At 44.7% G+C, this 115343-nt stretch carries 115 protein-coding genes, 1 pseudogene and 3 riboswitches (2 of these 119 running past the window's edge); of the genes and pseudogenes, 38 read left to right on the forward strand and 78 right to left on the reverse strand.

The genetic code is table 11. The features are described 5' to 3' along the window. Window positions 1–741, forward strand: the 3' portion of a protein-coding gene (locus H7968_RS03240; protein WP_227394799.1) for an IS3 family transposase. Its footprint begins 204 nt before the window's first position; 741 of the gene's 945 nt are visible here — the last part of the coding sequence; the start codon falls outside the window, past its left edge; the stop codon is at window positions 739–741. Between the two features lie 435 nt (window positions 742–1176). Here H7968_RS03240 and H7968_RS03245 read toward each other — a convergent pair whose 3' ends face one another. The 4 genes from H7968_RS03245 to H7968_RS03260 all read right to left on the reverse strand — a co-directional run bounded on the left by H7968_RS03245 (window position 1177) and on the right by H7968_RS03260 (window position 9069). Further along, complete coding sequence (locus H7968_RS03245) at window positions 1177–2661, reverse strand: glutamate synthase subunit beta (RefSeq protein ID WP_227394800.1); 1485 nt, start codon at window positions 2659–2661, stop codon at window positions 1177–1179. A 20-nt stretch (window positions 2662–2681) separates the two neighbouring features. Beyond that, a complete protein-coding gene (gltB, locus tag H7968_RS03250) occupies window positions 2682–7259 on the reverse strand; it encodes a glutamate synthase large subunit (RefSeq protein ID WP_227394801.1) in 4578 nt (1525 codons plus the stop codon). A gap of 362 nt (window positions 7260–7621) precedes the next feature. Further along, window positions 7622–8305, reverse strand: coding sequence for a DUF4956 domain-containing protein (locus H7968_RS03255; protein ID WP_227394802.1), 684 nt, complete (start codon window positions 8303–8305; stop codon window positions 7622–7624). Next, window positions 8302–9069: a polyphosphate polymerase domain-containing protein gene (locus tag H7968_RS03260; RefSeq protein ID WP_227394803.1), complete on the reverse strand. Its 768-nt coding sequence runs from the start codon at window positions 9067–9069 to the stop codon at window positions 8302–8304. The genes H7968_RS03255 and H7968_RS03260 overlap by 4 nt, the downstream gene beginning before the upstream one ends. A gap of 203 nt (window positions 9070–9272) precedes the next feature. On the opposite strand from H7968_RS03260, the gene H7968_RS03265 reads away from it, so the two are divergent. Beyond that, the gene (locus H7968_RS03265) at window positions 9273–9740 is read left to right on the forward strand and encodes a glutathione peroxidase (RefSeq protein ID WP_227394804.1); all 468 of its coding nucleotides are present in this window, start codon (window positions 9273–9275) and stop codon (window positions 9738–9740) included. 461 nt (window positions 9741–10201) lie between these two features. On the opposite strand, the gene H7968_RS03270 is transcribed toward H7968_RS03265, so the two are convergent. From H7968_RS03270 to H7968_RS03280, 3 genes are all read right to left on the reverse strand, one after another. Beyond that, a complete protein-coding gene (locus H7968_RS03270) occupies window positions 10202–11050 on the reverse strand; it encodes a glycerophosphodiester phosphodiesterase (RefSeq protein WP_227394805.1) in 849 nt (282 codons plus the stop codon). Window positions 11051–11356: 306 nt separating this feature from the next. Beyond that, window positions 11357–12349 (reverse strand): zinc-binding dehydrogenase, encoded by a 993-nt coding sequence (locus H7968_RS03275; RefSeq protein ID WP_227394806.1) that lies wholly within the window; start codon window positions 12347–12349, stop codon window positions 11357–11359. 32 nt (window positions 12350–12381) lie between these two features. Beyond that, window positions 12382–12828 (reverse strand): ATP-binding protein, encoded by a 447-nt coding sequence (locus H7968_RS03280; protein ID WP_227394807.1) that lies wholly within the window; start codon window positions 12826–12828, stop codon window positions 12382–12384. A gap of 205 nt (window positions 12829–13033) precedes the next feature. On the opposite strand from H7968_RS03280, the gene H7968_RS03285 reads away from it, so the two are divergent. Next, the gene (locus tag H7968_RS03285) at window positions 13034–13825 is read left to right on the forward strand and encodes a TIGR00266 family protein (protein ID WP_227394808.1); all 792 of its coding nucleotides are present in this window, start codon (window positions 13034–13036) and stop codon (window positions 13823–13825) included. A 61-nt stretch (window positions 13826–13886) separates the two neighbouring features. On the opposite strand, the gene H7968_RS03290 is transcribed toward H7968_RS03285, so the two are convergent. Continuing rightward, the gene (locus H7968_RS03290) at window positions 13887–14312 is read right to left on the reverse strand and encodes a hypothetical protein (protein ID WP_227394809.1); all 426 of its coding nucleotides are present in this window, start codon (window positions 14310–14312) and stop codon (window positions 13887–13889) included. A gap of 108 nt (window positions 14313–14420) precedes the next feature. Here H7968_RS03290 and H7968_RS03295 point away from each other — a divergent pair, with 108 nt between their 5' ends. Next, window positions 14421–15137 (forward strand): 3-ketoacyl-ACP reductase, encoded by a 717-nt coding sequence (locus H7968_RS03295; RefSeq protein ID WP_227394810.1) that lies wholly within the window; start codon window positions 14421–14423, stop codon window positions 15135–15137. A 48-nt stretch (window positions 15138–15185) separates the two neighbouring features. Here the strand turns inward: H7968_RS03295 and H7968_RS03300 are convergent, their stop codons facing one another. The 4 genes from H7968_RS03300 to rlmN all read right to left on the reverse strand — a co-directional run bounded on the left by H7968_RS03300 (window position 15186) and on the right by rlmN (window position 19010). Next, window positions 15186–15791 (reverse strand): SAM-dependent methyltransferase, encoded by a 606-nt coding sequence (locus tag H7968_RS03300; protein WP_227394811.1) that lies wholly within the window; start codon window positions 15789–15791, stop codon window positions 15186–15188. A gap of 36 nt (window positions 15792–15827) precedes the next feature. Beyond that, entirely contained in the window at window positions 15828–16340 is a 513-nt protein-coding gene (locus H7968_RS03305) for a hypothetical protein (protein WP_227394812.1), read from the reverse strand. Window position 16341: 1 nt separating this feature from the next. Continuing rightward, entirely contained in the window at window positions 16342–17727 is a 1386-nt protein-coding gene (locus H7968_RS03310) for a GGDEF domain-containing protein (RefSeq protein WP_227395079.1), read from the reverse strand. Window positions 17728–17945: 218 nt separating this feature from the next. Beyond that, window positions 17946–19010, reverse strand: a complete 1065-nt coding sequence (gene rlmN, locus H7968_RS03315; protein ID WP_134374369.1) for a 23S rRNA (adenine(2503)-C(2))-methyltransferase RlmN — start codon at window positions 19008–19010, stop codon at window positions 17946–17948. Window positions 19011–19283: 273 nt separating this feature from the next. Here rlmN and H7968_RS03320 point away from each other — a divergent pair, with 273 nt between their 5' ends. The 4 genes from H7968_RS03320 to H7968_RS03335 are packed head-to-tail and all read left to right on the forward strand — an operon-like array spanning window position 19284 to window position 23868. Next, on the forward strand, window positions 19284–20393 hold the full coding sequence (locus H7968_RS03320) for a glycerate kinase (RefSeq protein ID WP_227394813.1): 1110 nt from the start codon (window positions 19284–19286) through the stop codon (window positions 20391–20393). Between the two features lie 13 nt (window positions 20394–20406). Continuing rightward, window positions 20407–21762, forward strand: a complete 1356-nt coding sequence (locus tag H7968_RS03325) for a GntP family permease (protein WP_227394814.1) — start codon at window positions 20407–20409, stop codon at window positions 21760–21762. Window positions 21763–21780: 18 nt separating this feature from the next. Then, entirely contained in the window at window positions 21781–22833 is a 1053-nt protein-coding gene (locus H7968_RS03330) for a CdaR family transcriptional regulator (RefSeq protein ID WP_227394815.1), read from the forward strand. Between the two features lie 57 nt (window positions 22834–22890). Continuing rightward, window positions 22891–23868 carry an LLM class flavin-dependent oxidoreductase gene (locus H7968_RS03335; protein WP_227394816.1) on the forward strand — a complete coding sequence of 326 codons (978 nt, stop codon included), beginning with the start codon at window positions 22891–22893 and terminating at the stop codon, window positions 23866–23868. 400 nt (window positions 23869–24268) lie between these two features. On the opposite strand, the gene H7968_RS03340 is transcribed toward H7968_RS03335, so the two are convergent. Continuing rightward, a complete protein-coding gene (locus tag H7968_RS03340) occupies window positions 24269–27937 on the reverse strand; it encodes a chitobiase/beta-hexosaminidase C-terminal domain-containing protein (RefSeq protein ID WP_227394817.1) in 3669 nt (1222 codons plus the stop codon). Window positions 27938–28274: 337 nt separating this feature from the next. Between H7968_RS03340 and H7968_RS03345 the strand changes: the two genes are divergently transcribed. After that, a complete protein-coding gene (locus H7968_RS03345; protein WP_227394818.1) occupies window positions 28275–29489 on the forward strand; it encodes an NAD(P)/FAD-dependent oxidoreductase in 1215 nt (404 codons plus the stop codon). A 61-nt stretch (window positions 29490–29550) separates the two neighbouring features. On the opposite strand, the gene H7968_RS03350 is transcribed toward H7968_RS03345, so the two are convergent. Further along, window positions 29551–30159, reverse strand: coding sequence for a TetR/AcrR family transcriptional regulator (locus H7968_RS03350; RefSeq protein ID WP_227394819.1), 609 nt, complete (start codon window positions 30157–30159; stop codon window positions 29551–29553). 149 nt (window positions 30160–30308) lie between these two features. On the opposite strand from H7968_RS03350, the gene H7968_RS03355 reads away from it, so the two are divergent. After that, window positions 30309–31205: an ABC transporter ATP-binding protein gene (locus tag H7968_RS03355; protein WP_227394820.1), complete on the forward strand. Its 897-nt coding sequence runs from the start codon at window positions 30309–30311 to the stop codon at window positions 31203–31205. Next, a complete protein-coding gene (locus H7968_RS03360) occupies window positions 31202–32806 on the forward strand; it encodes an ABC transporter permease (RefSeq protein WP_227394821.1) in 1605 nt (534 codons plus the stop codon). The genes H7968_RS03355 and H7968_RS03360 overlap by 4 nt, the downstream gene beginning before the upstream one ends. 58 nt (window positions 32807–32864) lie before the next feature. Here the strand turns inward: H7968_RS03360 and H7968_RS03365 are convergent, their stop codons facing one another. After that, the gene (locus tag H7968_RS03365; protein WP_227394822.1) at window positions 32865–33320 is read right to left on the reverse strand and encodes a nucleoside deaminase; all 456 of its coding nucleotides are present in this window, start codon (window positions 33318–33320) and stop codon (window positions 32865–32867) included. A gap of 138 nt (window positions 33321–33458) precedes the next feature. Between H7968_RS03365 and H7968_RS03370 the strand changes: the two genes are divergently transcribed. Next, the gene (locus tag H7968_RS03370; RefSeq protein ID WP_319799475.1) at window positions 33459–36632 is read left to right on the forward strand and encodes a hypothetical protein; all 3174 of its coding nucleotides are present in this window, start codon (window positions 33459–33461) and stop codon (window positions 36630–36632) included. 255 nt (window positions 36633–36887) lie between these two features. On the opposite strand, the gene H7968_RS03375 is transcribed toward H7968_RS03370, so the two are convergent. The 11 genes from H7968_RS03375 to H7968_RS03425 all read right to left on the reverse strand — a co-directional run bounded on the left by H7968_RS03375 (window position 36888) and on the right by H7968_RS03425 (window position 47385). Beyond that, window positions 36888–38312 (reverse strand): glycosyltransferase family 2 protein, encoded by a 1425-nt coding sequence (locus H7968_RS03375; protein WP_227394824.1) that lies wholly within the window; start codon window positions 38310–38312, stop codon window positions 36888–36890. Further along, window positions 38309–39343 (reverse strand): HEAT repeat domain-containing protein, encoded by a 1035-nt coding sequence (locus H7968_RS03380; protein WP_227394825.1) that lies wholly within the window; start codon window positions 39341–39343, stop codon window positions 38309–38311. The genes H7968_RS03375 and H7968_RS03380 overlap by 4 nt, the downstream gene beginning before the upstream one ends. After that, window positions 39343–40992 carry a GGDEF domain-containing response regulator gene (locus H7968_RS03385; protein WP_227394826.1) on the reverse strand — a complete coding sequence of 550 codons (1650 nt, stop codon included), beginning with the start codon at window positions 40990–40992 and terminating at the stop codon, window positions 39343–39345. The genes H7968_RS03380 and H7968_RS03385 overlap by 1 nt, the downstream gene beginning before the upstream one ends. Before the next feature lie 165 nt (window positions 40993–41157). Continuing rightward, window positions 41158–42036, reverse strand: a complete 879-nt coding sequence (locus H7968_RS03390; RefSeq protein WP_227394827.1) for an amidase — start codon at window positions 42034–42036, stop codon at window positions 41158–41160. 44 nt (window positions 42037–42080) lie between these two features. Continuing rightward, window positions 42081–42169: riboswitch (cyclic di-GMP riboswitch) on the reverse strand. Between the two features lie 425 nt (window positions 42170–42594). Continuing rightward, a complete protein-coding gene (locus H7968_RS03395; protein WP_227394828.1) occupies window positions 42595–43353 on the reverse strand; it encodes an ABC transporter permease in 759 nt (252 codons plus the stop codon). Next, window positions 43350–44081 carry an ABC transporter ATP-binding protein gene (locus H7968_RS03400; protein WP_227394829.1) on the reverse strand — a complete coding sequence of 244 codons (732 nt, stop codon included), beginning with the start codon at window positions 44079–44081 and terminating at the stop codon, window positions 43350–43352. Before H7968_RS03400 ends, H7968_RS03395 begins: the two co-directional genes overlap by 4 nt. Before the next feature lie 77 nt (window positions 44082–44158). After that, complete coding sequence (locus H7968_RS03405; protein WP_227394830.1) at window positions 44159–44488, reverse strand: thioredoxin family protein; 330 nt, start codon at window positions 44486–44488, stop codon at window positions 44159–44161. A 12-nt stretch (window positions 44489–44500) separates the two neighbouring features. Continuing rightward, complete coding sequence (locus H7968_RS03410) at window positions 44501–45652, reverse strand: MFS transporter (protein ID WP_227394831.1); 1152 nt, start codon at window positions 45650–45652, stop codon at window positions 44501–44503. Window positions 45653–45773: 121 nt separating this feature from the next. Continuing rightward, complete coding sequence (locus tag H7968_RS03415; protein WP_227394832.1) at window positions 45774–46238, reverse strand: DMT family transporter; 465 nt, start codon at window positions 46236–46238, stop codon at window positions 45774–45776. A gap of 11 nt (window positions 46239–46249) precedes the next feature. Then, complete coding sequence (locus H7968_RS03420; RefSeq protein ID WP_227394833.1) at window positions 46250–46942, reverse strand: Crp/Fnr family transcriptional regulator; 693 nt, start codon at window positions 46940–46942, stop codon at window positions 46250–46252. A gap of 11 nt (window positions 46943–46953) precedes the next feature. After that, complete coding sequence (locus H7968_RS03425) at window positions 46954–47385, reverse strand: DMT family transporter (RefSeq protein WP_227394834.1); 432 nt, start codon at window positions 47383–47385, stop codon at window positions 46954–46956. 127 nt (window positions 47386–47512) lie between these two features. Between H7968_RS03425 and H7968_RS03430 the strand changes: the two genes are divergently transcribed. Beyond that, on the forward strand, window positions 47513–48160 hold the full coding sequence (locus H7968_RS03430; RefSeq protein WP_227394835.1) for a DUF429 domain-containing protein: 648 nt from the start codon (window positions 47513–47515) through the stop codon (window positions 48158–48160). Window positions 48161–48492: 332 nt separating this feature from the next. Here the strand turns inward: H7968_RS03430 and H7968_RS03435 are convergent, their stop codons facing one another. Beyond that, the gene (locus H7968_RS03435) at window positions 48493–49044 is read right to left on the reverse strand and encodes a TVP38/TMEM64 family protein (protein WP_227394836.1); all 552 of its coding nucleotides are present in this window, start codon (window positions 49042–49044) and stop codon (window positions 48493–48495) included. Window positions 49045–49230: 186 nt separating this feature from the next. Here H7968_RS03435 and H7968_RS03440 point away from each other — a divergent pair, with 186 nt between their 5' ends. After that, window positions 49231–49566 carry a hypothetical protein gene (locus H7968_RS03440; protein WP_227394837.1) on the forward strand — a complete coding sequence of 112 codons (336 nt, stop codon included), beginning with the start codon at window positions 49231–49233 and terminating at the stop codon, window positions 49564–49566. Window positions 49567–49622: 56 nt separating this feature from the next. On the opposite strand, the gene H7968_RS03445 is transcribed toward H7968_RS03440, so the two are convergent. The 4 genes from H7968_RS03445 to H7968_RS03460 all read right to left on the reverse strand — a co-directional run bounded on the left by H7968_RS03445 (window position 49623) and on the right by H7968_RS03460 (window position 53627). Next, entirely contained in the window at window positions 49623–51284 is a 1662-nt protein-coding gene (locus tag H7968_RS03445; protein WP_227394838.1) for an AMP-binding protein, read from the reverse strand. Window positions 51285–51458: 174 nt separating this feature from the next. Continuing rightward, window positions 51459–53024 (reverse strand): acyl-CoA dehydrogenase family protein, encoded by a 1566-nt coding sequence (locus tag H7968_RS03450; RefSeq protein WP_227394839.1) that lies wholly within the window; start codon window positions 53022–53024, stop codon window positions 51459–51461. Between the two features lie 129 nt (window positions 53025–53153). Next, window positions 53154–53429 carry a ribosomal protein L7/L12 gene (locus H7968_RS03455; protein WP_227394840.1) on the reverse strand — a complete coding sequence of 92 codons (276 nt, stop codon included), beginning with the start codon at window positions 53427–53429 and terminating at the stop codon, window positions 53154–53156. A 6-nt stretch (window positions 53430–53435) separates the two neighbouring features. Then, window positions 53436–53627, reverse strand: coding sequence for a hypothetical protein (locus tag H7968_RS03460; RefSeq protein WP_227394841.1), 192 nt, complete (start codon window positions 53625–53627; stop codon window positions 53436–53438). A 141-nt stretch (window positions 53628–53768) separates the two neighbouring features. On the opposite strand from H7968_RS03460, the gene H7968_RS03465 reads away from it, so the two are divergent. Next, a complete protein-coding gene (locus H7968_RS03465; protein ID WP_227394842.1) occupies window positions 53769–54284 on the forward strand; it encodes a plastocyanin/azurin family copper-binding protein in 516 nt (171 codons plus the stop codon). An 886-nt stretch (window positions 54285–55170) separates the two neighbouring features. Here the strand turns inward: H7968_RS03465 and H7968_RS03470 are convergent. The 7 genes from H7968_RS03470 to H7968_RS03500 form a co-directional block, all read right to left on the reverse strand. Continuing rightward, window positions 55171–56241, reverse strand: coding sequence for a branched-chain amino acid aminotransferase (locus H7968_RS03470; RefSeq protein WP_227394843.1), 1071 nt, complete (start codon window positions 56239–56241; stop codon window positions 55171–55173). 208 nt (window positions 56242–56449) lie between these two features. Beyond that, window positions 56450–56722, reverse strand: coding sequence for a hypothetical protein (locus tag H7968_RS03475; RefSeq protein ID WP_227394844.1), 273 nt, complete (start codon window positions 56720–56722; stop codon window positions 56450–56452). A 237-nt stretch (window positions 56723–56959) separates the two neighbouring features. Next, a complete protein-coding gene (locus H7968_RS03480) occupies window positions 56960–57127 on the reverse strand; it encodes a hypothetical protein (protein WP_227394845.1) in 168 nt (55 codons plus the stop codon). Window positions 57128–57535: 408 nt separating this feature from the next. After that, entirely contained in the window at window positions 57536–58153 is a 618-nt protein-coding gene (locus H7968_RS03485) for an NUDIX hydrolase (RefSeq protein ID WP_227394846.1), read from the reverse strand. Between the two features lie 54 nt (window positions 58154–58207). Then, the gene (locus tag H7968_RS03490) at window positions 58208–58684 is read right to left on the reverse strand and encodes a flavodoxin domain-containing protein (RefSeq protein ID WP_227394847.1); all 477 of its coding nucleotides are present in this window, start codon (window positions 58682–58684) and stop codon (window positions 58208–58210) included. Beyond that, entirely contained in the window at window positions 58665–59711 is a 1047-nt protein-coding gene (locus H7968_RS03495) for a ribonucleotide-diphosphate reductase subunit beta (RefSeq protein ID WP_227394848.1), read from the reverse strand. Before H7968_RS03495 ends, H7968_RS03490 begins: the two co-directional genes overlap by 20 nt. A gap of 13 nt (window positions 59712–59724) precedes the next feature. After that, window positions 59725–61977 carry a ribonucleoside-diphosphate reductase subunit alpha gene (locus tag H7968_RS03500; RefSeq protein WP_227394849.1) on the reverse strand — a complete coding sequence of 751 codons (2253 nt, stop codon included), beginning with the start codon at window positions 61975–61977 and terminating at the stop codon, window positions 59725–59727. 150 nt (window positions 61978–62127) lie between these two features. Continuing rightward, a riboswitch (cobalamin riboswitch) is annotated at window positions 62128–62306 on the reverse strand. A gap of 266 nt (window positions 62307–62572) precedes the next feature. Here H7968_RS03500 and H7968_RS03505 point away from each other — a divergent pair. Then, window positions 62573–63103, forward strand: coding sequence for a GNAT family N-acetyltransferase (locus tag H7968_RS03505; protein WP_227394850.1), 531 nt, complete (start codon window positions 62573–62575; stop codon window positions 63101–63103). A 447-nt stretch (window positions 63104–63550) separates the two neighbouring features. Here H7968_RS03505 and H7968_RS03510 read toward each other — a convergent pair whose 3' ends face one another. Then, window positions 63551–64195 (reverse strand): alpha/beta fold hydrolase, encoded by a 645-nt coding sequence (locus tag H7968_RS03510; RefSeq protein WP_227394851.1) that lies wholly within the window; start codon window positions 64193–64195, stop codon window positions 63551–63553. 112 nt (window positions 64196–64307) lie between these two features. Between H7968_RS03510 and H7968_RS03515 the strand changes: the two genes are divergently transcribed. Beyond that, window positions 64308–64685: a VOC family protein gene (locus H7968_RS03515; protein ID WP_227394852.1), complete on the forward strand. Its 378-nt coding sequence runs from the start codon at window positions 64308–64310 to the stop codon at window positions 64683–64685. Continuing rightward, on the forward strand, window positions 64682–65332 hold the full coding sequence (locus H7968_RS03520; RefSeq protein ID WP_227394853.1) for an alpha/beta family hydrolase: 651 nt from the start codon (window positions 64682–64684) through the stop codon (window positions 65330–65332). The genes H7968_RS03515 and H7968_RS03520 overlap by 4 nt, the downstream gene beginning before the upstream one ends. Before the next feature lie 357 nt (window positions 65333–65689). Here the strand turns inward: H7968_RS03520 and H7968_RS03525 are convergent, their stop codons facing one another. The 6 genes from H7968_RS03525 to H7968_RS03550 form a co-directional block, all read right to left on the reverse strand. Continuing rightward, window positions 65690–66703: a LacI family DNA-binding transcriptional regulator gene (locus H7968_RS03525; RefSeq protein ID WP_227394854.1), complete on the reverse strand. Its 1014-nt coding sequence runs from the start codon at window positions 66701–66703 to the stop codon at window positions 65690–65692. A gap of 29 nt (window positions 66704–66732) precedes the next feature. Continuing rightward, window positions 66733–67581 (reverse strand): carbohydrate ABC transporter permease, encoded by an 849-nt coding sequence (locus H7968_RS03530; protein ID WP_227394855.1) that lies wholly within the window; start codon window positions 67579–67581, stop codon window positions 66733–66735. Window position 67582: 1 nt separating this feature from the next. Next, on the reverse strand, window positions 67583–68524 hold the full coding sequence (locus H7968_RS03535) for a carbohydrate ABC transporter permease (RefSeq protein ID WP_227394856.1): 942 nt from the start codon (window positions 68522–68524) through the stop codon (window positions 67583–67585). 74 nt (window positions 68525–68598) lie between these two features. Further along, window positions 68599–69876, reverse strand: a complete 1278-nt coding sequence (locus tag H7968_RS03540) for an ABC transporter substrate-binding protein (protein WP_227394857.1) — start codon at window positions 69874–69876, stop codon at window positions 68599–68601. Between the two features lie 11 nt (window positions 69877–69887). Beyond that, window positions 69888–71231: a GH1 family beta-glucosidase gene (locus tag H7968_RS03545; protein ID WP_227394858.1), complete on the reverse strand. Its 1344-nt coding sequence runs from the start codon at window positions 71229–71231 to the stop codon at window positions 69888–69890. A 677-nt stretch (window positions 71232–71908) separates the two neighbouring features. Continuing rightward, entirely contained in the window at window positions 71909–72154 is a 246-nt protein-coding gene (locus H7968_RS03550) for a type B 50S ribosomal protein L31 (protein ID WP_134374169.1), read from the reverse strand. Window positions 72155–72329: 175 nt separating this feature from the next. Here H7968_RS03550 and H7968_RS03555 point away from each other — a divergent pair, with 175 nt between their 5' ends. From H7968_RS03555 to mnmH, 3 genes are all read left to right on the forward strand, one after another. Beyond that, window positions 72330–72785, forward strand: a complete 456-nt coding sequence (locus H7968_RS03555; RefSeq protein ID WP_227394859.1) for a GNAT family N-acetyltransferase — start codon at window positions 72330–72332, stop codon at window positions 72783–72785. 87 nt (window positions 72786–72872) lie between these two features. Continuing rightward, window positions 72873–73922 (forward strand): selenide, water dikinase SelD, encoded by a 1050-nt coding sequence (gene selD, locus H7968_RS03560; RefSeq protein WP_227394860.1) that lies wholly within the window; start codon window positions 72873–72875, stop codon window positions 73920–73922. An 18-nt stretch (window positions 73923–73940) separates the two neighbouring features. Next, window positions 73941–74984, forward strand: coding sequence for a tRNA 2-selenouridine(34) synthase MnmH (mnmH, locus tag H7968_RS03565; RefSeq protein ID WP_227394861.1), 1044 nt, complete (start codon window positions 73941–73943; stop codon window positions 74982–74984). Between the two features lie 119 nt (window positions 74985–75103). On the opposite strand, the gene H7968_RS03570 is transcribed toward mnmH, so the two are convergent. Continuing rightward, on the reverse strand, window positions 75104–76009 hold the full coding sequence (locus H7968_RS03570) for an arsenic resistance protein (RefSeq protein WP_227394862.1): 906 nt from the start codon (window positions 76007–76009) through the stop codon (window positions 75104–75106). Window positions 76010–76084: 75 nt separating this feature from the next. Here H7968_RS03570 and crcB point away from each other — a divergent pair, with 75 nt between their 5' ends. Both crcB and H7968_RS03580 read left to right on the forward strand, forming a co-directional pair. Next, window positions 76085–76471: a fluoride efflux transporter CrcB gene (crcB, locus tag H7968_RS03575; RefSeq protein WP_227394863.1), complete on the forward strand. Its 387-nt coding sequence runs from the start codon at window positions 76085–76087 to the stop codon at window positions 76469–76471. After that, window positions 76468–76815 (forward strand): fluoride efflux transporter FluC, encoded by a 348-nt coding sequence (locus tag H7968_RS03580; protein ID WP_227394864.1) that lies wholly within the window; start codon window positions 76468–76470, stop codon window positions 76813–76815. Before crcB ends, H7968_RS03580 begins: the two co-directional genes overlap by 4 nt. Before the next feature lie 231 nt (window positions 76816–77046). On the opposite strand, the gene H7968_RS03585 is transcribed toward H7968_RS03580, so the two are convergent. After that, window positions 77047–77475, reverse strand: coding sequence for a VOC family protein (locus H7968_RS03585; RefSeq protein WP_227394865.1), 429 nt, complete (start codon window positions 77473–77475; stop codon window positions 77047–77049). Window positions 77476–77618: 143 nt separating this feature from the next. Here H7968_RS03585 and H7968_RS03590 point away from each other — a divergent pair, with 143 nt between their 5' ends. Next, window positions 77619–78350, forward strand: a complete 732-nt coding sequence (locus tag H7968_RS03590; protein WP_227394866.1) for a YqjF family protein — start codon at window positions 77619–77621, stop codon at window positions 78348–78350. Window positions 78351–78536: 186 nt separating this feature from the next. Here H7968_RS03590 and H7968_RS03595 read toward each other — a convergent pair. Continuing rightward, window positions 78537–79179: pseudogene (locus H7968_RS03595) on the reverse strand (DedA family protein). A gap of 83 nt (window positions 79180–79262) precedes the next feature. Here H7968_RS03595 and H7968_RS03600 point away from each other — a divergent pair. Next, window positions 79263–79547, forward strand: a complete 285-nt coding sequence (locus H7968_RS03600; protein WP_227394867.1) for a hypothetical protein — start codon at window positions 79263–79265, stop codon at window positions 79545–79547. A 3-nt stretch (window positions 79548–79550) separates the two neighbouring features. On the opposite strand, the gene H7968_RS03605 is transcribed toward H7968_RS03600, so the two are convergent. Next, complete coding sequence (locus H7968_RS03605; RefSeq protein ID WP_227394868.1) at window positions 79551–80450, reverse strand: phosphotransferase; 900 nt, start codon at window positions 80448–80450, stop codon at window positions 79551–79553. Window positions 80451–80581: 131 nt separating this feature from the next. Here H7968_RS03605 and H7968_RS03610 point away from each other — a divergent pair, with 131 nt between their 5' ends. Then, the gene (locus H7968_RS03610) at window positions 80582–81208 is read left to right on the forward strand and encodes a protein kinase family protein (protein ID WP_227394869.1); all 627 of its coding nucleotides are present in this window, start codon (window positions 80582–80584) and stop codon (window positions 81206–81208) included. Window positions 81209–81226: 18 nt separating this feature from the next. Here the strand turns inward: H7968_RS03610 and H7968_RS03615 are convergent, their stop codons facing one another. Together H7968_RS03615 and H7968_RS03620 are read right to left on the reverse strand one after the other, a co-directional pair. After that, the gene (locus H7968_RS03615; RefSeq protein ID WP_227394870.1) at window positions 81227–81958 is read right to left on the reverse strand and encodes a sulfite exporter TauE/SafE family protein; all 732 of its coding nucleotides are present in this window, start codon (window positions 81956–81958) and stop codon (window positions 81227–81229) included. A gap of 109 nt (window positions 81959–82067) precedes the next feature. After that, window positions 82068–82433 (reverse strand): hypothetical protein, encoded by a 366-nt coding sequence (locus H7968_RS03620; protein ID WP_227394871.1) that lies wholly within the window; start codon window positions 82431–82433, stop codon window positions 82068–82070. Window positions 82434–82624: 191 nt separating this feature from the next. Here H7968_RS03620 and H7968_RS03625 point away from each other — a divergent pair, with 191 nt between their 5' ends. Then, a complete protein-coding gene (locus H7968_RS03625; protein ID WP_227394872.1) occupies window positions 82625–84856 on the forward strand; it encodes an EAL domain-containing protein in 2232 nt (743 codons plus the stop codon). 39 nt (window positions 84857–84895) lie between these two features. On the opposite strand, the gene H7968_RS03630 is transcribed toward H7968_RS03625, so the two are convergent. The 6 genes from H7968_RS03630 to H7968_RS03655 all read right to left on the reverse strand — a co-directional run bounded on the left by H7968_RS03630 (window position 84896) and on the right by H7968_RS03655 (window position 90869). Next, window positions 84896–85468 carry an NADPH-dependent FMN reductase gene (locus tag H7968_RS03630; RefSeq protein ID WP_134374205.1) on the reverse strand — a complete coding sequence of 191 codons (573 nt, stop codon included), beginning with the start codon at window positions 85466–85468 and terminating at the stop codon, window positions 84896–84898. Then, on the reverse strand, window positions 85465–86553 hold the full coding sequence (sfnG, locus tag H7968_RS03635; RefSeq protein ID WP_227394873.1) for a dimethylsulfone monooxygenase SfnG: 1089 nt from the start codon (window positions 86551–86553) through the stop codon (window positions 85465–85467). The genes H7968_RS03630 and sfnG overlap by 4 nt, the downstream gene beginning before the upstream one ends. A 225-nt stretch (window positions 86554–86778) precedes the next feature. Further along, window positions 86779–86880: riboswitch (SAM riboswitch) on the reverse strand. Window positions 86881–86979: 99 nt separating this feature from the next. Continuing rightward, window positions 86980–87192 (reverse strand): hypothetical protein, encoded by a 213-nt coding sequence (locus tag H7968_RS03640; protein ID WP_227394874.1) that lies wholly within the window; start codon window positions 87190–87192, stop codon window positions 86980–86982. A gap of 106 nt (window positions 87193–87298) precedes the next feature. Continuing rightward, complete coding sequence (locus H7968_RS03645; protein ID WP_227394875.1) at window positions 87299–88048, reverse strand: bacteriorhodopsin; 750 nt, start codon at window positions 88046–88048, stop codon at window positions 87299–87301. Window positions 88049–88292: 244 nt separating this feature from the next. Then, the gene (locus H7968_RS03650; RefSeq protein ID WP_227394876.1) at window positions 88293–89951 is read right to left on the reverse strand and encodes a glycoside hydrolase family 13 protein; all 1659 of its coding nucleotides are present in this window, start codon (window positions 89949–89951) and stop codon (window positions 88293–88295) included. A 48-nt stretch (window positions 89952–89999) separates the two neighbouring features. After that, entirely contained in the window at window positions 90000–90869 is an 870-nt protein-coding gene (locus H7968_RS03655) for a hypothetical protein (RefSeq protein ID WP_227394877.1), read from the reverse strand. A 72-nt stretch (window positions 90870–90941) separates the two neighbouring features. Here H7968_RS03655 and H7968_RS03660 point away from each other — a divergent pair, with 72 nt between their 5' ends. After that, a complete protein-coding gene (locus H7968_RS03660; protein WP_227394878.1) occupies window positions 90942–91388 on the forward strand; it encodes an NUDIX domain-containing protein in 447 nt (148 codons plus the stop codon). A gap of 395 nt (window positions 91389–91783) precedes the next feature. Then, on the forward strand, window positions 91784–93115 hold the full coding sequence (locus H7968_RS03665) for an FAD-dependent oxidoreductase (protein WP_227394879.1): 1332 nt from the start codon (window positions 91784–91786) through the stop codon (window positions 93113–93115). 361 nt (window positions 93116–93476) lie between these two features. Here H7968_RS03665 and H7968_RS03670 read toward each other — a convergent pair whose 3' ends face one another. Continuing rightward, window positions 93477–95036 carry an esterase/lipase family protein gene (locus H7968_RS03670; protein ID WP_227394880.1) on the reverse strand — a complete coding sequence of 520 codons (1560 nt, stop codon included), beginning with the start codon at window positions 95034–95036 and terminating at the stop codon, window positions 93477–93479. Window positions 95037–95452: 416 nt separating this feature from the next. Between H7968_RS03670 and H7968_RS03675 the strand changes: the two genes are divergently transcribed. Continuing rightward, window positions 95453–96052 carry a class I SAM-dependent methyltransferase gene (locus H7968_RS03675; protein WP_227394881.1) on the forward strand — a complete coding sequence of 200 codons (600 nt, stop codon included), beginning with the start codon at window positions 95453–95455 and terminating at the stop codon, window positions 96050–96052. Window positions 96053–96074: 22 nt separating this feature from the next. On the opposite strand, the gene H7968_RS03680 is transcribed toward H7968_RS03675, so the two are convergent. From H7968_RS03680 to H7968_RS03735, 12 genes are all read right to left on the reverse strand, one after another. Then, window positions 96075–96569 (reverse strand): DMT family transporter, encoded by a 495-nt coding sequence (locus H7968_RS03680; RefSeq protein WP_227394882.1) that lies wholly within the window; start codon window positions 96567–96569, stop codon window positions 96075–96077. Beyond that, window positions 96566–97246 carry a Crp/Fnr family transcriptional regulator gene (locus H7968_RS03685; protein ID WP_227394883.1) on the reverse strand — a complete coding sequence of 227 codons (681 nt, stop codon included), beginning with the start codon at window positions 97244–97246 and terminating at the stop codon, window positions 96566–96568. The genes H7968_RS03680 and H7968_RS03685 overlap by 4 nt, the downstream gene beginning before the upstream one ends. An 11-nt stretch (window positions 97247–97257) precedes the next feature. Beyond that, on the reverse strand, window positions 97258–97683 hold the full coding sequence (locus H7968_RS03690; RefSeq protein ID WP_227394884.1) for a DMT family transporter: 426 nt from the start codon (window positions 97681–97683) through the stop codon (window positions 97258–97260). Between the two features lie 549 nt (window positions 97684–98232). Beyond that, window positions 98233–98538, reverse strand: coding sequence for a hypothetical protein (locus H7968_RS03695; RefSeq protein WP_227394885.1), 306 nt, complete (start codon window positions 98536–98538; stop codon window positions 98233–98235). A gap of 132 nt (window positions 98539–98670) precedes the next feature. After that, the gene (locus H7968_RS03700) at window positions 98671–99108 is read right to left on the reverse strand and encodes an Asp23/Gls24 family envelope stress response protein (protein ID WP_227394886.1); all 438 of its coding nucleotides are present in this window, start codon (window positions 99106–99108) and stop codon (window positions 98671–98673) included. A gap of 34 nt (window positions 99109–99142) precedes the next feature. After that, a complete protein-coding gene (locus H7968_RS03705; protein ID WP_227394887.1) occupies window positions 99143–99352 on the reverse strand; it encodes a DUF2273 domain-containing protein in 210 nt (69 codons plus the stop codon). 12 nt (window positions 99353–99364) lie between these two features. Next, window positions 99365–99916 (reverse strand): alkaline shock response membrane anchor protein AmaP, encoded by a 552-nt coding sequence (amaP, locus tag H7968_RS03710; protein ID WP_227394888.1) that lies wholly within the window; start codon window positions 99914–99916, stop codon window positions 99365–99367. 394 nt (window positions 99917–100310) lie between these two features. Next, window positions 100311–100904 carry an SCO family protein gene (locus H7968_RS03715; RefSeq protein WP_227394889.1) on the reverse strand — a complete coding sequence of 198 codons (594 nt, stop codon included), beginning with the start codon at window positions 100902–100904 and terminating at the stop codon, window positions 100311–100313. After that, complete coding sequence (locus tag H7968_RS03720) at window positions 100901–104572, reverse strand: cupredoxin domain-containing protein (RefSeq protein ID WP_227394890.1); 3672 nt, start codon at window positions 104570–104572, stop codon at window positions 100901–100903. Before H7968_RS03720 ends, H7968_RS03715 begins: the two co-directional genes overlap by 4 nt. Next, the gene (locus H7968_RS03725) at window positions 104569–104865 is read right to left on the reverse strand and encodes a hypothetical protein (protein WP_227394891.1); all 297 of its coding nucleotides are present in this window, start codon (window positions 104863–104865) and stop codon (window positions 104569–104571) included. The genes H7968_RS03720 and H7968_RS03725 overlap by 4 nt, the downstream gene beginning before the upstream one ends. A 13-nt stretch (window positions 104866–104878) precedes the next feature. After that, complete coding sequence (locus H7968_RS03730; RefSeq protein ID WP_406566344.1) at window positions 104879–105178, reverse strand: hypothetical protein; 300 nt, start codon at window positions 105176–105178, stop codon at window positions 104879–104881. After that, complete coding sequence (locus H7968_RS03735) at window positions 105178–105867, reverse strand: hypothetical protein (protein WP_227394893.1); 690 nt, start codon at window positions 105865–105867, stop codon at window positions 105178–105180. Before H7968_RS03735 ends, H7968_RS03730 begins: the two co-directional genes overlap by 1 nt. 122 nt (window positions 105868–105989) lie before the next feature. Between H7968_RS03735 and H7968_RS03740 the strand changes: the two genes are divergently transcribed. Genes H7968_RS03740 through H7968_RS03755 form a run of 4 tightly spaced genes read left to right on the forward strand, consistent with a single transcriptional unit; the run spans window position 105990 to window position 107918 of the window. Beyond that, entirely contained in the window at window positions 105990–106394 is a 405-nt protein-coding gene (locus tag H7968_RS03740) for a hypothetical protein (RefSeq protein ID WP_227394894.1), read from the forward strand. 13 nt (window positions 106395–106407) lie between these two features. Next, window positions 106408–106830: a hypothetical protein gene (locus H7968_RS03745; protein WP_227394895.1), complete on the forward strand. Its 423-nt coding sequence runs from the start codon at window positions 106408–106410 to the stop codon at window positions 106828–106830. Between the two features lie 18 nt (window positions 106831–106848). Further along, complete coding sequence (locus tag H7968_RS03750) at window positions 106849–107346, forward strand: GNAT family N-acetyltransferase (RefSeq protein ID WP_227395080.1); 498 nt, start codon at window positions 106849–106851, stop codon at window positions 107344–107346. After that, window positions 107343–107918 (forward strand): nucleotidyltransferase domain-containing protein, encoded by a 576-nt coding sequence (locus H7968_RS03755; RefSeq protein WP_406566345.1) that lies wholly within the window; start codon window positions 107343–107345, stop codon window positions 107916–107918. The genes H7968_RS03750 and H7968_RS03755 overlap by 4 nt, the downstream gene beginning before the upstream one ends. A gap of 94 nt (window positions 107919–108012) precedes the next feature. Here H7968_RS03755 and H7968_RS03760 read toward each other — a convergent pair whose 3' ends face one another. From H7968_RS03760 to H7968_RS03780, 5 genes are all read right to left on the reverse strand, one after another. After that, a complete protein-coding gene (locus H7968_RS03760; RefSeq protein ID WP_227394896.1) occupies window positions 108013–108489 on the reverse strand; it encodes a DUF2975 domain-containing protein in 477 nt (158 codons plus the stop codon). A gap of 305 nt (window positions 108490–108794) precedes the next feature. Next, entirely contained in the window at window positions 108795–109769 is a 975-nt protein-coding gene (locus H7968_RS03765; RefSeq protein ID WP_227394897.1) for a DUF4179 domain-containing protein, read from the reverse strand. A gap of 2 nt (window positions 109770–109771) precedes the next feature. After that, window positions 109772–110005: an RNA polymerase sigma factor gene (locus tag H7968_RS18150; RefSeq protein ID WP_406566358.1), complete on the reverse strand. Its 234-nt coding sequence runs from the start codon at window positions 110003–110005 to the stop codon at window positions 109772–109774. Between the two features lie 27 nt (window positions 110006–110032). Beyond that, the gene (locus tag H7968_RS03775) at window positions 110033–110362 is read right to left on the reverse strand and encodes a sigma factor (protein ID WP_227394898.1); all 330 of its coding nucleotides are present in this window, start codon (window positions 110360–110362) and stop codon (window positions 110033–110035) included. A gap of 391 nt (window positions 110363–110753) precedes the next feature. Next, window positions 110754–111731, reverse strand: coding sequence for a ring-cleaving dioxygenase (locus H7968_RS03780; protein ID WP_406566359.1), 978 nt, complete (start codon window positions 111729–111731; stop codon window positions 110754–110756). Between the two features lie 179 nt (window positions 111732–111910). Here H7968_RS03780 and H7968_RS03785 point away from each other — a divergent pair, with 179 nt between their 5' ends. After that, window positions 111911–112405, forward strand: a complete 495-nt coding sequence (locus tag H7968_RS03785) for a hypothetical protein (protein ID WP_134374263.1) — start codon at window positions 111911–111913, stop codon at window positions 112403–112405. 16 nt (window positions 112406–112421) lie between these two features. After that, window positions 112422–112622 carry a helix-hairpin-helix domain-containing protein gene (locus tag H7968_RS03790; protein WP_227394900.1) on the forward strand — a complete coding sequence of 67 codons (201 nt, stop codon included), beginning with the start codon at window positions 112422–112424 and terminating at the stop codon, window positions 112620–112622. A gap of 370 nt (window positions 112623–112992) precedes the next feature. On the opposite strand, the gene hxlB is transcribed toward H7968_RS03790, so the two are convergent. Both hxlB and hxlA read right to left on the reverse strand, forming a co-directional pair. Then, window positions 112993–113547 carry a 6-phospho-3-hexuloisomerase gene (gene hxlB, locus H7968_RS03795; RefSeq protein ID WP_227394901.1) on the reverse strand — a complete coding sequence of 185 codons (555 nt, stop codon included), beginning with the start codon at window positions 113545–113547 and terminating at the stop codon, window positions 112993–112995. Window positions 113548–113550: 3 nt separating this feature from the next. Continuing rightward, on the reverse strand, window positions 113551–114183 hold the full coding sequence (gene hxlA, locus H7968_RS03800) for a 3-hexulose-6-phosphate synthase (RefSeq protein WP_227394902.1): 633 nt from the start codon (window positions 114181–114183) through the stop codon (window positions 113551–113553). A gap of 157 nt (window positions 114184–114340) precedes the next feature. Here hxlA and H7968_RS03805 point away from each other — a divergent pair, with 157 nt between their 5' ends. Together H7968_RS03805 and H7968_RS03810 are read left to right on the forward strand one after the other, a co-directional pair. Then, window positions 114341–114706, forward strand: a complete 366-nt coding sequence (locus H7968_RS03805; RefSeq protein WP_227394903.1) for a winged helix-turn-helix transcriptional regulator — start codon at window positions 114341–114343, stop codon at window positions 114704–114706. A gap of 107 nt (window positions 114707–114813) precedes the next feature. Continuing rightward, window positions 114814–114975 (forward strand): hypothetical protein, encoded by a 162-nt coding sequence (locus tag H7968_RS03810; protein WP_227394904.1) that lies wholly within the window; start codon window positions 114814–114816, stop codon window positions 114973–114975. A gap of 317 nt (window positions 114976–115292) precedes the next feature. Here H7968_RS03810 and H7968_RS03815 read toward each other — a convergent pair whose 3' ends face one another. After that, window positions 115293–115343 carry the final stretch of a PH domain-containing protein gene (locus tag H7968_RS03815; protein ID WP_227394905.1) on the reverse strand. The gene runs 285 nt beyond the window's last position, so only the last 51 of its 336 coding nucleotides appear in the window; its start codon lies off the right edge, out of view; the stop codon is at window positions 115293–115295.

Genomic DNA, 115343 nt, shown 5'->3' on the forward strand with positions numbered 1-115343 from the left:
CTCTGTGAGTTCAGTGAAGACGATCTCATTGGAGGTCTGGGCTATCGAAAGTGGTGTATCCTCTTGAGGACAGAGATGAAGTTAGTAATCAATGCCAAGAAAGTCTATCGACTCTGTAAGGAGCTCGGAGTATTAAAAACACGAGGTAAAATGAACCGTCCTAAGCGTCAACTCGCGAGAAACCGGAGCGTGACAGCCGTTAACCAACTTTGGCAGATGGACATCAAATATGTACCCTTAAAAGAAGCTGGGTTCTTTCTGATGACGTGCAACGTCATTGATGTCTACGACCGACAGATCGTCGGGTACTATTGTGGTAGGACCTGCAGGTCTGAAGACGTGATACGGACGGTGATGAAGGCCATCTTACGACGCAAGGTGCATCTGAAGCCAGGGAGTGGTGAGCAGAAATTGATCATCCGCACAGACAATGGACCACAGTTTATTAGCCACAGTTTTGCGAAATACTGTGCGTTTCATGGTCTTTTCCATGAGCGCATACCGAACGCGTCTCCTAATCTTAACGCCTTTATCGAGTCATATCACAGCCAGTTCCAGCGTGAGTGTATCGTTCGTCACGAGGTTGAGATGGAGACGTTCGACCATGCGATTTACTATATCAACGACTATGTGAAATTTTACAACGAACGCAGGCCACACGGCAGCCTTGGCAATCTGTCACCGAAGAAATTCTTCGAAGCAGTAAAAAATGATTGTTCCAGCTTCTCGATCACTCTCTAGAAGGTGATTGTATCTGATCAAGCAATGATAATGGCTGATCACTGTGAGGTCAGCCTTAAAAGCCTTCTCTGATAACCTATGCATGAAGACAAAGCAGCCAGAGTTTTAGTATCAAGTTTTATCATCAATTTGGAATGTGCTAAAATCTTTTCAACAACACAACAGACCGTGTCCTAAATTAGGGGGCCGAATCCGAATCAGTGCTATAACAGTACATATATTTGCTGAAACAAGACAAATAACCGCGTCTGTAGAGGCAACGTTACATTTAATTTGTGGAACAGTACATATATTTTTTGAAACGATACAAAAATCTTTTTAAACAACACATAAATGCCCACGAACGATACAAATCCATTCACATCCAACCCTCAGCCGCCTGCATACATTTAAAAAAACCGGAACTGCACCAAGCAGTCCCGGCTTTCATTCATCCTATGGTAATACAGTTGAGCCCATCAGGTAGCGGTCGCATTCTCTTGCGGCTTCGCGCCCTTCGTTGATGGCCCAGACGATGAGGCTTTGTCCGCGGCGCATATCGCCTGCAGAGAAGATGCCTTCTACGTTTGTGCGGTAGTCACCGTATTCTGCTTTGACAGTTGAACGGTCTGTTGTTTCAACGCCAAGCTTTTGAATCAGGCTTTGTTCAGGACCGCTGAATCCGATCGCCAGAAGAACAAGGTCTGCTTTCCAGACTTTTTCTGATCCCGGGATCGTTTCACGGATCTTTTTGCCGTTTTCAATACGCAGCTTTACATTAACGGTGTGCACTTCTTTTACATGGCCATTTTCGTCACCGACAAACTTAGTTGTCTGCACGGCATAGGCTCTTGGATCGTCTCCGTATTTGCTTGCAGCTTCCTTTTGGCCGTATTCGATACGGTGGATAATTGGATATTGTGGCCACGGGTTACCAAGTGCGTCACGGATGGAACCTTTTTTATCGTAAATATCGAACTGAGTCAGGCTCTTACAGTTATGACGTAATGAAGTGGCAAGACAGTCTGTACCTGTGTCTCCGCCTCCGATCACGATAACGTCTTTACCCTCAGCTGAAATGTAGTTACCATCCTCATGGTTAGAGTCCAAAAGACTCTTCGTGTTGCTGTGAAGGAAATCCATTGCGTAATGGATCCCTTTCAGGTCGCGCCCTTCCACATCAATATTGCGGTGAACCTGTGCGCCTCCACATAAAATGATGGAATCGAATTCTTCACGCAGCTGTTCAACAGGCACGTTGCCCCCGATTTCTGCGTTTGTAATGAACGTGATGCCTTCTGCTTCAAGAATTTTCACACGGCGTTCCACCATGTAGTATGGGAGCTTCATTTCAGGAATGCCGTATGTCAGCAGTCCGCCAATGCGGTCGTTTTTCTCGTAAACCGTTACTAGATGGCCCGCTTTGTTCAGCTGGGCTGCTGCAGCAAGACCAGCAGGGCCTGAACCGACAACCGCCACTTTTTTCCCTGTACGCTTTTCAGGTGGTTCCGGCACGACCCAGCCCTCATCAAATCCGCGTTCAATAATCGCGCGTTCGACGGTACGGATCGCGACAGGATCTTCGTTAATACCTAGGACACAGGCGCCTTCACATGGTGCCGGGCAGGCTGTTCCTGTGAACTCAGGGAAGTTGTTGCGCTCGTGCTCACGCTCAAGCGCCTCCTTCCATTTCCCCTGATAAACAAGATCGTTCCATTCCGGGATGAGATGGTAGACCGGACATCCTGTTGTCTGGCCGTTGATCTCTGTCCCCGTGTGACAGGTTGGCACGCCGCAATCCATACAGCGCGCTCCCTCTAATTTGATTTCCTGTTCCGACATTGGCTTCGTATAGTCTTTCCAGTCGTTGATCCGCTCTTTCGGATCGCGTTCACGCTGCGAATGGCGTTGATACTCCATAAATCCAGTCGGCTTCCCCATCAAATCCCTCCTTTAGACGTTTATTGAGTAACAAGCGGACGTTTGCTCTCTTCAAATGCTGCCATTTCAGCTTCTTCTTTAGAGGCACCGCTTTGAATCAGTTCGTTAATACGCGTATTGATCTTGAGATAGGCTTTCGGAATAACGCGGACGAAGTTTTCAGAGTAAGTTTCCCAGTAAGTCAGAATTCGTTTTCCGTGACCGCTGTCTGTATAATCCACATGTTTTTGGATCATGTTGAATACGTCCTTCATTTCCGCTTCATCTGTCAGTTTTTCTACGAGAACCAGCTCTTCATTGCAGCGCTCTCTGAATGTGCCACTCTCGTCAAAGACGTAAGCAACTCCACCCGACATACCGGCTGCAAAGTTCCGGCCAGTCTCGCCAAGCACGACAACCGTACCGCCAGTCATATATTCGCAGGCATGATCGCCTACTCCTTCTACTACGACATCTACACCACTGTTACGAACACAGAAGCGTTCACCCGCAACACCGTGAATATAGGCTTCACCATCTGACGCGCCATAAAAGGCAACGTTTCCGATGATGATATTCTTTTCAGGCGGGAAGGTGACAACTGGATCCGGGTGCACAATAATCTTACCGCCGGATAGTCCTTTTCCGACGAAATCGTTGGCATCCCCGACGAGTCGGAGTGTCATTCCCTTCGGAATAAATGCGCCAAAGCTCTGACCGGCAGATCCTTTGAACGTCAGGTTTACGGTATCTTCAGGCAGCCCCTCTGCACCGTAACGGCGCGTGATTTCACTGCCAAGCATCGAACCGGTTACGCGGTTAATGTTACGGATGGCCGTAGTGAAGGATACCTTTTCCCCTTTTTCAATCGCTTTACGTGCAACAGGAATAAGCTCCTGATAATCAAGTGTTTTTTCAAGTCCGTGATCCTGATCCTGCTGGTGATAGCGGCCTACTTTTTCCGGAAGGTCCGGTGAATAAAGCAGTGCTGAGAAGTCAATATCAGCCGCTTTCCAGTGATCAATATCAGGGTTGCGCTCAAGGAAATCAGTACGGCCAATCATTTCATTGATCGTTCTGAAGCCAAGCTCAGCCATGATTTCACGTGTTTCCATGGCGATAAAGCGCATGAAGTTCGCTACGTGTTCAGCATCTCCCGTGAATTTCTTACGGAGCTCAGGGTTTTGTGTCGCAACCCCAACCGGACACGTATCCAGATGACACACGCGCATCATAATACAGCCAAGAACAACAAGTGGTGCAGTTGAGAAGCCGTATTCTTCAGCACCAAGCAGCGCTGCCATCACAACATCGCGGCCCGTCATCATTTTGCCATCTGTCTCAACGACGATACGGTCGCGTAATCCGTTTAACAATAGTGTCTGGTGAGTTTCTGCAAGTCCGATTTCCCACGGAAGGCCCGCGTGCTTCAGACTCGTACGTGGAGCTGCACCTGTACCGCCATCGTAACCACTGATGAGGATCAGGTCTGCGCGCCCTTTCGCAACACCTGCAGCGATCGTTCCGACCCCTACTGCTGAAACGAGCTTTACGCTGATTCTTGCACTTGGATTGGCGTTTTTCAGATTGTGGATCAGTTCAGCCAGATCCTCAATAGAATAAATATCATGGTGAGGCGGTGGTGAAATCAGTTCTACACCTGTTGTAGATCCACGCACTTCCGCAATCCATGGATATACCTTCTTACCAGGAAGGTGTCCACCTTCACCCGGCTTCGCTCCCTGTGCAACCTTAATTTGAATTTCATCTGCATTCACCAGGTAGTGACTCGTTACGCCAAAACGGCCGGATGCCACCTGCTTGATGGAACTGCGGCGGGAATCCCCATTTGAGTCAGGCGTAAAACGGTCCGGTGATTCTCCACCTTCACCTGAGTTGCTTCGTCCGCCAATACGGTTCATCGCAATCGCAAGCGCTTCGTGCGCCTCCTGAGAGATGGCACCATAAGACATGGCACCCGTTTTAAAACGGCGGCAGATCGATTCAATAGATTCTACTTCATCTAGAGGAATCGAGTGACCCTTCTTAAAGCGCAGCAATCCTTTTAATGACTGCAGGTTCGCTTTTTCGTCTGTTAAAAGCTTTGAGTATTTCTTAAAAACATCATAGTCATTTGAACGGCATGCGTGCTGAAGCGTGTGAATCGTGCTCGGGTTATACGTATGGTCCTCCCCTTTAGCACGGTACTGATATTCATCACCCGTCTCAAGCGCACGGCTGCCCCCGCGATTCTCGCGATAAGCCTGCTCATGACGCATTAACACTTCTTTTTCAATCGTATCCATCTTGATTCCGCCAATACGGGATGGTGTACGTGTAAAGTATTTATCCACAACTTCAGGGTGGATGCCGAACGCCTCAAAAATCTGGGCTCCGCGGTAACTCTGAATCGTGGAAATACCAATCTTCGAAAGTACCTTAATGACACCGTCTGTTGCAGCGTTGATGTAGCATTCCACTGCTTCATCAAATGTCTTATCTGTTATCTCATCACGTGCAATCAGATCCCGAATCGTTTCAAACGCAAGGTAAGGGTTGATTGCTTCTGCACCGTATCCTAATAACGCAGCAAAATGGTGCACTTCACGTGGTTCTCCTGATTCGATCAGGATGCTGACCTTCGTACGCGTTCCCTGACGGATCAAGTGGTGATGCAGTCCCGAAACCGCAAGCAGGGCAGGAATCGCCGCCTGCGTGCCGGATACGCCGCGGTCTGAGAGAATGATCAGAACTTTCCCTTCAGCTACAGCCTGATCTGCTTTTTCAAAAATCGCCTCAAGAGCAGGCTCCAGACTGCCTTCCTTCGCATCAAACAGCGTAGAAAGCGTGACTGGTGCAAAACCTTGAACATTTTGCTGACGCAGTGTTTCAAGCTGTGTATTATTTAAAATCGGCTTTTCAATCCGGATCTTACGGCAGCTTTCAGGACCTGGATCCACCAGGTTGCCTTCTGCTCCAATCGTTGTCTCCACCATCGTGATCAATTCCTCACGGATAGCATCGAGGGCAGGGTTTGTGACCTGTGCAAACAGCTGCTTGAAATAGTTATATAAAAGCTGCGGCTTTTTAGATAAAACCGCAATGGGTGAATCATATCCCATTGAACCGACCGGATCTTTTCCTTCTGACACGAGCGGCTTAATGATTTTATTTAATTCTTCGCGCGTATAACCAAACGCCAGCTGCTGATCCACGAGCTCTTCTCCTGAAATCGCAGGTGCATGCTCGGTTGGTACAGGAAGGTCCTCCAGGTTTTGCAGATTGGTCAGCCACTCTTTATATGGCTGCTCGGCGGCAATCTGAAGCTTCACTTCCTCGTCCGGAATAATCGTTCCCTTTTCAAGGTCGACAAGCAGAATTTTTCCTGGTGCCAGACGCTCCTTGTATTCGATATCATCCGCAAAAATATCAAGTGCGCCAACCTCTGATCCAAGCACAATCATGCCACTCTTCGTGACATAGTAACGCGCAGGACGCAGTCCATTTCTATCAAGACACGCACCGATCTGCGTACCATTTGTGAACACTAATGCCGCAGGGCCATCCCATGGTTCCATTAAGGTACTGTGGTACTGATAAAAATCACGCTTTTCCTCCCGGATCGTCTTATCATTAGACCACGGCTCCGGTACCATCATCATCGCAGTATGAGCCAGTGAGCGCCCTGATAAATGAAGGAATTCAAAGGCATTATCAAACATCGAAGAATCACTGCCATCATCATCAATAACCGGCAGAATCTTCTCAATATCTTTCTCATCAAAATATTCAGACTTACACAGCTTCTCGCGTGCCCTCATCCAGTTCACGTTTCCGCGGAGTGTATTAAATTCTCCGTTATGAATGGTGTAACGGTTCGGGTGGGATCGCTTCCAGCTTGGGAAGGTATTGGTACTAAAGCGAGAGTGTACAAGTGCTAATGCGGATTTGAAATCGGGATGATTTAAGTCAATGTAGAAGGAATCCAGCTGTTCGGGGACAAGCATACCTTTGTAGACGATCGTTTGTGTTGATAAGCTGCACACGTAGATGTCTTCAAAGCCTTCCATGATCGTAAGCTCACGTTCGATTCTTCGTCTGATAACAAACAGCTTACGCTCAAAATCCATCCTGTCCTTCAGCGACTCGTCACCTTTAATAAATACCTGTCTGATCGCCGGTTTTGTTTTCGTTGCCACTTTACCGACAAAAGAGTCATTCAGCGGTACCGGTCTCCAGCCAAGAAACTCCTGACCTTCTTCGGCAATAATCTGCTCAATCAATTCTTTACTTTTCATACGCGTTTCATGTTCTTTAGGTAAAAAAACCATCCCGACGCCGTATTCGCCTTCATTCGGGAGGAATATGTTCTCTTTTTCACATTGTTTTTGAAAAAAGCGATGCGGGATTTGAGTCAGGATTCCGGCTCCGTCACCGGTACTTGTATCAGCTGACTGTCCTCCACGGTGCTCGAGGTTACAGAGGATATTAATGGCATTCTGGACAATATTGTGTGTTTTTTCCCCGTTGATATTGGCGATCATGCCAATACCACAAGCTTCATGTTCCTGCTCAGGGTTATATAAACCCTGCGGAACAGGATAACCAGTCTTCTTCATCAAAACGTCCCCTCTCTTTTTTAAAATGTGAAAGTCGTTCTTCAACATCGTGAAGAGGGTCATACGCCCGTACATACTTTCATTTTCGAACTAGTATATCATGAAAATTGCATTCACATAAAATTCTGATAACAAATTTTCTTGCATTTTTATTTATTTTTATGAATGAAAACGCTATCATTTAAGGCTTTTTATCTCCCATGACGGCGTTACATTCATTGATTTTATAAGGTTTTTATTAAATAGGATAAGAAATTCAGAAAAAAGTAGAATTTTTTATAAAAAATCATTTTCCAGAACAAAAAACAGCTCCCCTCCACAAAGACTTCTACCTTAATGTGGAAAGGAACTGGTTGATCCTGTTATTCTGCAGCCTGCAGATAGGACAGTGAAACTTTCAAATTGGCATTTTTTTCTCTCAGCTGATCAAGCAATTCCTGATCCTTCGTTTCCTCTTTACTGCGAATGGAAAAAGTATACTGAATCATCGTTCCAAGATTCGTTGTCTCAATCTGCCTCAGCTCATAACGGTGCGTATATTTTGCAAGAATGTCATTGAACATCTCTTCATGATTCAGGTTTTCAGGAACGGTTACTTTGAGAATCTGAGTATCCTTCCCTTTACCGTAATCAAATTTATATAAAAGATAGAAAATAATACTCGCAAATACCGTCAGCATAAGGGCTAGTCCGATCTGGTATAGGCCGCACGTCATCCCGACGCAGAGCCCAAAAAAGATGTACGCAATATCCTTCGCGTTTGTCACAGCACTTCTGAAACGAATCAAAGAAAATACCGCAAACAGTCCAAACGCAACACCTGCATTCCCACTTACCACATTCATCACAACAGAAACGACCACACTCATCATGATGATCGTATGCACAAACGCCTGTGAATAACGCTCTCCCGTGAACGTAATCTGATATACCTGCGTTATGACAAAGCTTAACGCTGCAGCTGATGCCATTGCACCAAATGTCATCCAGAAGGAAGCATTGTCTGCCGGTCCAAATGTAAATAGCTGATTAATCTGATCCATCATGATGAAACCCCTCCAATTTGTGTCGTTTCTCTCGTCCAATACCCCGGAATCCGGTCTCCTTTTAACAGCTCAAGGCTCGTACAGAATTTTGAAGCGCTGCGCTGTTCACACTCAAGCTCCTGTAATAGTCTCGTCAGCCAAAGAGGCACACTGTGCGTGACCTTCACTTCGAGCACGACGAGGTCAGAATCGATAAAGTGAGCACCGTGAGGACCATGTTCAATTCGCAAATCATCATTCCTGCAGCGCAGATTCAAATCAAATGTCACCCGGAGGTCCGCATCCCACGTACAGTGAAAAGCATGCCGGTCGTAACTTACAACCATTTCCGGACGCAGCCTGTAAAGCTTCTTAAAATGGTCAATCTCCTTAAAAACCTGCCAGTTCGACGTTTGAACGTCGCTTAATGATTGGAGACTTCTTCTCTCCAGATACCGGTAAGCATCTTTTAGCGGCAGTACCATCCTCCGTTTATTCACCACATTATTGTGCTTTTGCTTCACTTCAAAAAACGATGTTCCATCAATATCCGTATCATCGTAAATACGCAGACGCAGCTTCTGTCTGAAACGGAGTTTATTTTTTGTCTCAAAATATATCCGCTGCTCAGGCGTATCAAAATAAAGACTTGTCACAGTATAACGCCCATCAATCCCATTTTTGTCTGCCCTCATATATGGCGACATTTTTTCCACTAAAGATAAGTACTGCTGCTTTGTAATTAAGTATTTTTGCTCACGCCTGCTGAAGATCTCAATGGACATACTCTTCTCCTCCTTCTCTCCGGAACCCCATCCGAAATCGATCTGATCGCTTTTAGCGATTAAACACATCATAATTGACTAATCTGAAAGCTTCCTGAGAGAATTATTAGAAAAGGATGAGAATTCCTTTATCGAATCAAAGCACTTAAAAAGCGATCTGCGCTGAAACATGGTACGATAAAAAGAAAACGGAGGGACTACATATGAATACGGTATATGATTTCGCAGTACGAAAAACAAATGGAGACCTGATTTCCCTGGACGCCTACGCGGGAAAACCTCTGCTGATTGTCAACACAGCAAGCAAATGCGGATATACACCGCAATTTAAAGGACTTCAGGAGTTGCACCAAAAATATTCCGCTGAAGGACTAACTGTGCTCGGTTTCCCATGCAGCCAGTTTGCCAATCAGGAATTCGAGGATATTCAGGAAACAACTGAATTCTGTGAAGTAAACTATGGGGTAACCTTCCCGCTCATGGCAAAAGTGGACGTGAATGGGGAACATGCCGAACCACTGTTCAACTTCCTGAAGGATGAAAAAGGCGGGGAAATCAAATGGAATTTCACAAAATTCCTGATCAACCGCGACGGACACGTTGAAGCGCGATATGAACCTGCGGTTGAGCCGGCGGAGATCGGCGGAGATATTGAGAAAGTACTTGGGTAAATGAAAACAGCTGAGAGCGTGCTCTCAGCTGTTTTTGTTTTGGGTAGAGATTGGGTTTTTGTATTGAATTAACGTTTACAAGTCAGTCCGCGGACCATACATGCGGGGGATGCGGAGGTAGCTGGCTACTAAGTTCCCGCGCGAGTTATAGTCCAAATGTCACTGAACTCACGAACTTTCGTACAAGCTCACGAACTCCGATCCTAAACTCACAAACTCTCCTCGCAAACTCACGAATTCCATCTCTAACCTGACAAACTCCATGCCTAACCTCACATCCAGTCCGCGGACCATACATGCGAGGTAGCCGGCTACTAAGTTCCCGCGCGAGATAGTCCATATGTCACTGAACTTACGAACTTTCGTGCAAGCTCACGAACTCTTCTCCTAAACTCACAAATTCACCTCCCAACCTCACGAATTCCACCTTTAACCTCACAAACTCCACGCCTAACCTCACATTACTCCTCCGCTACCTGAATCTCAGGCTCGAACGGCCATCTTGAAAAATCTGTAATAATACCATCCACTTCATAAAACACAGCTTTTTGAATCAGTCTCTTATCCTTTTTCGACCAGACAAGCACTTTTCCGTCACGTTCATGCACTTCATTGACCGTGCGGCGTGAGACAAATGAAATATTGAAATTTATATAGTCAGCAAATGACGTCAGTTCATCCAGTTTCCCAGGTGATATTGGGACAAATGAGGCTTTCATGAGGACAGCAATCTGTAGATCCGGGTCCAGTTCATGGATACGTTTCATCGTGTCAATATCGAAGGATTGGACGATGATGCTTTCTGTAGAGGGATATTGGGAGAGGAGTTCCACAACCTTCTCATCAATGCCTGGATAAAGCGAGGGATGTTTGATCTCAATCACCAGACCGATTTTTCCATAAAAGGCTTCCAATAGTTCATCCAGCGTCATGACAGGCTCTCCAAAAAAGTCAGGGTGAAAATGTGAGCCTGCTTCTAGCTCTTTAATCTGTTCGAGCGTCAAGTCTCTGATTAAGCCGCTGCCGTTGGTTGTTCGATCAACGGATTCATCATGCATAATGATCAGTTCACCGTCTTTTGACATGTGAACATCCGCTTCCAGAAAATCCGCTCCAAACTCCAGGCCTTTTTGGAAAGCAGCCATGGTATTTTCAGGTGCATAACTGGCCGCTCCTCTGTGAGCTACTGCCACCATGCCATCCAGATCAATATCGACAGCAGGCTGATGTTGGTAACCTGCTGTAAACATTAAACCTAAAGTCAAAAGCCACGCTAATAAAAATCGCCTTCGTTTCCAATGAGGTTTCATCTATCATCACCGTCCACCCTTTCTATTATTCAGAATTTTCTTTCTATATAGTATTCTACCACAATCCAGGATGGTACTGGGGGTATATTGCCTGTGAAAGGTAGAATGGGTTGAGCGCGGGAAGGTAAGACAATGTTCACAATTCTGCGAAAGGAGCGGGATATCTTACGAACCGTGCATAAAATTCTATGAAACACTTTGCACATTTTGTGAAAGGATCCCAAAATCCTGCGAAACACCCGCAAAATTTTACGAACCACCCCCTCCACATAAAAAAGAACCCGGCACCCAGGCCGGATTCTCATCTTATTCAATCGTAAATGCAATTTTCCCAAGCTGCTCCGCTTTATCAATGCGCTCAAATGCGGCTTTGAACTCATTTAGCGAATACACTTGATCCATAACCGGCTTGATGCCGTGCTCCTCAATAAACGCAATCATCTGGTCCAGTTCTTCTGCGCTTCCCATAGTTGAGCCTAACAGATTTTGCTGACCGTAGAACAGCTCGCGCAGGTTGATGGTGACTTCATCCCCTGCTGATGCACCAAATGTCACGATAGTCCCACCTTTTTTCAGCTGTTTAAGTGACTTGTTGAAGGTTGCAGCTCCGACGCATTCAATGACCAGATCCATTTTCAGGCCACCAAGCTCCCCATCCCAGTCAGATCCGCTGTCGAGTGTATGATCTGCTCCAAGCTCAAGTGCTTTTTGGCGCTTTTCCTGAGAACGTGACGTGACATACACGGTTGCCCCGGCAGCTTTAGCGAATTGCAGAAGGAAAGTTGCGACACCGCTTCCGATTCCGGGAATCAGTACATTCATGCCCTCCTTCAGTTGTCCTCTCGTAAACAGGGCGCGATAGGCTGTTAAACCGGCCAATGCAAGAACGCCTGCTTCCTCCCAGGATAAATGAGCAGGTTTTTTTACTGCATTTTCAGCCGGGACGACGATGGATTCTGCAAAAGTTCCGTGGAATGGCAAACCAACAATTTCAAAACCCTCAGGAGGTGCAGCGCTGTTATCTTTCCAGCCAAGACCCGGATTAATGATGACTTCATCCCCTGTCTGCACATCTGTTACGCCTTCTCCGACCTCTTCTATGACGCCCGCTCCATCGGATCCGACTACAAGTGGCGGGTCGGATGGGCTATGGCGATGTAGGACAAATAAGTCGCGGTGATTCAGTCCTGCTGTTTTCAGTTTCACGCGCACCTCTCCTGCTTTTAGTGGTGGCGCTTCAAGTTCACCGTATGTAAGTCCTTCCATTCCTGCTTTTCCTTCGTGATAGACAGCTTTCATGCTCATTCCCCTTTCATCTGTTTTAAAAAAGCTTACAGGTCTTCTGCTTCAATCGTCAAACATTCCTTCCCCCGCCGGATGACTGACTTACCATTTGAGAACTGGTAAGGACCTCCTTTTCCATCAACGGTCATCACGAGCAGCTGACCCGTCCCATGATTCAGTTCAATTAAATCAAACTCAGGCTCAAGCGGCGGCACCGTTTCTTCTCTAACGCGGGTGGCGAAGCTTTCCACATCCAGGTTTTCAGGTACTCCCAATATGGTTTTACCATGCCCCCTGACACGATCCGCTATACCAAACACAACGCTTCCTCCGCCTCCGTTTGCCATGCAGATCGCATATTCCACCATTTTTCGGATATTGTCTTCAGTCTTCTGCCCCCACTGCTTAAAGTCCAGATCCTGACCTTCAAAATCATCCGCTATATGTGTATCAAGCCGTCCAATCATCTGCATAATCTGGTGAATTGATTTCATTCTGACCACCCTCGACTGATTATAAATATTAGATTTTAGAAACAAAAAATTAAATTGACAACTTATACAACCACGGTTGGGTTAAGAAAATGTCCCACTGTTTAAATATTGAGTACTGCTTTTAATCAGTGTAGCAGAAAATTCTGTCAGTTTCTTCTGCCAAATAAGGTATCATAGTAAAAAAGGGTAAAGGAGTGAAAGTGGGATGAATAATCATGAGATTGATTACAAGCTGTATGGGGATGATATGCAATTTGTTGAGGTGGAACTTGATCCGAATGAAACCGTCATTGCTGAAGCCGGGAGCTTAATGATGATGGACGATGGGATTACGATGGAAACGATTTTTGGTGATGGATCCAATTTCGGTGGTGGCGGCCTGATGGGCAAGCTGATTGGAGCCGGTAAACGCGTACTGACCGGCGAAAGCCTCTTTATGACCGCTTTTACAAACGAAGGAATGGGGAAAAAGCACGTCAGCTTTGCTTCTCCTTACCCGGGGAAAATTGTGCCGATGGATTTAAGTGAAATCAACGGCAAGCTGATTTGTCAAAAGGATGCCTTCTTGGCAGCAGCAAAGGGCGTTTCAGTTGGTGTTGAATTTCAGAGAAGAATTGGCACCGGCTTTTTCGGAGGCGAAGGCTTCATTATGCAAAAGCTTGAAGGAGACGGTATGACTTTTATTCATGCAGGTGGAACCATTCACAAAAAAGTGCTGGCTCCGGGAGAACGCGTCCGCCTGGATACCGGGTGTCTTGTTGCCATGACCGGGGATGTGGATTATAGCATTGAGATGGTTAAAGGCGTAAAGACTGCACTGTTTGGAGGGGAAGGTATATTTCTTGCCACACTTCAGGGACCGGGCACCGTATGGGTACAATCCCTGCCATTCAGCCGCCTGGCAAGCCGCGTATTCTCTGCAATGCCGCATAATGGCGGTTCAAAGGGTGAAGGCAGTGCTGCGGGTGGATTGTTTGATATTCTTGGCGGGAAGTAATCGCCTAGCCTGAAAATGCTACAAATTAAACATAATAATAACCGGAGCTGGTCGGCTCCGGTTATTCTCCGTAAATCTCTTTATACATCAACACTTTCAAGGCCTTTAATTCTTCTTCAGAAAGATTCTCCTCAAGCTTTTGAATCACTTCCTGCTCTGACAGGTTTCCCGATTGAGCATTCTCCTGAATGCTGCGCATCTCAGAAATACCTACCTTCTGGATCAGCACTCTCGTTGCCTCAGCACGGGTCGTGAAAGCAAGCTCATCATTTTGTGCCGCTTTCGCTTCTTCAACATACGTTGATAAAACCGGATCTGCTTCGATGTACTCACGCACCTGACTCATTTCACCTGAGACTTCCATGTCTGCTGTAACGGACTCTACGACCTGATCTGCCGCCATTTCTGTTCCGAAGTAATAGATCGCGTAGCCGCCTGCGCCTAAAAAGACCGTCAGCAGCAATAAACCGGTTAAAAACTTTTTCATCTTTTCACCTCACACAGCCATTATACAAAATCAGGATATCATATGCGATGTTTTCGATGGTCCGTCAGCGTGAATACATACGGTAGATAAAAAGAAAGGATGATGTTTGTGCAGTCTTTACAAGGTAAAAAGGTGCTGATCACCGGTGGCAGCAGAGGAATTGGAAAAGCGACGGCGCTCGCACTTGCTAAAGAAGGGGCAGAACTCGGCATTATTTCGCGCTCAGAAAGCAGCCTTGAAGCCATTAGAAAAGACCTCAATGAAATAGGCGCAACTGTGGTAACAGCTGCAGCGGATGTCAGCCAGGAGCAGGATATCACACGGGCTGTCAAAGAAGTGGAAGATAAGCTTGGTCAGATTGACGTGTTAATTAATAATGCCGGGGTCGGAGCTTACGGGAACTTCCTGGACTTAACAAATGAAGATTGGAATAAAGTGCTTCAGACAAATGTAATGGGAATCGTGTACACAACAAAAGCTCTTTTACCCGGCATGATTGATAGAAACAAAGGGGATATTATCAATATTTCCTCTATGTCAGGTCTCAAAGGCACAAAAGGATCAAGTGCTTACAGCGCTTCTAAATTTGCCGTCAATGGACTAACAGAATCACTGATGCAGGAAGTAAGGCCTCACAACATACGTGTATTTGCAATAAATCCAAGCCTCGTCGAAACAGACCTGACAAGAGGCGAAGACGGGGAACGAAACCCCGAAAAGTACACGCAGGCAGAGGATCTTGCGGAGTATATCACAAGTCTGCTCAAGCTTGAACAGCGCACGTTCATTAAAACATCACAGGTTTGGGCAACTAATCCGTTTTAATCCGGTCAAATATAAAGGCGAAGGGATCTAATAAAGAGTCCTTCGCCTTTAATCACTTATGGGGTGATAATCGTAAATCATAAACCGTTCGTGCTCATTTTGCTCTGAAAGAATGGGTATTTTGAGTTCCTTCTTAAGCTGAAATGGCGTCTGATCCCCGAGGAAATCCAGGTATTCCATCGTTGGGTAGTACAAAATGATGCTCACTTTTCGCGGTGACTGACTGACAGATGCCATAATCCGGCTCACAACCGAAGAAAAAAGCTGGACCGAGAAAGGGTTAAAGAAATAAAACAGGGACTGATCATTTCTCACTTCATAATCCTCTGCCAACCCGCGCTCAAACTGAATACTTCCTCTACGTTTTCCAAATTTCCGAAGATAAGAAGCCTGATTCTCAAGCGCCATCTGATACAGTCTCGGGTTAAGTTCTATGCCCGTCACGTTGACACCGAATCGATGGTGAAGGTAAAACGAAACCCTCCCTTTCCCGCAGCCGTAATCAACGATGCCTGCTGCATCATGCAGGTCCATTTCCTCAGCAAGTGCTTCAAGCGCTTCATAAGGAGTCGCTTCATAACGGTTGTGATGCGATGAGGAACTGACAAGCTCCAGAAGATCACCTGTTTTGATTCTGAGTTTGTAGTCATTCATGCTGTGGGCCTCCTCTGTATCCTGCATCTCACCTTATTATAAATCGTGCACATGTTCCGCAGCAGCTTCAAATTGAAGTCTTCTGAACACTTCCCGCTGAATTTCTTTTTTTGTTGACGGATGACTGGCAATGTAAGAGCTGATGATTAAATACCGGTCTGCATCAAGCAGTCCTCCTCCTTCCAGACGATCAAGTGACGGCAGTCTGAATCCCTTAATCGGTAAATAAGCAAGAACATAAGGCGCAAACGCTTCATGTTCCACCATCACTTTCACCCCTTTAAAACGGGGGAAGAAGAGGGAATGATAATCAAGCTTCAGTTTTACCTGATCCATTCCGGCTTCCTTAAGCTGAGGCAGATGACTCGGAAGGGCTGTAAAAAAAACCATTTGCTCATAAGAATACGTCAAACTCGGTAAATCCAATCCTAACTTCTTTGCTTCTCTGCCAGCTTTTACTTTCAAAGAGTATAAATAAAGCGGCCGGGTAGTAAAAAGAAAGAAAAATACAAATAAAATAATTTGAACTAACAAGGAAAAGGAATTCATCTCAAGCCTCCTGCCATACTGCTACACAGTTTTTACCTGAATTTTTCGCCTGATATAAAGCCTGATCTGCGAGTTCCACGATCTCCATCGGGTCAACTGTTCCATCTGAACGGGCTACGCCAATGCTGACAGTCAGACATCCCCCAGGCTGATTTTCGCCGCATGGAAAAATCTCTTTTTCCACATTGCTTCTCAAACGTTCAGCTGCGGCTATTGCCTTTTGTTCATTCGCTGTCGGCAGAATAATGACAAATTCCTCTCCGCCGAAACGAAAAGCAAGATCATTGGAACGAATGGTTGACCGGATGAGGTCTGCGAGTTGAACGAGCACATCATTCCCCAGCATATGGCCATTTGTATCGTTGTAATGTTTAAAGTGGTCGATATCCAATAGAACAATTGAACATGGGCGATGAGCGAAATCCACGTCAAGTGCCTGCTGAAATGCACGCTGGTTCAGGAGGTTCGTCAAACCATCCTTCAGAGCCATCTGTTCAATATTTTCATACCTCGATGCCTGTTGCAGGGCAATGGCGGCCTGCGTAGCCAGAGGTGTAATGATATCTATATCGTTCATGGTTAACGGCTTTTTATTAACGAGATTGTCTACTAAAACAAGACCTGATTTCACTCGCTGATTTATCAGTGGAATCGCCGCAAATTCTTCTACGTTCAGCTCTGCACTTAATAGAGCCATAACCGGATCATTAAAATTAATTTTATGTATGAGTTCTGGTTGTCCTGATTTTATTACCCTTGATAACACATTATCCTGATCCAGTGGCAGATCCAGCGTTTGAACATAATCATTCAGTTGACGGTCTGATGCCTTATCTTCCACTGTCTGTTCAATTAAGTCGGTGAATTCAAAGCGCTTTTCCGTCATATCCTGCCAAATATCGTATCCTTCTTCTGCGGTAATTGGACCGGTTCCCATAATTCCTTTGAGCCTTTTTCCATCTTCACTCAACAAAAAGATCATGGCGCGGTTATAGCCGAGTCCATGTCCCGCTGTCATAGACGTAATGATCGTCTCAAGCAGCCGTTTGACCTCGAAGGTCTGCTGCATAGCCTGACTGACTTCCTTTGTGACATTTAACTGCTTTGAATTAACAGTCAGCATATCCAGCCACTGATCACGCTGCAGTCTAAGCCTCCTGACATACAATCTGATTGAATAAATACCTAAGCCAAATAAAAGATAGCTTGAGTATAAAACAGGATTAAAATCATTTGTCATCGTCCACAGGACCATTGAGCACAAAACAACACTCATCCATGCACCCGTCAAATGAAAACTGACAACAGAGGCTGCAATGATTAACATCATCAACCATGAAGTGGATGGCTCATTCATCAGAATCCGATCCATCACAGCAATCCACACCGTTGACAAGATAAATAACCACCTGTTCATGTACCCGCTTACATAAAAACGAACAACGTTTAATACCACTGCTGTAAGTACCACCGAGACTGATAATAGCAACAACTCCACTTCCACACCCCCATATAGGTATAATGTCACAATTATATTATACAGCACTTTAGAATCACTTTACAAACAAAAAGAAAAAACTGGAGAAAACGCTCCAGTTTTTGTCTTTACACAGCTGATTTTTTGATTTGTTTGCTTCGCAGCTGACCGCAGGCTGCATCAATATCTGTCCCGTGTTCCTGACGCACAACACAGTTGATACCGCCTTTTTTCAGCGTATCGTAAAACTTCATAATATCATCCTGCGTACTGCGCTCATACTGAATGTGCTCATCAACCGGGTTGTAAGGAATCAGGTTGACGTAGGCAAGATGACGCTTGTTGTACAGCATTTTTGCAAGCTGCTGCGCTTCTTCCACGTGATCATTCACATCTTTTAGAAGGATGTATTCAAACGTGATACGGCGATTTGTTTTCTCAAGGTAATAATCAATCGCCTTCATAAGCGGTTCAATCGGGTACGCACGGTTGATCTTCATAATGCGTGTACGAAGCTCATCATTTGGCGCGTGAAGAGAAAGCGCAAGGTTCACCTGCAGATCTTCATCAGCGAAGTCGTAAATACGGTTTGCAAGACCACTTGTTGAAACCGTAATGTGACGTGCTCCGATACCGAGACCTTTTGCTGAGTTCACAACACGTAGGAAGCTCATCAGGTTGTCATAGTTATCGAACGGTTCTCCGATTCCCATCACAACGATATGACTGACGCGGTCTCCCTCGCCTTTTTCATCCATATACTTCTGAACGCGCATGATCTGCTCAACGATTTCTCCGCTGTCAAGGTCACGGCTCTTCTTCAGCAAACCACTTGCGCAGAACGTACAGCCGATGTTACAGCCGACCTGTGTCGTGACACAGACAGACTGACCGTATTTCTGACGCATAAGGACCGTTTCAATCAGGTTACCGTCCTGCAGCTTAAACAGAAACTTAACGGTTCCGTCTTTAGAGTCCTGACGAATCTGCAGATCCAGCGTTTCGATCACAAAGTTTTCTGCGAGAATGTCGCGGCACTCCTTATTAATGTTCTTCATATCATCAAAGCTTGTGACTCTCTTTCGATAAAGCCAGTCCCAAATCTGTTCTGCACGAAACTTCTTTTGACCATGTTCCAAAAGCCAGGCAACAAGTTGCTCCAACGTTAATCCATAAATGGAAGTTTTCATGATTACCCTCATTTCAAAAATGACATTCATCCTTCATTGTACGAGAGGTTGGAGGGTAAATGCAAGGGAAGAATCCCTTTTAGATAATAAATTTCTTAATTTGTCAAGCGAAATCCCGCCACGCCAGACTAAATCATCATTAATTGGAATATATTTCTTTTCTATATATACAATTTGTTCAATTAAACACTCATGTTTTCTGAAAATTTGACCATTTTGATTATTCATCTCTTTTGTTTAAGACTATAAAATAGCCTTTATGAAGGAGGGATATCGTTGAAGATTGTCATTGCACCTGATTCGTTCAAAGGAAGTTTGACGGCTATCGAAGCAGCAAGAGCGGTACAGGAAGGTTTTTCAACCATATTTGAAAGCGCTTCCTTTTCTCTAATTCCCATGTCGGATGGTGGAGAGGGAACACTCTCTTCTTTTAAATATGTGCTGGATCGTCCATTAACTACAATCCGCGTGAAAAATGCATACGGCTATCAAAAAGAGGCTGCCCTCCTGATTAATGATGAGGATGCTTTCATCGAATCTGCGTCCGCAGTCGGTATCACTGATTTTACGGCAGATCAATTAAATCCGCTTTATTCAACAAGCTATGGCGTCGGAGAATTAATCAAAGCTGCGCTGGATGCAGGCTGCTCCAGGATCACAATCGGGCTTGGAGGCAGCGCAGTAAATGATGGAGGCGCAGGTATGCTCGAAGCCTTAGGCGCAACCTTTAAAGTAGATGGACATTTTCACGGACCCGTTCGTCTGAAGGATCTTCCATTGCTCCAGGCTGTTGAATTAGCAACGCTTGACAACCGGATCGCAAGTACGGAGATCGTGATTGCGTCCGATGTTAATAATCCTCTAACGGGAAGTCAAGGGGCAACAGCTGTGTTCGGACCTCAAAAGGGTGTATCTTCTGAGGATATTCAGGTGATTGATACATGGATGCAGCATTATGCCTCTTTGGTTTCCAGAGACCGTATCCATACTCCAGGAAGCGGAGCAGCAGGCGGCCTTGGATTTGCACTTCTATCGATCGGGGCAAAGTTTGAACAGGGAGCAAAAGTAATTGGTCAGGCCCTGAATCTGCCTGAAGCCATTAAACAGGCTGACCTGGTGATCACCGGAGAAGGAAAAAGTGATAATCAGACCCTTTATGGCAAGGTTCCTCATTATGTGGCAGAGCTTGCAGCAGCTGCAAAGAAGCCAGTCATTCTTATTTCCGGAGGGCTCGACCCTGACGCTGAAAAACTGACTGAATGTTTTACTGCCAGTTTTTCGATCACGCATTCTCCATCCACGCTCGATTATGCAATAGAGCATGCATTCGAATTAACTGTTAAACGCTCAAGAGAAATTGCTAAACTAATTAATTTGAGATTGTAAGGAGGAGCTATTTATGCTGGAAGGTCCATTATTAATTGCTGTACTCATTTTATCCGTTCTGTTTATTATTTTTGCCACAGCAAAGCTTAAGCTTCATCCATTTTTAGCCCTGATGTTCGCTTCATTTATTGCAGGGTTCTTATCTCTTATGCCATTTGAATTGATTGTTGAATCAATCAACGGAGGATTTGGCAGCCTGATGGGCGGGATCGGGATTGTCATCGTTGCGGGGACCATCATTGGGACTGTTCTTGAAAAATCCGGTGCCGCACTGAAAATGGCTGAGGTGATTATACGCAGAATCGGGGAAAAGCGGCCTCAGCTTGCTATGTCACTGGTCGGCGCCATTGTCAGTATCCCTGTTTTTTGTGATTCAGGCTATGTCATCTTATCCAGCCTGAAAAAAGCCATGGCACGCCGGGCAAATGTAGCGCTCGCATCAATGGCTGTCGCGCTTTCAACTGGTCTCTTTGCAACCCATACCCTTGTTCCACCGACACCGGGACCGATTGCAGCAGCAGGAAACCTTGGGGCTGAAGGATTCTTAGGCACCATTATTTTATTTGGGGTTATCGTTTCCATTCCAACAATTGCGGTAGGCTATCTCTGGGCAACCCGTGTGGCCGTCAACATTAAAATTGAGGGTGAGGAACATAACCTTTCCTATGATGATGTCTTAAAGGAATTCGGCGATCTTCCCCCTGCCTGGAAGGCATTCGCTCCTCTGCTTGTACCAATTATCTTAATTGCTATCTCTTCTGTTCTGAGCATTTTGCAGTATGATGGCTTCGGCAGCTCATTTGCGGCATTCCTTGGTTCACCAATGGTTGCATTATTTGTAGGTGTTTTATTCAGCTTTTTACTTATGCCAAAGTTTGATGAAACAACGCTAAATGACTGGATTGGAGAAGGCTTAAAAACAGCAGCACCGATCCTGCTGATTACAGCAGCAGGGGGTGCGTTCGGACGTGTTTTAACGAATACACCACTGTCTGACTTTATTGAAGGATTCGTGACAGACAGTGCTTTCAGCGGTGCATTTGTCTTAATTTTGCCTTTCCTGATTGCAGCTGCATTAAAAACTGCACAAGGATCATCAACAGCAGCGCTCGTCGTTACCTCAGCACTTATTGCACCGCTCCTCCCTTCCCTGGGAATTGAAACATCTGTCCAGCTTGCTCTGACGGTTATGGCGATTGGTGCCGGAGCGATGACGGTTTCTCATGTGAATGACAGTTATTTCTGGGTTGTTGCGCAGTTTAGTGGAATGAAGGTTACTGACGCTTACAAAGCACAAACCATGGCTACACTGTTGCAGGGTTTGACAGCGTTTACAATGACGTTTATCCTTTACTTGATATTCGGATAAGTAAAGGATGCGGTGGGAATGCTTTACACGAAAGAAATCGCTCAAAAAATTGTTTCAGATACAATGAAGGTTATTCCCTACAATATTAATATTTTCGATCACAATGGCCGCATTCTTGCCAGCGGTGATCCTAAGCGCCTTGATCAGTTGCATCAAGGCGCTCTTCTCGTGCTTCATGAAAATAAAACAATTGAAATTACTGATCAAACCATGCCGGGGACTCTAAAAGGAATTAATATGCCCCTTGTTGTAAACGGTGAGTGTATTGGCGTGATTGGCATCACAGGGGAAGTGGCAGAGGTTCGCCCATTTGCCTCCATGGTTAAGTCTCACATAGAGCTGCTTATTCAACAGCAGGCTCTGCAGACTGAGCTTGAGAGACAAAAACGGATACTTGATTACTTTTTTATTGATCTCTTTAGCGGCAGAATGACGGAAAGTGAAGCTGCTGATAAAGCCAGACTCCTGTCTATTCCAGTTGATCAGGAAACTTTTCTAATCGTTTTCAGGTGCTCTCAGGCAAGTGAATTTCCCAAAGTGCGTCAGGCTCTTGATCATTCTCCTTTTTGCCTGTTAACTGCGCAAATCCGTTCAGAAGAGGGTATTGCGCTTGTTACCCGCACTGAGCCTTTTATTGCAATGGCTAAAGATATGAACTGTCCCTTCTCCACAACACTGGAGAAGGCTTCCCTTCATGATTATCGTACCCATTATTCCATTGCAAGAAAGCTTCTGGATCACAGAGTCGATGCAGCGAACCTGTTCTGCACCCCGAAGGATCTGACACTGCAAACACTGTTACGCCAGGCTGAGCCTGATATGCTTCAGCTGTTCACCGAGAATACGGCAAAAACATTAAGGGACTACCCTGATCTGATTGAGACATTTATGGCGTATATTCATCATGACTTTATCATTTCAAAGACCGCACATACCCTTCAGATTCAGCGGGCAACCGTGATGGCACGCCTGCAGAAGATTGATTCCATGACAGGACTCAACTCAAAAAATGCACTCGACTGTTTCAGATTGTATAGTGCCCTGATACTTCTGAATGAGCACAATAACTGAATTGACCAGCACATCATGCCATAATAAAAGGAGCAAAACATCAGGAGGCAGATGTGTATGAAGCTTGGAATACTGGATCAGGTTCCGATGCCGAACGGATCCGATCCATCACAGGTTCTAAAGCAAACAGTTGAGCTCGCACAGTTTGCTGAAAAGCTTGGTTACGAGAGATACTGGTTAGCTGAACATCATAATACAAACGGTTTGCTGAGTGCCGCTCCTGAGATTTTAATGACCAGGATTGCATCCGCAACTGACCATATTAGAGTGGGTTCTGGCGGTATTCTGCTCCCTCAGTACAGCCCGCTTAAAGTAGCTGAAACCTTTAAAACAATGGAGTCATTATTTCCCGGCCGTGTGGACCTGGGCGTAGGCCGTTCTCCCGGCGGAACAGAGCGGACGAGGGCAGCCTTAACGGATGGACGGGAAAGCATGCTGAGTGAGTTTCCGAGACATTTGGATGAGCTGAATGGCTTTATGAGAAATGAGCTTCCGAAAAATCACCCTTATCGAATGGTTAAAGTGACTCCCCGCGGTGGCGAGTCCCCTCCCATCTGGCTGCTCGGCCTTTCACCACGCAGTGGACGGTTGGCTGCGGAACGCGGAATCGGCTTAACATTTGGCCATTTCATTAACCCCGATAAATGGGAATCCACTCTCCGCACATACCGGGAAAACTTTAAACCAGGTGTGTTACCGGAGCCCGCTGTGACAGTGTGCGTTTTTGTCGTGTGTGCAGAGACGCAGGAAGAAGCTGAGAAGCTGGCACTGAGTCAGGATCGATGGCTGTTAAGTATTGAAAAAGGAGACTCTCAGCTACATGATCCCGATTCAATTAAACTTCCTTCCGATCAACTGGATCAAATCAGGCACAACCGCCGTCGGACACTCATTGGAACACCGGAGAAAATCCGAGATGGTCTGATGGAGCTGAGCCGAAGGTATGAAACGGATGATTTCCTATTGATTACGAACATTTACTCACATGAGGCGAAAAAGCGTTCATACGAGCTGATTGCAGAGGCATTTCGATGAAGAAACAGGGCACTTGGTGTCCTGTTTTTGTTTTGAAGGTTGCTACATTTAAGATTTTATAAGTAATCAATTAGTAGTTGGAGCCTTTGGGAATGTGCAGGACTAAACTGCAAATCCGGCTTGTCTGAATAATTCCATCATTGTCGTGACTATTTCAATCGTGTGAGAATTTTATTCCCTCTTTTAAAAAACCATTTCCTTCTTTCTGGAAATTAATTCATTCACTTGGTCATCCGCCAAACATATTTCCATCAATTGATCCTCATAATTCCTTCACTGCAGCTCTGAATTCATTCACTTTCATAGATAATTCCTTCATTCCCCCTCCACAATATTAACCACCCGCTCAACACATCAAAAAACCACGCCAAAGCATCTGCTTCAGCGTGGTTTTTCATAATCAGGAAGCTTTCTTGCCCTTCCCTTTGCCTTTACTAGGCTTTTCGTTACCTAACTCAATCTCATTGCCCTCGGAATCAAACAGCTGTGGTTCAGCGTGTTTGGCTGTTCCGCGAAGCTCGAGTTTTTGAATGTTCTCTGCCCCATTGATAACAGAAACATTCTTATGCTGGACGATGACTTTTTCAACTTCATTTCCTTCAAAGTCATACTCTCCACCAGCTTCTTTTGCATGAAGTGTGACTTCAAGATCTTTAAGTCCTTCACCTTCGAAGCTTACATTTGTTCCGCGTACCATCACTTGATCAACCTTCGCGCCTTTTTCAGCGACGATGCGAACGTTGTCTTCAAAGATATTTACTTTCTTCTGATCAAAGTCAGCAAGATTTACAACAGTTTCTTCCGGCTGAGGCTCTTCTTCTGCAGCCGCAAGGTTAATTTGCGCTAAAAGCGGATCGTGGTCAGATGCACGTCCATGAACTTCCATGAAGTCAGAGTTGATGTGTACGATATCAAATACGGAACGCTCTGCAAGGTTGTTTGTCACAAGAATGTGGTCAAGAACCTGCGCATTGCCTTCATAGTTGTATGTGTAACGTTCCGGCTTGTCTACACCATCGACAAGGTTCGTCAGCTCTTCCCCTTTTAATGCTTCAAGTGGAGCTGAGAATTCAAAGTCATTCATGTCTCCAAGAACGACGATATTTGCATCAGGTGTCTGTTCTTTTACATTTTTGATAAAATCATTGATCATTGTTGCGAGTTCAACTCGTTCTGCCTCACTGCCAAGGAATGGCGGCTGATTCTGACCGAATAACGGCTGGTCTCCACCCTTTGAATTCAGATGATTAGCAATCACGATCACTTCTTCACCTTTAAATTCAAATTCCGCAACCAGTGATTTACGTGTATTCGGGAAGTTTTCCGGCTGAATACGACCAGGATTAAGTGTTAATTCTCCATCCACATAATCAATTGCTTCTGTTGAACCACCAGCTGTTCCTTCGGTTAGCTGAACACGCTCAGGATTGTAAAGGAAACCGTTCCGGATGTTCCCTCCAGGCTGGCCGCCGTCCTGCTTATCTTCCGGAGCAACTTCAGTATAAGCATACGCTGGTCCACCAAGTGCAACAATGGCATCAATTAGACGCTGGTAGCTTTCGTCAGCTGTCACTGTACCATCATCTGTAGGGCCATTGCTATCCTGCACTTCAGTTAAACCAATAATATCAGGTGATCCAAGATCGTTGATAAATGAATCAGCGATGCGATTTACCTTTTCATCGCTTGTTGCAGAAGGATTTGCTGAGAAGTTCTCGACATTGTAAGAAGCAATCGTCAGCTCATCTTCTTTATTTTCAATCGTTGTTGATTCAGGCTGAAGACCGCCATCTTCAAAGACCGGCTTTTGTCCTTTGCCGACAAGTACTTTATATTTTCCAAATCCGTAACTCATGACACCGACTGCTGCGGATGTCATCTTGTCGCCTGTTTTAACAACAAAGCTTTCATCATCTACATCGATAAATACACGCTCAGGGTTAAAGTCACCTGGCTTCACAATTGCGCCGCCAGCCTGAGAATACACTTCGTCCCCGTAGTTTGTAATAACAGCAACTTCACCGTATTTCTGCGGGCCGCTCGCCGTTCCTTCTGCTACTTCAACCAGCATTCCTTCAATGCTTTCGTAGAAGTCAATACCGTCTTCTTCAGGGTCAAATGAAGCCAGATTGTCGTTATCAATCACTTCAGTAGGTACTTCGATTCCTTCCGGTCCACCAATCACAACAGGTGCCGGCAGTTCAAGCCCTGTCGCTTCAGTTGCGATAGATGTTGCTTCAATTTGTGTAATCGGCAGATCTGTTTCAGCGCGTTCCGCGTAGCCTTCTACGTAAAACTCCAGTACTGTTCCGCTTACTTTCACGTGATCTCCAACAGATTTACCATGGTTACGTGAATACACAAGAATTCCTTCAGATGTACCCGGGTTGTCATCCGCAGTCAGTGACTGCATGTAGAAGCTGCTGCCGTTCACTACATACGTAATGACACCTTCTACATTCGGTACTGATAAGCCCTCATATGGTGAGAACTGGTCTTCTGACTGAATATCATGAATCTTAATATCTTCTTTTTGAAGTACGTAAGTAAATGCTGCAACGTCACTTGTTGTCATTCCATCTTTTACAGCAATCGCTTTAAGATCTGTGTTAGATGTAATCGTTACGCCGCCTTCATAAAGCGTGCTTTCCACTGTCGGTTCAGAACCATCTGTTGTGTAGTAAATAGATGCTCCCTCTGTTTCTGTTGTTAGCTCAACCGTGCCGCCTTCTTCAATAAAGCCGCCAGCAGGATTTGCTTTCACCGGACGGACCTGATTTGAATCAAAAATCACATCGTCTGCTGAGCGAGGTGTCAGCTGATACGTGCCGCGGAATTCTCCTACAACACCATTAATGACTTCATACGTACGACCTGTTTCGATCGCCAGATCTGTCGCTGGGCGAATGACGATTTCATTCCCGTTTTCATCTGTCCCGTAGAAATTACCGCTTCCTGAAGACGTGATATTTACATTGGAAGCTTGTACAAGTGTACCTTCCTGAGCTTCTGTTAATCCCCCAGCTGGAATCGCCTGAGGAGCCGGTACTTCCTCCTGACCAAGCACTTCTACATTAGAAGCATCTGCTTCAATTTGTGCAAGGCCGTTAAAATCACCAAGTGTACCGAAAACTGAAATGCGGTCTCCAGGTGCTACATCGGCTGTCGTACGAACCACGATCCCTGCTCCGTTTTCCTGGATATAGACATTGTTTGCCCCACCCTGGAAAAAGACAGCTGAAGCCACTCCGGAAGTTGATACAAGAGAGCCCACAGGCTGCATGCGAACGTCCGAAATATCCTGTTCCGAGATCACACTGTAATCATATGTTCTGACATCACTGTCTTCCAGACCGTCAGCTGTTGCATAGACGCTGAAAGAAGTGTTCTCTGTCAAAGTAAAAGGTGCGGAATACGTTTCATAGGCACCGCCATTCACAGCAACTAAAATCTCTGCATCAGGTGTAGAAGTAGTGAAAGCAACTTCTGTTCCTTCCGTCACCTGTCCAGCCGGAACGCTTGCCTGCACAGAAGATACCTTTGTCGGATCTTCAAATGAAGTCCATGTAATGTTATCAACTGTTAATTGGCTGTTTGAACCAACCTTCTTCAATTCAAGTACAAACGGTCCTTCAACATCCAACCCTTCAACTGTAAACGTTTCTTTGCTGCCGCCAGCGACAACATTTACAGTCGTACCCACAAGCTCACCGTTTACATACACTTCAAGCTGACGCGGGTTCGTTGTGGTGAAATCTGCCTTCGTATCAAGAGTTAAAGAAGAAATTCCCCCATCAATTTCAGAAGAGGTTAAGGTACTGCCCGCATCGCGGAACATCATCCCTTTTCCATCAATCGATGTAGATGCTCTCCCTCCTGTGTATGTCCAAGTGACGCCGTTATCCCCTTCAAATGAACCATCCAGATAAGACGTGCCGGTTTGTGTCCAGTTGTTAAACGTTTCCGTAAAGCTTTCTGCTGCTTTCGTCACGCTTGCAAATGGTGCCACAAGACTGAAAATCAAGACTAATACAACAAGTCTTGACACCTGCTTCATGAATGTTTGCATGAACGTATTCCCTCCTGTTTATGTAATCAAGCACTTTTTATGTTAAAAGAATTGTCAAGAAACTGCTACAACATTTTGAATATTTACAAATAATTAATAAGATGGTCCCTGAAAGCGGATTCAATATTAACCAATAGTCCTTTTTAATTTAATAAATTATCCATTTACCACTCCTAAAAGTTTAAAAAAGTATTTACAGTAAATTTTTCGTGAAAAATAGTACTTATAACAGGTTCCGAAGGTTGATTCCATTTTCAGGGGGTAAATGAGGGGTTTCTTTGCTTAGAGCATAAAATCACTTAATCCTGCTCATTCTATTGAAAAAAGAGGTGTCAGTATGGACTTACAAAGCGGGCGTTTTTATTGGGATACAACATTAACTGACGCACCTGAATATCCTCCATTAACAGAGGATATTCAATGCGATGTTTTGATTATTGGTGCAGGGAGTTCAGGTGCTCAAGTGGCATATGACCTGAAAGATACCGGATTGAATGTTGCTGTAATTGACAAGCGGAAAGCAGGAATGGGGAGTACAAGAACAAATACTGCACTTATTCAATATTTAGGGGATAAAATGGTGCATGAGCTGGTCAATTCCTTTGGTGAGGAAGCAGCGATGATGCACACGACACTATGTCGTGATGCGATCGACAACATTGAAAAAGCCTGCAAGGAAATGAAAATTGATGCGGACTTCAGAAGAAAAGATACGTTATATCGGGCTAGCACCATTGAAGATGTGGACAAATTAAAGAAGGATTTTGAATTCTTGTCCAGATATAAATTTGATGCGGACTTCATTGCACAGAGTAAGATAGAAAAACGTTACCCATTTACGAGTCCTGCCGCCATTTACAGCAAAAATGATGCTGATCTGAATCCGTTTAAACATACTCATGGACTTCTTGATCTGGCTTGCGAATCAGGCGTACGCATATACGAACAGACTGAACTCAGTGGCAAAAAAGCAGGACAGGACCGGTGTACTTATTACACAAAAGGCGGATCCGTCATTGAAGCAAGAAATGTTATTGTCGCTGCAGGATATGAATCACTGGAATTTCAAAAGAATAAAAATGCCGTTCTTGAAAGCTCCTATTGTATTGTGACTGCACCAGTGAACGATCTCTCTGACTGGTACCGGGAAACACTGCTATGGGAAACAGCAAGACCCTATATTTACATGAGGACTACGGTTGATGGAAGAATTCTTGTGGGTGGACTTGATGAGACAACACCATATGCTGATCGTCGTGACAGTATGCTGCTCAGTAAGCGCGATCATCTGGTTAAGGAATTTAATATGTTGTTTCCTGACATCTCCATCGAAGCTGAGTATTTTTACGGGGCTTTCTATGGAGGAACACATGACGGACTCCCTACATTATATGAACATAAGGATTTTCCGCATCATTTGTTTCTGCTTGCATACGGAGACAATGGACTTGTTTACAGCAATGTACTCTCGAGCGTAATCAAGGAAAAACTGACCGGCGGAAAACATCCGGCAGAGGATCTGTACAACCGATCGACATCTTTACGTGTATAAACCCGCTCATGGCATGGTCGCGGAATGAAATGAACAGCTTCAAACACTTAAAAGAGACGCCCTATTCAACGGACGTCTCTTTCTTTGCAGCTTTATTTCCCATGATCCCGTAAAAAAATATATTCGCAATATCCTCTGCCAATGGCAGCACCTTTTGCTGAACCTCGTCCCGACCCATATAATCCTTCAGCATCTGGATATAAAACAAGATTGCATGGTCAGATAAGTCAGGGTTCACATAGCCCTCTTTCTTCCCGATCTGGAACAGTTTAATGAAGTATGGAAGTGCTTTTTCAGCATACACCTGCTCTATATAATTTTCTTCTTCTGTATACTCCTTCATTAAATACTGATAAAACTCTGGGTGAATATTCGTGGACACTTCCTTTTTATTAAAGATAATCTGTTTCACCTTTTCCGGGAAAGGATCATCGCTGTTGACGATTTTCTCAAAATGATCCGAAGCCTGGTTCACGTAATAAATGAAAACCTCATGAATCAGATTATGTTTGCTCTCAAAATAATTATAGATGGTTACCTGAGATACTTGTGCTTTCTTTGCAATATCCGCAATAGAAACCTTTTGGATCCCCATTTCACTGAACAATTGCATGGAAGCCTCTAATATATGCTGTTTTTTTCTTTCTTTACGTCGTTCAAAACCGTTCATCCATCTCACCTCAATCTTATTTTAATAAAATTTATGAAATAAAACAAATAAAAAATTTCATAAGTATGTTGTATTTTATGTAAAACGGGTATATTATGAAATATATAAGGTGTTTCACTTTAAAACTTTCATAAAAGGAGGAGTCGAACATGACGATTCTTCGGGTAAAAGGAGTAACAAAGAGATTTGGCAATTTCAAAGCACTAAGCGGTGTCGATTTTCACATTAATAAAGGTGAAGTATTCGGGTTCATAGGTCCAAACGGTGCAGGAAAATCAACGACCATAAAAATTCTATTGGGCATTTTAAAGCCGACTTCCGGAAGTGCCACGATATTCGGATTGGATGCGTGGAAAAACTCAGTGGAGATTCATAAGAAGATCGCCTACGTTCCCGGAGATGCTAACCTTTGGCCAAATCTGACCGGCGGTGAAGTGATCGATTTATTCCTTAAGCTGAGAGGCAGCTTTGATCCAGTTAAACGCGATCAGCTCATTAAACGATTCCAGCTGGATCCAACCAAGAAATGCCGGACCTATTCCAAAGGTAACAGACAAAAGGTAGCACTAGTATCTGCATTTGCATCTGATGCTGAACTGTTTATTCTGGATGAACCTACATCCGGTCTTGACCCTTTAATGGAAAAAGTGTTTCAGGACTGTGTAGCAGAAGCAAAACAGGAAGGGAAAAGTGTTCTTTTATCCAGTCATATTCTTTCAGAGGTGGAACGCCTGTGTGACCGTGTAGGGATTATCCGGCAGGGAACGATCATTGAGACAGGTTCTCTGACAGAGCTGAGACATCTTACACGCACGAATCTGATTGCAGAAACAAAGAAACCGATGCCAGCTCTTGCCAATATGCCTGGCGTTCATAACCTGCAGTCTGTTGACAACGGAGTGTCTTTCCAGGTGGATACAGAAGCGATGGATGCTGTGATGAAATTAATCAGCAGCGCCGGTGTTATCCGGCTTGAGAGCACGCCGCCGACATTAGAGGATCTGTTCATGCGTCATTATGAAACGAAAGGAAGCGATGCCGTATGAACAAACAGTCCTTTAGCGGAACAGGACAACTGATCCGCTTTTATCTCAAGGCTGACCGTATTCGTATCGCAGCCTGGATTTTATCCTTAATGGCCTTAACTTCTGTAACCGCATGGTCGCTTGACGGTTTGTACAGCTCAGATGCAGAACGACAGGCGATGGCAACAACCATGGAAAACCCTGCAATGACAGCCATGGTGGGTCCTGCCTATGGCATTGAAAACTATCATACAGGGGCAATGACCGCTCACCAGATGCTTTTGTTTACAGCGATTCTCGTGGCTGTCATGGCTATTTTGCATGTGTCCCGTCATACACGGGGAGATGAAGAGGATGGAAAGATGGAGATGCTCGGTTCACTTCCGGTTGGACGATTAGCTTCCCTGACTGCATCAATGAGCGTCATGGTGATGTCTCAGGTGATCCTTGCTTTAGGTATTGCAGTGAGTCTGGCTGTTCTGTCGATTCCTTCTTTACCGGTGTCGTCCTCTATTCTTTACGGTGCAGCTCTCGGCGCAACCGGCATCTTTTTCGGCACCCTGACTGCTGTTTTTGCTCAATTAGCGGATAGCGCCAGAGGAACAACAGGGCTTGCCTTTCTCGTGCTTGGCGCCGCCTATATGATACGCGCAGCAGGTGATGTGAATAATGACACACTATCCTGGTTTTCACCACTTGGATGGCCGCTTAAAACGCAGGTTTTTGTGGATGATACGTGGGTGCCGCTCATTCCTCTTTTGGCAGGTGCCGTCGTATTAACGCTGATCGCGTTTAGCGTAATGGCCTCAAGGGATATCGGAACAGGGTTGATTCCTTCACGGCCTGGAAGAAACCATGCCCGTAAAGCATTGCTGAGTCCGTTTGGCTTAACCATGCATCTCCAAAAAACAAGTATCATTACCTGGGGTGTCGCTTTACTCGCAATTGGTCTCTCCTACGGTTCAGTAATAGGGGACCTGGAAACCTTTTTTTCAAGCAGCGAATTGTTAAGTGGCGCTGTAGATCAAAGCAGCGGATTCAGTCTGACTGAACAATTCATTTCCATGCTCATGTCTATCATGTCAATGATTGCAGCAGTGCCAGCCCTTCTCTTTTTATTTAAACTTAAGGGTGAAGAGAAAAAAGGGCGGACTGAAACGGTTTATGCCCGCGCCGTATCGCGTTATGCGTTATTCGGCAGCTATTTTCTCGTGGCTCTGATATTTGGAACAGTGATGATGTTGCTTGCGATTTTCGGATTATGGTCTGCCGCGGCTGCCACAATGGAAGATCCGATCTCTTTCGGTTCACTCGCAAAAGCCGGGCTTGTTTATGTACCGGCTATCTGGGTTATGATCGGATTCGGTGCTCTTCTATTCGGATTCAAACCTGGATTAACAGGACTTGCCTGGGTTTATCTTGGATATGCATTTTTCGCCGTGTACCTTGGTGGACTCCTTCAATTTCCTGAATGGGTCAACCGTTTATCACCATTCGGTTTTATTCCGGAAGTGCCTATGGAGGAAATTAATGTGCTGACACTTGTCCTCCTCGTATTGACAGCTGGTTTATTAGCTGCTGTGGGATTCACCACGTACCGAAATCGTGATCTTGCCGGTTAACATTCTATTAAAAAAGACTGAGATCAGTTCATCTGATTCAGTCTTTTTTACTTATGTGTTACTTACTTTTTTCAGCATACAACCGCATAGGATCTTCCATTCCATCAGCGAGCTTCATTTGACTCATGACAACCTGACGCTCTTCGTTTGGCTTTTTCAGATCTTTATATATCTCACCTGACAGTCCCAGCCCGGCAGCTCCAGCTTCCTCAACGGATTGGCAGTAATAAATATCATCCATTCCGGCAAATCTCATCGCTGTATAGCACATTGGACACGGCTCTCCACTCGCATACATCGTGTAACCTGATAAATCATCTGTCTTAAGCTCTTTTTGCAGACGTCTAATGGCGAGCAACTCCGCATGACCACTCACATCGAACGTATGGTGCATTTCATTAACACCTTCAGCAACAATCTTTCCATCCTTCACAATTACCGCACCAAACGGGTGCCCACCGTCTCTCACGTTATCGACAGACAGTTGGACTGCTCTTTTCATAAATTCATTCATCTTTATCACTCTCCCTCTTTTTCAGTACCCGATTCACCGATTATCAACCCTTTATGAATCATGTGATAAAAGGATTATTATTTTCTATTCTTTTACATCAAATCACGATATACTTATTTCAATTCTAACTCAAATGGAGTGACTCGGTTGAAAAAAATACTCTTGATTCTCGCCGGCGTTTTGCTGATCATTGCTGCACCCGTCATTGTCTGGCACATTCAAAAGAAAGAAGCACTCGCCATTCAAATTATCGACTACACCGTCCCATCTGAAAATTACCGGGAGCACCAGAGTCTGACATGGCTTTTGAACCATAACCGCTTTACGACTCCTGATCAGACTTCCTTTAATAAAGAGGAACATTATATTGGTATGAAGCCTGATGAATCAGAAGAAGTCATCGATTTATACAGTTATCCTGAGTCATTTGATGATCAATCTCTTATTTACGTAGCTGATACGTATGGCGTCTACGAATCTGACCTCCCGTGGTCAACTGCTGGAGAAGCAGAGCCTGGCAGCAGTGACCTGATTGAAGGCGGTTTAAAGCAGGAGCATTGGAACATGATTAAAAATCAGGTGCTCGAGCAGGACACTGATCTCGTGATGGAGTTCAATACATTTGCTTCTCCAACGGAAGAATTAGTCAGAAAAGACGTCATGGATTTCCTTCAGGTGGAATGGACAGGCTGGATCGGCCGTTATTTCCCTGAACTGGACCGGGGATCCGAAGAACTGCCACAATGGGTTGTGTCCCAATATGAAGAACAAAACAGTGAATGGACGTTCTCAGGAGAAGGCTTTATTCTTCTCAACGAAGTGTCCTCTGAAGTGGTTGTTCTGACTGAAGAGGATCTGAAAGAGACCGCAATCAGACTCAGCTTTACTGAAAGCGGACAGGAATTGTTTGACCTTGAGACGAGTCCTGCTTACCGTTACTGGTTTGATATTCTTGTGCCGGAAAATGAAACAGAAGTAGCGGCCTGGTATGACTGGTCATTAACTGATACAGGAACCTCGAAGCTTTCAGCAGCAGGAATTCCTGAAACCTTTCCGGCAGTCATGCACCATAAGAAAAAAGCAGCGAATATTTACTATTTCGCCGGCGATTATGCAGATGCTGCTGATATGCCCGCCTTTTATCAGGTAGCCGGAATGTCAGCTGTACAATCCTTGCTATCGTTTGAATCAGTATTCCCTGATAAAAGTTTTTTCTGGCGAACCGTTTCTCCATTAATGGAAACCGTCTTTAACAGAGCTTCAGAAGAAGATACAGTGATAGCCGCAGATATCGAGCAGGCAGAACACGAAGGTCTCTCATATCCTGCACGTATCAATGAGCAGGCTTACGAGGTATACCGTGACGGAGATTGGGAACCAATCACGATTAAAGGGGTCAACATGGGAATGGGCAAACCCGGCGCTTTCCCGGGAGAAGCTGCCATTACGTACGAAGAATATTACCGCTGGTTTGAGCAGATTGATGAAATGAACGCCAATACAATACGGGTTTATACCCTTCATCCACCCGCTTTTTATGATGCATTAGCTGATTATAATGCTGAGGCTGAGGAGCCATTGTATGTATTCCATGGTGTTTGGGCAGATGAGGAGCCACTCGAAGAATCTCTGGATGCCTACAATGAAGAAAGTGTTGCCCGCTTTCAAATGGAAATGACACGACTCGTTGATGTCATTCATGGTAATGCCACAGTAGAGCCGGAGCCTGGTCACGCATCAGGTGTTTACCGCTCGGACGTTTCACCGTATATCATAGGCTGGGTGCTCGGAATTGAATGGTATCCGTATATGGTCGACGAGATGAAGAAAAAATATCCTGATCTGAGTGATTACGAGGGGCAATACGTATCTTCAGAAAAAGCAGAACCAATGGAGGTCTGGCTGGCTGAACAAATGGATCTGATTGCCACTTATGAAGCTGAAGAATACCAAAGTATGAGACCGCTCAGCTTTACGAACTGGGTCACAACAGACCATCTCGAACAGCCTGCTGAACCTCTCGAGCAGGAGGACTTAGCTTCTATTAATCCGAACCACATAAAGCCAAACGGTTCTGCCATTGAAGCTGGCATGTTTGCTTCTTATCATGTGTACCCTTACTATCCTGATTTTCTCTATCTGGAGGAAAAATACACTGAATTTATTGATCATCGCGGTGAGAAAAATCATTATGCCGGCTATCTGGCTGACCTTCAAGCTGCCAATGAGATGCCTGTCCTGATCGCAGAGTTCGGGATTCCTGCTTCCCGGGGAATGACGCACCGGAATCAATTTGGGCTTAATCAGGGTTTTATGTCAGAAACTGAACAGGGTGAAGCACTCACACGGCTGTATGAAGATATTATCGAAGCAGACATGCTTGGAGGCCTCGTCTTCTCCTGGCAGGATGAATGGTTTAAAAGGACCTGGAATACAGCGGATTACGACAATTCAGACCGCCGCCCATACTGGTCCAATGCTCAAACAAATGAGCAGCAGTTTGGCCTGTTAAGCTTTGATCGTCATACCGTCCGGATAAATGGAGAACCCGATGAAGGATTAACATCACTTTATAAAGGCGATGGAGCACTAAAATCGCTGGATATATCTCATGACGAGCGATATGTCTACCTGCAAATGTCTGTAGACAATTTGAGTGGAGATTTCTGGGACAATCACAGTCTTAACATTTATGCTGATGTCCACCCCGAACTCGGCATTTCCCAGGGCGGAATGAATGCGGACTTCAAGCTTGAAATGAAAGGACAGGAAGCCGCACTTCAAGTTGCTGGCGATTATGATTCGTTCTATCTTGATTACGCAAAAAAATTAAAGCTGATCCCGGATAATGAATCAATGGACGAATTTCACCCGATCCGACTTGCGCTGAATAAAGGAATCGTGCGTCCTGACACTGGTGAAGAAATTCCTTTTGACGCATATGATACAGGACAGCTACGTTTCGGCATTGGAGATCCGGAACACCCTGACTATGATTCACTTGCAGATTACATCTACAATCCGGATAACGGACTGATCGAAATCCGGATCCCGTGGATGCTGCTAAATGCAAAGGATCCGAGCAATCATGAATTTATGGGGAATATTCAAAAGGATGATATTACTTCTGTGGTTGAGGTCGAGGATATCAAATGGTCGGCTGAGTTACTTGAAGGATCAGAGCAAGTAGACGAGCTCGGTTTTAATGACCCTCAGGGCTACACGTGGGAAAAATGGAATTTACCTGAGACGGAAGAACGCCTGAAGCAGTCTTATGATATGCTGAAAGATCTGTTCGGAAATACGAATTAAATGCACACAACAAAAGCCCTTTTGCAGCTATGCACAAGGGCTTTTGTTGTGATTTACTAAAAAATCGTGCCAGGTGTTCGCTCCTTTGTCTAGCTCCAACACTACGCCTGCTCATCTGTCACGTCTCTAATACAGGGAGTCTACGGAATGACCCGGCACTTTGTGAGTATAACCCGGTAAATATCACTCAACTGGTTTACAAATATCTTGAGCACCTGTTATGCAAAAATCTTATAGAACTATGGTTATCATTTTTTAAGCGGCTTCTTTCTCTGCAGAAATTCCTTTTCTCTGCATATTGCCCCACGATCCCTTTTGCAGAATAGCGGCAATAAGCCCTTCGCACCTCCAGATGACCGTCATGGGACGATACCAGAATGCTTCTGTCAGTGCCCAGAAAAACAGTACCAGAAGACTTTTAACATCCGGGTATTTGTGATAAGTCCATTCCTCCAGCAAAACAGCCAGAGAGGAAAGTAATGAGCCATAAAGCACAGTGGCCATAAACATGATCAATGCAATTTCCCAGGAAATAAACGCGAATAAAATGCCTCCTACAATAATGACATAGCCGACTAATTCAAAGATAGCACTGATAAGCTCGACCAGAATGTAATATGGCAGAGCAAATAGACCAATGCCGCGGTATTTTGGATTCAAGATCATTTTCCGGTGGGTCCAGAGTGTTTCAGCCAGTCCCCTTTGCCATCTCCTGCGCTGTGAACGAAGAGAAGAAAGCGTAGAAGGGGCTTCGGTCCAGCAAACCGGATCCTGAATGTATTCGATACGCTGATCAGATTTTTCATCTTTTAAAGAGCGGTGAATTCTGACGATCAGCTCCATGTCTTCTCCAACGGTATTGACTTTATACCCGCCAGCTTTAATAACACGGTTTTTTTCAAATACGCCGAAGGCTCCGGAAATAATTAGCAATACATTTAACCGGCTTAATCCAAGACGTCCGATCAGAAAGGCCCTAAAATACTCAATGATTTGCATCAGTACAATAGGCGTCTCGGGAAGGGCTATTTTCTCTACTTCACTTCGAATAATTCTTGAACCATTGGCAATTCTGACTGTGCCACCAGTAGCCGTTACGCGTCCATTGGAATCAATAATAGGCTTCATTGTTTTCAGGAGGGCATCCCGGTCAAGAAGTGAATCACCATCAATCGCTGCAAAATACGGATATTTGGAAAAGTTAATCCCTGCGTTTAAGGCATCCGCCTTTCCTCCATTTAGTTTACGGATTAAGAATAAATTCGGAAATAAAGTGGATTGATACGCTTTTTCTACAGGCTGTGTCGGAAAATAAGTCCGGATGGCCAAATCAATCTCTTTCATTCGAAACTCTGTAATGACCCGGCTGCTTGTTTCATCAACAGAGCCATCATCGATGATAATAACCTCAAACTGAGGATAATTCAGCGCTAACATGGATCTTACTGTACTGGAAACTCCCACTTCCTCATTATAAGCAGGAACCAGGACAGAAACGGGAAAGGTATCTTTGTTCATTGCAATTTCCTCAATATGTGCTTCCCGGTTTAACTTTCTTTCTTTACGGATCCGGGGGCCCGCTATAAAAAACATCCCAAGATATAACAGCGATACTGAACCCATGTAAATAATGATCACAATCGCCGCTGCTTCGACTGCTGCATTAATCCACCCTGTCATGCCGACACCCCCGTCCTTAACGTCCGAAGCTGCTTTGCCATATCGCGAGCATAAGGATCCTGATGCTCTTCTGCAGCAAACTCAAGCAGAATTTCTCCATCAGGCAACCGCTTTAATGCTTCACACGCAGCAAAACGGACCCACCAATTACCATCTCCTGCAAGTTCCATCAATTGGGGAGAATACCGGGACAAATTTAGAAGCCCGACGAGTCTTGCTCCATACATTCTTTCCTCCCATAAAGAAGAAGTGATAAAGCGTTCAAGATTGTCATGGTCTGAATAATATCGATACTGTGTTAAAGCGGCCAGAGCCTTCAACCTTATTTCTTTATCTTCAGAATTCAAATTTGCCTCTACGAATGGGAGATGCTCATAAAAACCTGTTTCACCAAAATAAGATAACATTGCAGTCAGTACCCCTGAAGGCAGATTTTCTGTTGTTTTCAAACTGTCAATAAAAGCAGCCGGAAATCTTCTCAGCAGCTCTTTCGTAAACCCTATAGATAAACTTTGATCATGAAGCATAAATGGAAGCACACGTTCATCCCCAAAAGATGCAAGCACTCTCATAGATTGACGATACTCTTCATCACGTTCCGGCACTGCCTGAATATGTTCCCACACCTGATCTTTTAAAGAAGTCATCATGAAATCCTCCATGAAATACAGGACATTGACCCGTTCAGACCAGCTTCCTTTCTTTAATACCTGCGTATAGTGATCCTGCAGATGTTCATCAGCTGTTTTTTTCATTCGTGCTTTTTCAGCTTCACTATTGACATTTTGCGAATAGCCCGATAACAGTTTTTCAATGACATATATTTTTATTTCTTTTTCCTTAGGCAGTCTCGGTTGTACATCAGACTCACCTGACAGATAAACAATATAAGGTCCAAGCGCCTGACGATAAGCCCTTAATTTTCTGTTATTTAAGCGGATTGAACGGTTTTTATTGATAGCAATGGCTGTTAAAAGAATGAGCTGCAACATGAAAAACGCACCAGAAACCCATAAAACAGCGGTAACCATTAAGCAAACACCCTTTCCATCATTCTATCGATCCGCGAGGCAACCTCCCTGACATTAAATGGCTTAATCATATAATCGTCAGCACCGAGACTCAGCGCACGTTCGACCTCATTATCCCCCTGCCTTGCTGTCAGCATAGAGATCAGCAGATTTTTATTTCCATACTTCTCACGCAAAAGGACGAGCACTTCAATTCCATCCATTTTGGGCATCATCCCGTCAAGCAGAACCATATATTTTCTTCCCGGTTCATACCATCCACCTTCGAGAAAATCGACACCATTACTAAAAGTGTGGACTTTTATTGATCGGCTGCCAAGCTTACCGCGCTTTTCAAAATGGTCTTTCAGCATCTCTCTCACAAGCTCATCATCATCCACAACGATTAATACAAGCTGTTCCTCATTCAGCTTCATTCGGACAACCTCATCGTATCGTATTGAACAATTTCGCCCCTGCTCTTTTGCATAATAGAGTGCCTTATCTGCAGACTCCAGCATTTCTTTGGGATGTATGGCTCCATGCCATTCCAAAAGCCCAGCTGAAAATGTTACGCGGAAGCTGCCCTTATCTGAAGCAAATTCATAGCTGCTGAAAGCTTCCCTGAACGCCTGTATCCTCTCTTCTGCTTCCTTATAAGAGGTATTAGGAAAAATCACTGCGAATTCTTCACCCCCGTAACGAATCAGCTTATCCTCAGGACGTTTCTGCGCTAAAAACATTTTGGCAAACAGTTGAAGAACCTCATCTCCCTTTGGGTGGCCATACGTGTCGTTAATGTTTTTAAAATGATCCAAATCAAGCATCGATAATACAGAAGATTTCTTCTCTATCTCACCAGAACCCCGGGTAGCTTTTTGAAGCTCATGATCCAGGCAATCACGTTTTAAAGCCCCCGTCAGGAAATCATTTCTGATCTGGCTGAGGATCGTATTTCGCTGAAATATACGATTTTTGATAAATGGCACAATCACATTCTCGTTAATTGGTTTACCAATAAAATCGAGGACGCCTAAATTGTATGCCGCAATTCTTTTTTCATCAGTGATCTGGCTGCTGACTAAAATGATAGGCGTCAAATCCTTCCTTGCTTTTTTCATCATTTGATTAATAACGGTTAAACCGTCCATATCCGGAATATCCATACTGACAATTAACAAATCCGGAGACATATCATAATAAAGCTCTAAACCCTTGGCAGCCGTTACAGCTGTCAGCACCTGAAACTGGTGCTCCTCAAGAAAGGTCTTCATTTTAGTTATAAAATCAGTATCCTGTTCAATAATCAAAATGAAGGGCACATCCGTGGCGACGGCTGTTGCCGTAACCGCCGTTTCATCTTCACTCCGGATCGCCGCATCATGGATTTCAACTTTGCTCTTTTTTTCCAAACCTTCTGGCTCTTCAAATGAAGGCAAAAGCGATTTCCATTCACTTTCCCGGAAAACTTTACTGCCGTTTTCCTCAAGACGGTTCAACGAATCTTCTGCCTGTTCAGAAACAGCAGTCATTCCAACGGTTCCAGCCGTCCCCTTCAGACCATGTAAAAACCGGTAAAGTTCATTTTCAGTTACGGTTCCTGCTATTTTCCATTCCTGTGTCGTCTGTTTTATTTTTGATATCAGCATCTTCTGATATTTCCCTGACATTTTCTCCACATCCCACTTTTATCATTCTTTTATCTTATAACGGATAATTTCTCTCATTCTTTATTCCCTATTATGAATCAATTTTAACAACGAAAAAGAACTTTCCCCTTACTTTTGGAAAAGTTCTTTTTCTCTCATACACTCCCTGGGTATTAGAACAACCACTTAAGGAGCAAGACGCATCCAGCTGTCCGTATGATGAATGGCAAAACCTGAGAAGCTTTTATATCCACTTACTTTACCCTGCACTTTTTCAAGCTCCTGATTTAAATATATTTCTCCTTCTTCATGGAAGGTAATATAATTTCCTTCGTAAGAATGACCCGTTTCAACACCAATCGTGACGGGCTTCCCAAGAGATTGACCTGTCTTTAATTCATGCTCTGAGAATGCAGCAATCAAATCCGCCGTGTCACGGTAAGCCATGATGGTCACACCATCTGTATGTTTTTGCACCCAGTCAGACAGCTTCCCACTGCCAAACGTATTATTGTATTTAATTTCATCAAACCAGAAAGGCAGATCCGCCTCGAGAGGAATACCGAGCTGAGTTGTCTGTTTCCCCGCTCTGATATAAAGGTTCTGATAGGCTTTTACAACCGCCCCTCGTTTTGAATTCCATCCTGAATAAAGGTAAGGCTCCACATCTAAATGAACACCCTTGAATCGCTGGATTGGCAGAGAAGAGGTCTGATACTTCGTCAGCCAGCTGAATAGGCGGTCCTGTGCCAGATATCCTTTAGGAGCTGCCCAGTCCGGCGCCCCGTCTAATGCGTACACAGCAATTCCCAGTGAACTAGCCTTAGCGATAAATGATTGATAAACCGCTGGCGATAATTCCTGATCTATCTGCAAATACACTTTATTAACCTGTCTGTCCTGAAAGAACTGAAGAATTTCATCCTGCTGATCCACAAGTGACCACGGATTCCACAGCCACGTCGCCTTCGAATACGTCTGGGCTTTTGCTTCATTTGTCATTCCGCTCAACATCCCCATCATCAACACCAGCACTAAGACTTTGATGATTGAACCTTTTATCATATTGTCCTCCATTCTATAAGGTCTGGGCCTCATAGAATGAGGAACCCGGCAGCCAGACAGCCATATGCAATAGTTGCACACAGGCTCACGGTTTTGCGTCCTTTCCTTTCGGATAAGTTTGCCCTTATCAGATTCATTTTTATCAGTATACTCCTGTGATTAAAGACCGTCTATGCAAAATTTTTTTGCTTTTTTGGAAGGATTTAAGAGTGACGCGTGAAGAGGGTGTTATTGATAAAAAGAGGCAGTACATCTCTTCTTGGGTGCAATGTTGGCGAGTGATGGAATGAAGCGCTTGAATGATGAAAAAGCGTTGAATTGTGATGGAATCCGGGTCTCAGAAAGAAGGAAAAAAGTCCAGGTGAAGCCGCTTTGAAGGAATTAAATGCTGAAACGATTGAATCCTTTTCCAGAAAGCCTGAATAAAAATCTGAAACGATTGAAAAAGTCGGGTTAGTGAAGGAATTCCGCGGTGCAGTCCCATCACGACTAACTTCCCAACCTCGCGTCATACCAAAAAACCGGAATCCCTCACTCGAGAGACCCCGGCACACAACATTATTTCTTCTCCGGCAAAACAAGCTGCATCCGCTCATTAAACAAGGTTGGATAGGATAGAAACCCTAACATCACACTCGTTACAACAGCGGTTGTCAGTAATAGAAAAATAATTAACAGCTGGAACATGACAGCCTGAAGTGGATCGGCTCCGGCAATAATCTGCCCGCTCATCATACCCGGCAGTTGAACAAGACCAATCGTTTTCTGACTTTCAATCGTCGGGATCGTGCTTGCCTGAATGGAAGCGATCAGAGGCCGGTGAATCGCCTGCTTCGGTGTCCCGCCCAGTGACAGGATCAATTCTGTTTCATCCTCACGCGAATCGAGCTCTGATGTAAAACGGTTTAAAAACAAAATCGACAGCACCATCGAGTTTCCGATCACCATGCCGCTGATCGGGATGATATACTGAGCGGTTGCAGGCGTAATATTAAGCCCGAGTAGAATCCCCTGCGTCAACACCTCAATAAACACAAACGTCACAATGAGCTTCCATGTAATTCCCTGAATCGACACACCTTTTTTACGGGCATTTTGAACGGCAGCGCCAATCATCAGCGCGATCATTAAAAAGATGTAAAAATAGTTCTCAGCGTCAAATACAAACTGAAGGATGTAACCAACAGTCAGTAATTGAATAATGGATCGGATCGTTGCGATCACTGAATCCTTTTCAAGACCGAGGTTCAGCGTTTTTGATAGGACGAGCGGAATGATGACAAAGATTAAGGATAAAGCCAGTAAGACAAAATTCATTCCGTTTCCCCCTTTACAAACGTCTGAACGCGGGGATTTTGCGGATTCTTGAGCAGACTGCTTTCACCTGTTTCCACGAGTTCCCCGTCCATCATTACCCACGTGTAATCTCCAATGGATAAGGCCTGACGAAGATTATGGGTAATCCACATAATGGTCGTTCCATACTTTTCATTGATTCTGACAATCAGTTCTTCTATTTCCTGCTGTGACACGCGATCGAGTGATGATGTGATTTCATCCAGCAGTAAAATCTCCGGCTGATTGACAAGCGTACGGGCAATCGACAGCTTCTGACGCTGACCCCCGGACAGATCCTTGGCTTTTCTCTCTAAAAAGGATTCATCCATCCCGACTACGGTAATTAACTCTTTCGCCCGTTCATCAGACAGCTCTTTTCCCTGAAGCTCCATTGGAAGGGCCAGGTTATAACGGACTGTGCCTGGTACCATTGTGGCACTTTGCAACGCGATTCCTACTTTCCGACGTAACTGAACCGGATCATAGGATTCGATTTTCTGATCGTCAATATAGATATCACCGCTCGTTGGTGAAATCAATCCGTTACAGAGTCTGAAAAGCGTGGTTTTTCCCGCGCCTGATGGACCAACAAGTGTTGTGATCCGGTTGCGCGGAAACCAGCCGGTAATATCGTGCAGGATTTCCTGCTCTCCACTTGTAAATGTAACATGACTGAATTGAATGGCAGCCTGAGTATCTTTCGTCATCATAAACGCCCATTTCTTTATTTAGAATAATTATCATGTAGTAATTATATTTAAAAAAGAACATAAAGGCAACTGATTCAATCGGCGTCAGCCGTCCATTTAGAAAGAAAATGATCCAGGTCGTCGATTCGGATGAATCTGGCTTCACGGTACAATTCCCTGCCTTCTGAAAACGCCAAGATTGCCGGAATTGAAAAAATCGTCAGCTGTCCAGCTGCCTCTTCCACATCATCTGCTGAAAGGTGACCAAAACGGACTGAAGAATAGTCCTCCATCAGCTCCTGCACTTTCGGAAGCAGCGCATGACAGACGCTGCAGTTCTCTCTTGATACATAAACCAGCGTCTGTGCCCCCTGCTTCCACTGCTCCAATTCTTCAACCGAATGAATCTCTTCATATTCCCTCATCATTACTCCCCCTTATTTAACAGAAAGGTTTTTACCGGTTAAACCAAGAAGAATCTGCATGACAGCCATTAACATGACCACGACTGCCATTGCATATAACGCCGGGGTAAAGCTGTTAAATTGATCGTATACTGCCCCGACACCAAGCGGACCGAGTGCAGCAAGAATATATCCACCACCCTGTGACATGGCCGACAGCGCGCTTGCCTGCTGATGCGTCTCCGTTTCGATAATCGGCATCATTAACGCAAGCGGGAACAAACCACCCGCTCCAAGACCGATTGCCACAACCGCTAAAAGTGGTGGCCCATCAAAAATCAGCGTGAAGACACCAATCAGTTCAAGCGTACTGCAAACGAGTAAAGCAGGGACAAGATAGCCATATTTCGCGACCAGACCTGGTAAGAATAGTGACACGGGAATCTGAATCAAGGCAAACACCGTCAGCATGGATCCAGCCGTGACAGAGCTGTAGCCCATGCCCTGAATAATTGGCGCAACCCAGGCCGTTACGGTATAAAACATACTCGACATCAAGCCGAAAAACACGGTCAGCAGCCAGGCCCGTCCACTTTTAAAAGGAAGAGGGGCACGCTCTGACACCTGATCTGTTTTCTCTTTACCCGCAAATCTGCTCCAGACAACCAGTGCCAAAACTCCGAGAACACTCCATACTGCCAGCGCAAACATCAGGCTCTGACCCGCCGACTCATAAATCGGCACAGAAAGTCCTGCTGCTCCACCGGCACCGAGCGCCATCGAAACCGTGTAAATACTGACAACACCAGGGCGCGTAGGAAAATACTGCTTAATAAATCCTGATACTAGAGGTCCCGCCACACCGATACCGACACCCACTAAAAAAGCTGTCACAACAAGGGTTCCTGTGTTTCCAAAAACACCACGGAATGCTGTAGCTGCTGTAATAAGTATTAAAGAATAAAAAATCCCGCGCTCAAGCCCTGTCCGCTCACTGATTTTCACCGCAAACGGCGCAAATAATCCCATACATAACACAGGTAGCGTCGTTAACAGACTCGCCGTCGTTCCGCTCATGCCAAGCGTATTCTGCATCGTTTCAAGCAGTGGCGCGACGGATGTAATCGAAGGACGAAGATTGATCGAAACTAAAAATAATGCCAGTAATAAAAACCAGACTCTCACATTCATGCGCTTCCTTTCATTGTACCCACAAAAAAGCCTTGCTAATGAAATCAGCAAAGCTTACGCAGGCATTTCTTGAATACTACCCATCATACTCCTTTAAAAATGAATCCTCCACTTTTTAGGCTGAGCGTCTGAGGGCTATAGATAATTTCTTGCCAGGCTCTCTTTTGAACACCACAATCCCCGCAGCCAGAAGGAACAATCCTGCCGCCTGATTCCATGTAAAAGGAACCTGACTAAACCCGAATAACCCGAATGCATCGATCATTACCGCTACGGCGAGCTGTGATACAAGCACAATCGAGATCGCCGCAGCCGGCCCCAGATGATGAACAGACTTCATGATAAAAAAGATCAGCCCAACCCCGAGCACCCCGCTGATCAGATAAAATGGATTCATGCCATTCAGCTGAAACAATGAACCTTGATCCAAAAGAAAAAACAAAGGTAAAGATGAAATAAAGCCAAGCCCCATCACAAATGATGTCGTAGCCCATGAACCCGCCTCTATGCTGACACGGGCATTAAACACGGTCTGCACACTGATTAACAATCCAGCAAACACAGCAAGCATCATCCCCATTTTCACCACTCCTATTCATATATATTTCCTTCAGCACGCAGACGCAATGCCTCTATATCCAGGATCGTCAACTTTCCGCGCTTCCTCTCAATCACACCATCCTCGCACAACTGTTTAATCACACGGTTTAAATGCCGATAGCTTGTGCCTAACACTTCAGCCACTTCAGTCAAATGTGCCGCCTGCATCTCATCATGATACTGCGAACCCTGGCCATCCTCTGACAATGACAGCAAATAACTTGATAAACGGACATCGAGCGGATACAGACGATTAAAACTGGTCACCTGGGACTCTGTATAAAATTTCTGAGCGATCGTCTGAAGTAAAAAGCGGAGGAAGGCCGGCTCATCTCCTTGCATGTCGTGCAGGTCTTCAAATGAAATGCCAAGACAAAACCCGTCAGAGACAGCTTCAACAGTATTAATCACTGGCGTATGTTGCACAAACTCGACATCCCCAATTAATGCTAAAGGCTTTTTGAAACGGACAATCAGCCTTTTACCATCAGGTGAAGTCGTAAAGATCTTCACTTTCCCTTCAGTCAGAAAATACAGGTGGTCAATATGCTCCCCGTCCTCACATAACACATCTCCCTTTGAAAAAGAGAAGATCGACAGCTTAGAAGCGTTCTTTAAAATATCATTCAGTCCATAATCATTCAGCCACTTCTTTACTTGTTCATGATCCGGCTGTTTTCTCATCCCCATCACTCCTAAAGCTGGAATAGCACAACGCCTGCGAGCATCATCACGAGTCCGGCTACATGCTTTTTATGAATGGTGCGCTTTTCTGTCCCGAAAAGACCAAGCGCATCGATCAGAAATGCACAAACAATCTGCGCCACAAGCAGCAGTGTAATCGATAACGACATCCCAAGCATTTCGATAGAAGCCATCTGAGCCGGTAAAACGATCAAGCCAAATGTTCCGCCAAGCAGATAAACCGGTGGAACCCTCGAAAACCTTGCTGATTCTCCGGACGATTTCCGAACAGACAAAAAAATGATAAACGCTAAAACGAATCCAATGAAATGGACAAGTACAACGGTGTGCCACATACTGACCGACTCACCCATTTTCGTATTAAACGCGCCGTGCAGTGCAATGAATACTCCTGCAAGAACCGCAAATAAAATCCCTTTCATACAACACCGCTCCCTGTTCTTTCTCTTTTACCAAAAGAATAACAGAGTATTCAAAGGACATATGTCTCTTTTAAAAGCCGTCCGTTTTGTATACTAAAAGAAATTAAACAAAGAGAGGAATTTCCTTATGATCATTATTGGCATTGATTTATCCGGTCCATCCAACCATAAAGATACAGTCGCTGCTGCCTTTCAAGAAGAAAATGGGCGGCTGCAGCTGATGGATTTTATAAAAGGGGCTTCAGACGACATGATCCGTTCACTTGTAACGGAATGCCTGGAGAAAGATGAGGTTACGATCGGTCTGGATGCACCGCTATCGTATCAGGACGGCGGTGGGGATCGGGCGCAAGATAAAGCGATTAGGAATTTTATTAAAGAGAACGGATTATCAGGGAGCTCGATTATGACCCCGACCATGACCCGAATGGTGTATCTGACACTGAGGGGCGTTGCGCTTTCACGAAGTCTTGCTGCACTTGATACGAGTGATCGCTTGACCATCCTTGAGGTGCATCCCGGCGCTGCGATCGGCTTGCGTCTTGATGAGGATAAAAAGGAGCTTGCCCTGCGCTATAAAAGGGAGCCTGACGTGCGGACTGATATTGTTGATGCGTTGAGGCAATGGGGTTTAGGTGGGCTTTTAGAAATGACTGAAACACATGAAATTGATGCCTGCGGCGCAGCACTTGCCGCGTGGAAATACACACAGGGAGAAGCTGTTTGGTGCTGGGACAAAAAATCAGCAGCACATCCGTTTAGGTTGTGCTGCTGAGGGTGTTTGATTGAGATAGGATTGCTCATCTGGTTAGCTGGGAGTGGTGGGCTGAGTTCTGGAGGCGGGGAGTGGGGCTGGGAACGAGGTGGGCGAGTGAGTGAGGCGAGGGTCGGCTATCGACAGAAATTACTCCTCTATCAACAAAAACAGGCGCGCTTACAACAGAATTCATGTCTCTAACAACAACAATCCGTCTGCTAGCAACAGTTCTGCCTTTGCGGAGAAGGCTATCGACAGAAATCGCCTCCCTATCGACAGAAATAAGCTTGCTATCGACATTATCTTACGGTCCTTCTCCGACTTTTTAAGGGGATCAGATGTGCTGCTGACTATTCCAGCGACTCCATTTTATCATCGCTTAATTTTCCGATTATTTTATACACAATCAGCAGTACCAGAAATAAAACCGCTGTTCCATACCACGGAAGTTCATGAATCGCGCCTCCGAATGCTGTATAAATAACCGCCGGCGCAATAACACCAAGCATGGAGTAGATCATATACTCTTTTCTGTTCTCGGTCATCTCCATCAAATAAAATGACAGCAGATGAAAATGTACAAATGGCATAATCCGAAGCACCATAATCTGTCCCACAGACAAATGGCGGTTTGGCAGAACTTTTTCCTTCAGCTGAGACAGCTTATTTTTAAATGTAGGGAATTTATTAATCAGAACATACGAAACAAAACTCATCAGCGTTAATCCGATAAACGATAAAATCGCACCCTCCACAAAGCCAAATAAAAGTCCTCCTGCCACACATACAAGAATGACAGGCAAAAAGACAAGAGGCCGGATTAGGTGAAGCAGCACAAATAAAACCGGCCCAAGCCAGCCAGTCTGCTCAATAAAAATCTGCCACTCCCTCAGCTCATCCATCCGGGTTCCTCCTTTTTCTGCTTAGAATATTGAAATCTATTCATAGTGTATCAAGATGTACTGATAAATGGGGAGTTTTTGAGCATTTGAGTGATAGGAAAATCTGAATCGATTCATTTTCCATATATTAGTTTCAAGATAGGTCGTGTATGGTAAAATAGGATGGAAAATAAAGGAGGGTGTTGAATGCCATTAGAACAGGAAATTCCCCACATGTTATCCATTGGGTTTATCACTGTCATGTCAATCATGATAATCACAACGCTTATCTTATGGACGAAAAATAAGCACCAAGGCAGGGCCTACAGTATGATATGCCTCCACCTGATGCTATTATCAACAGCATTTTATTTTTTTATGAATGCTGTTACCTATGATTACAGTCTGCCAATGTCCTCAGAAGAGAATTCGTTACAGATCGTTATAGCAGGCATCTGCTGGAGTTTAAGCATGGTCTTTCTTTTGTTGTCGATTATTTATTTTTCAGGGAAAAAGCGGAAACAGGCGCAGCGATTGACTTAAAGATTAGACAAAACCGGAACCACTCCAAAGAGTCAGTTCCGGCTGCAGATCCATCCTTAATTTTTTCGCCCTTCGAATGAAACAAGATCTCCGTCCCCAAGTTTCGCAAGTGATTGCTCACGAAGAACATACTTTTGAATTTTGCCTGATGCGGTCATCGGGTAGGTGTCTGTGAACTCGATGTAGCGCGGGATTTTGTGGTGGGAGATCTTTCCGCGACAGTAGTCTCTGAGCGCTTGTTCTTCGAGTTGTTCTCCCTCTTTCAAAATGACCCAAGCCATGAGTTCTTCGCCGTATTTTTCATCCGGGACGCCGACGACCTGTACGTCCTGGATGGCGGGATGCTGGTACAGAAATTCTTCAATTTCCCGTGGGTAAATGTTTTCTCCGCCGCGAATGATCATGTCTTTGATGCGGCCGGTAATCGCCAGGTAGCCGTCTTCATCCATGACCGCAATATCTCCAGTATGCAGCCAGCCTTCTGCGTCAATCGCTGCACGGGTTGCTTCTTCGTTTTTATAATAGCCCTTCATAATCAGGTAGCCCCGCGTGCAAAGCTCGCCCGGTTCTCCGGTTGGAACCTCTTTGCCTGTCACAGGATCAATGACTTTCACTTCTACTCCCGGGTGCGGTTTGCCGACGGTTGCGACCCGTTTTTCAATCGCATCGTCCGGTTTTGTTTGCGTAATCACCGGAGAGGATTCGGTTTGGCCGTAGCAAATCGTAATTTCACTGGCACCCATATCATGGATGACCTTTTTCATCACTTCAATCGGACACGGAGAACCTGCCATAATACCCGTCCGCAACGAGGAAGTATCATAGTTTTTATAGTTTGGATGATTCAACTCCGCGATGAACATCGTTGGCACGCCATGGAGAACCGTGCAGCGCTCCTGTTCAACAGCCTGCAATACCTTTTCCGGCTCAAACTGCTCAAGCAGGATCATCGTGGAACCGTGGGTAACCGCCGCAAGCGTTCCAAGCACACAGCCGAAGCAGTGGAAAAACGGCACAGGAATGCATACCCGGTCCTCTGTCGTCAGCTTCATAAAATCCCCGATCAGCTGCGCGTTATTGACGATGTTATGGTGAGTGAGCATAACTCCCTTAGGAAAGCCGGTCGTACCTGACGTATATTGAATATTGATCACGTCTTCAGGGTCCAGTGCGGCAAGGCTTGACTCAAGTTCCTCGTCCGTCACCTGCTGTGCAAATTGCTGGAATTCACGCCATGTGTAAATGCCCGGATAATCGTTGTCGCTCATCACAATGACACGTTTCAGTTCAGGAAGCTTCGGACTATTGAGGTTTCCTTTTTCAGATCCGGAAAGCTCTGGGCAGACAGCGTTGATAATGTCTATGTATGAGGACCCTTTAAATTCTTCTCCTAATATCAGTGTTGTCGCATCTGACTGCTCCAGCAGATACGTCAGTTCAGCCTGCTGATAATTCGTGTTAACCGTTACGAGAACAGCTCCCATTTTACCGGTGGCGTACTGACTCAACAGCCACTCTCTCTTGTTATCTGACCAGATGGCCACGTGCTCCCCTTTTTTGATACCCGCACCAAGAAACGCTTTTGCCAGTTCATCTGTTTCCTGATCAAATTCCTGATACGTTTTTCTGATCTTGTGCTCAGGATACACATACGCCTCCACATCCCCATATGAATGCGCCATTTCCTTTACGATTTGTCCAACCGTTTTATTCAGCATCACCCGTGCTCCTTTCTCCCATTCATTCCCTTTTATATTATCACAACATTCAGACAAAATAGATAGCGCTTTCATAAAATAGGAAAAAGGGGTCAGGCTTTATATCGCCTGATCCCCCATGATGATGCCGAACTTTTCTACACAAAGCATACTGCCATCAAATTCATCCTGATGCTACAGCCAGTCACGATAAATGTCTGCAACAGCTAAGCTTCTTTCATCATCCGCACGTTCATAGGCATGCACGACAAACAGCAGATCCGCCATCCTGCTGGCTACTTTGCGGGCATAATACGTCTGATGATTCTCACTTAAAGCCGTCAGTCGAATTAAGATCGACTCCAGCTCCTCTATTTTCACATCGATCATCCGCATCTTTTTTGATCCTAGCCTGCGTTTCAGATCCCGGATAAACACTTCATGAACATTGAACTTTTTAACGAGCCTTAATACTTCAAGCGCCAGGATATTTTCTGTTCCTTCCCACACCGTCAACACCTGTGCATCTCTTAACAGGCGAGGCGTCACAAAATCCTCTATATAACCGTTGCCGCCGTGCATTTCGATGGCAGCGTGTGCAAAATCAATGGATTCCTTCGCCGTTCTCGATTTGATCAGGGCAATATACAGCCTGTTTAGCGCGATATCATCAAGCGTGACGTGCACATCATCCCTGACCACCCGCTCAAACAGCTCAATGCTTTCAAATAAAGCAGACAGTTGTACTTCATGACGCACCTGCAGCTGTACCACGGTTTCCTGCATCATCGGAAAATCAATCAGCTTCTGGCCAAAAGCATCCCGTTCAGATACGTAAGCAAACCCCTCTTTAAGCGCACGCTTCATAATGCCAAGTGACGCAACACTGTTACAGATCCGCGACAGGTTCAATGCTTCCATCATGTAGTAAAATCCGCGGTCCGCTTCCCCAATCGGATACGCTTCTGATCCATTGAACTCCACTTCGCCGGATGGGACTGCGCGTACGCCAAGTTTATCCTTAAGCCTTCTGATCGTGATTTGATTCAGCTCACCATCCTGATTGCGCCATGGTACTAAAAACAGACTCAGTCCCCGTGTCCCTTCAGGTGCACCTTCCATTCTCGCCAACACTGTTGCAACTCCTGCCTGCCCTGCGTTCGAGGCAAAGTATTTCTCACCAAACAGCCGGTATACGCCGTCCTCTTTCACCGCTTTAACTACATTTGCTCCTACATCAGAGCCACCCTGCCTCTCCGTTAGAAAGGTGGCACCTTCATAAAGCTCCACCTCTCCAGTAGACAAAACGTGCGGGAGAAAATGGTCCTTCAACTCCTGATCCGCATAGTGATCCAGCAGATAAGCGGTTGCCATCGTCAGCGTCACTGGGCAATAAAAGCCCGCCTCCGTCTGAGATAATAAATAGCCCTGTGCAAAGCTGTAGACGTAATTACCCTTCTGCTTTAATTCAGGAATTTCTTTATGCGGATAAGCGGCAATGCCTGTGTCGTATGCTTCCTTCACAGTTTGCTTATACCCTTCATTCACCCACACCTTTGACACGTCATTTCCCATTTTGTCATAACGGATCAGCCTCGGCTGGCCTTCACGATCCGTATAGGCTGCCCGCTCATCCCAGGCACCATAGCATTTATCATAAAAATCCTTTAAATGCGTAATAGCATACTCATAAAATTCCGGAGACAGCTTCTTTTTTAAAATGTCCGTAAGAAGCTGTTCATTCTCGACAAATGATGACATCATCTCGCCCCTTTCCCCACATTATTTCCCGGGTAATTTATTGTTATTTTATCATGAAGAGACTGTGAATGAATGGCGATTCATTCTTTTCGCAAGAAAAAACTGCGGACCATTTCGCAGTTTTTCTTTTCACTCTACCGGACCTTTCCCATTCAAATCCGCTTCTATGTTATCTACATATTTTTTCGCTTCCACAAGCCCGAGCCCCGAATGTTCTCTCACAAACTTCACAATAGCCACCTTATCCTGACCAGCCTTTAAGCGGTCAATAATCATCCGCTCAAGCTTCTGATCCTGCACGAGGTTATCGGCAACCTGCTGCTGCAGTTTTTTATTGCTGTTAAATAAAACTCCGATAATTAAAGCTGCTGCTATGAGCACAATGATTAATGATAAATCTCCCAACTGTCGTCACCCCTTATTAGAAAATGTGTCAGAACCCTTTTTCATAATCGTCACAATGACAAAAATAATCGCCACGATATTCAACGCAAGCATGACCGTATAATAGATGGACCCGCTGCCACCTGCTAAATATGTGCCATAACTGATTGCATTCAAAAACAGTATTGTTAGTAAAATCCATCTCCACTTACGTTTCATTTTTTCACCACCACATTGATCTTTCTATTTTAACATACGGGGTATCGCTTAAATGGTTTCATTGCAAACATGAGCCGCCGTTTTTGATCCAATGCTTCATTTCAATCGTTTACTTTTTAAATTGATAGAGGAGGAATCACAATGAAGAAAATAGGATGGTTATTGTTGCTGATGTTTATGCTTTTGCTCACAGCGTGTTCCAGTGAAGATACCTCAACACCCGCGGATACCGAAGAAGATACGGCCACAGAGGAACAGGTGGAAATGGAGGATGAAGCATCTTCTGATGAAGGTATGATGGAGGATGAAGAGGCTTCTGAAGATGGTGAGATGACCGAGGAAGAACCTGCTGAAGAAGAAATGACGACTGAAGCTGAAGTTGTATCAGGCGATGTGGCTTCCCCATTACTTGCACAAGGCGAAACAACAGCTTTTCAATTTGATACGGTCGGCACATATGGGATCCACTGCGATCCACACCCGGTGATGAAAATGACTGTAACGGTTGAAGAAGGTGCCGAGCTAAGCGGAACCGTAGAAGCGCAAATTGCTGATTATGAATTTAGTGAAGATCTTGTTGTAGCACCTGGTACCGTGATTATCTGGACAAATGAAGATCCGGTGAGACATAACGTGGCGGTTACGCCGGAAGGTTAATGTATGAGCGCATCAGAGATTGTGTGGTGCGCTTTTTTGTGTGGTTGCGTGTTTGCGTGGAACCGGTTTGTCAGGTTAACGAGAAAGTTTGTGAGGTTAGAAGGAGAGTTCGTGAGGTTAGACGCGGAGTTTGTGAGGTTCCATAACGAATTCGTCAGCTTGCGCGGGAATTTGTGAGTTTAGTATCTTTTGGACTATGTTGGAAGGGTACTTTTTCAAACAGGATTGTTCAATCTGACAGCACTTTTGCGTGGAACCGGTTCGTCAGGTTAGCGGGCAAATTTGTGAGGTTAGGGCATGAGTTCGTGAGGTTAGACGCGGAGTTTGTGAGGTTCGGCGGCGAGTTCGGCAGCTTCCGCGAAAGTTTGTGAGGTTGGTGTCTTATGGACTATGTTTGAGGGACACTTTTACAAGCCAGGTTGTTCAATCTGAGAGCACTTTTGCGTGGAACCGGTTCGTCAGGTTAGACGCGAAGTTCGTGAGGTTAGAGCATGAGTTCGTGAGGTTAGACGCGGAGTTTGTGAGGTTCGGCGGCGAGTTCGGCAGCTTCCGCGAGAATTTGTGAGGTTAGTGTCTTATGGACTATGTTTGAGGGACACTTTTACAAGCCAGGTTGTTCAATCTGAGAGCACTTTTGCGTGGAACCGGTTCGTCAGGTTAGCCGACAAATTTGTGAGGTTAGGTCATGAGTTCGTGAGGTTAGACGCGACTTTCGTGAGGTTCCATAGCGAGTTCGTCAGCTTCCGCGAAATTTTGTGAGTTTAGTGTAATTTGGACTACTCTATAAAAACATTATTCTCTTAAAAATTACAAAAGAAAGCGGCCAGCTTCATCAGCCGGCCGCCTTTTAAAGCAGACTCATTCCTGCGTTTAGGTATTTAAAGAACTAAATCTCAACCGTCCACTCAAAAACATCCTCCACTTTACCAGTCTGGATCCCGGTAATGGTATCGTACAGCTTCTGGGACAGTTCTCCGATTTCGTGATTGTTGAATACCATCTTTTTACCCTGCCAGTTCAGCTCGCCAACAGGTGAAATGACGGCTGCGGTTCCGGTGCCGAATGCTTCCTCGACAAGCCCCTGCTCGTAGGCTTCGTATAGCTCGTCAATCGCGATGCGGCGCTCTGAAACCGGCACATTCCAGCTGTTTAGCAGTTCAAGAATGGACATTCGGGTGATACCTTTTAGGATACTGCCGCTTAGAGCTGGTGTCACAACTTCCCCGTTGATTTTAAAGAAGATATTCATGCTGCCGACTTCCTCTATATAACGCTTTTCGATGCCATCAAGCCACAGGACATCTGCATTACCGGATTTACGTGCATTGGCCTGTGCCTGATAACCGGAGGAATAGTTTCCGGCCGTTTTTGCCATCCCGGTCCCACCTTTAACGGCACGGGTGAATTCCTGTTCCACGTGGATCGTGACAGGCTTAATGCCTCCTGCAAAATATGAGCCTACAGGCGACAGCAAAATCATCATCTTATATGTTTTAGATGGTCCTACAGCAAGATTCGGTTCGGTCGCCACGATAAAGGGACGAATATATAGTGAAGTGCCTGGCGTGTCCGGCACCCAGTCCTGCTCAAGGTCAATCAGGGTTTTCAAATACTCAAGCACCTGCTCTTCATCAATTGGCGGAATACTTAGTCGCTCACCCGACCTATTAAGCCGCTCCAGATTTTTTTCAGGGCGGAATAGAAGAACCTTTCCTTCAGGTGTCCGGTAAGCCTTCAATCCTTCAAAAATGGTTTGTCCATAATGAAAAATCATGGCGGCTGGATCGAGGGTAAGCGGTGCGTATGGAATAATCCGCGCATCGTGCCAGCCCCTGCCTTCCTCATATTCCATTAAAAACATATGATCCGTAAATGTGGTGCCAAAAGGGATCTGATCCGTTGAGGGCTTTTCTTTTCGCTGCTGACATTTTACAATCTCCAAAGTCTGTGTGCTCATTGATCAAAACTCCTTTTCCATCATCTTTTATTTGCCTTATTCTACATAGAAAATTTAGTGATGAAAAGGACTAAAGTGAAAAAATTCAGAATGTTGGAGAAATCGGGCGTTATTTAGAGTAATAGACAGCCAGGTGAACGTAAATAGTCCAGATACTGTGGAGAAAACTTAAAATCGCAATCCAAATGTCTAAGACAGCACACAGAAATTACTTCTCTTTCCCCACCAATCTAATGTCATAAAATAAAATTTGAAATGCAGCAAAAGAAACCACTGGTAAAAGAAAATACAGTGTGAGGAGAATGGGCCCTTCCATCATTTGTGTTTCTACCAGACTATGAGCAGTACTTTCCATAAAAAGTGTCAGCATGAAAGCCAAAGTAACACTTAGCGTAACTCTCAATCCTTTCCGATCTGCTTTACTTTCCCAAAAGCAAGCAATACTGATGATTAACAAAATAATGATTAGAAATAAATACATACCATTCACTCCTTCAATTGATTAAAACTATCATTCAACACCAACCCTTATTTATCCTTGATTACACTTGAAAAAAGTTAATCTCACATCTCAAATTCAAATAAAAAAGCACCCAAAAACATACGATGACAAGTGTATTGTCGAATCGCTTTTGGATGCTGTAAATTTTGGTTCATACCCTATTTATATGGTTTACCTGCGAAAATCGAACAGCCTTTAACATGCACAACTGCCCTTTTATGAGTGCGTCGAGTTTTCCACACTAGATGATGTGTGTGTTCCTTCAGCGTGATAAGGTCGGGAGTCATCACTTGAATAGGCGTGCTGACTGCGTTTTTTACGCTTCCTGTCCGAGTAAAACCCAAGCGCGAAAATAAAAGCAATGGTCCCAACAAAAATCCACATACGAACTCCCCCTTAAAAGGAAACAATTTCCTTTATCATACGCGATACCCTTTGAAAAAGGAAGCCCATATACTTGATCGAAAAGTAGTTATTAAAATATACACTCAATCGCTTTTACATCCAGAATGTCTGGTCATTTCAAAGACTCTCTATGGAGGAAAGGGACATGTTCACAATACAACCAAGAAGCGGAAGATGTTTCATGGATCGGTTTTTCCATCTCGTTTCATAAGAAAGAGGATTTGAATTCTACACAGGGTCGGACTCATCCGAAGACTCCTGTGGCGGAAAGGGACAGGTGAAACCGACTGTGCGAAGCACAAGCGGGTTCACCGCCCGGCCACGGAAAGCGTAGGATGAGTCCGACCCGTCTTTCAAAAAAAAAGGAAGCGGCTTTCAACCGCTCCCTCACCTCATCATCTTCTCAATAAACTCCCTCAGCACCCGCGCAGTCAATCCCCAGATCACACGGCCTTCATAATGGTAAAAGTATTCTTTATACTGCCGTGTTTGCCACTTATACTCGCGCCCGTTGGCAATCAGATCGAAAGGAAAATTCTCTTCCGGCTTTACCTCAACATTAATCGTATGCTCATCCGGTGGTGTCTCTATAAAAAAGGACAGCGGTACGGTAAACACTTCCTCCACCTCTGCAGGGTTCGGCTTGAGCTCATGATCATCATCTAAAAACCCTACATACGTGCTGATCGTCATCCCGAATGGTGATACCAGTTTACCGAAGGAATGGACGCGCTTAATCGAGTTTCGGCTGATGCCGAGTTCTTCTTCTGCTTCCCTTACCGCCGCCTCCTTTGCACTGTCATCATCCTGATCGATCCGTCCTCCCGGAAAACAGATTTCCCCAGGCTGACGTCTCATGGTCAGAGAGCGCACCTCAAACAGCAGATGCAATTCCCCGTTTTTCTCCACGAAAGGAAGCAGAATCGAATAATTACGAACTGCCTCCTCTCCTAAAATAAATGGTTCATGCGCAACAAGGCGCTCCGTTAATTCCCGTTCATTCATACCATCAACCCCGTCAGCGTTGTTTTCTTAACTATATCAGAACAACCGCTTTGTTTACGCCTCAGAAGAACACGGAATGTTTTTTACGCGCTGACGCAGAAGTTGATTGAGCTGCTTGCATTTTTTGCGGTCTGATCTTTGAGGTAAAAGCTCTACTTTTAATGTTGCGACCAGTGTGGTTTTGTCAAACAGCATATCTCTAAACTGATCCACGGCTCCGCAATAGCGTGGGTAATGACGGTCTCCTGTGCCTGCTGCCACGGTCATGAGCCCCTCGGAAGCATGTTCTTCGATCAAGCAATAAACGTTCTCCATTCTTCTCGGAATCTCCCCATTTCCCCAGGAATACGTTGCAACGATGAGCACATCCGTCACAGAAAGTGCAGCTTGTGAAAAGTTCTCTGAAGCAAGCACCGTGATGCTTTGAAACGCTGCACTTAACTCCTCTTTCATCATCTCAACGAGCGCTTCTGTATTTCCTGTAGAAGATGCATAGACGATTGTGATCCGTTCAGAGCTCATCAAAGCCATTGGACTGGGACACCTTTGTATACGTCCTTGACTTTTGTTCGAAGAAATCGGATTTCGTCTCGTTCATCATCTGATCGTCAAATACACGGATCCACGGCATTGGATTATCGTTTTCCGGATAAAGATTTTTCAAACCGATCTGGCGCAGGCGCTTATTCGTTAAATACTTTACATAATCACTGAACTCCTGCTGATCAATTTCAGGAATGTCCTTTAAAATGTAGCCCGCCCACTCAATCTCAAGCTCAGCTGCCTGATGAAGCGTATCGTACACCTTTTCGAGCTGATCCACCTGATTTAATTCCGGCTCTTCCTTGAGTAAAATGCGGAGAAACTGCCCCATGAAGTAGGCGTGCTGCATTTCATCGCGCTGAATATAGCTGATCATTGTACTCGTTTTCAGCATCTTCTGCTGGCGGGCAAGGTGATAGAAAAACGCAAAGCCTGCATAAAAGTAGATGCCTTCAAGCGCAATCGAATGAACACCGAGATGAAACAGTGTTTCGGGCGTCGGGTTGCTTCTGAATTGCTCATAGGCATCAAGAATCAGCTGATTTCTCTTTTGAACAATCGGATCCTTTTTCGCCTGTTCGAATCGTCTGATTTGCTCGTCTGTTGATACGAGTGAGCTCAGCAGATACGAATACGATTCATTATGAACAGCTTCCTGTTGTGCTACGACAGCAAGAATCGCCTTAAAGCTCGGGTCTGTTACATAATCCATCACACCTGTCATCGCAGGGGTCTGCAGACTATCGAGTGAAGCGAGCTGTGTATTGATCCGGAGGAAGACATCCTGCTCAATTCCGCTCAGGCTGTCCCACTGCTTAATATCATCCTGCATGTTGATCTCCTGTGCCTTCCAGAAGTTCGCAAGCAGTGTCTGATACAGCTCATACATTTGTGGATACGCGATATCATTCCAGTTTAATAAACCGGACGCCTCCCCGTTAATGAGCTTTGTCGCACGGCTCGGGGCATCCGGATTTAACAGCTTTGATTTTTGTAAGGGTGCAGTGATGGCCATGGTGATTCCTCCTTTAGCTTTCGCAAACCTCGCAGGCTTCGATTTCTGTCTGTGATGTACTTCGGACATAATAGGTTGTTTTCAATTTACTCTTCCATGCGTCAATATGAAGATCCAGCAGCTCTTTGGCTTTGATGTCATGACGAACGTATATATTAAAGCTGATACCCTGATCGACATGACGCTGTCTCGCTGCATTTTGACGGATGCTGTCATGCTGATTCAGGTGATGACGGGCTTTTCTGTAATACTCATACGTTTTGTGATTCAGGTCCGGTGCGGTAACGGTGAATTTAAAGTTCTTCTTTTCCTCTGCATATTCAACAGCGTAAAGCGGGTCAATCCCGTCCGTCGAGCCACCGATTTTAGCCGTAGAGGAATTCGGTGCGACCGCCATCATCCAGCCGTTCCGTAGACCTTTGGCCGATTTTTCACGAAGTGCTCTCCAGCGCTCACTTTGATAACCTCTACGCTCGAAATACGCGCCTGTCTCCCATTCAGAACCTTTAAACGCATGATAAGCTCCTTTTTCTTCCGCCAAATCAGCTGATGCACGGATCGTTAAATAGGCGATCTCTTCGTAAAGTTTGTCAGCGTATACTACAGCCGCATCAGACTCCCAGTAAATCCCCTTTTTCGCCAGCAGGTGATGCCAGCCGAACGTGCCCAGACCGACTGCGCGGTATTTTTTGTTCGTCTGAGTAGCCTGCTTAACTGAAATCGTGTTCAGATCAATGACATTATCAAGCATACGCAGCTGGATCGGAATGAGCCTTTCAAGAACATCCGCCTCTACAGCACGCGGCAGATTGACAGATGACAGGTTGCATACAACAAAGTCACCCGGCTTTCTCACAATCACGATGTTGCCTTCCTCGTCTGTAAATTCTTTTGTAATTGTGGTTGGCGACATATTCTGTGCGATTTCTGTGCAGAGATTGCTGCAGTAAATCGATGTCCTGCCAATGCCATTTACGTGCTTATTCGGATTCTGGCGATTCACTTCATCTCTGTAAAACAAATAGGGCGTTCCGGTTTCCAGCTGGGCAATCATGATTTTTGCCATCAGATCCATCGCGCGGACTGTTTTTCTCGGAAGAAGTGGATGCTGTACAGCCTCTTCATATTTTTCTTTAAAATAGCGGTGGTCTGCTTCATCATAAAAATCCTCCAGGCCAAGCGGCTGTCCATTTTCGTCCCTCCATCCCATCACCTGCTTTACCTGATGGGGACAGAACAGGTGCCATTCACCAACACTGCGTCCCGCTTCATCCTTTTCGAGCAGCTTTTCCATAAACAGATCCGGAATGCAGACACCTGTAAACAAATCATGAGCTTTACGCCGCTCATCACCATTGTTTGTCTTCAGTTCAAGAAAGCTCATCAAGTCTTTATGGAACACATCGAGATAAACGGCCACCGCGCCCTGACGCTGTCCAAGCTGATCGACACTGACCGCCGTATCATTTAACAGGCGGATCCACGGCACAATCCCTGAAGAATTACCTTTAAACCGTTTAATATCGGAGCCGAGCGCCCTCACCTTTCCAAAATAAACACCCAGTCCCCCGCCATCCTTACTTAAACGTGCGGAATCCCAGTTATTCAGATAAATGCCGTCCAGCGAATCATCTACTGTATCAATAAAACAAGATGACAGCTGGCCGTAGCTTTTACCGGCATTTGATAAAGTGGGTGTCGCCACCGTCATATAAAGATTCGACATCGCCCAGTATGCCTCACGGATCAAATCGAGGCGTTTATGTACAGGTTCCTTCTGCATCAGCGTCATCGCAATAATCAAAAAGCGTTCCTGCGGAAGTTCAAATACCCTTCCCTCATAGTCTTTTGCTAAATAGCGGTCAGCTAATAAAAACAATCCGATATAGGAAAAAAGCTGATCGTTTTCAGGTGTAATCAGGCTGCCAAGCGTATCAATTTCCTCTTTAGAATAAGTATGCATGAGGTTTTTGTCGTAAATGCCAAGCGTCGTTAAATGAGAGATTAAGCCATAAAAATCTCCATAACGTTCCGACGCGTCATATCCTCTTGATTGTGCAGCCTGTGCATAAAGCTTTAAAGAAAATAGCTTTGCAGCTGTGTAAGTCCATCCCGGCTCATCCATGGTGATTCTGTTTAATGCTTCTCCTATTGCCTCATCAAGTGAAGGTTGGCTAAATCGCTTTAATGCTTCCAGCAGTTGACCTGCATGCTCTCCTGCCAGGCTCCTGATGTCGTGCTCCATTTCTGTTACGGTACTTGTCATCACATCTTCATCCCTTTCGTGAAGTAATACCGGAAAATAAAAAGCCCCGCTCTCCTATTTGGAGAACGAGGCAGATATCAACGTGAATGAGAACAGAAACGGATCCCCGTCCTGTTATTCCCGCTGCATCTTCTCTATTCCCGGAGAAGCTTACAATCGGCAAAAACGGCAGGTCTCCTGGCTCACACATCTTCCTTTCTGCACCCTTCCCATCTTTAACAGACAGTGGCTTGTACAGATCGTCCGTGCTTACAGTTGCGGGAACAGCTCCGGATTCACACCGGATTCCCTTTTAACCCTTAACGGGCACCGTTTTCACTGGTAGTAACAATATATTGTGTTATTTAGTTATAAAAATTCTATATATTGTATGATCTTCACTATACCTAATCATGCAAAAATACGCAATCGATATTTTTTCATGGATAAAAAAGATCTTCTTACAGCTAAATAATGGTAAGATAAACGCATCGACTAAGAAAGGAATGATAATGATGAAAAACGTATATAAGGGGACTATGACAAAGTAAAAACGTGCAGGAACTGCTGTAATGTCCTGCACATGAAATCAGTTCATGAATAAGGAGATTACATGATGTTAATAGATAACGAACTTGTATTAAGACGTGTTGAGGAGCATGATTTACCTGTCATTTGGGAGGGTGCTTTCTCAAGCGATACGCCTGAATGGAAACGCTGGGATGCACCGTATTTTCCGCATCACAGGAAAACTTATGAGGAATTTTTAAAGAAAAAGGAACAATACGTGAATGCCCCGGATGTTATGGTGATTGAGATTAATGGGGACGTGTACGGAACTGTCACTTACTACTGGGAGCATGAGCCGTCAAAGTGGCTTGAGATGGGGATCACCTTTTACCGGGAAGTGCATTGGGGCAAAGGCTATGGCACGCGCGCATTGCGCCTTTGGATCGGTCACCTGTTTGACACGCTGCCACTCGTCCGTGTCGGCTACACAACCTGGTCCGGCAACCACCGGATGATCCGCGTCGGTGAAAAGCTTGGCATGCAAATGGAAGCACGTATTAGAAAAGTGCGTTTTCATGACGGTCAGTATTTCGATTCGATCCGCATGGGGATGCTGCGCGAGGAATGGATCAGGTAAAGATTGTTGGTCGCGAAGCCTGGACGGTTTGATAAGCCGGATCGGCTTCGCGGGTAACTAGAGGTTTGCTGGTGATGCGGTTCCGGGGACACAGGCGTTGTGGCGGTGGTGTCGGGGCGTGGAGAGTTGCCGGGATTCCTTCACTTCGGGCAGTTTTTCCTTCTTACTGGATTTTTTATCCTTCTTTTCGGAAATCGATTCCTTCTTTTAAGATTTTTATTCCTTCACTAGCCCTTCCACCTACATGATTTCCTTCATTCAATCTCCAGATTCCTTCTTTTCAAGGTCCCGATTCCCTCACTCCTGAAGATGATTCCTTCAATTCCCTAACTGCACCTGATTGGACGCGATTCTCGAATACTCATCACGCAGTCAAGGATCGCGGGCAACTGGGGAGTCTTCTTAACACGAATTCCAGCCTGCTGACTTCGCACCCCAAAAAGGCCTTCACCCATCAAACATCCCGGTCTGCAAAAACCGGTGAACGAATTCCGCAGTTTCTCTTCTGTGATGAATGTCCTTATGTCCGTATGGCAGAATCAAAAAATCCTTTAACCCCCGATCATAGACGGAACTCATTTCGACGCGGCCGTCATTGCGCTCTCTAATCATTTTACCGAGGAAAAGGTTGGACCTGTCCCCTGCAATGGACCCCATTTCAACATCAGCCGGCTTAAACGCATAAGTTCCGACGAATTCAGGTGTAATAGAAGCAATGGTTTTGTAAATCCTCGTGAAAGGCTGCACGCGATGGGCATGCCGGGCCAGCTGACTTCCCTGGCTCGGTGTAGCGATCAGGACTGCTCTCATAACCTTGGCTGCATAACCAGGGTCAGACAGCACGTCTCTGATGACAAGCCCGCCTGTACTGTGCCCGACTAAAAAGACCTGCTCTCTATCAGGTACTCGATTAAGCATTTGCTTAAGGTGTGATGCCGCATCTTCAAACGGATGAAAGCGGAGCGGGTAGTTCAATGTCAGACAGTCATAGCCGAATGATGCAAGGGAACGCTCCAATGGATACATATCAGATGCCCCTTTATTAAAGCCGTGGATCAGAAAAATACGATTTTGTTTAATCTGTTTGTCCATTTCTTCACCCTGATAACCATTACTTATGGAAATCCTTTCATAATTAAACCTTTTCTTATCAATCTTTGAGCACTACAATTACATTAACTGTAACACAGAAAGGAATGAAACCATGCCTTACTCATTTAAGCAAATTGATCATATTCAGCTCGCTGCCCCTGTTGACTCCGAAGAAGCAGCGCGCGAGTTTTTCCACGGCGTACTCGGTTTGCCTGAGATCGAAAAGCCTGAAAGCTTAAAAGCTAACGGCGGTGTGTGGTTTGCATGCGGAAAACAACAGCTGCACATTGGTATTGAAAAGGATTTTTCACCCGCGCGAAAAGCACATCCTGCTTTTGAAATGGAACACATTCAACTTCTTCAGGCTCATTTAGAGGAACAAGGTTACCCTGTCATTTCAGATGACCGGCTTCCCGGAGCGATCCGCTTTTATGTAGATGACCCATTTGGAAACCGGCTTGAGTTTTTAGAATGGGAGAACGGCAGATGAGAAACGTTCATACGATCAAAAATTCAATTGGACAAAACCTTGATATAACCGAAATCTGCCTGTCTGACGAACCAAAAGGAACAGCACTGATCCTCCCGGGTGCGGGCTATTCCATCCAGGCACCACTCATGCATTACGCTACTAACTTGCTGGTAAAAGAGGGCTATCAGGTGATTCTTGCAGATTACGCCTACAACAAAGAACCATACAATAGTATGTCAGATGAAGAATATCGTTCTTCCGTACTGAAGGATGGGGAGCTTATTTTTGAAAAGGTAGGACAATTGAGAAAAGACGGGTCGCTCCTGATTGTTGGGAAATCGATCGGAACGATGATGATGGCTCAGGAATCCAATTTCAATCGATTGAGTGATGTAAAAGCCATCTGGATGACGCCGCTTATTCATGGCGAGCTCGTCAGACAGGCCCTTGAAGAGACAAAATGGCCGAGTCTCTCGATCATCGGTGATCAGGATTTCTGTTATTCGCCTGAAGCAGCTGAAGCGATTGAACGAAATCCGCTAGTGAATAATGAGGTGATCGCAGGAACAGATCACGCGCTGCAGTATGAGGATGATTTGCTGGGATCTATTGACGTGCTAAAGCAGGTGATGGAAAGCCTGGTCAGATTTTTGCAGCAGTCATGACTCCTCAGCTATCCATTTGCAGAAATGGTTTAATCCGAAAACGACCAGACCTTGTTTTGATTGATGTTGCTGAATGAGCGAACCTTGAGCTTAATGTTGATCGAATGTTTATTATTGTCGCTAGGCAGCCTGTTTATGTCGTTAGGATGGTTGTTTATGTCGATAGCCTGTTTCAGAAGGCACTAATTGTCATTAGCACCAGAATTAACGTCGATCAGCCCATAACTTCTGTCGTTAACATCTCCAGTTTTGTTGATAGCGCGAAAGAATCTGTCGATAACTGATCACGACCTCCTGCCACGATACAATCATCCAACCAACAAAAAAACGTGCGGCCATAAGCCACACGTCTTTTTGTTAATCCACTTTCGTCGTTGTCCATCTTACAACGAGCTCTGGTTCTACGGCCACTGTGCTGGACTCGATTCTGTTTTTGATCAGATCGAGCAGAATATGGGCGGCCATTTTGCCCATCTTCTCTTTATCCTGTCTGATCGTTGTCAAAGGGGGTTCGACATAACGGGCAGGGAGGATATCATCACAGCCGATAATGGAGATGTCTTCAGGTACACTCAGACCTTTTTCTTTTACAGCCTTCATCGCACCGATAGCCATCAGGTCTGACACCGCAAAGACCGCTGTTGGGCTGTCTTCCAGATCAAGAAATTCGTGCATTCCTTTGTAACCGCTGTCTTCAAAGAAGTCACCTTCGTAGATCCAGTCTTCTTTAACAGGAAGACCGTAATATTGAAGAGTCTTTTGAAAAGCGGACAATCTGGAATCAGCGATCAGGGAGCCGTTTGTTCCCCCGATGTAGCCTATTTTCCGATGACCGTTTAAATAAAGGTGTTCAACCACTTTTGCTGCAATGCTGTTGCTGTCACTCATGACATAGCTTGAGAAAGGTCCATTCAGTTCGATATCAACCCCTACGCAAGGAATCGGGCTCATATCAAGCTCATATACGGAGGATTCAATCTGGTCACCTGCAATGATCAGGCACCCATCCACCTGAAAATGCTGGCAGCGTGCAAGATAATTCTCCTTTTCCTCAAAAAACTGTTCGTTTGAAAAAAGGACTAGATCGTAGCCAAGCTGGCCAATGGTTTTTTTGAATTCATTCAGTACTTCTACAAAAACGGGGTGGGTGAGGTCCGCATTCACCTTACCGGCAAAGACGACGCCCACCACGTTCGTTTTTTTATCCTGAAGCAGTCTGGACTGGGAAGGACGATAGCCTTCCTGTGCCATAATTTCAAGGACACGTTTCCTCGTTTCCTGACCAACATCATGATAATTATTAAGAATTTTAGATACCGTTGCCTGAGAGACACCGGCTAATTTGGCAATATCTTTAATGGTTACTTTCATTGGCCTAGACTCCCCTGTCTTCAGCACACTCAACTCTTTACCGCCCCTTGTGTAAGGCTGCTGATAAAGGCTTTGTTGAACAGCAGGAAGACGATGATTAATGGCACGGTAGCCCAGAATGTGCCTGATAATATCATACCATAATCACGATTATAGGAGTCACTCAACGCACGTAATGCGACCTGCAACGTATGAGTTGACTGGTCCTGAAGTACAACAAGCGGCCACAGGAAGTCGTTCCATACGTTCATAAAAACGATGATACCAAGTGTTGCAAATGCAGGAAGAATCGCCGGTGTAACAACATTCCAGTAAATACGGAAGTTTGAACAGCCATCAAGTCTTGCCGCTTCAATCAGTTCATCAGGAATCGCCTCTTTAATGTACTGGCGCATCCAGAAGATACCAAAAGCATTAATTAAGCCCGGGACGATGATGGCCTTCAGGTCACTTAACCAGCCAAGCTGACTGATGATGTAGTACGACGGAATGAGCCCAAGCTGAGGAGGAATCATCATCGTAATCAAAATGAGCACGAATAAAGCATCGCGTCCTTTAAATTGGAGCTTTGCAAACGCAAAGCCGGCAAGTGAACAGAGAAACAGACTTCCCACTGTGACAGAAACGGATACAATCAGTGAGTTCATCATTGCACCGAAGAAATCAATGGTGCCTAATACATTCGTAAAGTTCGTGACCAGCTCCGATCCTGGCAGTAATGCAGGCGGAGTCTGGTTGATGACATGGTTTGGCTGTGTTGCCATCACAAACATCCAGTAGAATGGGAACAGGGATACCAGTCCGGCAAATGTCAAAAGGGAATAAAGGATCGCTTTTCTAGACAGTTGTTTTGGCTGAGTTGGTGTAATAGCTTTCATCTTATGCCTTCCTCGCTTTCCCGCGGCCAAGCCGGTTTGTAATCAACAGATTCAGTACAGAGAAGATCATGATGATTCCGAACAGTACGATCGCTGTTGCAGATGCTGTACCAAAGAAATTGTTCTCAAATGCATCACGGTATAAGTAGGCAACAACCGTAATTCCTTCTTCACGGAGATTTCCACCGAAGAAAATCAGCGGCTCTGTAAAGATCTGAAGTGATCCGATTGTTCCCATGAATACGGTAAATAGGATAAATGGCTTCAGCATTGGCAGCGTAATGTAACGCAGCTGCTGGCTAAGTGTTGCACCATCAATTTTCGCTGCTTCGTAAAGATCACTCGAAATACTCTGCATTCCGGCAAGATAGATAATTGTGTTATAACCTACCCAGCGCCAGAAAATCATCGTGGCAATGGCAATTTTTGCTCCCCACTCTGACTGGGTGAAGACGATTGGATCTACGCCAAAAACGCCTAAGATACTGTTTACAAGACCAAAAGATTGGCTGTTAAAAATAATACTGAATAGAATCGCTACCGCTACGATCGACGTTACATAAGGCATAAAGATCGCAACACGGAAAGTATTCTTGAAGCGCAGCGCCTGTGCATTCAGCGCATAAGCCAGCAGAAACGCCACAATCAGCTGTGGGACCGTTCCTAAAAGACCAATCACGACTGTGTTATAAATAGATTTCCAAAAGATAGGATCATTGAAGATAATCGTAAAGTTGTTTATGCCATTGAAGGTCATTTCACCAAGGCCATTCCATTTAAAGAAGGCAAGGTAGAAGCTGAAAAGCATTGGAAACAAACCAAAAATCGCAAAGAGGATAAAAAACGGTGATACGAATAAATATCCGGCAATGCTGTTGCGTTTTTCCTGACTCATTGAGCGTTTTACTTTTTTCTCGGTGTATTTCTCAGAGTTTGATACCATGTTGCAGGACATCTCCTTTTATCAAAAAGGGTAAGGAACCGGCTAAGCGGTCCTTACCCATCTTTGAACTTATTTTACTCACGCTCAAGACGCTGTTTGATTCTTTCCATTGCGTCATCCCACTCTTTGTCCGGATCTCCACCGCTGCTTAATACGTTATTAAGTGCTGTCATGATCTCACCCTGAACAAGAAGGTAGTTGCGTCCTTTATATACATCTTTAACCTGTTCTGCTGCTTCTGCGAATACTGCAGCTGTGTTAATTCCACCGAAGTAATCATCAGTGTAGTTGATAAATTCATCCTGCTCATATGTTGCTGGTGTTGATGGGAATAGACCCATATCCTTGAATGACTCAAGCTGTGTTTCCGGTGATACAAGCCACTCGATAAATGCGTACGCTTCTTCCTGCTGATCTGACTCCTCAGAGATCGTCAGGTATGATCCACCCCAGTTACCAGCGCCTTCAGGCATTGTTGTGATCATCCACTGATCAGAATCAGGAGCATTTCCTTTTACAACACCCTGCATCCATGCCGGTCCAAGAAGTGTAGCGTAAGAACCTTCAGCCATCCCCTGACCCCATTCAGGTGTCCATAGAGGCATGTTCCCTACAGCGCCTTCTTCAATCAGGCTTACAGTGTAATCATATGCTTCACGAATCGCTGCATTATCTTCAACAATCAACTCATTATCGCGGTTAAAGTAGTGCTCATCAGCCTGGTCACGCTTTGCATTAAAGATCAGCTCTGCATTATCAACAACCGGCTTTCCAGTTTTCTCTGCTACGTCTTTCGCGAACTGAGAATAGGCTTCCCATGTATTAAGAGATGCTGCAAGCTCAGCAGGATCCGTTGGATAACCCGCTTCCTCTACTACATCTTTACGATAGTACATTGCTGTTGGACCGATATCTGTCGGCAGACCGAACATGAACTCACCGTCAGCGCTTTGTCCTACGTTCCAAACCCACTCAAGATAGTCGCCTTGTACATCTTTAGCACCTAAATCATAAAGGTTTGCAAAACGATCCTGTGCTTCACGGTAACGCTCGATTTCCCCTACTTCGATCATCGCAATGTCAGGTGCACCCTGTCCTGCAGAAAGAGCAGTGAACAGGTTGTTATGGTGGTCACCCATTTCAGTTGACTGAACGTTGATTTTAACGTCCGGATTTTCTTCCATATACTTCTCGGCAAGCTCTTCATAGCCCGTTGTTCCGAAAACCCACATGTCGATTGTTTCGCTTCCACCGCCGCTGCCTGAACCGCTGCCGCTTTCATCGCTTGAACATCCTGCCAGAATCGCCATTGCACTACCTGCTAAAATACTTGTTTTCCAAAGCTTTTTCATTTCTAATCCCCCTAGTTTGTTTTGACTTGCACTTCTACCCCATTGTTCTGAATGACCTGCTGAAACCATTTAGCACTTTCTTTTGGAATACGTTCCTGTGTTTCAAAATCAACATATACCAGGCCAAAGCGTTTGCTGTAGCCGAATGCCCATTCAAAATTGTCCAGGAAACTCCAAGCGAAGTATCCTCTTAAATCTGCGCCGGCTTCGATTGCATCCAGACATGCGTCCAGGTGCTCCTGAAGATATTGAATACGGTCGGAATCCACTACCTTGCCGTCTGTCACTTCATCATCGTAAGCGGCACCATTTTCCGTTACATATAAAACCGGGTTGTTATACTCTTCCTTCAGTCTGATCAGCAGATCTGAAAGCCCCTTTGCATATACTTCCCAGCCCATTGCTGTACGACGGTGTCCACCACCTTCATGACCCGCATCCAGCCATGCTCCCGGCTGATGATTCAGGTATGAGATGGAGTAATAATTAATACCAAGGAAGTCAACCGGTGCTGCAATCGCTTCCAAATCTCCTTCTTTAATAAAAGAGAAATCAGTATACACACTGTAATGCTCAAGCATATCTGCCGGATAAGATCCTTTGAATACAGGATCCAGGAACCAGCGATTCAGGAATCCATCCCATCTTACAGCTGCTTCTTTAGAAGAAGGCTGCTCGTCTGCAGCGTATGAAGAGTTCAAGTTAAGCGTAATGCCAATCTCACCCTTACGCTGCTTCGCACGAAACTGTTCAACCACTTTGCCGTGTGACAGTAATACATGGTGTGCGGCTTTTAAAAACGCAGGGATATCACGGTAACCCGGTGCATGCTCGCCTGAACCATGACCCAGCCAGCTGACTACCCAAGGTTCATTATGTGTAATCCAGTTCGAAACCCGGTCCCCAAACCGGTCAAACAGCACTTCACAATAATGAGCAAATTCTTCTACAATCTCACGGTTCATCCAACCGCCGCGATCCTGCAATGCCTGAGGTAAATCCCAGTGATAAAGTGTCACAGCCGGCTTAATGCCTTTCGCTTCAAGCTCTGTTAACAGACGGTCGTAAAAGGCAAGACCTTCTTCGTTGACTACCCGGTCTCCATCAGGAAAAATTCTGGACCATGAAATCGAAAAGCGGTACCATGGTACATCTAAATCTTTCATTAATTGAATATCTTCCGGATAACGATTAATGTGGTCACACGCAACCTCGCCATGATCTCCATTCAGTACCTTCCCCGGATTTTTACAAAATTGATCCCAGATCGATTCGCCTCTGGTATCACGACCACCCTCTATTTGAAAGGAAGAAGTAGCGGTTCCCCATACAAAGTGTTCTGGAAATTTCCTCATGTCGTATCAGCCCCACTAATTACGAATATTTTTTCGTAAATTATTTAATAGAATAAAAATCTTTCGTTAATTTGGATTTTAAACCTCTTAGAAAGCGTTGTCAATATGAATTTTTAGATTATTTTCGTAGTTTACGAATTATTTTAACGAATATTTTTCGTTAAAACTTTCACAAACATTCAATTCTAGTAATATATTCGCTTTTATATTCGTGTTAAAGTTTGTTATATCCTGATTATTTGGAAAAACGGGGTCATTTGTAGGGGTTTTTAAGGAAAGTGCTTTTCGTATCAATGAAAGTGAGTTTGACGCGGAACCAAACTGCTATGATCACGATCTCCACTCCGCGGGAAACAGAGGTGTTGTCGTTTGGAGTCTATCGACCTTTATTTCGTTTCAATCAACGTTTTTAGAGGCGCTATAGACAAATATCAAATGCCTATCGACAGTTCCGGGACCGCTAACGACATTTTGAATCTGGTCAAGCAGCCGATCGACATTAGTTGGCTTTCCATCAACAAAAGAAACGATTGGCCCTATCAACAAAAAGAAAATGCTCGTCTTATCGACATAACAATGCCCTATCCCGGCCTTGTATGACAACGATTAAAAGTCCAACAAACCAAAAAGTCCGCATCCACTTAAAAGTGAACACGGACTTTCCGGTTGTGATGACATTATCCAATGTTGTATTTCTTTCTGAAGCGTTCTGCACGGCCATCTTTGTCCGCAAACTTCTGGCGGCCTGTGTAGAATGGGTGTGTGTCAGAGCTGACCTCAACTTTTAAAAGGGGGTACGTGTTGCCGTCTTCCCACTCAATCGTTTCATTAGACTTCATTGTAGAACCAGTCAGGAATTTAAACCCGCTGTTCGTGTCCATGAATACAACTTTTCTGTAATCCGGATGGATATCCTGTTTCATTTGTATTGCCTCCTTATTTATATCACGTTCATTTAATCAAATCGTAAACGTTACGTTTTGAGTTTACTCTCCTATTAAAACATATTTCATATAAGAGATCAAATCTTTGGATTTTAAAGGGAATGAGCCTTTATAAATAGAAACAAACATCAGAACTTTTAAAGGAGGCAGATACGTGTATCAGTATTTTAACGACTACATCATCAGAGAGGGTACACAGAATATCCCTGCAGATCAGGTTGAGAGATTATTCATGGATGCAGGATGGGTACGCCGTACACCTGAATGGCAAAAAGAAAAATTTACGCTGATTTTCCAGAACTCCACCTGGGCATATACAGTTTGGGATGACAATGAAATGATCGGTATGGTCCGGGTACTGTCCGATCAGGTTATGGCAGCCACGATTATGGATCTGGCTGTACACTCTTCTCATCGCGGTAAAGGGATTGGTCAGAAGCTCGTGGGGTTATGTCTGCAAAAACTCCCTCACGGAGACTGGTTCGCTCACACTTCAAGCAATAATTATTCATTCTATGAGCAGCTTGGTTTTGAAGTGAAAGATCCGAATCACAACGGCACATGCGCTTATTACGGATATATTGAAGCGCGAAAGGCTGGTCACCGTTAAAGTCAAAGCGCACCTGCTTCATGATTTTTCCTTGAATGTGCTACACTTATGGACAGTGATGATTATCTTGGAAAGAGGTTGAATAGCATGACAAGTTCAAATAATGTACGTTTAACATCCCTATCCTCTAAAGGTGGTTGCGGCTGTAAAATCGGCCCCGCTGATCTTGCACAGGTACTGAAGAATCTTCCGCAGGCCGAAGCCAATCCGAATCTGCTTGTTGGACTGGATACGAGTGATGATGCAGGCGTGTATAAGATTAATGAAGAAACAGCGATTGTACAAACCGTTGATTTTTTCACGCCGATAGTTGATAACCCTTATGATTTCGGCCAGATTGCAGCAGCGAATGCGATCAGCGATGTGTATGCAATGGGTGGAACCCCGCTTACCGCATTAAATATCGTCGCATTTCCGATCTCTACTTTAGATAAAAGTATTTTGACTGATATCCTCCGCGGAGCCGGCGATAAATTGAAAGAAGCCGGCGTCACACTCGTTGGCGGGCATTCTATTGATGACAAAGAGCCGAAATTCGGATTAGCAGTCACAGGAACGGTCCATCCTGATAAAGTGAGAGCCAACGCAGGCGCTAAACCTGGTGATAAGCTGATTTTAACGAAGCCGATTGGTGTCGGGATTTCTACTACTTCTCTTAAAAACGGTCTGCTGACTGAAGAAGAAACAGCTAACGTAACAAAGGTAATGGCGACGTTAAATAAAACAGCCGCCGAAACGATGTCTGCTTATGATGTTCACGCTGCAACAGATGTGACAGGCTTTGGATTACTTGGTCACGCGTCTGAAATGGCAGCAGGCAGTGATGCAGGGCTCGTCATTTATAAAGAGGATGTTCCGGTTCTTCCACGCGTCCGCGAGCTGGCTGAAGCAGGTTCTGTACCGGGTGGGACACGCAATAACTACGCACATTTAGAAGGCAAGGTTGATTATCCTGAGGAAATGGATCAGCTTGACCGCTACATTTTATGTGACGCGGTAACGTCAGGCGGATTGTTGATTTCTGTGTCACCTGATGACGCAGATCAGCTGCTTGCCGACTTACGCAGTAAAGAGGTAAATGCTCATCTGATTGGAGAAGTTACTGCAGACCATCCTGGAAAAATTCGTGTGGTATAAAGATTGAAGGTGAAAAACATGACACGTGAAATTACATTAAATGATTTAATGGATGCCCATGAGAAAAAAGAGCGGGTCCTCGTTGACGTCCGTTCACCCGGTGAATTTGAGGAAGGTTCGATTCCGGGCAGCATCAATATCCCTGTTTTTGATAATGAAGAAAGAGCTGAAATCGGCACGATTTATAAGCAGGTTGGTCAGGAACAGGCGAAAGCACGCGGACTCGAGATTTTTTCTGCAAAGCTTCCGGTATTCGTCGAGCAGTTTAAGGCGCTGGATGCCCCGATTTCAGTTTTTTGCTGGCGCGGAGGCATGCGGAGTAAGGCAGCTGCTACCTTTACAGACTTCATGGGACTTGATGTGAACCGCTTAACTGGCGGCATCCGTACTTATCGCCAGTGGGTTGTCCAGGCACTGGAGGATTATGAATTTAATGCGCAGCTTCTCGTATTAAACGGGTATACCGGTTCCGGCAAAACAGCGATTTTGCGGAAGCTTCAGGAGGAAAATGAACCTGTTCTTGATCTGGAGGGATATGCCGGTCACAGAGGATCCATTTTCGGACAGATTGGACTGATCCCTAACAATCAGAAAAAGTTCGATTCTTTGTTGATCACTGATCTGAGGCGCTTTAAGGATTCTCCTTATCTACTGATGGAAGGTGAAAGCCGCCGGATCGGACGCGTTCATATGCCAGACTTTTTGTTTGAGCGAAAAGAAAAAGCACCTCAGATCTTTATTCAATTACCACTGGATGTGCGCGTTCAAAATATCCTTGACGATTATCAGCCGGACGAGTCCAGGGACGCCTTTTTAGAAGCATTCAGCCGGATCGAACGAAGAATGCATACGCCAGTTGCGAAAGATATTCGCGATCATTTAGAAGCAGGAGAATTTCGGGAAGCGTTCAAAATGCTTCTGGTTCATTATTACGATCCCCGCTACGAGCACTCGATCAGTCGTCATGAAGAGCGGAATGATATCGTGATTGAAGCAGAAACACTTGAAGAAGCTTACTTGAAGGTAAAAGAAATCCTTGCTCAATTTACAGTAAAGAAATAAGTGCAAAGCCAGCCTCGGGAATGAGAGGCTGGCTTTTTGACGTTTTGTTATCTTGTAAACCGCGGCGGATTTTTTCACAAAAGTGACCAAGCACTCATCCCGGCTTCACTTTTCTGTATTCAACCCCGCTTCAGCACAAACGACAGTGCCGCCAGAAGGGGTAATTCAATCAGCGGGCCGACTACGAGGACGAGTGCCAGTAATGGCTGATCCGGAAAGACGGCGAGCACCACGGCTAAGACGAGTGGTGAATTTCTCGCAATCGTTGTCATATGAAGACTGATGCGATCTTCTCTTTCTAACCCTGCGAATGCAGCAGCTCCCTTGCCCAGCCAATACAGACTGACGAAAAACAGCAGTAAAGGAATGATCAGTCTCAACAACTGATCGATTTCACCTAAGATCACCTCTCCCTGTGAAGCGAACATGGCAAAGATCACGATGCATAAAATTAGCACCTGCACCCATTCCATCAAGGATTCCTGAAAGGACCCCACGAAACGCCGAACAAGGAACGCCGCGGCAAACGGAATGAGCAGGACAAGCAGCACAGAAGGAATGACATCTAAAATTTCCGGCCCCACCACTACACGCCCAAACAACAGCATCCACACGGGTAACAATAGAAGCTGAAGCATAAGGTTTACCGGGAGCAGGCTGACAGAAGCCGCTGTATTCCCCTTTGCGATGCCGGTAAAGACGATATACCAATCCGTACACGGGGTAAGTACGAGTAATAAAAAGCCAAGCCACAATAATGGCGCATCAGACAAAAAGACAGCACCGATTCCCCATGCAAGAAACGGGGTAATAATAAAATTTAGGGTAAGACTTATAATGACAAAGGAACGGTTTTGAAATGCATTCCTGATTTCACTTAATGGAACGGGTAAAAACGTAAAAAATAAAAGCAGAATCAGCAACGGCAAAATGATTTTCTCAATTGAACCTGCCATAGATAATGAACTGACTCCGAGTCCTCCGGCAATAGCCAGCAACAGAAGCCACAAGTAAGCCTTCTCCAAATTCGTCACTCCTCTTGACCATCTCTTATGGAATGCTTAATGTAAATTGTATCAGATTCGAACGGAGGACAATGAATGACCTACATATGGATTGGAATGGGCGGGGCTATTGGCAGTATGCTGCGGTATATCACCAGCCTGCTTTTACCTCCTGTCTCGGGATTCCCACTCGGGACGCTTACGGTTAATCTGATTGGCTGTTTGATTCTCGGGTTTTTATCTTCACAGGCAGATACCAACTGGAGCGCCTCTCCACAAGTGAAGATGGCGATTAAAACAGGATTGATTGGATCATTCACGACCATGTCCGCCGTCAGCACTGAGCTTGTGGTTCTTTTACAAAGTGAACGCTATGGGATCGCACTGCTTTATTTCACATTAAGCTTACTGGGCGGTCTATGCCTGGCAGCACTCGGAATGCGCCTTGGTAACCTTACTGTGAATAGGAGGAAGGTCAAATGATCATTATGTTGTTATCAGCAGGCGGATTTTTCGGGGCGATTTGCCGTGCAGCTGTCTCCAGCAAGATGAATCAGGAGAATGCGCCTTATGGAACCTTACTGGTCAACCTGCTGGGCTCCTTTTTACTTGGCTATGTGCTTTCTCTTAGTGTAAACGGATACTTATATGCATTTGCTGCCATTGGTTTTCTCGGTGCTTTTACAACGTTCTCAACCTTTTACACAGAAATCGTAAAGCTGATGATGGAAAGGAGAACCGGACTGGCAATCGCCTACCTTTTTTTGACCTATGCAGCAGGAATTTTACTTGCAGCGCTCGGTTTTTTTACAGGAAATGCACTTTAAACACGCGAAAAAACCTCCGGCCGCCAGCCGGAGGTTTGCGCTTATACATCTATTGGGTGGGAAGATATTATTCTCTCTTAATCGCCAATTCGGTTTGTTGGTTCCTTTTTCTTAAGAAAGCCGCTGTCTTCCCGGCAGTTCACTACAATGCAGCAAAATAGCGATTCATTGCCCGCCACCTTACCGTTGATTTACGTGGTCACAAAGGTAATTTACCCCATTATCCACGATTTAAACGTCTTCACTCTCTCCCTCGTGGCTGAATTGCCAGCTGATGCCGAACTGATCAGTCACTTGTCCATATGCCTTGCTCCAAAACGTTTCCTGCAGCTCCATATCGACCTTTCCGCCCTGCTTGATCCGGTCAAACTGCTTTCTCAAAAGTGCTTCGTCCTTGAGCCAGACGGTTAGTGAAATATGATTCCCCTGAATATACGGTGCACCCGGAAATGTGTCTGAAAACATCAGCATACTGCCATTTACATTTAGCGCTGCATGCATGATGCGATCTTTCACTTCTTCAGGAACATCAAATTCAGTATTAGGCGGCTGCTCCCCAAACGTCATGATATCCGGAGCCGGTGAATCAAATACCTCGCGATAAAATGCCACAGCTTCTCTCGTATTGCCATCAAAATTCAGATATGCATTCAAAGACATCCTGTTCACTCCTTTTTTTCACTTACCTTATATATTCGGAACATATATTGGAAACCCTTTTAAAAAAGCAGCCGATTGTAAACTTTTATTTTTCGATTCTTTCCGGCTAATTTTATAGGATGGAAAAGAAGGTGGTGCATGACATGAAACGAAAGACAAATAAACAGAAATGGCTGATGGGACAGACATGGAACGATTTACTTTTTGCCCACTATCCGGTGCCCGCAGAGGAGATTCGTCCACTGATTCCTGATTGTCTTGCGCTTGATACGTTTGGGGGACAAGCGTGGATCAGCGTGGTTCCTTTTGAAATGAACCATATTTATTTCCGGGGCCTTTCCCTGTTTACGTATAAGAGACGCTTCGCCGAATTGAATGTGAGAACGTACGTGACTTTTAATGGTGAGGCAGGCATTTATTTTTTCAGTCTTGATGCCAACAGCCCGCTTGCCGTTAAGCTTGCGAATTTTTCCTATGCCCTTCCCTATTTACATGCGGACATGAGTGTCGTTCATTCGGAAAATCGCATTCATTTTAAAAGCAGCCGGACGGATACGCGGGCACCTTTTGGGGATTTCGATGGTGTGTACGGTGCAAATGGGGATCCATTCAGAACGGTGAAAGGGTCGCTTGAATTTTGGCTTACAGAGCGTTATGCCTTATTTGTGTTAAAGGGACGGAAAATTCTAAAGGGTGCTATTTATCATGATCAATGGACCCTGCAACCCGCTTATGCGGAATTTAAAGTAAACCGTGTAGCCGAAAGTGCAGGAATTTTACTGTCTCCAAAACCTGAATTACTTCACTTTGCAAAGCATTTGAAGGTTCATGTCTGGCCGCCTGAACAGGTAGGGATCTTTGATAGAGAATCATAAGGATTTGGGTTAGCGACCCGGTGGAAGGTTCAGATGATACTTCATAGAGGTTGAAAAATTCTCGTTGAAACACAGTAGATTTCACTTTATTTCTTAGAATATCAAATGTGTTACGCAACGTCATACTAATGGACCCGCTTTGATCGTAAAAAGGCATGGCGCAAATTCGCCATGCCTTTTCATCTCTTATGCTCTGGAGCGCCTTTTAACAATATAATAAATCACAGCTGCAATAAACAGCACTGCAAGAATGACGTAGGCGACATTTGAATAAACGTCCATTCTCCGGACAATTGTCTCCCAGGAATCTCCTACTGATGCTCCAAGATAAATCAACACAATATTCCAAATCAACGTTCCTGCTGTTGTGAAGCCAAGAAATATCCAAATGTTCATTTGTGAAGCCAAGAAATATCCAAATGTTCATATTTGACATCCCTGCAGGAATAGAAATCAGGCTTCTGATTAGTGGAACAAATCGGCAAAAGAACACAGTCCAGGGGCCATATTTATCAAACCAGGCATCCGCCCTGTGCAAATCCTCTTTATTCACACGCAAAACCGTTCCCCAGCGGTCAATGATTTTCTCAAGCCTCTCTACATCGAGCTGAACTCCGATATAGTAGAGTGCAATTGCACCTGCTACTGAGCCCGCAGTAGAGGCTGCTACCACACCGGGAATGGTTAATCCCGAATCTACTGTCATGAACCCGCCAAATGTTAAAATAACCTCAGAGGGGATCGGCGGGAATATGTTTTCCAGTGCAATCAGAAAAAACACACCAAAATATCCATAATCATTCATTATTTCTGTCAGCCAATTTTCCATTAGATACTCCTTTGATAGCAGAAACTTTCCGCCATCACCATTTTCTGCCGAGGACGAAAGCGATTGTGAAGGGATGTTTAAACATGAATCAAAAAGAACTAGCGCAACATATTATCCAAAAGTATCAGGAAGATGAAAAAATCATGGTTTTATTGTTTATCCAGTGGTGCCAGGATCAAAACCTTGATCCTGAAAAATTATATAAAGAGGCTTACCCTGCTCAACCGGCTAACTCTTTCCTGAAACAGCTGATGGACGATCAGGTTTCAACTGATATGGATATTGATGCCGGTACACTCATTCAGGTCATGCAGACTTTTGGTAATGATGATCTGGCTCATGTCATTGCCAAATACGCTGAAAGATAACACTCAGCTCAGTGATTTCTTCAGTCCTGTCAGAGCCCAGCGAAGCACGTTTTGATCATTTGTACTTTTTGCATAACGCAATAGCACCGTATTCAGAAATGCAGCTTTAAAACGGGCCAATTTGATCGTTTCATCATTAACTTCACCGTATGCATCAAAAAAGAGACTTCTTTTTTCATGAGAAATGCACTGAAATACGATGGATAGATCGGATGCAGGATGACCAATATGTGCATCTCCCCAATCAATGATTCCTGCAAGCTTTCCCTCTCTGGCAATCAGATTTTTCGGGTGCAGGTCCCCGTGAACAAGCACGGTGCCTGCAGGATTCTCCCATTCTTCAAGCTGATCCAGATAACTCAGCAGCTGCTGATAGAGCTTTTCAGGAATAACTGGAGCAGCCTCCTCCGCTATGACATAAAAGTGTTTTCTTCTTAGCGCGGTGGATAAGCGATTCAAATGGTCAGGACCTGCATCTATACACTCAACAGGGAGAGCGTGAAGTTTTTTAAGAAAATGCCCAAGTTTCTCAGCTGCTTCATTCAAACAGTCCGTGTCTTCAAGATCAGTTAACACCTGGCCTTCTATCAGAGAAAAACCGACATATGAATCGTTTTCATCCTGCCCTTTTTGAAAGTAAACGGGTTTCGGATAATCGAATCCGCCCTCAAAGGATACCTTTTCAAGGCTTGTGAGAACTTTGTTTTCTATGTACATGGCCTCGAGCCCAAGCTTTCTTCTCGGAAAACGGAACACCCATTGTTCATTTACCATGTAAACAGTGTGGTCAAAGCCTGTTCCTAAATCTTTAATTTTTACTGGTTTGAGCTCCGGATAAGCCTCTTCTATCTTATCCCGTGCCTCTTTTATGGTGATCGGGTTTGTAGCTTCCCATGGATTCATTGTCTCACTCCTGCAACTCTTTCACGATTTTTACTCATTATATCAAATACATAGCTTTATTGATTTTTGAAATAGTAGTGTATGATGTTAGATAACGATTTGAACCGAATTGTTTAAGAGGAGTGCTTGATATGGAATCATATCGTCATTACGCAGAAAGTATTGTCTTCGCGCATCAATATAAAAAAACAATTGTTGCAGACCATCACCCCGACCTGGAATGCATTGGGATTGGCAGAAGTGCTGCGGCATTTCGGATTAAAGGGAAAGATCTTGTTGTAAAAGTATTTTTCCCCGAGTTCGAATCAATTGCCAAGGAAGAAGCTGAGGTTTATTCACTACTCAGCGATAGTCATTTTTATCCTTCGATCTATGATAGCGGACCAAATTATCTCGTTATTGATTACGTTGAAGGAAAGACGTTTTTCACCTGTCTCACTGACGGCACTTTTATTAAGAAGCGTTATGTTGAAGAGGTGGATGAAGCACTTGAAGTGGCCCGAAATGCAGGATTGACGCCATCTGATGTTCACCTGAGGAATATGATTGTCCTGCCTGATGACCATGTTAAACTAATTGATTTGGCAAGATTTCGTCAGCTGAAAGAGGATGATTCCCAGTGGGATGACTTAAAGGGAGGGTGGCCGCTCTATTCAAGACCCTGGTTTCCTAAAAAGATACCCGCTTTCCTGCTTAACCGGATCGCGTTTATCTATAAAAAATCACCAAGACTGTTCAAGTGGATTTTCCATAGGTAATGTTTCACGTGGAACGCTTCAGAGCTGGTCAAATATAAGTTGTAAAATCAAAAGGAAAGTCACTGATTTAAGAATTGGTGAGATGATAGCAGGCTTTATTTTTCTCGCTACCCTGACACCTAATTGTGCACCCAACCACGAACCGGCCATGAGTGAAATAGTCAGAGACCAGATAATCGATCCTGCGGCAATGTATGTAATCGCTGCTCCAAAGCAACTTGAAAAAGTCGCCAACCTGACAAGCCCCACAGCGTTAATATATGAAAGGTTCAGACTGCTTAATAAATAGAGCATCAGTGTCCCTTGACCCGGACCGAATAAACCGTCATATAGGCCAATTCCATACACACCGGTAACAGACTTAAAACTTGGAATAAGCTTGCGGTCACCTTTAAAGATCGTTTTTCTGAGGAAAGAAGAAATAAATACACAAACTAGTAAAATAATGGCCAGCACATATAACTGCTCAGGAGTTATGACAGCAGCAATGGCTCCTCCCGCAACTCCCCCAAACAAACTGACCGGGATGATCCATACAGATTTTCTGAAGTCCAATTCCTTTTTTCTCAACAAGTATAAAAAAGAGAAATAAGAGCTGATCGTGTTTGAAACTTTATTGGCACCGATTGCAGAATGAATCGGAACACCTAACAATAGCATGACAGGCAGACTGATCAAGCCTCCTCCCCCAGCAAGTGTACCTAGGGTTGTGGCAACAATTCCGGTAATAAAGATCAGAAAAAAATCCATAACAATACCCCCTTTACTCAAGTGTATAGGGGGTATTTTTATAAGTAAATTCGATTAAAATAATGAATCTCAATAATCAATACTTATGTCTATAATCTTTGCTCTTTTATCACAATAATATCCTCATAAAATTATCCCATTCAGCAGGAAACTGATTATAGCCTTTTTTCACAATCGTCTGGTCATCCATCTCAATAGCAATATGCCAGTGTGTATTGTCAACAGGATGATGACGCGCATGCAAATATGTATCTTCCCATTCAAACAAATGCAGATGTTTCAGTTTTTCGATGATGAGATCCTTTGCCTGAGGAGGAATAGTCGAAGCAGGAAGTGTAACAGTACGGTAACAATGCTCACTCATCCTTGAAATTTTAAGCTCATTAAAGTCAATAATCGTTCTGTATGACGTCCCCTTCATTTCAGAAACCCTCACATCAATTTGATTAATCTGATGATAATAAAGCTTCCCCATTTCTCTCACTCCCCTCTTCATCTTTCATTTTACCCCTAAGTGTATCCAAAGAAAATATACCTTTCATATATATCTTTAAGGGTATAAAATAACTACAAATAAGATAAAAGACATACTAAAGAAAGACAGATTAAACCTTTCGGCGTATGATGTAAGAAACACATGATGAACAGGTGTCAGGAGGAACAATCATGCATAACATGAAATCGGACCCTTACTACTTATTTCACTTTTTCTCCAAGCTATATAAAATGGTATTTCTGATGGAAGTGGACGAACTGGGGTACCGATATGTGGAAGTAACAGAAGAAGCAAAAACGCTCTCTTCACTTCCTGATGATTGGAAAAACAAATATATTCAGGATATGTATGAGCCCTGGATTGCCAATCCGCTGATTGGTCAATACGATTTTGCTGTCTCAACAAAAGAACCTGTCTTCTTTTCAGATAAGATGAATAAACCCTCTAATGTATCAGAGTTTGCAGCATCCGTTCTTTTGCCAATTGAAGATCTGCAAGAGCAGGTGCGGTATATTTTGTGCCTGACGAATGACCTGACCGATGACACTGCTTCAAAGCTGTTATCTGCCATTGAAAATATAGATTCCCTTACAGGACTTCCTAACCTCATAAAAGTCAAATCAACACTTACAGAGATGCAGGAACGCGATCCTGCTCTTCAGGTCGCCATCCTTTATTTAAATATAGACAGATTCAAATTTATCAATGAGTTGCTTGGAATTGAAGAAACCAACATGCTTTTTAAAAAGCTTGCCAGAGCAGTTTCGTCTATTTTACCTATGGGCTCAATAATGGGGCGGATTGATGGAGATGAATTCATTATCACCCTTGTTGGTGAATCGGCCAATAAGGCAATGGAGGTTGCCACAGGTGTATTAGATGAAATTTCAACCTTTTCATATTTGGTGAACGGTATTCCAATCTCTGTAACCGGATGTATCGGGATAAGTCACCATGCTGACGAATTACACGCGCTGATTGCAAGTGCATGTACAGCCATGGTCGATGCGAAACGAAAAGGCAGAAATAACATCTCCGTCTATACACCAAATGGACAGCTACAGAACCATGTGGATGAAGTCATGATTGAAACTGAATTAGCCAGAGCTCTCCAAAATAATGAACTGAACGTCTTCTATCAGCCCAAGCTGAATCCGGTAAGTGGCAAGATCAATTTCGAGGCACTGGTGCGTTGGTACAACCCTAAGCTTGGCGTGGTTCCACCATTAAAATTTGTACAACTGGCTGAAAAAAGCTCTCTGATACTTGAACTGACCAAAGCCGTTACGAAAAAAGTGTGTCAGGATTTCGAGATGTATCCTGAGATTTTCAGCAATACAAGAACCGCCATTAATTTATCTGCCGTGATTTTCGAGCCTGAAATGATTGACGAAGCGGTACTCGATATCCTGAAACAGTATTCGATTTCACCGGAAGCAATTGAAATTGAAATCACCGAAAGCATGCTGATGACTGACCCTGCCGGTGGAATGGAGACCATTCACTATTTACAGGAAAGCGGTTTTACCGTAGTGATTGATGATTTTGGCGTAAGCTATTCCTCGTTGAACTACTTAAAAATGTTTGCACTGGATGGCATTAAGATCGACCGGTCCTTTATTAAACAGATCACGGAAACCGAAGGCAAAAAGGATATTGATATCGTTCATTTCATTATTCAGCTTGCTAAAAAACTGAATATGAAAGTGACAGCTGAAGGGGTGGAGACGAAGCAGCAGTTTGATTTACTGACCGGTCTCGGCTGTAATGAAATACAGGGTTATTTTTTAAGTAAACCTGTACCGGCTGAACAGCTTGAAGATATGCTGAATACGGTTCATAAATCAATTAGCCTGAAGCGTACTCCAGATGAGTGGGTTGCCTCTCTTCAGGCAGCCGTAACCATCGATACTGCTGAAAAAGAGCGTCTTCATGCTCTTTACGATCTGAATATTTTAGATACACCATCTGAGGAAACTTTTGAACGGATCACCCGGACAGTCAGGGATGCTTTTCACGTACCCATCACCTTTATTTCTTTTATTGATGATGAGCGGCAATGGTTCAAATCATGCATTGGATTACCCGAGCCTGTCATGGCAGCGAGAGAAGTTCCCAGGGACCAGACAATCTGCGATAAAGTCATTAGAAGCGGTGAACCGTTAATTATTGATGATATGTTCTACAGTGAAGATCCTTCTATTCAGATACTTGCCAAAGAAGCCGGCTTACATTTTTACGCCGGGATCCCGATTAAACAGGACGGACAAGTCATCGGGACCTTCTGTATCGCTGACTTTCATCCGAGAAGGCTGAGCGATGAGCAAATCGCCCGTCTTCATGACTACACCGCCTGGATCGATACAGAATTAAAGCTCAGAATTAAAACAGTAGCGAATTAAAAACAGCAGCCCATATACATGTGTGGGCTGCTGTTTTTTCTATGCTTGTCTTGGAATCACCGGCTGTTCGAGTGCCGTCTGATGATCTTTCAGGCTTTGACTAATCGTTACTACTGAATGAGCCAGCTTGCGGAGTCTGTGATGAATATCCTCATCCGTCAACACGCCGCTCGTAAAATGATCATTGTGGGCGTAAACACCACCCGGAACAATATGCGCTCTAAAATAGCTCGCCAGCGGATTCAACTGATGCTCAATCGCAAGATAATGATGATAAGTTCCTCCTGTTGCAACAAACCCAATGACCTTTCCTTTCAACGCATCATTTGGAATGAGGTCAAATACATTTTTCAGCGCACCTGTGAGTGAACCTCGATAAATAGGTGTGCCAATAATGAATGAATCCGCCTCAATAAATTGCCTGATGAGCCAGGCAGTTTCCCCTTCGTATTTAGATGGGTCACGTCCGTCGCAAAACTGAACCGTTAACTCCGAAAGATTAACGAGTTCAACTTCAACGTCTTCTTTTTCCTTTGCATACTCCGCTGCTTCACGAATAATCGTATACGTTTTAGATCCTGACAAACTGCCTGACAAAGCAAGAATCTTCATACAAACACCCCGCTATCAAAGAGTGCTTTCTCCTTCTGTTTCACGAGCGGAATGACTTCCCGTCCAAAGCGCTCCAGGTCTTCTTCATAATGAAAATGACCTGTTAAAATGAGATCCACGCCTATTTTTTTCAGTTCAATGATACGGTCTGCCACCTGTTCAGCAGTTCCAATCAGACCTGTTTTGAAGCCGTCATTGTATTGTACGAGATCCTCAAAAGTAGAATTTGCCCACATACCATCCTTTTCCTTCGTCGCCTGCCCCGCTTCTTTTACTGCGTTACGAAAGCCTTCAACAGCTTCAGTATCTGCATTGGATACAATATCACGAAGCAATTGCACTGCCTCCTCCTCAGTATCTCTCACGATCGCAAAACCATTGACAGCAAATTTGACAGTCCTGCCTTCTTTTTCAGCAAGTGCTCTTACTTCTTCGATTTGTTTTTGAAAACCTTCAAGTGTATTCCCATTCATAAAATAATAATCTGATACCCGTGCAGCCATTTGCTTGGCAGCTGCCGAATTTCCTCCCTGAAAAATAGGCAGGTTTCCACCCTGTTCAGGCTTTGGTTTAAGCGGTGCATCATTAATACGGTAAAAGTCGCCTTTAAAGGTTGTCGTTTCCTCTGTCCACAACGAACGTAGTACGCGGGCAAATTCCTCTGAACGACGATATCGCTCATCATGATCCAGCCAGTGCTCCCCATAACCGATAAATTCCTGTTTAAACCACCCACTCACAATATTCACAGCAGCACGGCCGTTACTAATGTGATCCAGCGTGGCTAGCATTTTAGCATAGACAGCAGGATGCCATAGACCCGGGTGAACTGCAGAAATCAGCTTTAATTTCTTCGTGACTGATGCAAGCGCAGAACCAAGCGTAATGGCCTCCAGTTGATATTCGGCACCATAGCTTGCGAAAAAACGGGTCTGTAACAGAGCATAATCATATCCCGATTCTTCTGCAATTTGTGCATAACGTTTGTTGGCTTCAAAGCTCCAATCCGTTCTTTGAGGCAGTTTTGATACGACTAATCCCCCACTGACATTGGGTACCCAATAGGCAAATTGTAGTGTTGTCATTCAAATCGTCTCCTTTACTTATGTTGTAAATAGACGAACATCCTATGTGAGTGATAATCTAAAATAGATGACCAGGGATGTCCGTTCCGAATGCAAGCGGACTCTTTCATCAAGAGGAGAGGTGTGGCAGCACCTCTTTTTGTTTTGTCAAAAATTCATCAGTTAAAATAAAAACCCCCTCTATCTGCAGATGATAGAAGGGGCGGCACAGTAAAGATCCTCACCTTCTCATCTTCGGAATATCTTCCTCTGAATTTGGCACCGTGCAGCAGGCTGCTGGTTGCCGAGGCTTCGCAGGGTCAGTCCCTCCACCTCTCTTGATAAGAAGTCTTGCTATAAAATTATAATCCCTATCATAAAGATAGGATTTAACGAAGTCAACTGTTTTTTGAAAATTGAATTATTATCGGATCGTTCATCGAAGCTTTAAGGAATCATTTCTCCGAAAACCGCTATAAATCCCAGAGCTAAAACAGCATATATTCCTGTTCCAACGCAGCCTGTGATCACTGTGTATAAAATAAAGGCCTCACGTGTGATCCTCTCACTTCGGTATGCTGTTCTGTAAAGGCGAAACAAGTTGAACATGGTTACGAACACAATCACCGCTGCTCCAAGACTGACTATCATAACTTCCATTCCCGGCACCCCCATCCAAACGCGCACTTCGTTTTTCTACTGCTCATGATCAGGAAAAGTTTCACAAATAAAAAAAGAGCACCCATCAGGATGCTCCTCCACACATTTATGAAAGCTGAGATTTCTTTACAGCAGACATGGTTTTTACTGCAAAGAATGCCACGAGTCCAAATCCAACCTTGTTGATCAAGTCCGCAAAGTTATAAATTAATTCACGCACCAGCTGAACCTCCACCCCTGATGCAAACAGTGTGACAGCATAGCCGATTGGATAAATTGCCCAGCCAATCAGGATGAACAGACGCATCTGCAGCAGCGCTTTTCGAATAGGCGCCGGCTTGTCCATCGCAGCCTTCGTCACATTTGTGAACAGCAGATAAATAATATACAGCCAGGCAATACAGCCGATGACATAACTCCAGAGTCCAAGCTGAGTAAAGCCTCCTGCTATATTGATAGAGGATTCACCGATATAACCAGCAATAATCATAATGATGTCAGCAATAATTAATGATGCAAGGAGTGTGCGGCTTGCCTTCCCTTTAAGCCCGAGTAAAAGCGGAAATTTCACAAGGAGTAACGGTGTTGTTACAAGCCAGTCAATATAACGGATTTCTGTTGGAAAACCATCGATCTCTGATAACAAACCTGACGTGCCGACCGCATCCTTCATGTAGTAGTAGTGAATGGCAGCTACAAATGTGACCAGCGCTGCCACGGTTGCGGTTGACCGGTATTCAGGTGCCAAACTATTACGCTCCACAAGAAAATATAACGTCCCAGCTGCCATTCCAACGAACCCAACCCAGAACATGTACTGTGTCGCCAAAACCAATAGATTGACTTCGGTTTCCATCTTCCTTGCTCCTCCTTTAAAATATAGGTGTGATTACACTTATATTTTACACCCGACAAAAGTTTTATTATTTATCAGAATACTCTGATTATACAGGTTGAATGTGTTGCTATGAAACGATTTTGACGAACTTGTGTCAACATCATAAACAGCCTGTCTCATCCTATAAAACAGGCTGTTTTATCATGACTATTGACTCATAAAAATCTGATCACAAATTGCTTAACTACTCGTTTTATAAAACTTAGACCACTCGGTTTTCTTTTATTTCATATACTCTCGCTTCATGAGGCTGAAGCCTGATCTGCTCCGGCATATGACCACGCTCATCATTAGATACCTGATAATTGCCGATGATCAGACGGGCAGATTTTTTGGCATAACGCTCCGGAATGTCCACACCCAGCTGATCGTCAGAATGATTCAGTATCACAAGCCAGGTGACACCTTCATAGCTGCGTGTATACAAATATAAAGGGTCTTTTCCATAAGACAAGTCGGTATAATCACCATATGTCATCACAGGGTGCTCTTTTCTGAGTTCAATCAGATTCTGATACGTATAAAAAACGGAACTCGGGTCTTCAAGTGCTTTCTCTACATTGATTTCTCTATAATTCGGATTGATCTTAATCCATGGTTTTCCCGAAGTAAAGCCGGCGTTATCGTTGGCATTCCATTGCATCGGCGTTCGTGAATTATCACGGCTCAGCAGCAGCAGGCTCTCAAACACTTCCTCCGGATCACGGCCTTTTTCGACCTCTTCCTTATACTTATTTTTCATCGCAATATCATTGTAGTCGTCAATCGAGTCAAAACGCACACCCGTCATACCGATTTCTTCCCCCTGATAAATGTAGGGCATGCCAGGCAGCGTATGCAGCATAATACCAAGCAGCTTCGCCGACTCAACGCGATACTGACCATCGTTCCCATAGCGGGTAACCTGTCTCGTGTGATCATGATTATTTAAAAACTGTGAATTCCAGCCTTTTTCAAACGTCCCCTTATACCAGCTTTCCTGAATTTCTTTATAACGTTTCAGATCCATCACAGGCATTTCATCCGCCACCTGAAAATGAAACAGCGTATTCAGTTCATTGCGGTCTTCATGAACGTATAAAAGCCCTGTCTCAGGAGTCACAAACGGAATCTCTCCGACCGTCATCACATCATAATGAGACAGTACTTCGCGGTTCATCTCCTGAAGATAATCGTGAATACCCGGGTTATCCGCCAAATAGCTGATATGCGATGGGTCATCAGCATCCGGGAAGCCGTCCTGCTTCGCAAGCAGGTTAATGACATCCATACGGAAGCCGTCGATACCAAGATCGAGCCATGAGCGCATCATGCGGAAAATCTCTTTGCGCAGTTCATCGTTTTTCCAGTTCAAATCAGGCTGCTCTTTAGCGAAGGAATGAAAATAATAATCCTCTGTCGCTTCATTATACGTCCATGAAGATGGTTCAAAATAAGAGCGCCAGTTATTCGGCGGTCCGTCTCCTTTACCCTCACGCCAGATATACCAGTCGCGCTTCGCATTGTCCTTTGACGATTCCGATTCAAGAAACCACGGATGCTGATCGGACGTATGATTCACCACGAGATCCATGATCACCTTCATCCCCCGGTCATGAATCGCAGAAAGCAACTCCTTAAACGTCTCCAGATCCCCCGCCTTTTCCATCACCGACTCATAATCTGAAATATCGTAGCCATTGTCACGATCCGGTGATTCATAAAACGGATTAAGCCAAATCACATCCACGCCAAGCTTTTGTATGTAATCAAGCTTCTCAAGCACACCTTGCAAATCACCAATCCCATCCCCATTGCTGTCATAAAAGCTGCGCCAGTATACCTGATATACGACTGACTCTTTCCACCACGTTTTTTTCATCTGTAGAACCCCTCCCGAAAAGTAGTTGTACGGCTATTATAAACGCTTTCAGTCCTCCTGTGCTTTGATCCTGATCATTTCCCCTAATCGCCTGATCGTTTCCCGGCCACCATAGCTCCCATGGTTCAGTCCATTGCGATCCGCCCCTCCTCCAAGTGCCAGAAACTGCTCTGAAGGTTTAAAATGCAGACCAATCACCTGAGCCTGAAATGTTTTGCTATAACCCATTTCATATCGGGCACTCGGGTAGCCGTCCAATGCCTGCGGTTCAGACAGACTCGTGTCCGGATAAAATTGCCTGAATCTTGCACAATGCTCTTTTCCCAAAATCAAAATGGTACCTGGTGAAAGAAAATGCAAAGTATCTGTTAAAAGAGAACAGATCTGAGGCGTATTGATCACGCCCTCCCTGTCTTTAATCTGCCCCATCTGCTTAAGTGTCGGGATAGGAAAGAAATCAATATGTACAGCCGGCATCAAAAGATCCGATTGATAAAAGCTGTAGCCCAGCCCATTTAAAAAGCCCTCAAGCTTCGCCCCATTTCTTTTACCAAACCAGCCACTATAGACGGTCTTACGTTCAAAGTAAGTCTGATAATGGGTAACCGTTTCTGAAAGCGATGCCTCATCCATTTGATAATCGTATAAACTGACGCCTTCTTCCCTGACAAAAAAACGGGATTTCTCCTGAGGTAGAAGATTTCCGTCAGAGGATAAAAATTCTTTTGAGGAAGGGTTTGTACCAATTGTAACGAGAGACCCCGGTGCTCTTCTGCCAAACCAGACAACCGGTATCGAGCGGTCCAGCACCTGACCGGCGAATACGGTTTGATGAAGTGACTGCTGCAGGTCAACGGCTTTTTGAATAAGCATGACCGCTTCATTAAGCTTTTCTGGTGATAATCCGGCTTCGTTCATTCGTGATCCCCCTCGCTTCCTCCTTCATTATGCTATACAATCAGAAGGATGCCAAAAATAGGAGGGTTTACCATGCGAATTCGTAATTCAGCAAAAGCCATCATCAAAAAGAACGACAGAATTCTTCTGACACAACATAAGGATCAAGAAGGGTTTTTCTATATATTCCCTGGAGGTGGCCAAGAACACGGAGAGAGTCTGCATGAGGCCGTAAAGCGTGAATGTCTTGAGGAAACAGGATATATTGTGGAGCCTCACGACATTATCCATATCCGAGAATACATAGGAAAAAACCATGAGTACGCTGATGCTGATTCCGGCGTTCATCAGATTGAGTATTATATGGAATGTACAGCAAAGGAACAGCCCTCACTTCCAACTAACCCAGACAGCAACCAGGTTGATATGCAGTGGGTACTGATTGAAAAGCTTCACGAGCTGCGCGTGTATCCAAAAGCGATTGTAGATTATCTTCAACATGAATCTAAAAACCGGATTTATATAGGTGATGTGAATTAGGATTGTGGCGGGAGACGTCGTACTATGATCATGTTGGATCTAAAAAATCATGTAACCGTGTCGTGTCGTTCTTTCGCGATTGCTCAGTGAGCCATTTGTCTTCCTCTGCTGAAGGAGGAAACGGAATGACCCGGCACGAATCATGTAAGATCACTTTGAACCCTTTTTCAGCATTTGATCAGATTAACTTTTATTCGTAAAATCCAATGATCAACTCTTCAGGTTATTACTCCTTTTGCTCTTGAAACCCTATTAAATCAGTGTTTTCACCGATGTGTTTTTAGTTTGTGAAATATTGAGCAAAAGTATTGCATTTCTGTTTGGACCGGCGTATACTGTACTTAACATCAATATTGTGAAAAACTTCACAATATAAATAACAGGAGGAAACAAACATGAAAATTGCAGTAATCGGAAGCACTCACGCCGGTACAGCGGCAGTAACGAATATGGCCCAGATGTATCCAGATGCAGAAATCACGGTTTATGAGCGAAATGACAACGTATCATTCTTATCCTGCGGTTTAGCATTGTATGTAGGCGGAGTGGTAGAAGATCCAAAAGGTCTGTTCTACTCTTCTCCTGAAAAACTGCAGTCATTAGGCATCAATGTGAAAATGCAGCACGAAGTTAAAGAAATCGATACTGAAAATAAACAGATTGAAGCAGTCAATCTCGTCACAGGCGAAGCCGTCTCAGACCGCTACGACAAGCTCGTCATGTCAACAGGTTCATGGCCGGTCATTCCGCCAATCAAAGGCATCCGTTTAGAAAATGTCCTGCTTGCTAAGAACTATAACCAGGCCAATACGATTATCGAAAAATCAAAAGACGCAAAACACGTAACAATCGTAGGCGCCGGATATATCGGTGTCGAGCTCGTTGAAGCATTTGAACAGGCAGGCAAAAAAGTAACACTTATTGACGGTGTTGACCGTATTTTGAATAAATATTTAGATGAAGAATTTACTGAGCAGGTAGAAAAAGCCTTTACTGATCGCGGCGTCGAGCTTCGTTTAGGTGAAACGGTCACACGGTTTGAAGGTTCCGGGTCTGTTGAAGCTGTTGTAACAAGCGGTGGACGTATTGAGACAGATCTTGTGATTATGTGTGTCGGATTCCGACCAAACACTGACCTGTTAAAAGGAAAAGTGGAGATGCTTGAAAATGGCGCAATTACAGTTGATGAATATATGCGCACAAGCAACCCGGATATTTTAGCTGCCGGTGACTGCTGTGCCGTGAAATATAACCCGACTGGAAAGCCAGCTTATATTCCACTGGCAACAAACGCTGTAAGAATGGGAACACTTGTCGCTCGCAACCTCGTGAAGCCAGTGATGAAAAACGTTGGTACACAAGGAACATCAGGACTGCACATCTATGACTTGAATATGGCCTCTACCGGATTAACGGAAACGGCCGCTGAAGCTGCGGACATTCATGTGAAAAGTATCACAATCAATGAAAAGCACCGCCCGGACTTTATGCCAACAGCAGAAAATGTCATGCTGAAGGTCAGCTATGATCCGGAAACACGCAAAATTGCCGGGGCTCAGGTGTTATCTAAAGCTGATGTGACGCAGTCTATTAACACATTAAGCGTATGTATCCAAACGGGCATGACGATCGATGAGCTCGGATTTGTCGACTTCTTCTTCCAGCCACACTTTAACCAGCCGTGGAACTTTCTGAATAAAGCAGGATTGGCTGCGGTGGCTCAGTAAGAATTGTGCATCATGCGAAAGCCGCTCTCTAGGGGAGCGGCTTTTTGATGCTGGTGGGCGGAGCAGCGGGCGATCGACAACACCAAATTATTTGCAAAATGCTAAAACATGGATGAGTGCCAGGCGGGTAAATGGTCACTATTTTACGAACCGGCATTAAAATCCTGCGAAACCCCTCACACATCCTGCGAACGTCCGGCATCATTCTTCGAACCATCCTCAATATTTTGAGAAACTCGCTCAAAATCCTGTGAAACTCACCAAAAGCCGCCTCCAGAAACCACAAAAAAGCCGCTCCCTTCCCCAAAGGAGCAACTTTTCAGGAAATTCTCTTTATATGAACATTCAAACCCAATGAAGATTAATAAGCGTTACCCTTTTCATCTACAAATACTGATTTAATCACGGTACGCTGGAACTTTTCACCTGTTGGCGTTGTTCCTTCAACTTCAACGGTCATATTGTAGCTTCCTTCTTCAGATGGCAGCTGAATAGCATTGCCGCTTTGTTTAAATATACGCATTTTTTGACCGAGCTTTTTGTTATCTTTACCGTTACCCGGCACAAACCCGATGTCAGCAAACGCCTTCACACTGGCTTTTCCGTTAGATTTTGCAGCCAGTCCGTTTTGTGTCTTAAGGTTCCAGTTCTTTTTATCAGCTTCAGGCTCAAGAACGAGCTGGTCATTTAGCGCAGAGTCAAAAGTGACCATCAGCGCGTAGGCAGTTGGCGCATCTGAAACCGTTGCGGCCTTCCACTCTCCCGCTTCCGGCTGATCGATCGTAATGGTGTGATGATATGCTCCCTTAAAGAACATCGTGTCATCCTCAACGGATGTAACATTGAACGTTTCAGGCACTGCTTTCCCTGGACGAGTCAGTTCGACTTTGTCGTGCTGCGTTGCACTCAGCCAGTTGATCACAAGTTTTTCTGCTTCGCTTTCTACATAAAACGATTCAGAGGCAAGTCCATCCTGCTGTCCTCCACGCACGAGCACATCCATCGACGGCTCAGTCACTTCTGCTGTTGCAGCCACTTCGTTAAATGCAGAGAAAGTGGAAGCAGCCCGCTGTTGTGTCAGGTAAGGCTGGAAAATAGAGAATACATTGCTTCCCTTGTTCACTTCTCCGTGATTCCAGTTGCCAACCCCAAGACTCGTTGCGTACGGAAGCTTAGAACTCGCTACAGAAACAACACCGTCACTCGGGCCGTCAATAAAGCCGCTGCCATACCAGTAGCTGCTGAAAATCGGACCAGTACGATTGCCGGCAAGGCTCAGGTAACGATTCTGACTGACTTCAAAACGATTATCCGTAATCGAACGGAAGTAGCGCATGTTTCCAGTCTGAAGACTCTGCGTGCCTGCGCTGTTTTGCCCAATCAGATTTGCAAGCCAGCCAAATGATGAACTGTTGGCCAAATCCGCAAGCTCACTGCCATAATGAGGTGAGCCAAGTGTGATGACATTGGAAACGAGCGGGTATTTCCCCTGGTGAATCAGCGCCACCTGCGTATCGACGCCACCTTTACTGTAGGCTACGATTACAAGTTTTTTCCCGCCGTAATGGTTTGAAATCTGCTGCAGTTGACCCGCAAGCATCGCACCATTATCCCAGTAGCTGCGCGGCGAGCCGCCTGAATCATACAATTCAACAAAAGCTGTCTGATAACCAGCCTGGAATGCACGGTTGTACATATCGTTATCTGTATACCAGACCGTAGAATCATTTGTCAGTCCCTGAACAAATACAACCACGGGTTTATTTGGATCAACATACGCCGGAGTAGCCCCCATCAGAATCGTTCCGGGTACGAGGTTCGCATCGCCTGGTGATTTAAATCCACCAGCAAATGCAGCCGAAGGCATTGCCATTGACAAGAGCAGCATAAAAGCAAGAAACATGGAAAGCGGTTTTCTCATTTCTTTCTCTCCCTTTATACGGTTTGGACCGAAAATCCCGACCCTTGCATTTCCAGCCGCATACAGTGTTCGACAAATGTAAGCGTTTTCCTTTGTAAATGATATAAATAATTATTTATTTTTTATGAAGGGTGTGTAAATGGAGTTCATCTTCATAAACCGTGCGTGGGCATTCCTACGCTTTCCGTGGCCGGGCGGTGAACCCGCCTGCGCTTCGCACAGTCGGTTTCACCTGACCCTTTCCGCCACAGGAGTCTTCGGAATGCCCAGGCACTCTTTTAAAATTAATAATTTACAGTGAAAGACGATAATAAAATCCCATCAGAACAAAATAAACTGTATTTCAATCCACTATCCTTTATATTCTTGCCATCTACCCCCTCTTCTACTACGCTGAATGAAAAGGAGTGGTGGGGATGAATCCGTGGGATCGCCGTTTTAGTGCGGAAAAATATATTTATGGGACGGAGCCGAATGAGTTTCTTGTGTATGCACAGAAGAAGTGTCAGCTTCATTCGGCAAAGGTGCTGACGGTGGCTGAGGGTGAGGGCAGGAATGCGGTGTTTCTTGCGCGTAAGGAAAATGAAGTGGAGGCATGGGATTATTCTGCGGAAGGTCTTGCTAAGGTTCAGCGTTTAGCAGAACAGAACCGGGTGGAGGTCAAAACCAGGCTGGTTGATTTAACTCAGGCTGAGTGGAAATCTGAATCAGCGGATGCGGTGATTAATATATTCGGTCATATTGATCCGGCGGGGAGAACAGATATGCTGGACGGTATTAAGAGTACAGTGAAGCCTGGAGGATACTTTATTTCAGAGGTGTATTCAAAGCATCAACTGGCGTATAAAACAGGTGGCCCTCCTGATATGGACTATTTATATGCAGCCATGGAGATGCTTGAGGAATTCAGTGACTGGAAGCTTATCCACTTTTTTACGGGAGAAGTGGAGCGGTATGAAGGTAAGCTGCATAACGGGTTGTCTCATGTTGTGCAGGTGATTGCGCAGAAAGTATAAAAAGCATGCGGCTGCATGCTTTTTATCCATTTGCCTTGAGCGAGCTCCTAGCAGCAGGACGCTGTTTCTGTGACGCGGTCTCAAGCTTCGGTCCAAGCTGGAATAACAGCACACCTGCGCTGATCATCAGCACCCCGACAAATGATTGGAACGTAAACGGAACCTTTTCGAGTCCGAACCAGCCCAGCGTATCCCACATCAAACCAAAAAAGATTTGTGACACCATCACTAGCGAAATCGCCCGGCTTGGCCCCAGTGACTGAACGCCCTGAGTTACACATGCGACGACACCCACGCCAACAATACCACTGAACCAGAACCACGGCTCTGCATCAAAAACAAATAACGCTGCTCCTTCAAAGGCAAGCCCCGCTGCAAATGAAGCAAGAAAGCCGAGTGCCAGCACAAGCATCGTGGTCGACCAGACACTTACCTGCTTTTTGACGTTGGCGTTAAATGTGTTTTGCAGGCACACAAATGCGCCACCTAACAGCGCAAGTAAAATTCCAACAATCATTGCACATCCCCCTTTTCATAAATATTTTCACCTGCGAGTTCCATGATGGAAGCGCGGTTTAAAATTTCGATGGAGCCGCGTGATTTCGATATCCACCCTGCCTTTTGGAACTGGCTCAATACGCGATTTAAATGACGGTAGCTCGTACCGATCAGATCTGCCATATCAACAAGTGAGGCCGACTCGATTTTTTCTTTGACAGGCGTCATTGATAGCAGGTAGCTCGCCACTCGCACATCAACCGGATAAAGCAGATTAAAGTTCATCGTATGTGACTTCAGCTCGAATTTTTTCGTGATGGCTTCAAGTAGAAATTGCAGCCAGGCCGCATTCTGAGCCATTCCATTTCGCAGCACTGTGTATGGAATTTCAATGACGGTCGTTTCCATAACACTTTCTACCGTGTTGATGAGCGGACCGTGCGTGACATATTCAACATCGCCGACAATATCAAACGGCGTCTTAAACGCGACAATCAGCCGCTTCCCCTCAGGAGAGAGCATTGACACCTTTACTTTCCCTTCGACAAGCAGCAGCATTGCCGTTGCTGTCTCCCCCTGTAAAAGAAGTTTTTTACCAGGGGCAAACGTACGCACCTGCATCACCTGTTGAAGCTCCTTTGGAAATAAGTCCTGCAAATCGTATTTGGTTAAATAATAAGAGGTTTTCTGAACCACTTTTACACCTCCTAAATTTTCAGGATGATCACACCTGCAATCATCAGCAGGATACCAATTACCTGCGTTTTACTGATTTGTTTTTTGACCATATCAAATAATCCGAATCGATCAATCACCACTGCTACTAAAAGCTGCGCGATGAGAAAAATACTGATCGTCAGTGTGACACCCATCAAGTATACGGCTGTCATATTACTGAACAGTACAAGAGCAGCAAACGTACCACCCGACGCATAGAGCTTCGGTACTTTAGGAAGCTCCTTCCACGTGCGGTCTCTGACAGCTGCTACGATCAGGATCGCAAGAATAAAACCGGTAAACTGCGTCATGGCCGCAGCCTGCCACGTCCCGATCTGCTGGCCGATCGTCGCATTGGCCACACTCTGGAAGGTCAGGAAAAAGCCGCCTGCAAGCGCAAATAAAATGCCTTTCATGATGCTTACACGTCCTTTCTGTTGCTTCCACTGTATATCCGTATTTTACCTTGAATAAGGACATATGTCCTTATTATACGAGAGTATCGCGGCGGACCGTGTTGTTCTTTCACTCGTCTATCAAGATTCATTCACATTGATTCGTAGCAGGGGCACTTTCCACAAAAATCCGGCGAACGCAGGGGCTCTGAATGATTTTTAGGTACCTAAAAGCATACAGGTGACGCTTCGCTTGTGCAGGGATTGGGAACTTGGACACTTTCTCTGGCTATTTGGACACTTTTGGGGACAGCTTGGACACTTCCCCCACTGACTTGGTCACTTTCTCACGTTACTTGGTCACTTTTTGACTGAACTTGGTCACTTTGTTGAACAAAGAATTCTCTCCGCAACATAGACAGGCGGCTGTGCAGAAATTTCATTTCCCATTCCCCTCTAATTTGACGCGAAGGCAGACAACACCATAAACTACACCCATTCCGCGTCAAACCAAATCACCAACAGCACAAAAAGACAGCCCCTATCTAAAGGCTGCCTCTTCAAATCATCCTATTTTTTTGTCTGGCAAAGCGTTTCAGCAAATTGAAGCATGTCATCGTAAACTTCGATGCTAAACCACTCCTCTGGTGGAAGCAGGAGCTTTGGTGTTTTGGTCGGATTTCCGCCTGGGCTTACCTTTAAGATGACCCGATCTTCTTTTCTTTGCACGACTTCACCACGGTTTCTGATGCGAAGCTTTGCATACTTATCTTCAATTTCCTCATAAATACTTAACGCTTCTGTAAACGAATGGAATTGGAATTGGTGCATGTTCCCTTTTCCTATGATCACAACCTGACATAATTGGTCAGACAAGTGTTGCTCATCTCCTTATTTTTTAAAATCCAAAAAGCATACGCAGAGGCCTTCTTTTTGGATCAAAATAAAAACGGTCAGGCGGCAATACGCCCTGACCGTTTTTTGTCTTTTCTGATTCAGCTGAATGAATTAATCCAGCTGACGGCTGTTTTCATTCTCTTTTTCAGCCTGACGATGCTTTTCCTCAAATTCTGAGCGTGTCATCACGTCTTCTACGTGCATGTTCACTTCTACTACCTCGAGGCCTGTCATATCGTTTACAGCCTTTTTGACAGCAGCAATCGTCTCATTAAAGATTGACGGTACACTTTTCCCGTATTCAACGATCACACTCACGTCGATCGCAACCTGTTTTTCACCTACTTCAGCGTCAATTCCTTTCGTAATGTCACCTGAAGCGCGGAAACGTTCTGTTAATCCGCTCATGAATCCTCCGCTCATGCCAAGAATTCCTTTAATATCGTTCGCTGCGATACCAGCGATTTTTTTAATTACCTGATCTTCAAATGTCAGTGAATTTTTGCGTGCTGATTCGTTTTGTTTTGTTTCAGTTGTTGTTTGTGCCATGTTAAAAAACTCCTTTTATCGTTTAATTTTGAATTTATCTTCTTCTGGTGAAAAATTGGAACCAGCCGTCAATATCCAGCTTCCCGTCCCGCCACATGCCGACTAAAAAGCCAAGCGCTGCGAGCGTGACAATGAGCAATGTTGGACCGAATCCAACTGTAATGATCAGGATGGCTAAGACAATTCCGATCACCAGTCCGAGCAGTCTGCCGCGGTAAGGCAGCAGCATGTCTGTTTTGTTCATACGATGCCCTCCTTATATCACGCGGGGAGACTGTGATTTAGTTGTTTTACGTGGATCCTGAATATTAATCGACACCTTTTTGACAGGTACCTCCAGCAGGCTTTCGATCTGAACCTTGATCTGCTCCTGCATGGATTTGCCGATCGTTGGCAGTCCGCTTTGATCAAAAATGTGGCAATCCACATGTACAGATACAGTTTCTTTCCGGCCATGCAGCTTGGCATGAACCTCAGGTGACCGGACGCCTTCAATCGAACGAATCGATTTCAACGCAACGGATTCGATACTTTTTCTCGAAATATCGATATCCCCGATACCTGTTTTTATTTTCATATACTTTTCAGGTGGCTTTGCGAAAACGCCTGTCAGCAGCAGAATGATAAAAATCAATCCGAGAAAACCGCTGATGGAAAGGATGGTGTAGATATACCAGGGTTCAGCTGACCATCCAAGGATGGAGTCTGAAACAAATGGGATCCGGTATGCTGACGCCGTCAGAACCGAGACGGCAAGCAAGCCTGCTACGCCCACCACTATGAGTAAAAGGCGATTAAACGCATTCATTCCATTACCTCACTCTCAAGGTCAGGCAAACGAAGATGTTTTGCCCAATCCTCAAAATTAATCTCTTCTTTGGCCAATTCAGAAGGACTTTTCATCTGACCAGGTGGTTCAACCTTTTCTTCACGAAGGCTACGCGATCGCGATTCATCGTTGACTGGTCAGCTATAGGTTAAATACCTCGATTTTCGCACTTAAAAACGAGGTAGAAGACTCACGAAAGAAAAAAAGTAGTATGGTAGTATAATTTGATTTCAAGATAATAGGATCACTAAACTTACGTGACAATAGTCACTTTATTTTTTGCGAATACAGCGTCTAATTACACCTCATTTGATTTTACTTAAAAAGATGAACAACAAAAAAAGAGCTCACAGAAGCTCTTTTTTTGTACGATTTATGATGCGTCAAGAAGCCGGAGAACGTCTTCAAGAAGTTTTTCTTTGTTGACTCTGTCACGCTGAGTTGCCATTGGGTACATACCCCGGATCCGGTGATGTTCATCAACGAGATACAGTGTGGTACTGTGGGCAATCGTCTGATCGTCCAGTTTGACAGACTGCATCTGATAATCCTTCGTAACAGCATTGGTTTCTTCTATCGTACCTCTTAACCAATGCCACATCTCATAATCAGCCTGAAACGCTTCTGCATACTGTATGATTCGTTCGTCTGTATCTTCTTCAGGATCCAGAGTAATAGATACCAGCTCCACGCTTTTTTTTAAACGTGAATGATCCTTCACAGCTGTCTGTATGTCACTCAAATCACTCATCGTAAAGGGACAAATGTCCGGACAGGCAGTGTAAAAAAAGGCTACAATTTTGATTTTCCCGGTATTAGATGAATAATGCTCGTTATGAAGGACGGACTTCATTTCAAAGGGCTGTGTTGTTTTTAACTCCGGCAGATGCTCTTCATTTGACCAGATCAGCCAGCCCGCACACACAGCCACAAGCAGCATCAAGTAAATCAGCAGCCGCTTCATCATTCATTTTCATCTTTTCGTTTAGAACCAAGTGGCGGCAGATGCTTTTGCCAGCGTTCGTACACCCTGAACAGCCCCCACATGCCAATCTCTATGTCCCATTGAATGTTACCTGATCGGTACAGATAATCTCCCGAAAAGCCGTAATAGCTTCCTGCGCCATAGTGCAGCTTCAGATCCGCGGCGTGTCCTGTGATGATGTGCCCGTCAAAGGATTTCGTCTGCGATGTTAAATCCATGGCATCTGTGTTCCAGTAATGTCCGTGTAAACGGAAGGTATGCGATCTTCTGCGTTCTGATGGATTCGTGAGACGGATAGTGACCGGATCAGCAGGATAAGCTTCAAATACAGGTGTTGATGGATCAGCGTGAACCTCTGAGCTGAAAAGGGCTGCCTTTTCAGGATTTTCCTTCAACCGGTTTACAAGCCGCTCAGTCCTGTAATTGAATCCGCGTGAACCCTGATCATACGTATCAAACAGGTCTTCTTCCTCTTCTAGCTGTTCCTGATCAAGCAGACCGGCTGCAGGATCCGTCATAAGTTCACCGATGTTATTGACAAGTCTTGCACCGTCAAACATCGTCAGCACGAATTCTCTCGTCTCCGGAAGGAAAGGATGCTTCAGCACCACGGCGGATTCGCTTTCTTCCGCTTGTAACGTGTAAGGATGAACAGGTTCTGTACCGCGCGATTCTGCGATGAACGTGCCAAATGTTCCAAGTGAGCGATGGTTTCGCAAATCCGCCATGTCCCACAGGCAGGAGGCTCCAAATGGCTGATCCACATACCATCTATAGATGACTGTTTCACCAGGACCGGCTGTCTGTTCAAAGTTATATCCCGCATTTTCGCCTGAAGATGTTTTCACATCATACTGCACGAGCTGTGGATGAAGCGAGATACGTAAAGACGGCGGGTAAAAGGCCTGCTCTTTCACTTCCGGGTAAGGCCAGATGCCATCTTGAAAAGGAAAACGTTCCTTTGTCAGGTAACTGGTCAGGCTGATTTCCACCTCATCCCCTGCATTGGCCCGTAAAATAAGCGGTTCAGGCGTTTTATCCCCTCTTAAAATAGCGTGCATATCCTCTTCTCTCGCGAAAACAATACCGTATGGATCATGTTCACCGTATTGACTGTAAACAATAGGGACGTGAAACGCTGCGATGCGGAATTGTTTCAGCGGTGCGCCTTCAGGAGCCGGACTCTTAATCTCCTGTGGTTTTGGAGGGATTTTTGCTAAGGAATCCAGCTGATCAGCAGACGAAGTCACGACCAGCTGATCCGGCAGTCTGATTAAGTTCTCTTGCTCTTCACCATAAGCTCTGATCAAGCCCCACAGACCATTCCAGATGTCTTCTTCTGTTGCAAATGTCCATAAATAATCCCCTTCATGAGTGGCCATCGTTTCGAGTGTGAAGGATTCTGAGAGCCCTATGTGCTTTTGTGATTCATAACGTGTTTCAACATCAGGACGTTCTGCCTTCCATCTCATCCCGTGAACGTGAAAGCTGTGCGATTCCTCCTGCGCTCCCTGAAGCAGCCGTATCCGGAGCGGATCGTTTTTGTAACAGCGGAACACCGGCGTATAAGGGTCCCCATTTACAATAGAACTGAAGGAATAAGCGGGATCAGCTGGACCTTTGAGGCGGAACTGCAGCGGTTCGCACGTATAATTCACACCAAATACGCCCGGGTCATCCTGGGATCCAGGAAAATCAGGCGGCTGAATAGGCCGTCCATCTTTGTTATATAAAAGAGCGAAGTCATGAACAAATAAAGAGTAATCACGGTAGTCAGGAATGAGAGGGTGAACAGCTGTGATTTCTGCCCCTTGAATGACCGGTTCACCGTTAGCAGAATCAAAAAACGCTGTAAAACGGGGGTGTATAACACCCGATCCGAATACTCCATGCTGCTGATGGTGAGCGGCAAAAAGGTGGTCATGATAAAACCACGCTTTTAATTCAACGTCTGCATAATATTCATATTGAATCGTCTGTCCCTGAAGCACGCTTGAATCATAGTTCCAGCCCACATTGGCGCCGTCATTTACAAGCACGTCAAATTTCATAAAATGAATATGGAAACCCGCTTCATAGGTTCTGGTAAAAAGCTGAAAGGCATCTCCACCGGCTACATCCGGCAGCCGGTTTGTAAATAGAATTCTCACACACGTCCCGGCAGGCGTATGAATCACGAGCGGCTCAGGCTTTTTCTCACCCGAAAGCACTGCCTCCAGATCATCATCGAGAACAAAGATTCTTGCTTTCGGATCATTCCATCCCTGCCGGTTATAAATAATGGGCAGTTCAATCGCTGAAACGTGATATTCAATCACAGGTGCCTCAGGGTTAAACCCGCACGGATCAGCAAATACAGCACCGGGACGCGGATTTTCAATGGCTGCATTGCGCTCAAGCTCTGTCAGCCCTCTTCCTCCCACAATCCCAAGAGGTGGGCGCGGCGCTTTAAAGCCCGGTTTCCCCGGAATAAAATTCGGAAACCCGGGGTTTTCTTTAGTTGGACGGGGAGGTGCAGGACGACCAGGAAGTGGCTTTAAGGCTTTGATTCTCGTTCCGTCAGGATAAAACTGACTGCCATCCTGCAGTGTATCGAAAATACGATTCATCCCCCACATCCCAACCTCGAAATGCGGATACAGATGGCAGTGAACAATGGCATCACCAATGGAGCCCTGAAGACTTCCGAGCCCATAAAGAGGTGCTACATCATACCACGATTGAGGACTGACGCTCTGAGCATCAATGATTTCTGATTCCATATTTGTGGAGTCCTTCAGCCACTGGTGCACGTGATAATGAAATACATGCGTTTCCTTAACACCGCTGTGTACGACCCGAATGACAGCCGGGTCCCCTTTATAGCCTTTTAATACGGGCGTTGCCGGATCACCAAACACCCACGAATCGTGATGCACTTCTTCCCCTTCACACTCAGGACATACGACACCTTCTTCAATTAATTTCTTACGGTTACCAAGTGGCTCATACCGGAAATTCACCGCATGTGTGGATTCTCTCTCCTCACCTGTCATTGGATCAAGCGGCTTGTTTCCGGTCAGATCATCTGTTTCCATTTCATCATGAAAGAGCCAGCCATATTCGCGAAATGAAGGTAAAAATGGGTGATGAATGTCCGCGAATGGTCCGGAATGGATCGGTCCTCCTGTTTCAGGATGCGTCCACCAGGAACCGCGCTTTTGCACAAATAATGCACCAAATAAACCATTGCTGTTAGAGCCTTTCTCACCACTCGCCGGGTTCCCAAGGTCAGAAAACGGATAGGCACCAGTATGATTCAGGCGAAAACGATACAGTCTTCTTTCTCCTTTTTGTACAAGTGAGGAGCGATTAAACCCTGCATCTGCACCATCTGACTGCATCACATCATAATCAGCCTCCTCTATATGAAAGCCAGCTGGAAAGGACAGTTTATTTTCGAATAAGACCTCTACAATATCTCCTTCGTTTGCCCGGATCATGAGAGGCTGAACGAGCTCAACCGGTGTAAAAGGATTTTTCCGGACGAGCTTTCTAACCTTCTTTTCATTTTCTTTTAATACATACATCATTCCATTTGGATTGTGATCGCCAAACTGGTTCAGGACGATTCGAATGGGAATGGCTACAATGTGGAAAAAACGTTTCATCCGCTTCCCCCGTTCTCCCGTAAAATCGGGATCTCAGGCCATCCTTCCTGTTCCAGATAAAATACTTCTATGTCATGAATATGAAGATTCCATTCCCGATTCTCAAGCTCAGCCACATTGGACGTCTCTACAAAAATTCTTACATAATCGTCTAATACACCCCTGATCGTTCCAATAAAAAAGAATGGAAAAGAAGAAGTGAGCGCAAACAGCTTTGTTCCAGTATGGTTTGTAAAAAGCTGTATCAGGCCTTCTTCATGACGATCATTGGATGTCATTTCTTTTTTGTTCAAGAAACATTCTCCTTTACGTCAGCGGAAATACTTTTTCCGGACCGAAATTTCTTGTGAAGTGTGCAATATTTTCAAGCGGGATACTAAGTGGAGTCGGAAAAGTGAAGAAAGGTGCTGTCACCATTTTAATCGTAACGGGATCTAATGTGAGATGGCCCTCTCCCACCTCTCTGATTGTGCCAACAAAAACCGGTCGAAACGTTTGTCCAAACAAATTCAACTGATCCGACCTTGTCACAACAAGGATCGATTCCCCGATCATCACGCCAAGCTCTGCCGCTCTGCTTTCATTTGTTGATTTCAATGATTTCACTACTTTCCTTTAAATTTCTGATAAAACCTGGCTTTTCGAATCGTTTGGAGCTCTTTATACAAAAGCGTTTTTCTCTGGCCGATCCCTTTCAGCACAATCGAGTCTTCCCCGGCTTCCTCAAGCCTTCCTGAAAAAATGACGCCACCTTTTATCTCTGCCTTAAACCAGTGACCTTTCCATCTATTCAGACTCGTCATAAGCGATTCCTCGTAAAACAGCTCTCTCAGTTTGGATCGTCTAGAGACCGTAGCTCCGAAGTTTCTGAGCAGCTTTTTCCTGAGATCATTATCAAATAAAATCTGCTGGTGAGTTGTATCGAAATCCGGTGAGTCAAAAGGAAGTGTCGCTTCTTTAACAGCTGTATAAGGAATCCACACTCTCTCAAGAAGGCTTGTCAGAATTAAAAAGTCACGTCCAACGTCAGAGACTTTCCCTCGTACCGCTCTTTCTGCATGCAACCGGATTTCGACCTGTTGATTTCTCTTTTCTTTCAAAAAAGTTTTTAAAAGACGGATTCTGCCCTTTTCAGGCTGGTGCTTCGCAAGGAGAAAAGCATTGGCTAATGCGAGATATTCTTCCTGAAGCCTGATCTGTTCGGTCGTTCCATTGCCTGCCGGCGACGTGAAAGCCTGCTTTTTTATGCCTTCATCCTGCCACTGTATGATTTCTTCCGGTGTCTGATTTTGCATCATTCTACCCTCCTTTCAGCTTTTATCAGCATATGCATGACAAGGCCGTGTCGAATGGGTTTCACGGTAAACAATTGCCGGACATACAATGGATGAAATTCATTTTTTATGGAGGCGTTTTAATGCTGCCTATACTTATTTGCCATACTCTCTTAATCCTGGTCATTCTGCACAAATGTTTATTATTGCGTGAACGTACCGGATACCACCTGGGAATGAATATTGCGATGCTTACCGGGGCTTCAACCGGGCTCATTATGGGGTTTGGCTTGATGGCTCAATTTCCTTTTCATTTTGTCCCCGTAACCATTTTATCTGCCTTTCTCGGGGCATTAGCAGGGCTGGCAACCGGACTGTTTTACGATCAGCAATCAGGCTTTTCAGGATTGAGCAGTGGTTTTATGGCGGGCTTGATGGGACCAATGCTTGGCCCATCCACAGGATATGACATTTTATTTGTGTGGGGTATTGAAATGTTATACCTGATGCTTTTGGTCGCAGCGATCCTTATGATTCCGAGGTCCTGAGAGGAGATTTGTCATGTTTTTCATCTTAATAATTCACCTATTACTCATTTTGACGGGCAGAGGCATTTATACAGGTCGAAGTTTTATTTCAGAGAGATACGCAGGAGCGTCCGTTAGCCTTGTTGCAGGCGCTTATGGAATAAGCACGGCTGTTTGGTGGGGAATTTATGTCATTCCTTCATTTTGGACAGTAGTTCTTTCCGTTGCCGCTGGTTTTGGAATTGGATGGTTGAGCGGACAAGGCAGTGCGCTGATTGCCGGTGCCATGCATGGATTGGCGTCCGGTGTCATGGGAACGATGCTCGCTGCTGCATTACAAAACCCGGCCCTGTGCGGTATACCGGTACAGCCTGTCGATTATCAGCTCGTCGTGATATTGGTGACGGCTTTTTTTGGGGTTAGTGTTCTGCTGCTGGAAGGAATCCACCTCCATTAAATGGGATTTTATGTTATGATGATTAAAAACGGAGTGACTGTTTTGAATCGCATTACAGAAGAAAATAGAGCAGCGGTCAGGAGATTTTTTGAAGAACATTGGGGAAGCAGTGAAATGGTTTTATCGAGCGGTACTTATGATTGTTCAGCATTGAATGGCTTTTACACAGGAAGCGCTCTCCATATTACTGGATTAGTCACTTATATCATTAAAGAGAATGTCATTGAAGTGATTTCACTCGACAGTGTGGAAGAAGGCAGAGGAATAGGCAGTCAGCTGATGAACAAGGTTGAAGATGAAGCCTTGAGCAAAGGGATTAAGATAATTGAGTTGATGACGACAAACGATAATCTTCACGCGCTGAAATTTTATCAAAGACGGGGCTACCATCTCGCCGCACTTTTTCCGGGTGCAGTAGAAAAAGCCCGCGAGAAAAAGCCGTCTATTCCGCTCATGAGTGAGAATGGCATTCCGATACGTGATGAAATTCTTTTACGAAAGGATTTGATCATTTGAATAATGGTTTTGAGGAATGTCATGAGGTTCATAAATTGATGACTAACTTTCCTGAAAAATGGTTTATTGCCGGCGGTTGGGCGATTGACCTTGCCGTTGGCCGGCAAACGAGAGAGCATCATGACCTTGAGATTGGGATTTTACGAGATGATCAGAAGGCTGTTTTTTTATATTTGGCAAACTGGTCGTTTCGAAAGGTGGTAAAGGGTGAATTATATTCGTGGAATGGTGAGCAGCTTGAGCTTCCAATTCATGAGTTGCATGGTGTCTATCAGGGTAGAGAGCTTGAAATTTTGTTAAATGAACATGATGCAGAGGACTGGGTGTTTAGAAGAGATTCTTCTATTAGACGACCACTCGAAAAAAGCATCTTACATTTTGGTGGAATCCCCTGCCTTGCACCCGAAATCGTACTTTTGTATAAGTCCACTAACCCGCGTGCAAAGGATGAGAAAGATTTCAAAAACATGCTTCCCCTTCTTCAGATTGATCAGGCATGCTGGCTAAATGATGCCTTAAAGATCCATAAACCAGGTCACCACTGGATCAAAGAATTAAAATGTTTCACGTGAAACAAAAAAAGAACATAAGAGTGAACTGCCCCATAAAAGTTAGACACTAGTCTAATTTTTGTGGGGCAGTTCAACAGAGACGTTCTTTTTTACGTTAAACTGTTAAATCCAGTTCAGACTTCATCGCGGCTGCCTGTTGCGAAAGCTTTCGCAACACGGTTGAAAAAATGGCAATGACCGCTGATGCAAATATGATACCTAAACCGAGAAGCGCAATCCCGGGATGAAGCACACCTTGTGATGCAAGCATGACGGCTCCGGCAACATATAAAATGATAATGGCCTGAGCACAATAGCTGATTGTTTTGAAATGGATAGCTGATCGACGTGAAAATGCTGCCTTATGCCGGATTAAGTTTAATAGCAAAAACGACTGATAAATGGCAATAAAAAACGGAATCAGTGTGCTGTAAATCCCAAGAAGAACCGGCCACTTCAGATAGGCGTATGCCGGGTCCATTGCCACACTCTGGTCTGCTGCGTACGGAAGCAAAAACACACTTAATGCGATAATGGTTAGACTGATGATAACGAGTGTTGCTTTTAAAAAACGAATTGAGTTTTTACTCAACTTTGACACCTCCATATATTTACTTTTGTTTTATCATAACATATTTTTATTGTTTTACGATAAATTTATTCAAAAAAATCGAAAATTTTCCACTTTAAAATAATGAAGCCAATAAAACGTGCCAGATCATTCCTTCGCTTTCCGCGGCCGCGCGGTGAGCCAGCTAGTGCTACGCACTACGCTGTCTCACCTGTCGCTTCTCTGCCGCAGGAGTCTTCAGAATGACCTGGCACTTTTTGTTTTTTAAAAGGAGAGTCATTGCATATAAAACAAAAACATAACCGGATTAACCAGGAAAGGATTTTTTAAGGAGATATGATGATTTCATCACCCAAGTTTACTTCGTTTAATTCATCATACGGTGTAAGAATAAACTCCTCAGGAATATCCCCTTCAAACCAATATCTGATCATTGAAAGTGAGTCCTCCGAAACACCATCAGTCTTTATATCTATCACAGACTCATTGCCCGAATTTATTTTTAATCGAAATGAATCTTCTAGACCAGTTGCATCAAAAATGACCAAAACTGATGCTGGACCCACTGCAAGTTTTTCAAGTTCGACTTTACGTCCATCATACAATGTGACCGTTTGATCTAACTGGATTTCTTGCACGTGACTCTTCATTTGCTCTCCTGGAAGGTTTAATGTAAATGTCCATGGATTTTGGATTATTTCAGGGTCCACTTCACTTCTCAATACTCTGTTTATTTCTAGTTCCAATTGAAAGTCTTGGCTTTCAGGAAGATCATAGACATCGAATTCAGAGTAGATAGTAAAGGCATTTCCCGGTTCATCAATAGATTGTCCACCTGATGGATAGGAGATATCCTGGCCGTTCAGCTTTGCGTTCCCTAATAAATGTTCTCTATAACTAAACTCCACCCCGGCAGCCGGCTCAAATGTTGAGCTGATCAGGATGCGTCCGGCATCGAGCATGATTTCATTCACCGTCAGTTTCCCGTATTCATTTTCTGCTGTTTCTCCAATCTGGACTTTATAAGCTGAATAATCGGGTGGTGAAACCTGATTGACGAATTCTTCAATGGTCCCGCCGACATGTGGCTGGTCGGCCACGAGTGGCGCAGATAAGTAAAAGCTTACTGGGATAACTGAGAGCATGAGGACCGCTACAGTAATGATCTTTAAATTGTGACGCTTTTTCGGTTTGATCTTTTTTTGTACCCTGCGCGCCCATTTCTTCTGCTCGAAATGGGACAGCTCATCGAATTCTTCTATATCCAGATTCAAGTTATTTAACTCGTTATAAATACTCATCCCTACACCTCACTTCTTGATATCAGCATGTGTCTGATTTTTTTGCGTCCGCGTGAGAGTTTGTTGTGGATCCAGGATTCCCTTACATTCCACTCTGCAGCAATCTCTTTTGATGACTGACCATTGGCATAATACTGACGAAACAGCTTTTGCTCCTCAGCAGATAAGGGAGCGAGCAGCTCTTCAAGGTCGGCTTGTTCCCGAGCGTCCTGTTGCGAAAACAGTTCATCCGTCAGTTCTCCATAAGACTGCTCTCTTTGCCTCTACCTGATTTGCTTCCGCTGATAGTCGATGGCTTTATATTTCGCTACAGCCGCCACCCAGTGTTTTAACGTATTTTTAGCTGGATCATATGCCCCGATGTTTTGCCAGATGGCAAGAATCGTATCGTCCAGACATTCTTCAAAATCCTGATCTTCAACAGTGAGCTGCTTTCGGATAATCGATTTAATCAGTCCTCCATACTGCTCAATCAGAAGAGCGATCGCCTCTTCGTTTTGATTGTGTAAAAGGGTTATAAGCTTTTGATCGTGCTCCTGCATGATACACCCCGTTCCTGTTTTACTCGGTACCTGCCTGTTAATACGATTCATTTTCGCAAAAGCTATCAGAAGTCCTTTAAAAAGTTGGGATTTATGTAAATTGGATTCAGCCGAGGTTGGACGCGGAGCTGTTACTGCCTGCTGAAAAGCGGCTTGGTTTCGCGGCAAATAGAGGAGGTTAATGTGATTTCTTCACTAACGTTACTGATTCAATCGTTCCAGATTTTTTATCCTTCTTTTCAAAAATTAATTCACTCGTTTCAGAAATTTATTCCCTCACTACTCCCGCAACCCTTGTTTATCCCTTCACAACAACGACTGATTTCCTTCATTCCCTGACCGGATTCCCTCTTTTCGAATCTCGATTCCTTCAATCTCCCCATCTTACCTGCACAACAAAAAACACCCCATGACTCTTCACGGGGTGCTTCACTAAATTTATTTATTCTTTTTCAAATGTCTTCGTACTTCTGACGGTATCAATCGGGCGAACCGCGGCCTCGATTTCTCCCCGTTTCGGCTCAAGAAACGGTGGCAGGGACAGCTTTTCACCAAGCGTTTCGTATGGCTCATCTCCCATAAAGCCGGGACCGTCTGTGGCAAATTCAAAAAGAATCTGCGGCGCAACCCGCACGTATAGGGATTTAAAGAAAAAGCGGTCTACAAAACCGGATGTCGGGAAACCGAAGCCTTTCATGCGCTCATCCCAATCATCGAGCATGTCGCGATCCTCAAGGCGGAAGGCGGCATGATGGACCGTTCCGTAGCCCTGTTGTGCCTGCGGCAGGAACGTGTTGTGTTCCACGATGATTTGTGAACCGTTTCCTCCCTCCCCTGTTTCAAACAGGTGAAAAGACTTTTCCTCCGCTACTTCTTTAAACAGCAGCACTTTTTCAAGCATTTCTTTAAAATAATCGAACTGCGCTACGCGGACAAAGATCGGTCCGAGGCCTGTAATCGCATACTCCAGCGGAATCGGCCCATTTTGCCACGGTGTCCCTGACGCTACTCCCTCATTTCCTTCATCTGAAATGAGCTGATACTGCTGATCATCGAAATCAACAAACGATAAGGTCTTTTTGCCAAACTGCTCTTTTACTCCTTTATGCTTGACGCCTAGACGGTCAAAACGCTCGACCCAGTAGTCAATCGCCGCATCACTTGGTACGCGGAAGGATGTTTTTGAAATTTCGTTTGTACCATGATTCCCTTTTGGAATGCCAGGAAAATCAAAAAAGGTCATATCGGTTCCCGGACTGCCAGTATCGTCTGCAAAGAACAGGTGATACGTCTGGATATCATCCTGGTTGACCGTTTTTTTCACGAGACGCATGCCGAGTACATACGTAAAAAACTCATAGTTCTTCTCCGCACTGCTGGTGATCGCCGTCACGTGGTGGATTCCTTTTAATTCTTTAATGGACATGCTTAAAGCCCTCCTTCAAGTCAGTTTACTGTCTGCATCTAGCATCTTATGAACGGATGATTTGTGCAAGAATTCTGTTTCATGGAGTGTTCCTTATTCATTTTTTGACGAAATTCCTTCATAATAGACCAAAGTCTGAATTTAGCCCTGTGAAGAACGAAAGGAGGACAAGGATGAAGATTCCGAAGGTTGATTTTTATTTCGGCGCGCTGCTGTCTCAGCTTGTGAATAGAGGCTACACACCTGTCATGAAGGAAAGCGGTAATGACCGCCGTATCTATGCGCTTGAAAAAGATTCGGGAAGTTATCTGATTTATGCCAAGTATTCCTTTACGCCCCGTCTCAAATCGGAATCGAAAATCTGGACATTCTTCTTTTACGATACCGAGCTTGAAAAGACGCTTGGTCAGGACGGCCGTTATTTATTTGCCTTCATTTGCGGGGAGGATGACCTGAACAACTCAGAGATTCTGCTGCTGACTGAAAGTGAAGTCATTGAATGCATCCAGACGACTGATGAATCGAGTAAATGGCTGACGATTGAAATGGCGAATCGCAAGCGGACTCTGACCATTCGTGGGAATGCTCACACAAAAGGAACCCCGTCTCTTCGTATTCCGAGAAGTGCGGATCAGCGGCTCGAGGATTTACCGACGATGCTGTTTTAGATTGGAGTGAATGATCATGACAAATAAAACGCCTCTGCCCCGGGATTTGAGCCAGCCTGCAAAACGTGCTCTTGCACAAAAAGAAATTGATTCACTTGAAATCGTTGCCCACTATACCGAAAAAGAACTTCTTGCCCTGCACGGCGTTGGTCCAAAGACCATCCGCCAGCTAAAAGAAGAGATGGAGAAGCAGCAGCTTTCATTTAAGACGAATTAAAGCTTGCCTTTACGTTATATAAGATTTATTAATGAAAAAGAGCCCTCGATAGGCTCGGTTTTAAAAATCACTATGTTAAATGGATGCATGATCTGCTATCGACAGATTCATTGATGCGATCAACAAAAATTTACTTGCTATCGACATAAAACAAGAGCCTATCAACGTTAGATCCAATACTTTCAACAAATTCAGCTCTCTGATAGAATCTATCGACATAAACAATGCCCCTATCAACAGAAATAATCGTGCTATCGACATCAAAAACGACTACTCATTTGCTACGTCTCTGAAATTGAAAAAATCAACATTAATCATTTTTAGAAATCCAACCTTCAATGAAGAAAGAGCCCGTAAAAAGGCTCTTTTTTCATTCAAGATTGGCATGTTTTCCATACATTTTATTAGAATCAAGCCCACGCTGATCCATGATGCTTAAAATGACCGCATCATAAAACAGGAGAAGCGTTTGTTCGAAAAGGGACCCCATTGGCTGAATGGTCTGCTTTTCGTCCTCCTGATCCTTTTTGGCACCAGGCAATTTCACGGTTAAGTCTGCCAATGCACCGATCGTTGAATCGGGTGTAATGGTTACAGCTGCGACTATTCCGTTTAGCTTTTTCGCTTTTTGCACGACAGGAATGAGAGAGGATGTTTCACCGGAACCTGTACCGATAACAAGGAGATCTCCCTCTTCTAAATTGGCTGTGACAGTCTCCCCTACTACATAAGCGTCAATACCCATGTGCATAAGACGCATTGCAAAAGCCTTTCCCATTAATCCTGAACGGCCCGCTCCTGTTACGAATACCTTATCAGAAGCCAGGATCTGATCAGCCAGCTGTTGCACATCCTGATTGGAGATTTGTCCGGTTGACTGATTCAGTTCATCAACAATGGTTGTTACATAGTCAGCCGTTTTCATCATTTATGCTCCTTTGATCAGCCTTTGCATTTCTTTGGCCGTTGCCTTTTTATCATCCTGTCCTGTGATGCCGCCGCCAACAATGACGAGATCCGGCTGTTGCTCAATCACTTCCGGCAGCTGCTCGAGCTTAATTCCGCCTGCTACAGCTGTCTTTGTGTTTTTCACGACGCGCTTGATTGTCGCAAGATCCTTAAAGGAATCCTGTCCAACCGCCTGAAGGTCGTAGCCAGTGTGTACGCAGATGTAGTCTACGCCAAGTGCGTCCAGCTCCTTCGCACGGGTTTCAATATCTTTTACAGCAATCATATCAACCAGTATTTCTTTGCCCTGCTTTTTCGCTTCCTCAACAGCACCTCTGATCGACTCGTCCTCTGCCGCACCTAAAATTGTAATGATATCCGCTCCGGCTTCAGAAGCCTGACTCACTTCATAGCCTGCTGCATCCATAATTTTAAGGTCGGCCAGTACAGTCAGATTGGGAAATGCCGACTTGACTTCTTTTACGGCCTTAAGCCCTTCATTAATGACAACCGGTGTACCGATTTCGACCACATCAATATAGTCCTCTACTTCCTTTACCACGTCAATTGCGCCAGGAATGTCTACAAGATCTAATGCTAATTGTAATTTCATCGATAACCCGCTCCTTTTAAAATGATTGTATGATGCTGTCTTGATACAGCATGTGGGCAAGTATACAAGCCTTGTTCCCAAATTGAAAGTACGCAATCTTATGTGATATAGTGTCTAAAAGTATACTAATGGATCATACCGGGGCGGAGGAGAGCACATGCCACATTTTGAAACACGTTCATTTAACTGTGAAAAAGAATTAACACTTGCGATTATCGGTGGGAAGTGGAAGATGCTGATTTTATGGCACCTCGGAAAAGAAGGAACGAAACGATTCAGTGAGTTAAAAGAACTGATTCCGGGAATCACCCCGAGAATGCTTGTTAACCAGCTTCGGGAGCTTGAGCAGCATGGAATCGTGCATCGTGAAGTGTATGCAGTTGTTCCGCCAAAAGTGGAATATTCTTTAACTAAACACGGCAAATCACTGATGCCGATCTTAGAAGCGATGTATGCCTGGGGTAAGGATTATGTGAAGGACGTTCTTGGAGATGAAAGCCTGATTCAGTCTGACGCGAAATAAATCAGGGGCCTGTGCCGGACATTGTGGGGGAACATTCGGAGCGATTAAATAAAGCCTGCGGTGATATACTAGTGGTAATAAGCACGTGAATAGGAGTTGCATGAAAGATGATGACTTTTATTTTGATATTGTTCGTGTTTTTTGTCACCTTTTGCATTAGTGCTTTGTTTAATGTGCTGTTTAATACGATGCAGGGACGGAACTGGTTTTTTTCAGTTGTGTTCAGTTTCGTGATTGCGGTTGTGGGTGTGCTGATTTTTCAGCCGTGAAGAAGAACTCGGGGTCTTTGTACGAGTTCTTTTTTATTTGTTAAATTGATAAACCACGCCGGGACGGGCCTTGCAAACTTCCCAGTCCCTCGCCATACGTCAATATCAACTCACTACGGCGTGTTGCCTTTATCTCCGTCAGGGCCAGTCCAGTTTGTACGCCCGCCTTCACGTTTCCAAGGCCGCACGGCGAGCGTAGGAATGACCCGTCACTAGTTGTTTTTCAAAGCATTGAATACGTCTATCAATTAAACAAATCGTAAGATAATAAAAGTTTAGATTTTGACTATCATGAAAATGAACTCTATCGGTTTTATTCATTTTTGATTAATGATTTCCACCAGTTCGTCCCCATTCTCGTCCATGAG

Origin of the sequence: Jeotgalibacillus aurantiacus (assembly GCF_020595125.1) — a bacterium.
GTDB lineage: Bacteria > Bacillota > Bacilli > Bacillales > Jeotgalibacillaceae > Jeotgalibacillus > Jeotgalibacillus aurantiacus.

What these genes read in the sequence shown, in the direction of transcription:
- H7968_RS03805 (WP_227394903.1), top strand. Translation starts at nt 114,341, where the DNA reads ATGCCACATTTTGAAACACGTTCATTTAACTGTGAAAAAGAATTAACA.
- H7968_RS03340 (WP_227394817.1), bottom strand. Translation starts at nt 27,937, where the DNA reads ATGCAAACATTCATGAAGCAGGTGTCAAGACTTGTTGTATTAGTCTTG.
- H7968_RS03625 (WP_227394872.1), top strand. Translation starts at nt 82,625, where the DNA reads ATGCATAACATGAAATCGGACCCTTACTACTTATTTCACTTTTTCTCC.
- H7968_RS03350 (WP_227394819.1), bottom strand. Translation starts at nt 30,159, where the DNA reads ATGAACGGTTTTGAACGACGTAAAGAAAGAAAAAAACAGCATATATTA.
- H7968_RS03655 (WP_227394877.1), bottom strand. Translation starts at nt 90,869, where the DNA reads ATGAACGAAGCCGGATTATCACCAGAAAAGCTTAATGAAGCGGTCATG.
- H7968_RS03290 (WP_227394809.1), bottom strand. Translation starts at nt 14,312, where the DNA reads ATGAAAAAGTTTTTAACCGGTTTATTGCTGCTGACGGTCTTTTTAGGC.
- H7968_RS03435 (WP_227394836.1), bottom strand. Translation starts at nt 49,044, where the DNA reads ATGGATGAGCTGAGGGAGTGGCAGATTTTTATTGAGCAGACTGGCTGG.
- hxlA (WP_227394902.1), bottom strand. Translation starts at nt 114,183, where the DNA reads ATGAAATTACAATTAGCATTAGATCTTGTAGACATTCCTGGCGCAATT.
- H7968_RS03375 (WP_227394824.1), bottom strand. Translation starts at nt 38,312, where the DNA reads ATGACAGGGTGGATTAATGCAGCAGTCGAAGCAGCGGCGATTGTGATC.
- H7968_RS03345 (WP_227394818.1), top strand. Translation starts at nt 28,275, where the DNA reads ATGGACTTACAAAGCGGGCGTTTTTATTGGGATACAACATTAACTGAC.
- amaP (WP_227394888.1), bottom strand. Translation starts at nt 99,916, where the DNA reads ATGAATGCGTTTAATCGCCTTTTACTCATAGTGGTGGGCGTAGCAGGC.
- H7968_RS03385 (WP_227394826.1), bottom strand. Translation starts at nt 40,992, where the DNA reads ATGTCAGGGAAATATCAGAAGATGCTGATATCAAAAATAAAACAGACG.
- H7968_RS03405 (WP_227394830.1), bottom strand. Translation starts at nt 44,488, where the DNA reads ATGAGGGAATATGAAGAGATTCATTCGGTTGAAGAATTGGAGCAGTGG.
- H7968_RS03700 (WP_227394886.1), bottom strand. Translation starts at nt 99,108, where the DNA reads ATGGCACAAACAACAACTGAAACAAAACAAAACGAATCAGCACGCAAA.
- H7968_RS03740 (WP_227394894.1), top strand. Translation starts at nt 105,990, where the DNA reads ATGCTGCCTATACTTATTTGCCATACTCTCTTAATCCTGGTCATTCTG.
- mnmH (WP_227394861.1), top strand. Translation starts at nt 73,941, where the DNA reads ATGACACGTGAAATTACATTAAATGATTTAATGGATGCCCATGAGAAA.
- H7968_RS03660 (WP_227394878.1), top strand. Translation starts at nt 90,942, where the DNA reads ATGCGAATTCGTAATTCAGCAAAAGCCATCATCAAAAAGAACGACAGA.
- H7968_RS03465 (WP_227394842.1), top strand. Translation starts at nt 53,769, where the DNA reads ATGAAGAAAATAGGATGGTTATTGTTGCTGATGTTTATGCTTTTGCTC.
- H7968_RS03285 (WP_227394808.1), top strand. Translation starts at nt 13,034, where the DNA reads ATGAATAATCATGAGATTGATTACAAGCTGTATGGGGATGATATGCAA.
- H7968_RS03420 (WP_227394833.1), bottom strand. Translation starts at nt 46,942, where the DNA reads ATGAGAAAACAGCCGGATCATGAACAAGTAAAGAAGTGGCTGAATGAT.
- H7968_RS03690 (WP_227394884.1), bottom strand. Translation starts at nt 97,683, where the DNA reads ATGAAAGGCATTTTATTTGCGCTTGCAGGCGGCTTTTTCCTGACCTTC.
- H7968_RS03600 (WP_227394867.1), top strand. Translation starts at nt 79,263, where the DNA reads ATGAATCAAAAAGAACTAGCGCAACATATTATCCAAAAGTATCAGGAA.
- H7968_RS03335 (WP_227394816.1), top strand. Translation starts at nt 22,891, where the DNA reads ATGAAGCTTGGAATACTGGATCAGGTTCCGATGCCGAACGGATCCGAT.
- H7968_RS03440 (WP_227394837.1), top strand. Translation starts at nt 49,231, where the DNA reads ATGCCATTAGAACAGGAAATTCCCCACATGTTATCCATTGGGTTTATC.
- H7968_RS03270 (WP_227394805.1), bottom strand. Translation starts at nt 11,050, where the DNA reads ATGAAACCTCATTGGAAACGAAGGCGATTTTTATTAGCGTGGCTTTTG.
- H7968_RS03765 (WP_227394897.1), bottom strand. Translation starts at nt 109,769, where the DNA reads ATGAGTATTTATAACGAGTTAAATAACTTGAATCTGGATATAGAAGAA.
- H7968_RS03275 (WP_227394806.1), bottom strand. Translation starts at nt 12,349, where the DNA reads ATGAAAGCTGTCTATCACGAAGGAAAAGCAGGAATGGAAGGACTTACA.
- H7968_RS03325 (WP_227394814.1), top strand. Translation starts at nt 20,407, where the DNA reads ATGCTGGAAGGTCCATTATTAATTGCTGTACTCATTTTATCCGTTCTG.
- H7968_RS03515 (WP_227394852.1), top strand. Translation starts at nt 64,308, where the DNA reads ATGCCTTACTCATTTAAGCAAATTGATCATATTCAGCTCGCTGCCCCT.
- H7968_RS03550 (WP_134374169.1), bottom strand. Translation starts at nt 72,154, where the DNA reads ATGAAACAGGATATCCATCCGGATTACAGAAAAGTTGTATTCATGGAC.
- H7968_RS03475 (WP_227394844.1), bottom strand. Translation starts at nt 56,722, where the DNA reads ATGTATTTATTTCTAATCATTATTTTGTTAATCATCAGTATTGCTTGC.
- H7968_RS03545 (WP_227394858.1), bottom strand. Translation starts at nt 71,231, where the DNA reads ATGAGGAAATTTCCAGAACACTTTGTATGGGGAACCGCTACTTCTTCC.
- sfnG (WP_227394873.1), bottom strand. Translation starts at nt 86,553, where the DNA reads ATGACAACACTACAATTTGCCTATTGGGTACCCAATGTCAGTGGGGGA.
- H7968_RS03705 (WP_227394887.1), bottom strand. Translation starts at nt 99,352, where the DNA reads ATGAACAAAACAGACATGCTGCTGCCTTACCGCGGCAGACTGCTCGGA.
- H7968_RS03670 (WP_227394880.1), bottom strand. Translation starts at nt 95,036, where the DNA reads ATGAGAAAACCGCTTTCCATGTTTCTTGCTTTTATGCTGCTCTTGTCA.
- H7968_RS03265 (WP_227394804.1), top strand. Translation starts at nt 9,273, where the DNA reads ATGAATACGGTATATGATTTCGCAGTACGAAAAACAAATGGAGACCTG.
- H7968_RS03425 (WP_227394834.1), bottom strand. Translation starts at nt 47,385, where the DNA reads ATGAAAGGGATTTTATTTGCGGTTCTTGCAGGAGTATTCATTGCACTG.
- H7968_RS03245 (WP_227394800.1), bottom strand. Translation starts at nt 2,661, where the DNA reads ATGGGGAAGCCGACTGGATTTATGGAGTATCAACGCCATTCGCAGCGT.
- H7968_RS03360 (WP_227394821.1), top strand. Translation starts at nt 31,202, where the DNA reads ATGAACAAACAGTCCTTTAGCGGAACAGGACAACTGATCCGCTTTTAT.
- H7968_RS03460 (WP_227394841.1), bottom strand. Translation starts at nt 53,627, where the DNA reads ATGAAACGTAAGTGGAGATGGATTTTACTAACAATACTGTTTTTGAAT.
- H7968_RS03590 (WP_227394866.1), top strand. Translation starts at nt 77,619, where the DNA reads ATGAAACGAAAGACAAATAAACAGAAATGGCTGATGGGACAGACATGG.
- H7968_RS03430 (WP_227394835.1), top strand. Translation starts at nt 47,513, where the DNA reads ATGATCATTATTGGCATTGATTTATCCGGTCCATCCAACCATAAAGAT.
- H7968_RS03280 (WP_227394807.1), bottom strand. Translation starts at nt 12,828, where the DNA reads ATGAAATCAATTCACCAGATTATGCAGATGATTGGACGGCTTGATACA.
- H7968_RS03745 (WP_227394895.1), top strand. Translation starts at nt 106,408, where the DNA reads ATGTTTTTCATCTTAATAATTCACCTATTACTCATTTTGACGGGCAGA.
- H7968_RS03445 (WP_227394838.1), bottom strand. Translation starts at nt 51,284, where the DNA reads ATGCTGAATAAAACGGTTGGACAAATCGTAAAGGAAATGGCGCATTCA.
- H7968_RS03500 (WP_227394849.1), bottom strand. Translation starts at nt 61,977, where the DNA reads ATGACAAGTACCGTAACAGAAATGGAGCACGACATCAGGAGCCTGGCA.
- H7968_RS03485 (WP_227394846.1), bottom strand. Translation starts at nt 58,153, where the DNA reads ATGAATGAACGGGAATTAACGGAGCGCCTTGTTGCGCATGAACCATTT.
- H7968_RS03260 (WP_227394803.1), bottom strand. Translation starts at nt 9,069, where the DNA reads ATGTCCATTGAGATCTTCAGCAGGCGTGAGCAAAAATACTTAATTACA.
- H7968_RS03480 (WP_227394845.1), bottom strand. Translation starts at nt 57,127, where the DNA reads ATGTGGATTTTTGTTGGGACCATTGCTTTTATTTTCGCGCTTGGGTTT.
- H7968_RS03380 (WP_227394825.1), bottom strand. Translation starts at nt 39,343, where the DNA reads ATGGTTACCGCTGTTTTATGGGTTTCTGGTGCGTTTTTCATGTTGCAG.
- H7968_RS03620 (WP_227394871.1), bottom strand. Translation starts at nt 82,433, where the DNA reads ATGGGGAAGCTTTATTATCATCAGATTAATCAAATTGATGTGAGGGTT.
- H7968_RS03715 (WP_227394889.1), bottom strand. Translation starts at nt 100,904, where the DNA reads ATGATGAAGCGGCTGCTGATTTACTTGATGCTGCTTGTGGCTGTGTGT.
- H7968_RS03450 (WP_227394839.1), bottom strand. Translation starts at nt 53,024, where the DNA reads ATGTCATCATTTGTCGAGAATGAACAGCTTCTTACGGACATTTTAAAA.
- hxlB (WP_227394901.1), bottom strand. Translation starts at nt 113,547, where the DNA reads ATGAAAACGGCTGACTATGTAACAACCATTGTTGATGAACTGAATCAG.
- H7968_RS03810 (WP_227394904.1), top strand. Translation starts at nt 114,814, where the DNA reads ATGATGACTTTTATTTTGATATTGTTCGTGTTTTTTGTCACCTTTTGC.
- H7968_RS03775 (WP_227394898.1), bottom strand. Translation starts at nt 110,362, where the DNA reads ATGAATCGTATTAACAGGCAGGTACCGAGTAAAACAGGAACGGGGTGT.
- H7968_RS03395 (WP_227394828.1), bottom strand. Translation starts at nt 43,353, where the DNA reads ATGAATTTTGTCTTACTGGCTTTATCCTTAATCTTTGTCATCATTCCG.
- H7968_RS03535 (WP_227394856.1), bottom strand. Translation starts at nt 68,524, where the DNA reads ATGGTATCAAACTCTGAGAAATACACCGAGAAAAAAGTAAAACGCTCA.
- H7968_RS03615 (WP_227394870.1), bottom strand. Translation starts at nt 81,958, where the DNA reads ATGGATTTTTTTCTGATCTTTATTACCGGAATTGTTGCCACAACCCTA.
- H7968_RS03640 (WP_227394874.1), bottom strand. Translation starts at nt 87,192, where the DNA reads ATGGAAGTTATGATAGTCAGTCTTGGAGCAGCGGTGATTGTGTTCGTA.
- crcB (WP_227394863.1), top strand. Translation starts at nt 76,085, where the DNA reads ATGACCTACATATGGATTGGAATGGGCGGGGCTATTGGCAGTATGCTG.
- H7968_RS03305 (WP_227394812.1), bottom strand. Translation starts at nt 16,340, where the DNA reads ATGAATTCCTTTTCCTTGTTAGTTCAAATTATTTTATTTGTATTTTTC.
- H7968_RS03630 (WP_134374205.1), bottom strand. Translation starts at nt 85,468, where the DNA reads ATGAAGATTCTTGCTTTGTCAGGCAGTTTGTCAGGATCTAAAACGTAT.
- H7968_RS03355 (WP_227394820.1), top strand. Translation starts at nt 30,309, where the DNA reads ATGACGATTCTTCGGGTAAAAGGAGTAACAAAGAGATTTGGCAATTTC.
- H7968_RS03540 (WP_227394857.1), bottom strand. Translation starts at nt 69,876, where the DNA reads ATGAAAAAGCTTTGGAAAACAAGTATTTTAGCAGGTAGTGCAATGGCG.
- H7968_RS03490 (WP_227394847.1), bottom strand. Translation starts at nt 58,684, where the DNA reads ATGGCTTTGATGAGCTCTGAACGGATCACAATCGTCTATGCATCTTCT.
- H7968_RS03525 (WP_227394854.1), bottom strand. Translation starts at nt 66,703, where the DNA reads ATGAAAGTAACCATTAAAGATATTGCCAAATTAGCCGGTGTCTCTCAG.
- H7968_RS03520 (WP_227394853.1), top strand. Translation starts at nt 64,682, where the DNA reads ATGAGAAACGTTCATACGATCAAAAATTCAATTGGACAAAACCTTGAT.
- H7968_RS03365 (WP_227394822.1), bottom strand. Translation starts at nt 33,320, where the DNA reads ATGAATGAATTTATGAAAAGAGCAGTCCAACTGTCTGTCGATAACGTG.
- H7968_RS03330 (WP_227394815.1), top strand. Translation starts at nt 21,781, where the DNA reads ATGCTTTACACGAAAGAAATCGCTCAAAAAATTGTTTCAGATACAATG.
- H7968_RS03580 (WP_227394864.1), top strand. Translation starts at nt 76,468, where the DNA reads ATGATCATTATGTTGTTATCAGCAGGCGGATTTTTCGGGGCGATTTGC.
- H7968_RS03605 (WP_227394868.1), bottom strand. Translation starts at nt 80,450, where the DNA reads ATGAATCCATGGGAAGCTACAAACCCGATCACCATAAAAGAGGCACGG.
- H7968_RS03645 (WP_227394875.1), bottom strand. Translation starts at nt 88,048, where the DNA reads ATGGAAACCGAAGTCAATCTATTGGTTTTGGCGACACAGTACATGTTC.
- H7968_RS03530 (WP_227394855.1), bottom strand. Translation starts at nt 67,581, where the DNA reads ATGAAAGCTATTACACCAACTCAGCCAAAACAACTGTCTAGAAAAGCG.
- H7968_RS03790 (WP_227394900.1), top strand. Translation starts at nt 112,422, where the DNA reads ATGACAAATAAAACGCCTCTGCCCCGGGATTTGAGCCAGCCTGCAAAA.
- H7968_RS03415 (WP_227394832.1), bottom strand. Translation starts at nt 46,238, where the DNA reads ATGGGGATGATGCTTGCTGTGTTTGCTGGATTGTTAATCAGTGTGCAG.
- H7968_RS03665 (WP_227394879.1), top strand. Translation starts at nt 91,784, where the DNA reads ATGAAAATTGCAGTAATCGGAAGCACTCACGCCGGTACAGCGGCAGTA.
- H7968_RS03400 (WP_227394829.1), bottom strand. Translation starts at nt 44,081, where the DNA reads ATGACGAAAGATACTCAGGCTGCCATTCAATTCAGTCATGTTACATTT.
- H7968_RS03255 (WP_227394802.1), bottom strand. Translation starts at nt 8,305, where the DNA reads ATGATGGATCAGATTAATCAGCTATTTACATTTGGACCGGCAGACAAT.
- selD (WP_227394860.1), top strand. Translation starts at nt 72,873, where the DNA reads ATGACAAGTTCAAATAATGTACGTTTAACATCCCTATCCTCTAAAGGT.
- H7968_RS03675 (WP_227394881.1), top strand. Translation starts at nt 95,453, where the DNA reads ATGAATCCGTGGGATCGCCGTTTTAGTGCGGAAAAATATATTTATGGG.
- H7968_RS03470 (WP_227394843.1), bottom strand. Translation starts at nt 56,241, where the DNA reads ATGAGCACACAGACTTTGGAGATTGTAAAATGTCAGCAGCGAAAAGAA.
- H7968_RS03510 (WP_227394851.1), bottom strand. Translation starts at nt 64,195, where the DNA reads ATGGACAAACAGATTAAACAAAATCGTATTTTTCTGATCCACGGCTTT.
- H7968_RS03680 (WP_227394882.1), bottom strand. Translation starts at nt 96,569, where the DNA reads ATGATTGTTGGAATTTTACTTGCGCTGTTAGGTGGCGCATTTGTGTGC.
- H7968_RS03495 (WP_227394848.1), bottom strand. Translation starts at nt 59,711, where the DNA reads ATGGCCATCACTGCACCCTTACAAAAATCAAAGCTGTTAAATCCGGAT.
- gltB (WP_227394801.1), bottom strand. Translation starts at nt 7,259, where the DNA reads ATGAAGAAGACTGGTTATCCTGTTCCGCAGGGTTTATATAACCCTGAG.
- H7968_RS03785 (WP_134374263.1), top strand. Translation starts at nt 111,911, where the DNA reads ATGAAGATTCCGAAGGTTGATTTTTATTTCGGCGCGCTGCTGTCTCAG.
- H7968_RS03610 (WP_227394869.1), top strand. Translation starts at nt 80,582, where the DNA reads ATGGAATCATATCGTCATTACGCAGAAAGTATTGTCTTCGCGCATCAA.
- H7968_RS03720 (WP_227394890.1), bottom strand. Translation starts at nt 104,572, where the DNA reads ATGAAACGTTTTTTCCACATTGTAGCCATTCCCATTCGAATCGTCCTG.
- H7968_RS03585 (WP_227394865.1), bottom strand. Translation starts at nt 77,475, where the DNA reads ATGTCTTTGAATGCATATCTGAATTTTGATGGCAATACGAGAGAAGCT.
- H7968_RS03735 (WP_227394893.1), bottom strand. Translation starts at nt 105,867, where the DNA reads ATGCAAAATCAGACACCGGAAGAAATCATACAGTGGCAGGATGAAGGC.
- H7968_RS03300 (WP_227394811.1), bottom strand. Translation starts at nt 15,791, where the DNA reads ATGAATGACTACAAACTCAGAATCAAAACAGGTGATCTTCTGGAGCTT.
- H7968_RS03650 (WP_227394876.1), bottom strand. Translation starts at nt 89,951, where the DNA reads ATGAAAAAAACGTGGTGGAAAGAGTCAGTCGTATATCAGGTATACTGG.
- H7968_RS03505 (WP_227394850.1), top strand. Translation starts at nt 62,573, where the DNA reads ATGTTAATAGATAACGAACTTGTATTAAGACGTGTTGAGGAGCATGAT.
- H7968_RS03750 (WP_227395080.1), top strand. Translation starts at nt 106,849, where the DNA reads ATGATTAAAAACGGAGTGACTGTTTTGAATCGCATTACAGAAGAAAAT.
- H7968_RS03390 (WP_227394827.1), bottom strand. Translation starts at nt 42,036, where the DNA reads ATGATAAAAGGTTCAATCATCAAAGTCTTAGTGCTGGTGTTGATGATG.